Annotated in this window: 77 protein-coding genes, 1 other RNA gene and 1 pseudogene; 16 read left to right on the forward strand and 63 right to left on the reverse strand. The window is 52.8% G+C overall.

Translation table 11 applies throughout. The features are described 5' to 3' along the window. Positions 1-855: 855 nt before the first annotated feature. From BN348_RS11765 to BN348_RS11780, 4 genes are all read right to left on the reverse strand, one after another. The gene (locus BN348_RS11765) at positions 856-1,209 is read right to left on the reverse strand and encodes a helix-turn-helix domain-containing protein (RefSeq protein WP_040198230.1); all 354 of its coding nucleotides are present in this window, start codon (positions 1,207-1,209) and stop codon (positions 856-858) included. Positions 1,210-1,356: 147 nt separating this feature from the next. Beyond that, positions 1,357-2,445, reverse strand: a complete 1,089-nt coding sequence (mutY, locus tag BN348_RS11770; protein WP_040198231.1) for an A/G-specific adenine glycosylase — start codon at positions 2,443-2,445, stop codon at positions 1,357-1,359. Positions 2,446-2,608: 163 nt separating this feature from the next. Next, positions 2,609-4,759, reverse strand: a complete 2,151-nt coding sequence (gene feoB / locus BN348_RS11775; protein WP_040198232.1) for a ferrous iron transport protein B — start codon at positions 4,757-4,759, stop codon at positions 2,609-2,611. Positions 4,760-4,814: 55 nt separating this feature from the next. Then, the gene (locus tag BN348_RS11780) at positions 4,815-5,051 is read right to left on the reverse strand and encodes a FeoA family protein (protein ID WP_040198233.1); all 237 of its coding nucleotides are present in this window, start codon (positions 5,049-5,051) and stop codon (positions 4,815-4,817) included. Between the two features lie 95 nt (positions 5,052-5,146). Here BN348_RS11780 and BN348_RS11785 point away from each other — a divergent pair, with 95 nt between their 5' ends. After that, positions 5,147-5,584, forward strand: a complete 438-nt coding sequence (locus BN348_RS11785) for a metal-dependent transcriptional regulator (protein WP_320408686.1) — start codon at positions 5,147-5,149, stop codon at positions 5,582-5,584. 334 nt (positions 5,585-5,918) lie between these two features. Here the strand turns inward: BN348_RS11785 and BN348_RS11790 are convergent, their stop codons facing one another. The 7 genes from BN348_RS11790 to BN348_RS13355 all read right to left on the reverse strand — a co-directional run bounded on the left by BN348_RS11790 (position 5,919) and on the right by BN348_RS13355 (position 14,000). Beyond that, entirely contained in the window at positions 5,919-6,239 is a 321-nt protein-coding gene (locus BN348_RS11790) for a DUF3795 domain-containing protein (protein WP_040198234.1), read from the reverse strand. Between the two features lie 108 nt (positions 6,240-6,347). Beyond that, on the reverse strand, positions 6,348-6,818 hold the full coding sequence (locus tag BN348_RS11795; RefSeq protein WP_040198235.1) for a hypothetical protein: 471 nt from the start codon (positions 6,816-6,818) through the stop codon (positions 6,348-6,350). 153 nt (positions 6,819-6,971) lie between these two features. After that, a complete protein-coding gene (locus BN348_RS11800) occupies positions 6,972-9,170 on the reverse strand; it encodes a bifunctional diguanylate cyclase/phosphodiesterase (protein ID WP_040198236.1) in 2,199 nt (732 codons plus the stop codon). Positions 9,171-9,257: 87 nt separating this feature from the next. Continuing rightward, the gene (locus BN348_RS11805; RefSeq protein ID WP_040198237.1) at positions 9,258-10,622 is read right to left on the reverse strand and encodes a citrate/2-methylcitrate synthase; all 1,365 of its coding nucleotides are present in this window, start codon (positions 10,620-10,622) and stop codon (positions 9,258-9,260) included. A gap of 250 nt (positions 10,623-10,872) precedes the next feature. Next, the gene (locus tag BN348_RS11810) at positions 10,873-11,802 is read right to left on the reverse strand and encodes an alpha/beta fold hydrolase (protein WP_040198238.1); all 930 of its coding nucleotides are present in this window, start codon (positions 11,800-11,802) and stop codon (positions 10,873-10,875) included. Between the two features lie 484 nt (positions 11,803-12,286). Then, on the reverse strand, positions 12,287-12,910 hold the full coding sequence (locus BN348_RS11815; protein WP_040198239.1) for a response regulator: 624 nt from the start codon (positions 12,908-12,910) through the stop codon (positions 12,287-12,289). Between the two features lie 25 nt (positions 12,911-12,935). Then, on the reverse strand, positions 12,936-14,000 hold the full coding sequence (locus BN348_RS13355) for a sensor histidine kinase (protein WP_040198240.1): 1,065 nt from the start codon (positions 13,998-14,000) through the stop codon (positions 12,936-12,938). A gap of 309 nt (positions 14,001-14,309) precedes the next feature. Here BN348_RS13355 and BN348_RS11825 point away from each other — a divergent pair. From BN348_RS11825 to BN348_RS11840, 4 genes and pseudogenes are all read left to right on the forward strand, one after another. Next, positions 14,310-14,773, forward strand: a pseudogene (locus BN348_RS11825) (VOC family protein). Between the two features lie 318 nt (positions 14,774-15,091). Then, on the forward strand, positions 15,092-15,931 hold the full coding sequence (locus BN348_RS11830; protein ID WP_052446909.1) for an AIM24 family protein: 840 nt from the start codon (positions 15,092-15,094) through the stop codon (positions 15,929-15,931). Positions 15,932-16,038: 107 nt separating this feature from the next. Next, the gene (locus BN348_RS11835; protein WP_040198241.1) at positions 16,039-16,398 is read left to right on the forward strand and encodes a DUF134 domain-containing protein; all 360 of its coding nucleotides are present in this window, start codon (positions 16,039-16,041) and stop codon (positions 16,396-16,398) included. Beyond that, the gene (locus tag BN348_RS11840; RefSeq protein WP_040198242.1) at positions 16,391-17,224 is read left to right on the forward strand and encodes an Mrp/NBP35 family ATP-binding protein; all 834 of its coding nucleotides are present in this window, start codon (positions 16,391-16,393) and stop codon (positions 17,222-17,224) included. The genes BN348_RS11835 and BN348_RS11840 overlap by 8 nt, the downstream gene beginning before the upstream one ends. A gap of 183 nt (positions 17,225-17,407) precedes the next feature. Here the strand turns inward: BN348_RS11840 and BN348_RS11845 are convergent, their stop codons facing one another. From BN348_RS11845 to BN348_RS11990, 28 genes are all read right to left on the reverse strand, one after another. After that, positions 17,408-17,962, reverse strand: a complete 555-nt coding sequence (locus BN348_RS11845; protein ID WP_040198243.1) for a hypothetical protein — start codon at positions 17,960-17,962, stop codon at positions 17,408-17,410. Positions 17,963-18,403: 441 nt separating this feature from the next. Continuing rightward, positions 18,404-19,579, reverse strand: coding sequence for an ABC transporter permease (locus BN348_RS11850; RefSeq protein WP_040198244.1), 1,176 nt, complete (start codon positions 19,577-19,579; stop codon positions 18,404-18,406). Next, positions 19,566-20,711, reverse strand: a complete 1,146-nt coding sequence (locus BN348_RS11855; RefSeq protein ID WP_040198245.1) for an ABC transporter permease — start codon at positions 20,709-20,711, stop codon at positions 19,566-19,568. The genes BN348_RS11850 and BN348_RS11855 overlap by 14 nt, the downstream gene beginning before the upstream one ends. 12 nt (positions 20,712-20,723) lie before the next feature. Then, a complete protein-coding gene (locus BN348_RS11860) occupies positions 20,724-21,656 on the reverse strand; it encodes an ABC transporter ATP-binding protein (RefSeq protein WP_040198246.1) in 933 nt (310 codons plus the stop codon). Between the two features lie 177 nt (positions 21,657-21,833). Further along, positions 21,834-22,838 carry a PLP-dependent cysteine synthase family protein gene (locus tag BN348_RS11865; RefSeq protein WP_040198247.1) on the reverse strand — a complete coding sequence of 335 codons (1,005 nt, stop codon included), beginning with the start codon at positions 22,836-22,838 and terminating at the stop codon, positions 21,834-21,836. 10 nt (positions 22,839-22,848) lie between these two features. Beyond that, on the reverse strand, positions 22,849-23,295 hold the full coding sequence (locus tag BN348_RS11870) for a GatB/YqeY domain-containing protein (RefSeq protein ID WP_040198248.1): 447 nt from the start codon (positions 23,293-23,295) through the stop codon (positions 22,849-22,851). Positions 23,296-24,694: 1,399 nt separating this feature from the next. Then, complete coding sequence (locus BN348_RS11880) at positions 24,695-26,356, reverse strand: AMP-binding protein (protein WP_040198250.1); 1,662 nt, start codon at positions 26,354-26,356, stop codon at positions 24,695-24,697. A 32-nt stretch (positions 26,357-26,388) separates the two neighbouring features. Continuing rightward, on the reverse strand, positions 26,389-26,940 hold the full coding sequence (locus BN348_RS11885) for a helix-turn-helix domain-containing protein (protein WP_040198251.1): 552 nt from the start codon (positions 26,938-26,940) through the stop codon (positions 26,389-26,391). A gap of 84 nt (positions 26,941-27,024) precedes the next feature. Next, entirely contained in the window at positions 27,025-27,690 is a 666-nt protein-coding gene (locus BN348_RS11890; RefSeq protein WP_040198252.1) for a DUF6320 domain-containing protein, read from the reverse strand. Positions 27,691-28,041: 351 nt separating this feature from the next. Further along, positions 28,042-28,545 carry a Type 1 glutamine amidotransferase-like domain-containing protein gene (locus tag BN348_RS11895; RefSeq protein WP_242844346.1) on the reverse strand — a complete coding sequence of 168 codons (504 nt, stop codon included), beginning with the start codon at positions 28,543-28,545 and terminating at the stop codon, positions 28,042-28,044. A gap of 162 nt (positions 28,546-28,707) precedes the next feature. Then, positions 28,708-29,982 (reverse strand): hypothetical protein, encoded by a 1,275-nt coding sequence (locus tag BN348_RS11900; protein ID WP_040198253.1) that lies wholly within the window; start codon positions 29,980-29,982, stop codon positions 28,708-28,710. Further along, a complete protein-coding gene (locus tag BN348_RS11905; RefSeq protein ID WP_040198254.1) occupies positions 29,948-30,913 on the reverse strand; it encodes an alpha/beta hydrolase in 966 nt (321 codons plus the stop codon). Before BN348_RS11905 ends, BN348_RS11900 begins: the two co-directional genes overlap by 35 nt. A 224-nt stretch (positions 30,914-31,137) precedes the next feature. Beyond that, positions 31,138-32,025 (reverse strand): metallophosphoesterase, encoded by an 888-nt coding sequence (locus tag BN348_RS11910; protein WP_040198255.1) that lies wholly within the window; start codon positions 32,023-32,025, stop codon positions 31,138-31,140. Between the two features lie 452 nt (positions 32,026-32,477). Continuing rightward, a complete protein-coding gene (locus BN348_RS11915) occupies positions 32,478-33,713 on the reverse strand; it encodes a phenylacetate--CoA ligase family protein (RefSeq protein ID WP_040198256.1) in 1,236 nt (411 codons plus the stop codon). A gap of 3 nt (positions 33,714-33,716) precedes the next feature. Then, a complete protein-coding gene (locus BN348_RS11920; protein WP_040198257.1) occupies positions 33,717-34,307 on the reverse strand; it encodes an indolepyruvate oxidoreductase subunit beta in 591 nt (196 codons plus the stop codon). Beyond that, complete coding sequence (gene iorA / locus BN348_RS11925) at positions 34,300-36,087, reverse strand: indolepyruvate ferredoxin oxidoreductase subunit alpha (RefSeq protein ID WP_040198258.1); 1,788 nt, start codon at positions 36,085-36,087, stop codon at positions 34,300-34,302. Before iorA ends, BN348_RS11920 begins: the two co-directional genes overlap by 8 nt. A 344-nt stretch (positions 36,088-36,431) precedes the next feature. Continuing rightward, positions 36,432-37,907 (reverse strand): hypothetical protein, encoded by a 1,476-nt coding sequence (locus BN348_RS11930; protein WP_156136512.1) that lies wholly within the window; start codon positions 37,905-37,907, stop codon positions 36,432-36,434. Between the two features lie 156 nt (positions 37,908-38,063). Beyond that, entirely contained in the window at positions 38,064-39,104 is a 1,041-nt protein-coding gene (locus BN348_RS11935) for a cohesin domain-containing protein (protein WP_197068349.1), read from the reverse strand. Positions 39,105-39,200: 96 nt separating this feature from the next. Further along, positions 39,201-41,219: a hypothetical protein gene (locus BN348_RS11940; protein ID WP_040198261.1), complete on the reverse strand. Its 2,019-nt coding sequence runs from the start codon at positions 41,217-41,219 to the stop codon at positions 39,201-39,203. A 318-nt stretch (positions 41,220-41,537) separates the two neighbouring features. Continuing rightward, positions 41,538-41,942 (reverse strand): RrF2 family transcriptional regulator, encoded by a 405-nt coding sequence (locus BN348_RS11945; RefSeq protein ID WP_040198262.1) that lies wholly within the window; start codon positions 41,940-41,942, stop codon positions 41,538-41,540. 69 nt (positions 41,943-42,011) lie between these two features. After that, on the reverse strand, positions 42,012-43,097 hold the full coding sequence (gene rpoD, locus BN348_RS11950) for an RNA polymerase sigma factor RpoD (RefSeq protein ID WP_040198263.1): 1,086 nt from the start codon (positions 43,095-43,097) through the stop codon (positions 42,012-42,014). A 58-nt stretch (positions 43,098-43,155) separates the two neighbouring features. Continuing rightward, positions 43,156-44,907 (reverse strand): DNA primase, encoded by a 1,752-nt coding sequence (dnaG, locus tag BN348_RS11955; protein WP_040198264.1) that lies wholly within the window; start codon positions 44,905-44,907, stop codon positions 43,156-43,158. A 205-nt stretch (positions 44,908-45,112) separates the two neighbouring features. Beyond that, complete coding sequence (locus tag BN348_RS11960) at positions 45,113-46,120, reverse strand: deoxyguanosinetriphosphate triphosphohydrolase (protein ID WP_040198265.1); 1,008 nt, start codon at positions 46,118-46,120, stop codon at positions 45,113-45,115. Between the two features lie 190 nt (positions 46,121-46,310). Next, positions 46,311-46,934 carry a YigZ family protein gene (locus tag BN348_RS11965; RefSeq protein WP_040198266.1) on the reverse strand — a complete coding sequence of 208 codons (624 nt, stop codon included), beginning with the start codon at positions 46,932-46,934 and terminating at the stop codon, positions 46,311-46,313. A 95-nt stretch (positions 46,935-47,029) separates the two neighbouring features. Then, a complete protein-coding gene (gene rpmE / locus BN348_RS11970) occupies positions 47,030-47,233 on the reverse strand; it encodes a 50S ribosomal protein L31 (protein WP_040198267.1) in 204 nt (67 codons plus the stop codon). A gap of 138 nt (positions 47,234-47,371) precedes the next feature. Beyond that, positions 47,372-48,511, reverse strand: a complete 1,140-nt coding sequence (locus BN348_RS11975; protein ID WP_040198268.1) for a zinc ribbon domain-containing protein — start codon at positions 48,509-48,511, stop codon at positions 47,372-47,374. A gap of 581 nt (positions 48,512-49,092) precedes the next feature. Next, a complete protein-coding gene (locus BN348_RS11985; protein ID WP_040198270.1) occupies positions 49,093-49,389 on the reverse strand; it encodes a Dabb family protein in 297 nt (98 codons plus the stop codon). 316 nt (positions 49,390-49,705) lie between these two features. Continuing rightward, complete coding sequence (locus BN348_RS11990) at positions 49,706-51,235, reverse strand: YifB family Mg chelatase-like AAA ATPase (protein ID WP_040198271.1); 1,530 nt, start codon at positions 51,233-51,235, stop codon at positions 49,706-49,708. Positions 51,236-51,511: 276 nt separating this feature from the next. On the opposite strand from BN348_RS11990, the gene BN348_RS11995 reads away from it, so the two are divergent. Continuing rightward, positions 51,512-53,233 carry a phospho-sugar mutase gene (locus tag BN348_RS11995; protein ID WP_052446911.1) on the forward strand — a complete coding sequence of 574 codons (1,722 nt, stop codon included), beginning with the start codon at positions 51,512-51,514 and terminating at the stop codon, positions 53,231-53,233. Between the two features lie 698 nt (positions 53,234-53,931). Here BN348_RS11995 and BN348_RS12000 read toward each other — a convergent pair. From BN348_RS12000 to BN348_RS12105, 19 genes are all read right to left on the reverse strand, one after another. Then, the gene (locus BN348_RS12000; protein WP_040198272.1) at positions 53,932-55,689 is read right to left on the reverse strand and encodes a M23 family metallopeptidase; all 1,758 of its coding nucleotides are present in this window, start codon (positions 55,687-55,689) and stop codon (positions 53,932-53,934) included. 480 nt (positions 55,690-56,169) lie between these two features. Further along, positions 56,170-56,895: an amino acid ABC transporter ATP-binding protein gene (locus BN348_RS12005; protein WP_040198273.1), complete on the reverse strand. Its 726-nt coding sequence runs from the start codon at positions 56,893-56,895 to the stop codon at positions 56,170-56,172. Further along, complete coding sequence (locus tag BN348_RS12010) at positions 56,882-57,616, reverse strand: amino acid ABC transporter permease (protein ID WP_242844348.1); 735 nt, start codon at positions 57,614-57,616, stop codon at positions 56,882-56,884. The genes BN348_RS12005 and BN348_RS12010 overlap by 14 nt, the downstream gene beginning before the upstream one ends. Before the next feature lie 108 nt (positions 57,617-57,724). Continuing rightward, positions 57,725-58,492 (reverse strand): transporter substrate-binding domain-containing protein, encoded by a 768-nt coding sequence (locus BN348_RS12015; protein ID WP_040198275.1) that lies wholly within the window; start codon positions 58,490-58,492, stop codon positions 57,725-57,727. Positions 58,493-58,751: 259 nt separating this feature from the next. Next, positions 58,752-59,642 (reverse strand): RluA family pseudouridine synthase, encoded by an 891-nt coding sequence (locus BN348_RS12025; protein ID WP_052446912.1) that lies wholly within the window; start codon positions 59,640-59,642, stop codon positions 58,752-58,754. A 107-nt stretch (positions 59,643-59,749) separates the two neighbouring features. After that, on the reverse strand, positions 59,750-60,511 hold the full coding sequence (locus tag BN348_RS12030) for a bactofilin family protein (protein WP_040198277.1): 762 nt from the start codon (positions 60,509-60,511) through the stop codon (positions 59,750-59,752). A 37-nt stretch (positions 60,512-60,548) separates the two neighbouring features. Further along, entirely contained in the window at positions 60,549-61,514 is a 966-nt protein-coding gene (locus tag BN348_RS13360) for a polysaccharide deacetylase family protein (RefSeq protein ID WP_052446913.1), read from the reverse strand. Between the two features lie 432 nt (positions 61,515-61,946). Continuing rightward, positions 61,947-62,216 carry a pro-sigmaK processing inhibitor BofA family protein gene (locus BN348_RS12045; RefSeq protein WP_040198279.1) on the reverse strand — a complete coding sequence of 90 codons (270 nt, stop codon included), beginning with the start codon at positions 62,214-62,216 and terminating at the stop codon, positions 61,947-61,949. Continuing rightward, positions 62,207-62,455, reverse strand: a complete 249-nt coding sequence (locus BN348_RS12050; RefSeq protein WP_040198280.1) for a DUF2508 family protein — start codon at positions 62,453-62,455, stop codon at positions 62,207-62,209. The genes BN348_RS12045 and BN348_RS12050 overlap by 10 nt, the downstream gene beginning before the upstream one ends. 1,405 nt (positions 62,456-63,860) lie before the next feature. Next, entirely contained in the window at positions 63,861-64,115 is a 255-nt protein-coding gene (gene secG, locus BN348_RS12055; RefSeq protein ID WP_040198281.1) for a preprotein translocase subunit SecG, read from the reverse strand. Positions 64,116-64,931: 816 nt separating this feature from the next. After that, entirely contained in the window at positions 64,932-67,163 is a 2,232-nt protein-coding gene (locus tag BN348_RS12065) for a DNA gyrase/topoisomerase IV subunit A (protein WP_040198283.1), read from the reverse strand. A gap of 629 nt (positions 67,164-67,792) precedes the next feature. Then, a complete protein-coding gene (locus tag BN348_RS12070; protein WP_040198302.1) occupies positions 67,793-69,778 on the reverse strand; it encodes a DNA gyrase/topoisomerase IV subunit B in 1,986 nt (661 codons plus the stop codon). Between the two features lie 212 nt (positions 69,779-69,990). After that, positions 69,991-72,039, reverse strand: coding sequence for an ATP-dependent zinc metalloprotease FtsH (ftsH, locus tag BN348_RS12075; RefSeq protein ID WP_040198284.1), 2,049 nt, complete (start codon positions 72,037-72,039; stop codon positions 69,991-69,993). A gap of 118 nt (positions 72,040-72,157) precedes the next feature. Next, complete coding sequence (gene hpt / locus BN348_RS12080) at positions 72,158-72,700, reverse strand: hypoxanthine phosphoribosyltransferase (protein WP_040198285.1); 543 nt, start codon at positions 72,698-72,700, stop codon at positions 72,158-72,160. A 37-nt stretch (positions 72,701-72,737) separates the two neighbouring features. Then, entirely contained in the window at positions 72,738-74,093 is a 1,356-nt protein-coding gene (gene tilS / locus BN348_RS12085) for a tRNA lysidine(34) synthetase TilS (protein ID WP_052446914.1), read from the reverse strand. Next, entirely contained in the window at positions 74,083-75,435 is a 1,353-nt protein-coding gene (gene dnaB, locus BN348_RS12090) for a replicative DNA helicase (protein WP_040198286.1), read from the reverse strand. Before dnaB ends, tilS begins: the two co-directional genes overlap by 11 nt. A gap of 411 nt (positions 75,436-75,846) precedes the next feature. Further along, positions 75,847-76,296 carry a 50S ribosomal protein L9 gene (rplI, locus tag BN348_RS12095; protein WP_040198287.1) on the reverse strand — a complete coding sequence of 150 codons (450 nt, stop codon included), beginning with the start codon at positions 76,294-76,296 and terminating at the stop codon, positions 75,847-75,849. A 27-nt stretch (positions 76,297-76,323) separates the two neighbouring features. Continuing rightward, positions 76,324-78,315, reverse strand: coding sequence for a DHH family phosphoesterase (locus tag BN348_RS12100; protein WP_052446915.1), 1,992 nt, complete (start codon positions 78,313-78,315; stop codon positions 76,324-76,326). 180 nt (positions 78,316-78,495) lie between these two features. Further along, positions 78,496-80,346, reverse strand: a complete 1,851-nt coding sequence (locus BN348_RS12105) for a ribonuclease J (protein ID WP_082020969.1) — start codon at positions 80,344-80,346, stop codon at positions 78,496-78,498. A gap of 828 nt (positions 80,347-81,174) precedes the next feature. Here BN348_RS12105 and BN348_RS13685 point away from each other — a divergent pair. Further along, positions 81,175-81,537, forward strand: a complete 363-nt coding sequence (locus BN348_RS13685; RefSeq protein ID WP_082020970.1) for a helix-turn-helix domain-containing protein — start codon at positions 81,175-81,177, stop codon at positions 81,535-81,537. Between the two features lie 1,027 nt (positions 81,538-82,564). Here the strand turns inward: BN348_RS13685 and BN348_RS12115 are convergent. Continuing rightward, entirely contained in the window at positions 82,565-83,632 is a 1,068-nt protein-coding gene (locus tag BN348_RS12115) for a branched-chain amino acid aminotransferase (protein ID WP_082020971.1), read from the reverse strand. A 275-nt stretch (positions 83,633-83,907) separates the two neighbouring features. Continuing rightward, positions 83,908-85,260 carry an NADP-specific glutamate dehydrogenase gene (gene gdhA / locus BN348_RS12120; protein WP_040198288.1) on the reverse strand — a complete coding sequence of 451 codons (1,353 nt, stop codon included), beginning with the start codon at positions 85,258-85,260 and terminating at the stop codon, positions 83,908-83,910. A gap of 665 nt (positions 85,261-85,925) precedes the next feature. Here gdhA and BN348_RS13690 point away from each other — a divergent pair. The 8 genes from BN348_RS13690 to BN348_RS12155 all read left to right on the forward strand — a co-directional run bounded on the left by BN348_RS13690 (position 85,926) and on the right by BN348_RS12155 (position 93,195). Further along, positions 85,926-86,288, forward strand: coding sequence for a helix-turn-helix transcriptional regulator (locus tag BN348_RS13690; RefSeq protein ID WP_156136513.1), 363 nt, complete (start codon positions 85,926-85,928; stop codon positions 86,286-86,288). Between the two features lie 247 nt (positions 86,289-86,535). Further along, an RNA gene (gene rnpB / locus BN348_RS13370) (RNase P RNA component class A) lies at positions 86,536-86,893 on the forward strand. Between the two features lie 255 nt (positions 86,894-87,148). Further along, positions 87,149-88,945: a DUF6020 family protein gene (locus BN348_RS12130; protein ID WP_040198289.1), complete on the forward strand. Its 1,797-nt coding sequence runs from the start codon at positions 87,149-87,151 to the stop codon at positions 88,943-88,945. Next, positions 88,917-89,339: a GtrA family protein gene (locus tag BN348_RS12135; RefSeq protein WP_040198290.1), complete on the forward strand. Its 423-nt coding sequence runs from the start codon at positions 88,917-88,919 to the stop codon at positions 89,337-89,339. Before BN348_RS12130 ends, BN348_RS12135 begins: the two co-directional genes overlap by 29 nt. 4 nt (positions 89,340-89,343) lie before the next feature. Continuing rightward, entirely contained in the window at positions 89,344-90,054 is a 711-nt protein-coding gene (locus tag BN348_RS12140) for a glycosyltransferase family 2 protein (protein WP_040198291.1), read from the forward strand. Next, positions 90,051-90,416, forward strand: coding sequence for a DUF2304 domain-containing protein (locus BN348_RS12145; RefSeq protein ID WP_040198292.1), 366 nt, complete (start codon positions 90,051-90,053; stop codon positions 90,414-90,416). Before BN348_RS12140 ends, BN348_RS12145 begins: the two co-directional genes overlap by 4 nt. Positions 90,417-90,868: 452 nt before the next feature. Further along, positions 90,869-91,330, forward strand: coding sequence for an adenine nucleotide alpha hydrolase family protein (locus tag BN348_RS13365; protein WP_052446916.1), 462 nt, complete (start codon positions 90,869-90,871; stop codon positions 91,328-91,330). A 290-nt stretch (positions 91,331-91,620) separates the two neighbouring features. Continuing rightward, positions 91,621-93,195 (forward strand): Na+/H+ antiporter NhaC family protein, encoded by a 1,575-nt coding sequence (locus tag BN348_RS12155; protein ID WP_052446917.1) that lies wholly within the window; start codon positions 91,621-91,623, stop codon positions 93,193-93,195. A 249-nt stretch (positions 93,196-93,444) separates the two neighbouring features. Here BN348_RS12155 and nifU read toward each other — a convergent pair whose 3' ends face one another. From nifU to rnhA, 3 genes are all read right to left on the reverse strand, one after another. Beyond that, the gene (gene nifU, locus BN348_RS12160; RefSeq protein WP_040198293.1) at positions 93,445-93,876 is read right to left on the reverse strand and encodes a Fe-S cluster assembly scaffold protein NifU; all 432 of its coding nucleotides are present in this window, start codon (positions 93,874-93,876) and stop codon (positions 93,445-93,447) included. A 3-nt stretch (positions 93,877-93,879) separates the two neighbouring features. Next, positions 93,880-95,067 (reverse strand): cysteine desulfurase NifS, encoded by a 1,188-nt coding sequence (gene nifS / locus BN348_RS12165; RefSeq protein ID WP_040198294.1) that lies wholly within the window; start codon positions 95,065-95,067, stop codon positions 93,880-93,882. A 493-nt stretch (positions 95,068-95,560) separates the two neighbouring features. Then, on the reverse strand, positions 95,561-95,998 hold the full coding sequence (rnhA, locus tag BN348_RS12170; RefSeq protein ID WP_040198295.1) for a ribonuclease HI: 438 nt from the start codon (positions 95,996-95,998) through the stop codon (positions 95,561-95,563). Between the two features lie 402 nt (positions 95,999-96,400). Here rnhA and BN348_RS12175 point away from each other — a divergent pair, with 402 nt between their 5' ends. Next, on the forward strand, positions 96,401-98,722 hold the full coding sequence (locus BN348_RS12175; protein WP_197068351.1) for a sugar phosphate nucleotidyltransferase: 2,322 nt from the start codon (positions 96,401-96,403) through the stop codon (positions 98,720-98,722). Positions 98,723-98,991: the final 269 nt, after the last annotated feature.

Here is a 98,991-nt window from a genome sequence, read left to right on the forward strand (position 1 = left end):
GCTCTTTTTTCCCATATTCATTCTCAAACAGGTTTTTTAGGTGGATAATCGGATAAAAGCTATGACAACCACTATTGATACAGTCGCCACAACGGTGAGACCAAAATGATCAGAACAGCATTTGACGATAATTCATTTGAAATCCTGGATATGCAGCAGATTGCTAAAAGGACACTTGCTATAAATACAGCAAAGTATATGATACTCTTCCAAATTCTTTTGAAAGATCCGCCCCCTTTTTTTCTTTTCTTTTTTGGTGCACCTGACTTTATTTTTAGGTTTATTTGAATCATTTTGTCTCTCCTTTTCCAATTATGTCATTCAACTATTGATATTGAGTATATTACCACAGTTCTACAAAAATTGCAATATATATTTAGTGTTACAGTAATACATTTTATTGTGTTGAATACTAAAATTAAAATAGTATTTATTAGTGCATGTTAGTTTCTGTGGAAAATCAATGGAAACCCATTTGATGTTTTACTGTTTGTTACTCTCTCCTGCATCTTCGTTTCTGCTGCTGCTCAAGCCGCCTTCTGCCCTTTCAGTATCACAAAACACCGCATCAGACACATTGACAATAATACAGCCTACCGCGGTAATCCGCATACACTGATACGAAGGCCCTTATGGCACCGAGAAATTGTACAAACTTGGGATTGATTAAAATCACAATATCAGTTATACTATTGATGTCAAACTATAAAATAACTTTGTGGTTTGTGGATTGAAAAGACACAATAAAATGTTTGGTGTAACATGAAAAAGGAAAAGGAAGATCTAAAAGATCTTCCTTTTCCTTTTCAACAAAACGCATGCCGTTTCCATGCATCCCGCCGATTCTGGGAACCACTATTCCTGTACCTCTTCCCGTACCATGTACAGAGAAGCTTTGAGCGCCTGCACAATATTGATGATTGCTCTCATCTCCTGTGTGCTGCAGTCGCCAACCAGTTGGGCAAGCTCGTCCTCCAATACATACTTGGTTTCTTCCACGTTCTCACACAACAGCGTGTCCGCCGATATCGCAAGGGCATTTGCGATATTGACAAGCGTCGGGAGGCTTAGTTTTGTCTTACCTCTCTCGATATGCGAGATATTGGTTGTAGATTGTCCGGATAACTCGGCCAGTACCTGTTGGGTTAAATTTTGTCTCTTGCGTTCTCTGCGTACGCGGTGCCCAATGCTGACATAATCAATACTCATATTAACAACCCCCTAGCAATACAATATATTGATATATACGTATTGTATGATCTTGCACAAAATGTTGAAATAGAGTATATATCCTATTCGGATTAAAAATTTAAAAGAACGCGGCTGTTATTTTATAAAAATTGTAAAATGGAATCGTTAAAGCCAGTTTTTTAACACATTGCTATACATTCGGTAAGCACTTGGCAGTGCATACTGATCTTCCAGCTCCTGTTTTGTCACCCAGTTCCCGTGAGGAGTTTCCCTGTCCACCTGAATCAAATATCCCTGCATCTGCCATTCGATATGCGTAAAGATGTGCTTTGCCTTTTTCAGCGGATAAATATGCGTACACGCGGCGCCCTTTTCCATGAGATGCGCGGTGATCTCCTCCTTGTCATACCATCCGTCCAGGCAGTAGAACTCCCACAGCCCCGGCAGCAGTCCCTGATCAGGCCGCTTGGTCAGATAGACCTTGTCGCGGCAAAGCAGGATGCAGACCGTCCGTTCGATCTGTTTGCGCGGCTTTTTCGGGCTTTTCACCGGATAGACCTGCGGTGTTCCCTGCTTCTGTCCCAGACAGTACCCGGCAACCGGACAGCTTTCACACTGCGGCGGGCCGTTCGGCACACAGACCGTCGCGCCCAGCTCCATCAGGGCCTGATTGAAATCCCCGGGCCGCTCTTCGGGCTGTATGTGCAGGACAAGCTCCTGAAACATCCGTTTCACCGCCGGCTGCAGGATATCTTCGTCACAGGCGGTCATCCGCGTCAGGATGCGCAGGACGTTCCCGTCCACCGCCGCCGCTTTTTGGCCGAATGCAATGGATGCCACCGCGCCCGCCGTATACTCCCCGATACCGGGCAGGCTCAGCAGCGCTTCATAGGAATCCGGAAGCTCCCCATGATAGCGTTCCATCACAAGCTTTGCAGCCTTATGCATATTCCTGATCCGGTTATAATAGCCAAGGCCCTCCCAAAGCTTGTGCAGCTGTTCTTCATCCGCCCGCGCCAGCGATGCGATATCCGGCAGGGCCTCCATAAAACGGTCATAGTAGCCCTTTACCGCCTGCACGCGGGTCTGCTGCAGCATGATTTCCGACACCCAGACATGGTACGGCGTCGGCGACGACCGCCAGGGCAGTATCCGCTTGTTTTGGTCATACCACATGAGCAGTTCCCGATGCGCGGTGTACAGCTGCGTTTTCTCCAGCAGCTCCCTGATTTTTGTATCCTGATTGATTTTCATAAAGCAACTCCTGTTTTAATTCTTCCTCTTTATTGTAATACATGCGAAATCAAAAGACAATAGTATTCCTATCGCTTCCATCATTTACAGAAACTATTTTCATCGACAAAAAATACGTCTTTTCATCTCTTAGAAAAGACGTATTTTGTCGTTTCAGCCGATATTAAGCCAGCCCCAAAAGCCGCATGGCGGATGCGAACAGGAAGCAGATCAGGATGCCCATAACGGTCGGGATTGCAAAGGATACCAGCGTCCATTTCCAGCTCTGGGACTCCTTCCGGATGGTCAGGCAGGTGGTGGAGCAGGGCCAGTGCATCAGTGAAAACAGCATCGTGGATACCGCTGTCACCCAGGTCCACCCGTTGCCGACCAGAATATCCTTGAGCTGGGACAGGCTTTGATAGTCGCTCAGGCTTCCGGTCGCCATGTAGGCCATGATCATGATCGGGATGACGATCTCATTGGCCGGGAAGCCCAGGATAAACGCCATGATGATGACGCCGTCCATACCCAGCAGCTTGCCGAATGGGTCGAGGAAGCTCGTGCAGTGCGCCAGGATGCTCATATCGCCGACCTGGATGTTTGCCAGTATCCAGATGATCAGTCCGGCCGGCGCCGCAATCATGACCGCCCTGCCTAGGACGAACAGCGTCCGGTCAACGATCGAGCGGACCAGCACCTTGCCGATCTGCGGTCTCCGGTACGGCGGTAGCTCCAGCGTAAAGGATGACGGTATGCCTTTCAGGATGGTTTTGGACAGCAGCTTCGAAACCAGGAAGGTCATCACCACGCCCAGCACGATGACGCCGGTCAGCAGCAGCGTTGACAGCGCCGACTGGAATACCCCTGCGGCGGCCCCGATAAAGAACATCGATATGATTGCAATGAGGGTCGGGAACCGTCCGTTGCAGGGAACAAAGTTGTTGGTGATCATGGCAATGAGCCGTTCACGCGGTGAATCGATGATGCGGCAGCCGACGATGCCCGCCGCGTTGCAGCCAAAACCCATGCACATAGTCAACGCCTGTTTGCCGCAGGCACAGGCCTTCTTGAAATATTTATCCAGATTGAACGCCACGCGCGGCAGGTAACCCAGATCCTCCAGCAGTGTGAACAGCGGGAAGAAAATCGCCATTGGCGGCAGCATCACCGCGACGACCCAGGCCAGCACGCGGTAGATGCCCAGCACCAGCATATCGTGCAGCCAGACCGGCGCGCCGATCCACATGAAGAACTCGCTCAGCCGGTCCTCCACCCAGAACAGCCCGTCGGACAGCAGCTGTGACGGATAGTTCGCGCCGGTGATGGTGATCCAGAAGATGACGGCAAGCATCAGCAGCATCACCGGAATTCCGGTCCATTTGCTGGTCAGGATCTTGTCGATTTTGCGGTCCCGGGCGTTGTAGTTGCATCTATCGAAGAAGACGCTGTCCAGGCAGATGCCCTCCGCCGACAGCACGATGCAGGAAACGATGTTGTCCTGCAGCTTCTCAAGCTCGATGCCGTCCTCTTCCAGGGAGTTCCGCGCCTGCTCGATGCCTTCGGCGATCTGAGGCAGTTCGGCCAGCTCGTAGCCGAGCTGCTCGTGCAGCGTGTGCATCAGCGTCTCGTCGCGGTCGATCAGCTTCAGGGTAATCCACCTGCTGTCGAGCGCGCCTTCGAGCTGCTCCTCCACGAGCGGCTGCAGGATCCCGATGGCCTTTTCAATCGGGGCCGTATACTTGATCCTGAACGGATGCCGCTCCTCTTTGTTTTCAATCACCTCGAGCAGACGGTCCATCATGCCGTCCAAACCCTTGCCGCTTCGTGCGCTGACGCCGACGACCGGTACGCCCAGGTTCTGTTCGAGCTGGTCGAAATCGATCCGGATTTTTTTCTTCTTCGCCTCGTCCATCAGGTTGACACAGACGACGACATTGTCGGTGATCTCCAGCGTCTGTAGCACCAGGTTCATGTTGCGCTCCAGACAGGTTGCGTCACAGACGACAATCACGGCTTCCGGGCCGCCGAAGCAGATGAAGTCCCGGGCGACCTCCTCCTCCGCGGAGTGCGCCATCAGGGAATATGTACCCGGAATGTCCACCATGATAAATCCGGTATCCTTGTACCGGCATTTGCCCTGCGCATTGGTAACCGTTTTGCCCGGCCAGTTTCCGGTATGCTGGTTAAGCCCGGTCAGTTCGTTGAACACGGTGCTCTTGCCGACATTCGGATTTCCGGCCAGCGCGACGATCCGCTCGTTTTCATCCTCTTTGACAATATGAAGTCCATTATCCACCGCTTTGATGCCTGTGGAATGTGAAGTGAGTCCCATCGGTTATCTCAGCCCTTACGTAATGGATTCTTTTTTGCACATCCCCAAATGGGAGTTAGCATTCCACCAAGATGTTCGAAGAGTCCTCCGAACGCAGCGCAATGACCGCACCGCGGATTAAAAATGCGATGGGATCGCCGGCCGGGCTCTTCTGCAGGCATTCCACCTGTGTGCCTTCGATCAGGCCGATGTCCTGCAGTCTTCTGCGCATACTGCCGGATGACAGCAAATTGGTGACCTTTGCGGTTTTTCCTTCAGAAAGATGATCTAAAGTAAGTGTATTTTCATTCATAATCGTGCGCTCCCCATAATAAGTATTGGTAACAGGAAATTTTGTTTCCTACCACCAACATATGCACCAAGGAAACTTTCGGTGCATCGCAGGAGGTGATTCTGACGGAAGAAAACAAGGCCGATGGATTCCATACCCCCAGAGGTTACCGCACACTGCAGCACCGGCAGGTCACCGAATCGATGGAGGATTACATGGAGATGATCTGCCGCTATGCGCTGCTGGACGGTTTTGTGCGCATCAGCACGCTGGCGGATAAGCTCAACGTCAAGCCGTCCTCCGCCTCCAAGATGGTCAAAATTCTCAAAGAGATGGAGCTGGTCGATTTTGAACGGTACGGCTTCGTCAAACCGAGTCAGAAGGGCTGGACACTGGGCAATTACCTGCTGTACCGGCATGAAATCCTGCACCGTTTTTTCTGTATGATCAACGAGTCCACCAATGAACTCGAACAGACCGAACAGGTGGAACACTATATCAATGAAACAACGGTCCGCAACATCGAACGCTTTCTTTCCGCCATGGAACCCTGAGGCGTCCTTTGCCCGACGATATTTTCCATGACCGATCTCCTTTCCTTATATACATGAAAACACGGCGTCAACATGCAGTTTTGACGCCGTGTTTTCTCATTTACCAGCTTTCAAAAGCCCAAATTTTCCTGAGCGGATGATTCCATGCTGTTAAGGCTGCCGTTCCGTGTGCCAATATCAAAGGAATCGTGAGGATGAAATAAGTTCACCGCACCACCAGAGCGGTACAACAACCACCTGCCAAGTACATCTTCATAGTCGAAGGCAGAGCGCGCATCATTTTACAGACAAGCTGAAACTGTCCCGGCCATCGGCGGCCGGGACAGTTTTATGATCATGACAGATTTTTATTCCGCTGCTGTTCCCGCAGCTCACGCAGTATGGCAAGCTGGCTTTCGAGATCCGACTGATTCTCCTCTTCGCTTTTGGTCGGATCGCTGACGGCAGTATAGCGTTCGCAGGGCAGCTGTTCACATTGTCCGCAGTGTTTGAACTTCCTTTCCTGGGTACAGCAGGCGTAGATATCGCAAACCTCCCCGCCGGTGTATTCCAGCCAGAACACGTTTCCCTGTATCTCCGGACAGCCTGCGCACTCTTTGGGATAATACGGGCAGTCCGAACAGACGACACCGCAGCAGCTGTATATTTTCTCCATGCAGTATCCTCCTTTTTCATGCCGATGCAATGCTCAGCGCATCATACCGCTCGGATGCCATTCGAACAGCCAGTGAACATACATGGAACTGCCGGGCAAAACAAACGCTCACGAAACGCGCTTCTCCACCGCAAACACCAAATCCACGGAAGGTTTTTTCCCGATGCTCTTTACGGTATGATATTCATATTCCATATTTTCAGCCCGATATCCGCTGAGCGGCAGCCACTTTGTGTAAAAATACCGCTTTGCCGCCCTTACGGCCATTCCCCAGAACGCCTTGTGCTTCGGCCTGATTGTCATAACCGTATACCCGCCTTCCGGCAGGATAAGCTTCTCCAACGCATCCTTCCGCGCAAGACCTCCCATGTACAGCCCGGCGTCACCGGAGCGCGCATCATAATTTCTGGAGAGTACGAAAAAAGGCAGAATTTCTGTGTCCTTTGTATTCGTTTTCAGATGATACACAGCCGCCAGTTCTGAAATATCGCGGGATATGGTTCTATCGTTTGATCTTCCCCACAGCCCGAACAATGTGATCTCTTCAAATCGCTCCAGCCGCACTTCAGGTTTTGCCATCATACACCTCCGCAAATTTCATCATTCGGTTGACTCACTGTACGCTCTGTTTATCTGCACCAACAATGCAATCCGGACATTCTGTTAAAAGATGAGGCATCCATACACATACGAAGTCGGAGGAAAGCCCTTTGCCTCACCGGCGCCGGCCCTTTATGCGTCCTTATCCGGCTCAAACACCAGCTTTTCGAAATCTTTGACCGGCATCGGGCGTACAAAGTAGAAGCCCTGCGTGACGTCGCAGCCGATCCGGCGCAGAAATTCCACCTGATCCGGAGTTTCGACGCCTTCGGCCACCGTTCGGATCTGCAGGTCCCTGGCCATGGAGACGACGCTCTTCACAATCTTCTGGGAACGGACCGTATTGGATGTCTCCCCAAAAAACGCGCAGTCCAGCTTCAGCTCATCCACCGAAATATCTTTGAGCAGGTTCAGCGAGGAATAACCGGTTCCAAAGTCGTCCATCGAGAGATGGAATCCAATTTGATGAAGCTGCTCGGTGATATCTATGAGTACCTCGGCGTTCTCCATCACGACGCTTTCGGTCAGTTCCAATTCAATCATCTGCGGCGGGATATCGTATCTGCTGATCGTTTCCTGCAGCATCCGGATATAATCGGCCTGATACAGATGCAGCCGGGACTGATTGATTGAAATCGTCGGGATGCGGTATCCCCTGTCGAGCCACTCGCGGATCTTTCGGCAGACACAGTCAAGCACATACATGTCCAGCTTGACGACAAACCCGTTCTTCTCAAAGAGCGGAATGAATTCGGACGGCGGGATCATGCCCCGCTCAGGATGATCCCAGCGCACCAACGCCTCTGCGCCCGAAACACGCATCTCCTTTAAATGGTACTGCGGCTGCAGATAGACGACAAACTGGCCGCGTTCCAGCGCGCGCTGCATCTCTCCCTCGATCTGCTTCTCCCGCTGAATCCGTCCATGCGTGTTCTCGTTGTAGAAGGCATACCATTCCTGTCCCTGCTCCTTGACTACCTGCAGCGCGATCCTCGCACGGTTGCAGATGATCTCCATGTCACGGTCGGTCTCCTGCAGCACATAGATGCCCAGATGGAACTGGATGCCGTACCGCATCGAGGATTTCATATGCAGGATCAGGCGGTTCAGCCGGTCGATCAGCTGCTCCTTGGACGGACATTCCATCAGAAGATAGTATTCATCCCCGAACGAACGCGCAAACAGCTCCCGGTCGCCCATCTCGCCCTTCAGGACATGGGAGATGTAGCTGAGCAGCCGGTCCCCCTCATCATATCCAAAGAGGTCGTTGATCATTTTAAAGCGGTCGATATCCAGCATCACCACCGCATAACGGCCGCGATGCTTCATCAGCAGCCTTTCGGCGTCGAGATGGAACCGATTGGCGTTCCTGCCGCCGGTCAGCGGGTCGGTATAGGCAAGCCGCTCCAAAGCTTTCCGGCTCTTGTACTGCTTCCAGATATACAGCAGCAGCAAGGCCGCCAACAGCAGCTCGATGCAGACGCACAGGACCACTGTCAGCTTGATCAGATAGGTCGAATTGGCGGATACCGTCTCGTTTGGGATGATCGAGAGTACACTCCAGTTGTTGACGCCGATTGGGGCATACCCTACCCAGATCGTGCGTCCGGCGAGCAAACATTGGATGACGCCGCCGTGCCCTGCTTCCAGGTCCGCGAGCATCCTGATCCGGTCGTCGGGGTCCGGGTAGGCAAGCTCGCCGGCCAACATCCCCTCGCCCGGTCCCATCACCGATTCACCCTGCCGGTCCACCACCTGCACATATCCGTTTCCGCCAAAGGAGTAGACGCTGAACATCTCCTGAAACTCCCCATTGGCGTTGGTCGCAAACAGCACGCCCGCGACATCGCCTTCATGGTATACCGGCACGGCATAGACATTGATCAGCCCTTCGGATACCTCGTCCCGAAAGGCGTCGGACGCATTCGGTTCGCCGTTCATCGCCTTGCGGAAGTATTCGCGGCTCTCAAAGGATATCTGGTGCCCGTCGGTCGTATAGGCCGTTCCATCCGGCAGGATAAAGCCCATGCGCTTAAAGTCGTTCTTTTCGTCCTGCTGGCGCAGAATGCGCATGGTTTCATCCAGGTCAAAGGATTCCTGTCCGCCGACCACGGTCGCAATCGCCTCCAGGGTGTTCAAATCCCCGGTGAGCTTCTTATTCAGCACCTCGGAGATCTGACTGGCAATTTCCGTCAGATAGGTTTTGGTCTCTTTCTGCAGGCTGTCGTTCACCAGGTTCAGGTAGGAAACCAGCAGGACTGTCGCCAGCAGCAGCACGGTGATGAGAAGGATCAGCGCCTTTAAAAGCGGCTTCCCTTTTCCACGCTTCATCGGTGTCTTCCTTTCCACACGTCTTATGTGTATCTGCCCATATTCAAAAAAAGGTGCATACCGTACGATATGCACCAGATGTTCGATTTACCGTTCAGCGATCGGGACATACGGCCGCCGCTTCTGAACATTCTTATAAGCCGGCCGGATAATCTTGCCCGCATTGATCAGCTCCTCGATGCGGTGCGCGCTCCAGCCCGCTATACGCGCGATTGCAAAGATCGGCGTGTACAGCTCATGCGGCAGGTTCAGCATGCTGTAAACGAAGCCGCTGTAGAAGTCCACATTGGCGCTGACGCCCTTGTAGATTCTGCGTTCCTGTGCAATGACCTGCGGCGCGAGCTTCTCCACCAGCGAGTAGAGCTGGAATTCCTTGGTGAGCCCCTTCTCTTCGGACAGGCTCTTGACAAAGCTCTTGAAGACATTCGCCCTCGGGTCGGAAAGCGAATAGACGGCATGTCCCATACCATAGATCAGGCCGGCATGGTCGAAGGCTTCCTTGCGCAGCAGCCTGGTCAGGTAATCGGTCACCTGCTCCTCGTCGGTCCAGTCGGTCAGGTTTTCCTTCATATCGTCGAACATCTGGACCACCTTGATGTTCGCACCGCCGTGCTTCGGTCCCTTCAGCGAACCAAGCGAAGAGGCAATGACCGAATATGTATCCGTTCCGGAGGAGGACACGACATGGGTCGTAAAGGTCGAGTTGTTGCCGCCGCCATGCTCGGCGTGCAGCACCAGCGCGACATCCAGAATCCGCGCTTCCAGCTCGGTGTACCTGCTGTCCGGCCGCAGGGTGTGCAGGATGTTTTCCGCGGTGGAAAGGCCCGGCTGCGGCGCATGGATGAACAGGCTCTGCCCGTCGTGGTAGTGCGCGTAGGCCTGGTAGCCGTAAACCGACAGCATCGGAAACAGCGCGATGAGCTGCAGGCACTGCCGCAGCACATTCGGGATCGAAATGTCGTTGGCCTTGTCGTCATAGGAATACAGCGTCAGCACGCTGCGCGCGAGCGTGTTCATCATATCCGGGCTTGGCGCCTTCATGATGATGTCGCGCACAAAGGAGGTCGGCAGGGTGCGGTAATGCGCAAGCAGCCCGCTGAAATGGTCCAGCTCCTCCCGGTTTGGGAGCTTTCCAAACAGAAGCAGGTATACGGTCTCTTCAAAACCGAAACGTTTTTCTTTAATAAATCCGCCGACAATGTCCTCGATGTCCACGCCGCGGTAATAGAGCTTTCCTTCGCAGGGAATCATCTCGCTGTCCTCGATGATATAGGAATGGATCTCGGAAATTTCAGTCAGGCCGGCCAGGACTCCCTTGCCGTTGATGTCGCGGAGCCCTCTTTTCACTTCGTATTTGCTGTAGAGCTCCGGATTGATCGAACCGTTCTGCACGCACTGTTCGGCCAGCGCAATGACATCCGGAGTGATATCCGAAAACTGATTGTGAGACATGTGCAACACTCCTTTTCAAAAGTACTTGTGATAGCAACCCTTCCAAACGGAAAAACCTCTATGATAACTCCCGTCATGAAAAACCACAAAAATAAGTGATATATATTGTATTATATCATGAAAAACAGACCATTACAATTCATCGAAAACACAATTCGCAGATGATTTTGTAATAAAATCATGAACGCATCTCGTGTTTTTCATGAATGGCGCCATGTTTACCAAGCTTTCTCGGATGATACCGTTTGTACTACAGGACATTTTCGATCCATGCCAGCACATCTGCATAGACCTCCTTGCAGTTTGTTTCATTCAGAATCTCATGCCGCGCGCCGGGGTACAGCTTGAGGCGCACGTCGTCAAGGCCCGCTTTCTGCAGCCGTTCATACACCTTTCTCACACCCCGGCCATAGTCGCCAACCGGATCCATGTCCCCGCTCAGCAGGAGAACCGGCAGATCTTTGGGAATCGCATACGCCCATCTGCGCCGCGAGACGAATTTCAGCAGCGTAAACAGGTCCCGAAAGCCGCTGGCTGTGAACACAAAGTTGCAGTAGGGATCGTGCATATAACGGTGCACGATGCTTTCATCCCTTGTCAGCCAGTCAAAATCGGTTTTGGCATCCTCATACCGTTTGTTGTACTGGCCGAAAGCGAGATCTTGCAGCTTGGCGCTGCGGTAGAACGGTCCCTTGCTGCGCATGATGCGGCCGGTCAGCGCAATCCCGAGGCCGCCGAGCTTCTCCCCGCCGCTCGTGCCGCAGATCAGCGCGCCGTCGAGCTGGGAGGCGTACTTCGTCAGGTACGCGCGCGCGATGAAGGAACCCATGCTGTGGCCGAACAGAAAGTACGGCAGGCCGGCATAGTGCGCCTTGATGGTCTGTGTCAGCCGGTATTGATCCTCGACCAGGCACTTCCATCCATCCTTTTCGGCAAAATAGCCGAGGTTCTCCAGAGACCCGGCCGACTTCCCATGTCCAAGATGGTCGCTTCCACACAGCAGGACGCCGTTTCGGGTCAAAAAAGAGGCGAACGGCTCGTACCGTTCCAGGTATTCGCACATGCCGTGCGAAAGCTGCAGAACCGCGCGCGGTTCCTGCACCGGCGTGTAGACATAGTAATGAATTTTATGTGTGCCGTTGCTGCTGTCGAACTGCCCTGTTTTCTTGATGTAATGCATGTTATCGCCCGCTTTCTATTTATCATATCGCAGCCTGCCGCAAAGAAGGCTGCGGTACGTAATATTCATGATCCAAGGGTTTCCGCCGCATATTGCTATATAAAAACGGTGCGGCCATTCCTGTCCATCTCCTTGCAGAACGGGGACTGCTCTTGTACCTCTCATCGGATTAAGGACTTCTTTCGCGTCATTCATTGAAAAATGGGGGTTGCTTTGGCACCTCTCATTCAAAGATGGGAACTTCTTTTACATCTCTCACGGATAATGAGGTTGCTCTGGCACTTCTCATTAAAGGATGGGAACCTCTTTTACATCTTTTATTGGAAAACGGGAACTGTTCCTGCACCTCTAATCGGGAAATAAGAACTTCCTTTATATCTTTCATGGAAAAAGAGGGCTGTTCTTGCACCTCCCACTGTAAAACGGAAACCACTCCTGCACTTCTAATTGGAAAATGGGAACTCCAAAAAGGATGGTTCCAGCCTCATCCCCGATGGTTATAATAGAAGACCGCCAGCTGGGTACGGTCGCGAAGCTCCAGCTTGTCCAGCACCGTGCTGATGTAGTTGCGCACCGTCCCCTCGCTCAGGAACAGCTTTTCGGCAATCTCCCTGTTGGACAGCCCCTGCGCCACCAACTCGATGACCTCCTGTTCCCGTTCGGTGACACCGCGTTCCCTGTAGTCCGGCCGGGAGGACGACGCCATCAGCTGCGGCAGCTTGGTGACAATCTCATCTCCAAAGACGCTCTGGCCGAGCTCCACCGCCTTGATGGCTGGAACGATGCGTTCAAATTTCTGTTTGAGCAGGTAGCCCTTCGCACCGATCTTCAGCGCTTTGACGATGTAATCGTCGTCAAAGAAGGTGGTCAGAAACAGAATTCGCGCATCGGGATAGGAGGACAAAATCTGTTCGGCGGCGTCGATGCCGGTCATGTCCTGCATGCGGATGTCCATCAAAAGCAGATCCGGCCGGTGCTGCTCATACAGCCGCACCGCTTCGCCGCCGCTGTATCCCACCGCGGCGATCTCGATCTCCTCATCCATCTCCAGAATCGTGCGCAGCGACATGCACACCAGCTTATCATCGTCCACAATGATGACCTTCATAGTCTTCCTCCCATATATCAAAAGATTACAGCTCCTGTTTTGGAATCGAAATAAAAATGCGGAACCCCTTCTCTGCATCGATGCTGCACACCCCGTGCAGCGCTTTGACGCGGTCAAGCATCCCCTTGACACCCATGCCGTCCGAGCCGCCCATCCGGATATGGGTGCCGTTGTCCCAGATGACCAGCTGATAAAACGCCGGATGCTCATCCATAAAAACCTGTACTCTGGAAGCGTTCGAGTGCTTGATGACATTGGCCAGCGCCTCTTTCAAAACCGATAGGAAGCAGTGCTTGAGCTTCTTGGGCGGCTCCCGCTCGATGTTGTATTTCAGACGCGCTTCGCAGAAGGTAAACGCGCTGACGAGGCCGTTCGCTTCGGTGAACAGGTCAGCCGAATCATCGTGCAGATCGTGCACACTGCTGCGGATGCTGTCCATCCCCTGCGACAGCGTGTCCTTCAAAAGGCTCAGGTTCTCCGCCATCCGTTCATCCTTGTTGACCGCCATCAGCGCGCCGATCTGGAGGATGGAGCTGGAAAGCAGATGGCCGACGTTGTCGTGAATCTCCCGCGCGATGCGGTTGCGTTCGCGCAGTGTCGCCAGACTGACCTCATAATCCTGCTTTTCAAGGAATTCCTGGCTGACCCGCTGAATCCGGATGTTGGTCAGCGCGGCTTCATCCTGCAGCTGCGCGTAGTCCTGCTGGAGCGCCCGCAGGCGGGTTGTGTGATGCTTGAGCAGCAGGCTGGCCAGCAGGAACACCAGCATCATCACCGTGCCGGCGGGCTCAACACGCACGCCGTTCAGAATCGGAACCGCCGAAAGCGCGACAAGCATCTTCAAATCTTCAAAAAAGACGTCATAAAAGACCAGCGGCAGGAACAGCAGCAGATACGGCTGCGCCAGACAGCCGACCAGATAGGCAAGCGCGCTGACCATATGAAACATCCGCCGGTCGAAGCAGCTGTTCAGCGCGCTCAGCGAAATGGCCGCAAGCGCGAAGATGACCGACCAGACCGATACCGCATCCAGAGCGACCAGGATCAGGCTTCCCAGCAGCAGAACAAATTTATCAATCAGCGCACCCATTCTTCATGCCTCCCATTCCAATCGGCGGCACTGTTAAGTTAATATATGAAAAAGTTCCGAAGAAGCGCTTGTTTCATAAAATTTCAGTCTTCTTGGCTCCACGCCTACGGCGGGGAGAAAGCCTCTATATGTTAACTTAACAAAGCCTAACCGGTCATTGTAATAGAATTGTATCATCATTCCCAGCTTTGTACAAGTCCAAAATCATTCCTGTAAGCACAAAATGGCTGTGGCTTTTTGTCGGATTTCATATTATAATAGAGTAAGATTCCAATGGAGAACCAATCCATACCACAAGGGAGACAGCTTATGAACAATTTATGCACGGTTCTATCCGTGAGCGATATCCATGCATCCAGAAAATTTTACGAGGATCTATTCGGCCTTACGCTGTATCAGGATTACGGCATCAACATTGTTTTCAGCGCGGCCTTTCGCTGCAGCAGGAGTTCGACTGGCTGGTAAACCTGCCGAAGGACCGCATCCTGCACAAGCCCAACAACATGGAGCTCTGCTTCGAGGAAGAGCATTTCGATGATTTTTTACAGAAGCTGAACGCCTATCCCAACATCGAGTATCTGGGAGATGTCGTGGAACACAGCTGGGGACAGCGCGTTGTGCGGTTCTATGATTTGGACGGGCACATCATCGAGGTCGGCGAATCGATGAAGATGGTGATCCGCCGCTTCCTCGATTCCGGCATGACCATGGAAGAGGTCTCAAAAAAGATGGATGCTTCCATCGAGGATTTGGAGAAGCTTCTGAACGGCTGATCCCATTCCCCGGCACGGTGGAACGATTCGACAATATTTATCGCAGCTTCCGGGATTCAAAGACGATGCGCTTCGATCATAAGTCTTTCAGGATTTGAAGGCGAAGCACTTTGGAAACGCACATCGCATCTTTCGGAATTCAAAGCTGGTGCACTTTTACAACTATATCGCATTTTTCAGATTCAAGGCCGGCGCATTTCGGCAATGCAAATTGCATCTTTCAGAACTCCACGCCGTTGTACTCCGGCAACATATTTCGCATCGTCAGGATTTAACGAAGAAATTCATCCCTATATGTAAAAAACAGGAGGAATAAAAATGATAAAAAGCGCAGTGGGAACACGGGAACATATCCAGATCATCGATTCAAGCGAAAACGCGGGGATGCGCGTCGAGGTGCTCGAGTATCAGAAGCTGCTGGGCTCGACCAACACCAACGCCGCGGTTGACCTCTACTACATGGAGAAACAGAACATGCGCGCCAGACAGGTCGCGGTCCATCTCAACAACGATTCCGTGCAGGTGGAACCCGGCGCCATGAGCTACTTCCAGGGCAACCTGGAGATGGTTTCCGGCGTCACAGCCGGCAATATGCTCGGCCGGGTCTTCTCCCATATGACGACCGGCGAGTCGTTTGCGCAGCCGCTTTACCGCGGCAGCGGCATGCTGGTGCTGGAGCCGTCGTTCGAGCACTTCCTCGTGCTGGAGATCGACGATGAAATCATCGTTGACAAGGGCATGTTCTACTGCGCACAGGGAAGCATTGAGGTCAAGCCGATTGCCCAGAAGAGCTTTTCCTCCGCCGTTGCGGGCGGCGAGGGCATCTTCCAGATCGCGCTGCGCGGACGCGGACTGGTCGTGCTGGAATGCCCGGTGCCAAGCAGTGAAATCGACATCATCGAGCTGAACAACGACGTGTTGAAGGTGGATGGAAACTTCGCGGTTCTCAGGACCGGCAACATCCAGTTTACGGTGGAGCGCTCCGCCAAAACGCTGCTTGGCTCGGCGGTCAGCGGTGAAGGACTGGTCAACGTCTACCGCGGAACCGGAAGCGTATGGCTCGCGCCTTCCATCAAAATTTACAATACAATCAACGGGGCGCGTGCATGGGGACAGAATTCCACAAAATCGATGAATATGAACACCAGCAATTCATAATACTGATAGTATGGGAATACACCGACAGCAGGACAGCCCCTTCCTCTTGACAAATGGGCATATGCACATTATAATAGAGTGCAGATACCCATGACGGAGGGATATCCATGGCCAGAAATATGAAATGCCGCCGCGTCTGCGCGGAACCTGCCAATCGCATCTTCACGCCGCAGCAGAGCACTGCGCAAACCGTCTGCATCAATGTGGACGAGCTGGAAGCGCTGCGTCTGTGCGATCTGGAAGGGCTTGAGCAGGATGCCGCCGCCTCGAGGATGAACATCTCGCGCGGGACATTCCAGCGCATCCTATACGCTGCGCGCCGCAAGAGCGCCGAAGCGCTCTGTATGGGAGCATGCATCCGCATCGGCGGCGGAAATTACGAGGTCTGCACGTTTGCCTGCCCGCAGGGCCTATGCAAACGGTGCCGGCAAAATCAAAGTGAATCAGGAGATGGAAATCATGAGTGAATGTACCCACGATTGCGGAAGCTGCAGCCAGACCTGCAGCGACCGGACAGAACCGCAGAATCAGTTTGCGGAACTCAATGCCATGAGCAAGGTTAAAAAGGTCATCGGCGTCGTTAGCGGAAAGGGAGGCGTCGGCAAATCGCTCGTCACCTCAATGCTGTCGGTGCTGTTAAACCGCAGAGGCTACCGCACGGCGGTGCTGGATGCGGATATCACCGGCCCCTCGATCCCGAAAGCGTTCGGCATCAAGGAGAAGGCCAAGGGCAATGATCTGGGCATCTTCCCGGCTGAAAGCAAGACCGGTATCCAGATCATGTCCATCAACTTATTGCTGCCCAACGACACCGACCCGGTTGTCTGGCGCGGCCCGATCATTGCCGGAACCGTCAAGCAGTTCTGGAGCGACGTCATCTGGACCGATGTGGATTACATGTTTGTCGACATGCCGCCGGGAACCGGCGATGTGCCGCTGACCGTCTTCCAGTCGATTCCGCTGGACGGCATTGTGGTCGTGACCTCCCCGCAGGACCTCGTTTCGATGATCGTATCCAAGGCTGTCAAGATGGCCAAGATGATGGACATCCCAGTCATCGGCGTAGTTGAGAACTACAGCTATCTTTCCTGTCCGGACTGCGGCAAAAAGATCGCGCTGTTCGGCGAAAGCAAGGTCGACGCCGTGGCGGCGCAGTACAGCCTGCCGGTGCTCGCCCAGATCCCGATTGACCCGCAGCTTGCCAGGGTCTGCGACCAGGGCGTTGTGGAGCTGTTCGAAGGCGATTACATGGACGGCGCGGCGGATGTCATCGAAAACTTCCCCGCTCAATAAAAATGATTCCTGCAAACTGCATGCAGATAAAAGGAACCTCTCCATGGAAGCTTCCATGGAGAGGTTCCTTTGTTTTGATGGCAAGAATGAGACAGAGTCCGCATAGAGGTGAGTCTCCTTCTATCAGGTATGCATAGAAATGCTTTAAACCAATGTAAGACAGGAAAAGTTCTATGCTTTTTCCTATAATTCCGGCACACTACTGTACCATTCTTCTTTATAACTTGCTTTAAAATCTATATTTTCCCCATCAGAAGCAAAGAAAATAAAATAATCCCTCATCTTAATCGGCTCAGTAAAAGGCATCTCAAATTGTTCTAGTTGTTTCATCATTTTCTCCGCGACAGCATTCGACTTTTCTACTATGAAAGATGGGTCTAAAACCATACAGGTGGCAGAGATGATATCAATCATACCAGCATAATCTGATTCCAATTCTGTAAAGTCTATCAAGAAAGAACGAGAAACTGTAAGCGTATTAGGGAACTCCCAAAATGATACCGTTATAACATCATGATTCGAATATTCCAATTCAAAATAATAATCCTGATGTTTTTTTTGGATACTTAAATCATGAGCCATTGTATAGTTAAAATCCTTGCTAATATCCAAATAAGAATTAAATATTTTTGTTGCATAATACAATGGATCGTTATAGTAATTATATAGCATCATAGCTACTATCATAATTACAAAGAACAATACAATGGAACTATAGAAAACAACCCATTTTTTCACGGAATCCTCACTTCCTTCACAAAGACGGACAAAGAGAACTCTACTTATTTTCCATGTGCAAGGACACCCTCTCATCCATCTCATATATAGTCAATAATCTACAATCACCATGGATAAATATCTATTCTGCCTACAATATTCCACGCCTTATATTATTTATATATTTTATCACATATCAGCAACAAATTCAACCTTATTTAAACAAAAGTTGTTTTATTTCTTTAACTATTTTGTACTATTCGCTGCACGAATTGTCTGTATCTGCTGTTTCCAAAACGGTTACCGCCTTAAGACAAAAACAGAGGGTTTGCAGTCTGCTATTCACAGACTGCAAACCCTCTTAAGCCACTGACGTATTATTTACATTTTGGCGCTGGTTCATCCCCAGCTGCCGGTCTTATTTTCATCGATTTACTATTTGCACCAATCCATCCGCATCCGTTATGCGTTGGAGCGTCTGCGGTACCTGCCGATGGCCAGCGCAACCAGGAGGATTGTCGCGGCAAAGGCGAGCTGGATGCCGGCATAGCCGACGATCGAAGAAACCGCGTCCCAGTCATAATGGGACAGCGCGCTGATCTCATCGTTCGCCTTCACATACCAGAAGGTCGGCGTAAAGCTGGCGACCGCCTTGACCGTGCTGCCCAGCAGCTGCTGCGGGACGAATACGCCGCTCAGGAAGCACAGCCCCAGGGAGGCGATGTTATAAACGGCTCCCTGCACATTCCGGTTCTTCACAAACAGGCTGGCCAGATAGCCGATGCTCAGGCAGCAGAGCATCATGACAAAGGAATTCAGACAGAACAGCAGCACCATCTGCGCCGATACGATCGATTTCATGTACAGGATCAACCCCAGCCCCACCAGAATCGCCCAGGAGGCGACCGAGAACAAAAGGCTTGCCAATACGATCTGCAGGTTCATCCGGCCCAGCTTCAGCGGTGAGCACAGGTTGCGCATCCGAAGGTCCTTTTTGTTGAAGGACATCATGATCGAGGTGATGCCGAGAATCATCAGCGCGATCATCACATAGCAGAGGTATCGGAAATGATAGTTGAGCTGGTTCTGTGAGGGGTCTCCGACCGATTCATCCGACAGCTGCACCACGGCCTGTTCGCGCAGGGATTCCGCAGTCCATCCGCCGATCCGCTCCGGCGCGGCATCCCCGCCGAAATCACGGAAAAGCTCCGCCGTGCTCCAATACTTGTCGATCTGCATCTGCGCATAGACCGCGCCGACCGAATCCTTGATCGAGCTGGTCTGAATCTGCGGGTCTTTCCCTGCCAGAAAATCCGCTGAGAAGTTTTCCGGAATCGTGATGACGCAGTCGATTTTTCGGAAGAACATCGCATCCTGCAGCGCTTCCCTGTCCGAACCGATATCCACAAGCTCGGCGGTTTCCTCGAGATAGGACACAAACGCTTTGGACAGTTCACCGTCCGCATCCTTATTGATCACCGCCGCACGGAACGCGCTGGGTTCAAAGCTTGCCGCCTGCTGCGTGGACGGCGCAATCGTTGTGAACATGATCGAGAGGCCCAGAAATACGCCCAGATAGATGCACATCTGCGGAGCGGATTTTTTGAGGATCATAAAGAAGGTTTTAAAGACTTGCATATTTCTGCCTCCTCATCACAAAGTAGGATGCCGTGCACATGATAACAGACATACCGCCCAGCAGCATCAGATTCAGGAAGAAGCGGTTATGGTTGTCAAAGGCGTACAGCGTATAGAACGCATCGGTCAGCAGGGTCGCCGGATTCAGGTAGCTCAGCAGCGGCAGGTTGGTCGCGATGATGTACTTCATATCGATGAACATCATGCCCGCCAGGAAGCAGAACAGCAGGCTCAGTGCGATCAGCAGAGCCACCTTGAGATTCTCCTTGCCCGGAATCACCGTGCCGAGGAACGCACCGAAGCTGACGCCCGTGACACATCCGGCCAGAATGGCCAGCAGGACAAAGCCGATCTGGCTGCCAAACGAGACGCCCAGCACCAGCGTGACATAGGCCAGCACCAGAAGTGTCTGCACCAGATTGATGGTCAGCGCAGCCAGCAGGCCGTAGGTGAACGCCTTCGCCTTGTGGACCGGTGCCACATTCAGCCGCGCGGCCTGCGGCGACTGGGTCGGCATCGTGTCGGTGACGCACTTGAGTCCCAGGAATCCGCCGTACAGGCAGGTCATGGCGAGCAGGGTGTAGAAATAATTGACGGTCGGGTCCGAATCATCCTTGCCAAGCGGCACTTCCTTGGTATAAGAATTGCGTTCGGACAGCTTTTCCAGCAGACCCTGCGCAAATGCCGCCGGATTCTGCTCAGCAATGGTTTCCATGCTGCGTCCGGTCTTGATGTATTCATCCAGAAAGGCTTTGGCGATGGTCTGGTTAATGCCCGACTGCTTGACGACCAGCTTCGGCTGTCCGGATTCCATGACGATATAGCCGTCGACCTTGCCCTCATCCAGAAGCTTTGCCGCTTCCTCTTCATCTGTATAGGTCACCGTGAAGAGCTGATCATCCGATTCCTGGGAGACCGCTTTTACCGTCTCAGTCAAAAGGGCATCCTCGCGGTACGCCGCATCATCCACCACGGCGACCGGTACAATTTCGAAGTTCTCAGCGCTCGTCAGGTTGGAGAAAGCAAAGTAGAACAGCGTCGCCAGCAGCAGCGGAAACAGCAGCGACCAGAACATGGTGTCCTTCTGGCGCACCATGATTTTCAGCCGGTTGATATAGGTATGAGAAAACATTGTTCCGCCCCCTTAATCCCGCAGCTGTTTGCCGGTGATCTGTAAAAAGACATCGTTCAGCGTCGGCTGCTGCGCATAAACCTTACCGAATGAGATGTCCCGCGCCTTCAGGAAATCAAGCAGGACAATCAGGTTGTGCCGTCCGCCGTCATAGCAGACGGTCAGCTGGTCCTCCTCGTATTCAACCGCCGTGACATGCGGCAGCTCGCGGATTTTACCGAGCTCCTTCTGGCCCAGCGTGAAGGTATGCACATTGATCTTCTCCCCGGATTTGATCATCGCTTTCAGCTCCTCCTTGGTGCCGGATGCAATGACCCTTCCCTTATCCATGATTGCGATGCGGCTGCAGATCTGCTCGACCTCCTCCATATAGTGGGAGGTGTAGATGATCGTCGCGCCCTCCTTATTCAGGCGCAAAATGCCCTCCAGGATGTTGTTCCGGCTCTGCGGATCGACCGCAACGGTCGGCTCATCCAGGATGATCAGCTTCGGCTTGTGCGCGATGCCGCAGGCGATGTTGAGCCTTCTGAGCAGTCCGCCGCTGAGCTTCTTTGGATAAAACTTTCGGAAATCCCCCAGCCCGACGAATTCGATCGCCTCCTCCACCAGCGTCCTGCGTTTCTCCTTATCGGCGACATACAGCCCGCAGAAATAGTTGATGTTCTCATAGACGGTCAGCTCATCGAATACCGCGACATTCTGCATAATGATGCCGATATCCCGCTTGATGTCATAGGCGTCGGGCCGCATCGACTTGCCGAAGATTTCAATCGTGCCCTTATCGTATCGAAGCAGCGACAGGATGCAGTTGATAGCGGTGGTTTTGCCCGAACCGTTCGGGCCAAGCAGGCCGAAGACCTCGCCTTTCTCCACCTGAAGATCCAGATGATCCAATGCGACCAGCTGGCCGTAGCGTTTGACCAGATCCTTCACGCTGATAACCATATTCATTCCTCCATCTCGATTTGATGATCCTATGATATCACATCTGTCTGCTTTCGCACAGTGTCCGGTGTCAAGTCATGTATGTGACATCTGTCACATCTTCCGCCGCAGGGCAGCTGCCGGCCGCAGCTCAAAAAAGGCGGATGGAAGCTTCCATCCGCCTTTATTATGATAGATTTATCGATATGCCGTGACGCCGGTCAATTCCAGATCGTGGGTCAGATAGTGCGGCTTCATCTCCTGCTCGTCGCTGTAATCAGTCGAAAGGTATTTCTTGTTGTCGTCCGCAAAGACCGTCACCATGACGCTGTCCGCTCCGATACGCTCCTGCGCCAGGATACAGCCTAAGAAATTTGCTCCCGAGGACACGCCTACGCCGATGCCGAGCTTCTCGGACAGCATCCGCGCCATGATGATCGAATCCCCGTCGTCCACCGATACGACGCCGTCCAGTTCATCGAGCTTCAGGATGCTCGGAATAAACTCGTCGGAGATGCCCTGGATGCGGTGCTGCCCGACCTTGTATCCGGTGGAAAGGGTCGGGGAGTTGACCGGTTCAAGCGGGAACGCCTTACACGCCGGATTGTCCCGCTGCAGACGCTTGCCGATGCCCATCACGGTACCGCCGGTCCCGACCCCTGCCACCACGCCGTCCGCCTTGAGGCCCAGCGCGCCGAGCTGCCGCGAAATCTCCTCCCCGGTCAGGAGGATGTGCGCTTCGACATTGTCCTCGTTTGAGAACTGCCGCGGCAGGAATACGCCGCCTTGCTTGGCCAGCTCCTCGGTCATGGCGATCGATCCGAGAAATCCGCCTTCCTCGCGTGAAACCAGCCGCACTTCGGCGCCGTAGCTCTTCATCAAATTGATGCGTTCCCGGCTCATCCAATCCGGCATATAGATAACGACCTTGTGGCCGAGATAGCTGCCGATTGCTGAGAATGAGATACCGGTGTTGCCGCTCGTGGCTTCGGCGATGATGTCGTTCTCGTGGATAGTACCTTCCCGATATGCCTTGCTGAGGATATAGTACGCCACCCGGTCCTTGATGCTGCCGGTCAGGTTGTAATGCTCCGCCTTTGCAAAGATGCGGCGGTCTTCCCCTTTGAACCGGAACCGGATCTCCAGCAGCGGGGTATTTCCGATCAGCGCCTCGATGTTTTGAAACCGTTTCAATGTATCCATGGATGTCTCCTTACTGCAGTTTTTCGCCGACAATCCGGTTCACAAGCGAACCGTCTGCCTTGCCCTTGACAAGCGGCATCAGATCCTTCATGATCCTGCCCTTATCCCTCATCGACGGGCTGTCAATGCCGAGCTTCTCAAGCACCGACGCCAGAGTATCTCGGATTTCCTGTTCCGACATCTGCTGCGGTGCAAACTCCCTAAGTACAAGAAGCCGCGCTTCGCATTCCGCTTTGATATCATCACGGCCGGCCGGCGCGGAATCAAGGGTTTCCTGGGTCTGCTTGATCTCTTTGAGGATGATGATATCCTCCTCTTCGGGCGTCAGGTCTTCCCTTTTATCCTTGGCCTTCGCTTTGAGGGCGGAAAGCAGCAGCGACAGCGATTCTTTCTTCTGTACATCCTTATCTTTGAGCGCCTGCATCATGGCGCGCTGTATATTCTGTGTTTTTGACATGATGTCTCCTCCTTTTATGGAAATTCGACCGAATATGTTCATTTCTTTTAAACGCTTAATTTTTAGTATACACCCATTGCCGAATCTTTTCAATTGTTTTTTCTCGAAACACTTGCTGTGGGCATTTGTATTTTAATTACGCAAATTTATGAATGCGCTTTTAGGGGCCATTCCTATCATGGCGATGGTCTCGGATCATCGGTTCCTACACTCGTATAGCTCTCATTATGCCCTTATACAGCATATGTTCGTACATATGGAATCGGTGCATTCAAACAGATAGAAAAGCACTTTCATACAGAAAAACATCGAAGATGTGCGCATTAATCGATGATTTTTCCTGAAATTATCGGCATTGCGGTGATAGCCAAGCGACACTTGGCATGGTGGTCGTTGCTCCGCCGTGGCACGGCGGTATCAATTTGTCTGCCAAGGGATTTTGGCAATCTGGTCGTTGTTCCGCTGTGGCACAGCGGCTTGCTTATGTTAACCAAGTAACACTTGGCTGTGTGGTCGTTACTTCTTTGCGCGGCCAAAGAAGTAACCAAGAAAGGCCGTTCAAGGGGGCCATACACTGTGCCGCTCCTAGCCAGATGGCCCCCTTGAAAATCCCCTCTGATATCCCGCTTTCCTCTTCGGCCGCCTGCGGGCGGCGTTTTGCTCTTGGCTGAGTGGTTGGGCATACCTAGCAGCGGACGCTTCCCCGGTTACAGGTTGTGCTCATAGTACCCCAATACCTTTACTGGTTCGTTGATTGACATCGATTCTTGTGGATTTCATCGGTCACGAATATATCACGTAATCTTCGATTAAGCATCTTACAGACAATCTACAGGGACTCAACTTTCTCAGATAGGCACGTCGGGCAACCACCCTGTTTATTTAGAGTACAAAACGAAACCTTTATCACACAGCATAGAGCAGATCAATTGTTCCTATGGATTCGGAATACAAGGGCGAGCAGATGTATAGACATCATTATCGATGCTACGGACGTTCGAACCCAGCGAACGCTGAGCTTCCTTGCCCTAAATATGGTGCGGACGGGCTGAGGGGGTTTCCAAAGGGGGAATGACGTCCATTCTCACTGTACCGAAGCGGCATTCCCCCTTTGGCGGCCTTTCTTGGTTACTTCTTTGGCCCGAACAAAGAAGTAACTGCCACTTGCCAAGGTGTCTTGGCAAACAAAAGAAGACCGCTGCGCTGCAGCAGAACAATAACCACACATAAAGATTACAAAAGAAATATTGGTTTTTACGCAATAACGGGATGGATCATTAAGATTACCCATCCCGTTAAAAAAGCCTTTATATTCAAATTGCTGTATATCAGCAGACGTTTCGCGGTCTGACGCGAAACAGATAAATCGTTCTCCTGCAAAGAGACAATATTCCACCTCTTATTTGCTGTCCTCATGTCGGATCTGTGCGCGTTTGATCTTGCCGCCCAGCGTTTTGGGCAGCTCATCGACAAACTCGATGATGCGCGGATATTTATACGGCGCGGTCGCCTTTTTGACATGATTCTGCAGCTCTTTTTTGAGCGCGTCGCTGCCGGTGTATCCGGCTGCCAGCACGATGGTCGCCTTGACGACCTGTCCGCGGATCGGGTCGGGCGATGCGGTGATCGCGCATTCCACAACCGCCGGATGTTCGATCAGCGCACTCTCCACCTCGAACGGGCCGATGCGGTAACCTGAACACTTGATGACGTCGTCGCTGCGTCCGACAAACCAATAGTAGCCGTTCGAATCCCGCCAGGCCACATCGCCGGTATCATAATATCTTCCGCCAAGGGTCGCCTGGGTCAGCTCCTCGTTCTGATAGTAACCGACAAACAGGCCGGTCGGCATCTGCTGATCGATGTCCATGACCACAATACGTCCTTCATCGCCGTCTTCACATAGCTCGTCCTTTTCATCGATCAGCTGGATGTTGTACAGCGGGGACGGCTTTCCGGTCGAGCCCGGCACCGGATCAAACCACTGGAAGTTCGCCAGCATGACCGAGGATTCGGTCTGGCCGAAGCCCTCATACAGCTTGAGCCCGGTCAGCTCATACCATCTTTTAAAGACCTCCGGATTCAGCGGCTCTCCCGCGATACAGCAGTGCTGGATGCTTGAAAGGTCAAACCTTGTGACATCCTCCTGCAGCATGAACCGGAACATGGTCGGCGGCGCACAGAAGGTCGTAACCCGGTATTTCTCCAAAATCTGCAGCAGCTTGAGCGGGATGAACTTGTCCATATCATAGGCAAAGATCACCGCGCCGCAGATCCATTGCCCATAGATCTTGCCCCAGCCAAATTTGGCCCAGCCGGAATCTGATACGCTCATATGCAGCTTGTTTTCCTGCACCTGCTGCCAGTACTTTGCGGTCACGATATGGCCCAATGGGTACGAATAATTATGCCGCACCATCTTCGGCATACCGGTCGTGCCGGAGGTGAAATAGATCAGCATCGTGTCGTCCCATCTGGTCGCCTCATCGCCGGACGGACGTTCAAAGACCTGCGGGAACTTTGCGATCTCATCCTCAAAGTTGAGCCAGCCTTCCCGGTGATCCTGTACCATAACGCGGTTTTTGATCCTATCGGTTTCCTGCACGGCACGCTCGACCTGCTCGATGACAAACGCGTCGTTGACGCAGATCACCGTCTCGATGCCGGCGGCATTCGAACGGTAGACGATATCCTTTTTGGTCAGCTGCAGCGATCCCGGAATCAGCACCGCGCCGAGCTTGTGCAGCGCGGTCGCGCAGATCCAGTACTCCCATCTGCGGCGCAGGATCAGCATGACCACCGACCCCTTGCGGATGCCGATGCTTTTGAAGAAATGTACGGTCTGATTGGACAGCCGCATGATGTCCGCAAAGGTCAGCTTCTTCTCGCCGCCGTGGTCGTCACACCAGACCAGCGCCATCTTGTTTTCGTCCTCTTTGGCCCAGGCGTCCACGATATCAAAGCCGAAGTTGAAATCCTCCGGCACGTTTACCTGATAGTTTTCTTTAAAATCCTCATAGGAATCAAATTCAATCCTCGGCAAAAATCGATCCAATAACATACTCTAAACGACTCCCTTTCCCCTTCTATGTATTACTCAGCAATGACCGTCAAAAACCGGGCCTTCTGATCGCCGAAGCAGCGCTGTCCATGCGGATGCGTCGGATTGAAATAGATCGAATCCCCTTCATTCAGGATGATCTCCTTGTCGTCGAACACGACCGCCACGCTGCCCTCCAGCACGAGGTTGAATTCCTGGCCCTTATGCGTGACCAGCGCCGCCGGCTTGTCGGATGGTTCCAGCGTGACCAGCAGCGGCTGCATGATCTTCTTGCCAAACCGGAATGCCAGGTCTTCGAAGCGGTAGCCGGGATAGCGGTCGACGCTCCGTCCGCATCCTCGCTTGACGACATGGTAGGTGTCCAGCTTCGCGTTGACGCCGGTGATGATCTCGGTGAAATCGACGCCGAATTTGCTGGCGATTTCATAGATGATGCTGATCGGGATGTTTTCGCCGACCTGTTCATACTCTCTGTACTGCTCGACGCTGATGCCCAGCTCCTTTGCGAGCATCTCCTGTGTGTAGTCACAGGCTTCCCGAAGCTCCCGGATACGGGAGGCAATTTCATTGAGTTCTCGATTCATCGTTCTCGTTCCTTTCTTCATGGTCTCTATGATAAACTGCTGTGCAGTGTATTCTCTTTTTTATCAGACATGGATGCTGCTTTATCAGATATGGAGCCTGCGTTTAAGCTCCAGCAGCATATTTTCCCCTTCAAACACCAGCAGGGCTCCCAGTGAAATCACGCTCGACGCCACACAGATGATCGACGGATAGATCACGCTGAGACAGCCGGTAAAGAAGAATATAATCGGCACAATGCCGAACAGCGCTACAATGACAAAATAGATCATCAGATCCTCGATGTGCAACCTTGTCACCTTTGCAATGACGGACAGCACGGTCATGGCGGCAATGCATAGGAACGGGACCACATAGTCCAGCGACCACCCATGCCAATTGGTCAGCAGGTCCCACAGCACCGCCAGCGCGGACAGCACCACGACCTGGTACAGCATGTTCTTCGGAATATTCCGCCGCTTGCGCACCGCAACGGCCAGGCTGATCCAGACGCAGCCGACCCCCGCCACGATAAACAGCGACCACCAGCCGCTGCCCGGAAGCATCAGGTTGACCGCCAGCGCGGTGACCGATATGATGACAGAACACAGGATCAGTATTTTTAAAAACATCCCATGCTGTTTGTAGATGGTCGGCACATAGGGAAAGGTCTCCGGCCGGTCATCGCTGTCGCCGGACAGCGCCCCCTGGCACAGCGGACAGCTTGCGCGCGCGCCCGCCACATCCACGCCGCATTTTTCACAGTGTTTCATCCCGTATCCCTCCTTCTCTTTGCAATACTTCGGTATTTTCACAGTCCTATGGCTTCTATCGCCGTATTCCTGGTCAAAATTCAGACGCCAATCATTTTCCGATATGGATGGATGTTTTGCTGTGTTTCCCGCTTCAAATCCCTGGTCCTTTTTTGCCGCTCATCTGACTGCGATATTTTTCAATGGCCGGCACCGCGATGCGGACAGCCATAAGATACGGTCTGTCGTGATGATCATGTCCTCAAACAACCCGCTTTTCTGTCCCCTCGACCAGGATCGCCTGCGAATTGCGAAAAGGAACCAGCGGCAGTTTCGTTTCATACTTTGACAGGATGATATCCGCGGCCTTTTTTAAGGGAAAGTTCTTATAATGCGGAACCGGATAAAATCAATCAGATTTAAAGCGTCATAGCTTTTCAGCTGCGGAGCGGCACTGGGGTCGTCCATATCCTTCGAATACGCGATGTTGGGAGCCGCCGCAATCGCTCCGGCCGATTCGCCGATCAGCAGCTTTCCTGAACGGACCTGTGCCTTTATGATATCCCCGGCGCCCGACCTGTTCAATTCCTGCAGCAGATAGAAGGTATTGCCGCCGCTTATATAAATGTAGTCGTTTGTCTCAAGCTTTCCGGCAATTTCCGAGTCTGACGCCGTGGACAGCTCCAGTTCATCCACTTCAAGCCCCATTTTCGACAGCATTCTTTTCGTGTACTTCAAATGGAACTTCAGCATTTTATCCGGCATGGCGGCGGTCGGAATCAATGTTACCGTTTTGCCAGCCAGATCCTCATCTGCAAACTCTACAAACTTTTTTGCAACATCCTTGAATAAGGACGCCAAAAACAGTCTCTGCATAGACTGTTCCCTCCCTGTTCTGACGCTGTGCTCATGTTGCCATGAGCAATGCGCCTGCGTTGTCTCTGATGCTGTGATACTGACCCTGACACGGTGTTCATCTGACCAACGATAGCACACAGCCTGTGAGTGTTCACCCGCTTGAACGTCGCCTGAACGCCCTTACTCCTGATCCAGTCGGCTCGTCACCACCTCCACCGGCACGCCCAGCGTGGTCAGCGTCCGGAAGAAACGCCGCTGCACATCCGCGCCGACAAACGGCGAGGTAAAGCTCAGCGTCAGGTTTTCTTCAAACGAGCACATGCAGATCTGCAGCCGGTCGGTGCTGACAAACACATCGAACAGACGGATGTATTCCCGCAGCGCTTCGGGCATGTCCACCTTTCCGATGTTGGAGAACGCCGCCGTGATTTCGCGGTTCGTGTAGTCATGCGCGATCTTTAAACAGAGATCCTTGAGGGCAAGCGGCGCGATGCGCGCAAACGGATTCTTTTCAATCGCGAACAGCTCGTTGAGCCGTTCCTGCATCCGTTCATTGGTCAGCTCCTCCTTGAAATGGCCGGCCAGATGCGTTACAATGTCCGCAAAGGCTTCGGGCTGTTCGTTGAAGTCGTAACAGACGTTGATGACGCTGAAGAAATTGCGCGCCGACTGCGAATCGAAATAGTTGCGCAGGTTGACCGGAACCGTCAGCACAACCGGCTTTGAAAGCTCCCGCACCGTCATCTCCTCCCGGATGGCCTGCACCAGCACGGCGCACAGAAAGACCGTCAGCGTCGCGTGATGCGCATGTGCCGCACGGATCACCTCTTTGACCGGCATAATGCCCTCGATGACCCGGATGCGGTTTTCCGGAAGCCTTGCGCCGCGCAGCTTGTAGGCGACGCGGTGCTTCTCTTTACCTTCGGCCTTATCATTTTTACCGGCATAGTACCGGCTGAAGCTGTCGTCCATCTTCTGCCGGTCGGACGCGTCGTAATCCATCTGCGGCAGTTCCTCCGGAAATCGGTCCGCATGCATTTTGGTCAGATAGTGAAAGACCAGCATGCGCAGGAACTGCAGCGCACCGGTCCCATCCGACAGCGCGTGGTAGACCTCCAGATTGATCCGGCGGTGGTAGAAGCTCACCTCAAATAACAGCGTCTTGACATTCTTATCATAGATCTCGCTGCAGGGCGGCTTGTTCTCCTTCTGAACCATCGGCTTTAAGTCGCTCTGCTCCAGATAGTACCAGAACAGGCCCCGTTTTAGGATACAGCGGTAGTTGGGGAACAACTCGATGGTTTTGTCCAGCGCCTGCTGCAGAACAGCCGGATCGACCGTCTCATACAGTTCACAGGCAAACCGGAAGACCTTGGTGTCATGCTTTGTGCTGTTGGACGGAAAGATCTTCGCGGCGTTGTCAAGTCTCGTCCACTGTCTCGACCTGCGCGGCATCGGTGCTCACCTCTTTCAAAAATTCGTTGATCCATTCATAGCATTCCCGTACCGGCGCAAAGGATGGCGGCAGCGAAAAGAACCCATGCAGCGCATCCCTGACCCGGTGCATCTCCACCGCGTTGCCGGCCTTCCGCAGCTTCATCCCATAGGCCTCCCCTTCATCCCGCAGCGGGTCGTATTGGGCTGTGACCAGCAGCGTTCTGGGCTGATTGGACAGGTCGGACGCCATCAGCGGCGCAAAATAGGGATTGCTGAGATCCGCATCCACCGAACGGTATAAATCCATATAGTCGCAGATACGCTTGGCGGTCAGCAGATAATCGGTACCGTTTTCCCTCACCGACTCAAACGGAGAGGATTCGGTGTGGTCAAAATGGGTCGCCGGATAGATTAGAATCTGCCGCTGCGGCAGGAATTCCCCGCGGTCGCGCGCCATCAGGCTGACAGCGGCGGCCAGGTTCGCACCAGCTGAATCCCCGATCAATGTGATGTCCTTTGAATCCACGCCCAAAAGCGAATTGTCCCGGAAGATTTCCAGCGCGACGCGGTAACAGTCCTCCAGTCCTGCCGGAAAACGGTATTCCGGCGCCAGACGGTAATCGACCGACACGACGCGGTGCTGTGTCAGGCGCGCCATATTGGTGCAGACCTTGTCATAGCTGCCGATGTTTCCGGTCACCCATCCGCCGCCGTGGAAAAACAGCAGGATCGGCGCGTGCTCCCCATGCGGCGGCGTGAAGATGCGTACCGGAATATCGTGGTCCCCGTTCGGGATGCGATGTTCCCAGGTCTTGTAACCGAACGGCTTCAGGATATGGGAATGCGTGATATTGACAAACTGCCGCACGATGCGGTAGTTTTTTTTCATATCGATGTCGGGGTAGGAAAGTGCTTTCAGCGCCGCGCGCATCATCTTGTTGATCGCCATTGCCTTTTCCTCCATTCTGCTCCGCCAGCCTGACGCTGCTCAGCGCACGCGGCTTACCTGCCGCACATCGGTTTATAGCGGTATGCTGCAGCAAAGCGGAATCATTGGGAAACGCCGCATCATCTGCCATCCTGATGTGCGGCGGATTTCCCTGCGCCGCGTCATGATTATTATACAGACCGGTATCCTTTCGCGGCATTCTGTCATGGATGGCTGAGTGTTATTCATTCTTCAGAAGTGCCGCTCCTCAGCGTGACGCAGACCAATTCGGGACGGTTCCCGACGCGAAACGGAAACAGGCTGTTGCCAAGGCCGCGGCTCACGACCATCTGGGTGCCCGCTTTTTCATATAGACCGCTGGTGTAGCGCGGAAAGAATCCCTGGTCCGGCGCAAATACAGCGCCGATAAACGGCAGCCGGATCTGTCCGCCGTGCGCATGCCCGCTGAGAATCAGGTCGACCGGCAGCTTAGCGCAGTAATCGAGATCATTCGGGCGATGGTTCAGCAGGATGGTATAGCGGTCATCCTCTTTTGAAAACAGTGATTTCAGCTTTTCATGGAACCGCTCCTCACGTCCCGGCTCGCCTTCCTCTCCCAGCGTGCCGATATCCCGTACGCCTGCCAGCCGGATGGACTGTCCATCCCGCTCAAGACTGACCGATTGATCCTCCAGCACCGTCACACCGCATTCCAGCAGCTGTTCCTTCAGCTCATCGTAATAGTCTGACATCTCCTCATGGTTTCCCGTGACAAAATAGACGTCTGTATACGCAACAATCTCCCGGACATAGTGAAGCGCCGTCTCCATATCCTCGGATGTCGTGCGCCGTTTGTCGATCAGGTCGCCGGTCAGCACCACGATGTCGGGTTCCTGCTCGATCGTCATGACGACCAGGTCCCGCTGATTTTCCCCAAACTGGGCATTGTGCAGGTCGGACACCTGGATGATGCGGAATCCGTCAAAGCTTTGGGGCAGCCGCGCGCTTTCGCACACGATATGGGACAGCATCAGGTCATGGTTCTGCCCATACAGATAAAAAGGCGCGGCGATCAGCAGTATCAGCAGCAGGATGCGCAGAATTTTTCCGCGTGCCCTCCGACGTTTCTTCATCCGCATCCTCCTCTTCTTTTCACGATCTTCTCGGAACATATCTCATAGTTTTCTGATAGAATGCCGCCCTTTCAGGCAGAGGGTTTATCGTCGGACTACCATTTTTACCGCACTGCTGCATCCGCTTTGAAACAGGCAGGTATGTATCAGATGGCCACATCTTTTGTTTATGATTTTCCTGAGATATATCTCGTTGTTTTTTGACAGTATGAAGTCCTTTTGAGCAGGCGTCTACGGTCTATCGGGCTACTGTTTTAACTGTACTGCTGCATCCGCTTTAAAACAGCCAAATATTGATTGCAAAACTGCCGCCTTCACAGAACTGTATCCTCTGCAGAACCGTATTCTGTCAAACGCCCGTATGCCTGCACAACGGGTTGCCAAGAGCGGCGTCCGACGGACGGGCACCGCTCAGGCTTCAATGACGATACTATATGTAATTTCCAGTCGAATCAATACCGATTGTCAAAGATTCTGGTGGATTTTTTTTCACTTCTCGGCAGATCGCCGATGCCGACCGCCTTCGGCACAATTGTGATACCGATCTTGAGCTTAAAGCGACGATGGATTTCATGCTCGAGCTGTTCACTGTCGGCGCCCTTTTCGCGCTCCACAAACAGCGTCAGAATATCCTTGCCGTTCAGATGGTCGATCATGACCTGATATTCGCTGGATGCGCCTTCAATATCCCGCAGCAGCTCATCGATCTGGCTTGGGAAGATGTTGACGCCTTTGACCTTTATCATATCATCGGTCCGGCCGATTAATGTGTCGATTCGCGGATATTGGCTGCCGCATGCACAGTCTCCCAGCACAAATCTTGTCAGATCATGCGTGCGGTACCGGATCAGCGGCGCGCCTTCCTTGCGCAGCGTCGTGATGACCAGTTCACCGATCTCACCATCCGGTACAATCTCGCCGGTTTTCGGATCGACAATTTCACAATAGATGTAGTCGTCCCAGTAGTGCATGCCGCTCTCATCGTCGCAGCTGATGCCGATGCCGGGGCCGTAGATCTCGGTCAGGCCATAGATGTCATAGAGCTGGACGCCCAGCTCCGCGGCGATGCGTTTCCGCATCTTTTCGCCCCAGCGCTCCGATCCGATCAGGCCCTTGCGCAGATGAATCCTCTCGCCGATGCCGCGCTTTGCAATCTCCTCCGCCAGCAGAAGCGCATAGGAGGAGGTCGCGGTCAGCACCGTGCTCTTCAAATCCATCATCATGCGCAGCTGTTTGTCGGTGTTGCCCGGCCCCATCGGGATCGCCATCGCGCCGAGCAGCTCCGCGCCGGCCTGAAAGCCGATGCCGGCCGTCCAAAGCCCGTATCCCGGCGTGATATGGATGCGGTCCAGCTTCGTGACGCCCGCAGTCTCATAACAGCGTTTAAACATAATCGCCCAGTCCTCAACATCCCGCTGTGTATATGGGATGATGACCGGTGTGCCGGTCGTGCCGGAGGACGAATGGATGCGGACAATCTCCTCATCCGGGACAGCCTGCAGTCCGAGCGGATACGCTTCGCGCAGGTCCCCTTTCCAGGAAAACGGGAGCTTTTCAAAATCCGACTGCGTCTGGATCCCGTCGATATCGATGCCCTCAAATTTCTTCTGGTAGAACCCGCCTTCAACCGCGGTCAGCCGTTTTAACTGCCGCTTGATCAGGTCGAACTGGGATTGTTTCATCTGCATGGCTTATTCCTCCATCCCTGATGCCGCGCCCAGCGCGAGCGCTTTCAGGTTCATCTCGGCAAATCGTTCGGGCACGCGCTCTGTAATGGTCCGCTTCATCTCATCGATGGAGAGCTCCAGTACGCCGGTGGAAAGCGCCGCGCCGAGCAGCGCGACATTCAGCACCTTGGCGGTGCCGCAGCTTTCACAGATCGGTTCGGCATCCAGGATCAGCAGGCGCTCCACCCCCTCTTTCAGAAAGCTGAGCATCTCCTCCCCGCTGTAATCCGAACCGCTCAGGGATGCCGTGATCGGCGCAATCGCCTTACTGCTCACGACCACCACGCCGCCGGGCTTCAGAAAATCGAGACAGCGGACCGCCTCAGCCGGTTCAAAACCGATGATCATATCCGCGCCCCCTTGTGGAATCAGCGGGGAATGGATCACATCGCCGATCCGTACATGGCTGACCACGCATCCGCCGCGCTGCGCCATGCCGATCGTTTCGGCGGTGCGCGCGAATTCTCCGCGATTCATCGCCGCCTGTGCGAGCAGCTTGGAAGCCAGCACCGTTCCCTGTCCGCCAACGCCGGACAACAGGATGTTCTTATTCATGCTGTGCACCTCCAATCGCGCCGACCGGACAGACCTGGCTGCAGATGGAACATCCATAGCAGAGCGACGGTTCGATATACGCCTTGTTTCCTTTATATACAATCGCCGGGCAGCCAAGCTCCCGGATACATTTTTTACATCCAATGCACTTCTCTTCATCCACATGGTAAAGCGGCGCGGGTTTTGTGACCGCGATACACGGCGATTTGAAGATGACCGCCGAAACGCCCTTCAGCTCCGCGGCAGTTTTGACCGCATCGACCGCCTTTTCCAAGTCCAGCGGGTCGACCGTCACGACGCTTTTCACGCCGATCGCTTCCAGCACTGCCGGGATGCTGATCTTCTGGGAGACCTCTCCCATCATCGTCACGCCGGTTCCCGGATGCGGCTGATGGCCGGTCATAGCCGTGGTGGAATTGTCCAGCACGATCAGCACGATATCGGTCTCATTGTAGACCGCGTTGACCACACCGGTGATGCCGGAAGCGAAGAAGGTGGAATCACCGATGAACGCAAAGTTGACCGCATCCGGCTGAGCCCGGTGCAGACCCTGCGCCACCGTCACGCCCGCGCCCATGCACAGGCAGGTGTCCACCATCCCAAGCGGCGCCGCGTTGCCCAGTGTGTAGCAGCCGATATCGCCGGAGAAAACCGCCTTTCGGCTCTTCATCGCCTGCTTGACGGCATAGAAGGACGCGCGGTGCGGGCACCCCGCACACAGGACGGGCGGACGTATCGGCAGGTCCGGCTTCTCAATGGGCTGCATGGCCGAAGTCTCCAGGCCGAGGAAGCGTTCCAGCGCTCCTCTGACGGAGGCGACGGTGTTCTCCCCTGCCGGCTGGATGTCTCCGGTCAGCTTTCCTTTGACGGTCACCGGCAGATGATGCTTGCCGCACAGATAGATCAGTTCCCGTTCCAGCACCGGATCCAGCTCTTCGACAACCAGCACCTCGTCAAGTCCCTCCAGGAACTGCAGCGCAAGCTTTTCCGGGAACGGATACGGGGTGGAAATTTTCATCAGCCTGACCGGCGTCTCTCCCAGCGCCTCACAGGTGTAGGCATAGCTGATGCCGCCGGATACGACGCCTTTTTTTCCGCTGCCGCATATGTAGTTGAACCGGTAACCGCTGAAGTCCTCGCCGATCTGCGGATTTCTCTGTTCGATGTTTCGATGGGCCTGATAGGAAAGCCGCGGGAAGATCACCCACTTGGAATCCTTCACAAAGCCTTCCGGCACATCCTTCGTTCTGCGCGGCTTCACCTCAATCGACGCACAGGCGTGGCAGACGCGCGTTGTGGGACGGAACAGCACCGGCGTGTGATATTTTTCCGAGTAGTCAAACGCGTCGCCGATCATCTCGTACGCCTCTTCGGGCGAGCTTGGGTCGAAGACCGGCAGCTTGGAGAAGTGCGCGAAGTGCCGGGTATCCTGCTCGGTCTGCGAGGAGATCGGGCCCGGATCGTCCGCGACGGCGATGACCATGCCGCCCTTTACGCCGATATAAGCCAGACTCATCAGCGGATCGGAGGCGACGTTGAGCCCCACCTGCTTCATGGTGACCAGCACGCGCCGTCCGGCATACGCCGCACCCGCGCCGACCTCAAGAGCGGCCTTCTCATTCGTGGACCATTCCACATAGACGTCCCCCGGGTTGTTCTTAGCAACCGTTTCGAGGATTTCTGTCGACGGGGTGCCCGGGTACCCACAGACGACATCCACCCCCGCATGTATCGCACCGAGACCAATCGCCTCGTTACCCATCAAGAGTTGTTTACCCACATTGTTTCCTCCAGTCGTTTCTAGAATCCTTTTTATTATACGCCTTTTCACCGGTTTTTTCAAATCATATCCGCAGATTTCAGGCATTTTTCTAGAAAAAGTCACGGCGGATATTTGGTTCCGGCCATATTTCTTCCTGCGTTTACACTTCGTATGTCTTATGATGTGCCATACAATAGGAGCCCACCAGCAAATGAACGATTCCGGAGATTTTAGACTGCAACAACAAAGATCAGGGGCTTCCGGCCAAATAGCCGGAAGCCCCTGCTGGTCAAATCGTAATTTTCAAAAAAACTTTCCTAAGTAGTAAGTCAAGTTTTCAGTGTTTTAACAGTAACTGCCAATTACTCAGCAGAATTCAGAATGATGCTCTTGGCTGCGACCAGGTCATAAACAAAGACCTTATCGCTGTTTCTATCCGGATAAGCAATGTTGGTAGCTGCCCACTGGATATCCTCGCCATATGTTTCCCAAGAATGATCATAGCTCAGAATGAAGCCCTTGAGCGCACTCAGGTCAGAAATATTGACAATGCTCATGGCATTACCATTCAAAGAAACATCGCCTTTGATTCTCATCATCATGTTATAGATATCAAAAACAATCTTTTCCGATGCGACACCATAATTATCCGGAGCGCCTTCATTTCTGATTACAGAACCGGTCATGACAAAGCGGCTGGTTGTACCAATCAGGTTTCCGCCGTTCACATCCACAACAGACAGATCGAAATCGCCTGCCGCAACTGCTTCAGCGTCAAAAACTGCATCGGCATTGAAATCCTGCTGACCGCTGGTGACGTCGACCTTGCTGTAATCCGCATGGATCGCTACGCCCTCTGTCTCAACAAGCAGCGCATCGATAGCGTCTCTCTTCAATTCGACGTCTTTGTCTTCACTTGCAACAGCCATTTCGCCAAACGTAAGGTTTTCCATGTTTGCCCAACCAGCTTCTTCGTTTGCAAATGTAAAGGAAGAAGTGCTTACTGCAGAATCAACCAGCGCTTTGAAACGAAGGGAAGCGATGAACATACCATAATCTTCGATCGGGTTATCGTCGGTAACAATCGCCGCAACACGAACAACGCCTTCGGAAACTTCATATGCTTCCACGCCTGCTGCAAGCTCAGTCGCTTTGTTAAAGATGAATTTGGAATCATCATAGTTGATGTCAAACTGCAAACTCGCGATGCCATGTTCATTCTCTGCCAGTTCCGCTGCGTTGTCAAGCTTCAGATTCACATTGTAATCATATGCCATCTCGGCAACGTCATTTGCGTCGATGCTGATTTCTGCGGAGAATGCAGATTCGACAGGCAGCACAGTGCCTTTTTCCAATTTAACTTCTGTCGCACCTGGTGTAGTACTAACGGTTGGATTGTCTGTCTCATAATAGACGATAGACGGGGTGTAGGATCCCTCTGTAGTGCTGTCAACTTTATCAAACTTGACAACGCCGAGTTCAACCTCACCTCCGTAAGAATCCATCGCAAGATCCGATCCACTCAGCAAGAACACAACATTGTTGCCATTGTCCTGCCAAACGATCTCGTCCATATCGATGCCCGGTACGAAATCACTAAAGGTGTAATCCGCATTGGAGTCATCAAGCATAATCTGTGCACCTGCAAGGGTGACACCTTCCGGAATGTTCAGAGACAAATAATACTCCGCATCCTCGTACGGCTGAACCGTATCATTGACAGGGATCAGGTTGATCAATGGAGCGTTGCCCGGCTCTTCTGCAAAGGCCACACCGCTGAACGAGGTCACGGTTAAAGCCGCTGCACACAAAAGACTTACTACTTTCTTTTTAAACATAGTCTTGATCTCCTCTTTTCTTTGTAGTTTTTTAGATTTTTATTGATAGTACAGTGTCATTTCCCCTTGCCTGCAGGAGCCCTGCCGGCCCACCATTGGGAAACTTTCACCGACTTGACCACAAATGAACTTTCTTTTCTCTCTGTTATGTAGAATCTACTGTTCGGAGGAATCCTGGCTGTCGGATGAATGATCATCCACATGCAAATCCGGGTTGGAGGATGCTGCGAAAGGATCCTTCGGTTTTCTGAATTTATAGTAGTACAGGGCATATCCGCCGCCTGCCGCCAAGACCAGCACAATGACAATGATCACCGCGATCATTGCGCCGTTTGAGGAAGCGGGTCCCCTGTTGCCGTCGCTGACAATCTCTTTCTTAATGTTGCCGTTTGCGTCGACAATGTATTTGATGCCGTCTTCCGCTGTGGAGATGGTCTCCCCTTCAGCCAAAGATACATCTGTCTCTTCTACGGTTTCGTATTTGTGTGTCGTACCATCGGCTCCGCCGGCTCCATCTCCGTCGCCCTTCGGGCCGGATACATTGGATGTCATGCTGGCCGTCTCACCCGGCTTGCCCTTGCTTGTATACTCGGACTGTCCGCCCGATGTACCGTCGCCATCGTCGCCATCCGGGTTTTCCGGATCATCGCGATGATCCAAGCCGCCTTCCACCTTGACGCTGATAGGCTGACCGGAAACCTCCAAGTTAACCAGATCGCTTTGATTTGCCGGATTATTTCCAAGAAAAGCCGAGTCTGTGCTCAATTGAATGCTGTAATCGCCGTTGACAGCGTTGTCTTTGACCTTAAATTCCAGTGTAAACAGATTTCCATCTGTCGGCATCAAAGGATCCAGCCCATTTATCGGCATGTAAAGAACCACCAACTGGTTCCGTGACATCCGCGCATCCAAACTGCTTCCCAACAGTGAACTGCTGCTGCCTACAAATTCAAGGTTGGTATAATCAAATTTGTATTCAAACTGAAATCCCAATGAACCGTTCGGCGCCGCCTGTTTGAAGTTTGTCACCTTTGCATCGACTTTGAACGTGTCGTTTGGTTTCAGGTCCGTGTTGCTGACGGCATACTCCAAATTGACATTTTCCGCCGCCAGCGCCGGAACGACTCCCACGGCTGTCGTAATCACCAATGCTGCCAATGTGCTTGCTAAAATGCGACCATTCCACTTTTTAAACATAGCTACCTCTTTCCGGCAGGCACCCCTCATACCTGCTTTGTATTTTATTTATCGTTTAAATAAAACACACCCTCGATTTATAAGTGATCGAATGGATTAATCTTTACGGCTTCTCTTTTTAAAGGTCACTGCCGCAACCGCTGCCAATCCAACCACCAACGCGCTTGCAGAAAGAAGTCCCATACTGCCGCCGCCAGTCGGCGGGTTGGGTTTGCTGGCTGAACTGCTGGAGCCGGCCGACGAATCAGCCGATCCAGAGGATTCATCCTTGGATGAGGTGTCGGAGGAAGTATCCGAAGACGTATCGGACGAAGTGTCGGAGGAAGTATCTGATGAAGACGCATCCTCGTTATAGGCAAATTTTACAACTGTCTGGTTGCCTGCTTTGTCGGTTACCGTCAGAATGTAGTTGCCATCCTGATCGACAACAACACCGGAAACGACTTCTTCAGGCTCATCGGTTCCATCGGTGTTCAAGAAAGCATTCCAAAGGTTTGTATCGCTGAACTGAATGGTGACCGGTTCGCTGTAGCTGCCGCCGTCTTCCACACCGGTAACCGTCGGTGCGGTTTTATCCACGACAAAGCGATAGGATACAGCCAGTTCCGAATTTCCGGTAAACGCAAGCTCATACGCACCTTCGCCGCCGATGGTGGTTTTGCTTTCATATGCGTTTCCATTCAAAAGGCTGCTGACGCCTTCAACCGAATTGAAGGTGACATAGATATCATCTTTAAAGTAGTAAGTGCCATCAAATATCGGCACGTTTTTGCTCAAATTAATCGGTTCGTTGGTATCCGCCCAATAGAATGTGACGTCTAAATCATTCAACTCATCCGACACAATCTCAAACCTGCGGATCCTTTCATTTCCAGCCAAATCAGCCACCACTACGAAATAGGAGCCTGGCTCATTGAATACCGTACCACTTTCAAACGGTTGATCATTTACAAAAGCAGAGGCGAGATTTTCATCTGAATAGGTCACTTTGACCGGGTTTCTCGACTGATTCTGCTCATCCACCGTTTCAAGGTTGATTGTTGGCTGAGTTTTGTCAATGACAAAGCTGACCGAAACGGTCTTCCCATTTTCCTTGGTGACGGTTAACGTGTAGCTTCCCTCTTCGCTGACCTTGTCGCCGCTGACAAACGGCTGGCCGTTCAGCAGTGCGGTGCCTTCGCTGTATTTGGGATAGACATCCACGTTGTAGTATTTTCCATCTTCAACGCCCCAGATGGTAGGCGCGGAAGCATCTTTTGTAAAGGCTACACTTGTCTGGTTGCCCGCTTTGTCGGTTGCAACCAGCGTATAATCGCCGTCTTCGGTGATGATCGAGCCGTTTTCAATCGGCATGCCGTTCAGCATGATGGATTCCAGATGGTTCTCATCCACCGAAACCGTCACATTGTCCACAAACAGCTTGGCCACATCGCCCTCGTAGGCCTGTCCGTTCAGCTTGATAACCGGTTTCACATTGTCGATCTTCACAGCGGCCCGGGCGCCTTCCGTCAATCGGTATGGACTTGGAGATGCTTGCGAGAATTCGAATGAAACCTGGTCCTCATCTTTACTGGTCTGTACGCCGTCCGGATAGTAAACCATCATATTGGTTCCCTTGGGACGAATCGATATAATGTCGTTAAAGGATTGCTCTGTATCAGCCGACACGTCGCCGTTTAATGTGAATTCCAGCGCCATGAAGTCGTCGCCTTTTACCGGGTTGACCACTTTGGAATTCTGATCCTCACCTAAAATCATGATGCCGCTCGCCCCGGCAAAATACATATCCGCGAACTTCGTATGTTCCGCGCCGCTTCCAGTCAAGGTGTTCAGGCTTGTCGCCTTCGCTCCCTCTCTTGAAAGAAGCTGCGCGTTGTAATCCAGCATAAACTGATACACGTTGATGCCCACATTGTTTGTCGTGCCCTGTATATCGGCCGAATAGATGATCTTGACAGTGTCTCCGGATTTATAGTATTCCTTTTCGGTCCTGCTGGAGACCACCAAATCATTTTTGCTGGGACGGCCCTGCGCCAGTGCAAACGCGCTGACAGACAGAGAGGCTGTTGCCACGGCAGCCGCAATTACTGCCGCTATGTACCTCTTCAATTTCATTCAATCTATCCCCTTTCGAAACAGCTTTTCCCTTCCATATACACACATAACTGTATCATATTTTTATGGTACAGTGTCTATAAACAGTGTACTACACTTTGCGTTTTTTGTCAATTATAGATATTACTTTTTCATAATCCGTGAACGTCAATTTCAGGTCTGAATTTTATATTATTTTCCTGTTTTCCTGTCAATTTCAATAGACAATATGGGAATAGTACCGAATCTATCTGCATTCTGTACAATTTACCGTATCAGATCTTGTACACTTTTTCTTGGATTCTTCCCACTGCCGCACATATGTCAAATATTTAAATTTTATGATTTTTCCTCGAACTGGTCAAAGGTGATCTTGTCAAACTCCGCCCGCACCATCTCGGATGCCTTGATAAAGACCTCCCGGAAGAAACAGGGCTCGTCCTTCTCCCTTGTACAGACAAAATCCTCATCCATACACCGGTTGATGTAAAACGGCCCCTCAATGGTCTCGACCACCTGCCGCAGCGTGATTTCAGACGCGGGCTTTGCCAGCTCGTATCCGCCCTGGATTCCCTTATAGGATTTGATGATGCCGCTTGCGACCAGTTTTCTGAGAATCTTCAAAGAAAACCGCAGCGTGACGCCGGACATCTCCGCCAGGGTCTTCGCGTCCAGCCGTTTCCCATTTTTCGCCAGACAGTAAACCATCCTCGTAGCATAATCGGCTTCCAGAGTAATATGCATCTCAAATACTTCTCCCATCTAATCGTCTTACATTGTGTTCCCCATATCTGCATATCCTGTTTCTCTGCATCAATCCAAAAAGTCCTTGAGCTTTTTGCTCCTGCTTGGATGCCGCAGCTTTCTGAGCGCCTTGGCCTCGATCTGGCGGATGCGCTCCCTGGTCACATTGAACTCCTTTCCGACCTCCTCGAGCGTTCTGGAACGGCCGTCCTCCAGTCCAAACCGAAGGCGCAGCACCTTTTCTTCGCGCGGCGTCAAAGTCTGCAGCACATCCGAAAGCTGTTCCTTGAGCAGCGTATGCGAAGCCGCCTCTGCCGGGGCCGGCGCGTCGTCGTCCGGGATGAAGTCGCCGAGATGGCTGTCCTCCTCCTCGCCGATCGGCGTTTCGAGCGATACCGGCTCCTGCGCCACCCGCATGATCTCGCGCACCTTGTCGACCGGCATATCCAGCTCCGCGGCAATCTCCTCGGCCGTTGGGTCGTGTCCGTTCTTATGCAGCAGCAGGGAGCTTACCTTTTTGACCTTGTTGATTGTCTCGACCATGTGGACCGGGATGCGGATGGTCCTTGCCTGGTCCGCAATTGCGCGGGTGATGGCCTGCCGGATCCACCAGGTCGCATAGGTCGAGAATTTGAAGCCCTTGGTGTGGTCAAACTTCTCGACTGCCTTGATGAGTCCCAAATTGCCCTCCTGGATCAGGTCCAGAAACTGCATGCCGCGGCCGACATAGCGCTTCGCGATGCTGACGACCAGCCTGAGGTTCGCCTCGGACAGCCGCTTCTTCGCATACTCGTCGCCCTGCTCCATCCGCGTCGCAAGATCGATCTCTTCCTCCGGCGTCAGCAGGGGCACCCGGCCGATCTCCTTGAGATAGACCTTGACCGGATCGTCGATGTTGATGCCCTCGGCCGACAGCGCAACCTCGAGATCCTCGTGCTCGCTCTGGACATGGAAATCCGCGTCGATGGCCGGCGCAAGGTCCTCGATGATTTCGATGCTGTAGGCTTCCAGCGTATCATACAGCTTATCCACCTGCTCCACGTCGAAATCGAGTTCCTCAAGCGCGTCGTTGATCTCCTTGGTGGTCAGCTTGCCCTTGGTCTTGCCGTGCTCGATTAAATCCTTGATCACGTTTTTCTTTTCAGCATTTGCCATATTTGTAACTCCTCTTGTATTACTGCGCATAACAGTTCTGTCGGATATTCGAATGCGCTTACTTTTTCTTTTTCCCCAAGCTTGCGATATATGCCAGCGTGTCGTTGTCGTCCATGCCGGCGATGTCTTCTTTTGTCTTTCTGTTTTTGAATTCCAGCAGCCGTTCCATATACTCATCGGCCTGTTCCGTTGTACAGTGCGCGTCGGACGCGTTGAGAATCCCCGCAATGCGCGCCATCTGCTCCTTGTCAAAGTCGGCGGAAAGCTGCATCAGGTCGACCGGCAGATTCTGCCTGAGCCGCTCGGTCAAAACCGTGTAGACCTGCCGGTTGAAGGAGGTCACAAAGTCTTCAGGCCTGATGCGGCAGCAGATCCTGTTGTAATAATCCGGGTTCTTCATCAGCACGGCGATGAGCTTTTCTTCGGTCAGCGCCGCGCCCTTGTTTCGGTTTCGCTCCGGGTTGATCTTGTCGAGCTTTTCAAAGCCGGCTATATGGATATCCGCCCGCTCCTTTTTATTCTTCGCCCTTCGGTTTTGTTTTATCAAATTATTTACCTGCAGATACAGCGCGTCCTTGGTGATGGAAAGCTCATTCGCAACCTTCAGGATGAATACATCCCGTTCCACCGGGCTGTTTACCTCGCTTAACAGCTTGGACGCCTTCTTCAGATAATCGATTTTTCCCTGTGTCGTCTCAATATCGTAGACCTGCCTGAGACGGTGCAGCTCATATTCGACATAGTTGTCGCTGCCGTCCAAAAGCAGCTTAAACCGCGTGCTGCCGAATTTTTTGATGTATTCGTCCGGATCCTTCGCGCCGGGGATCGACAGGATCCTGATCTGCAGCCCTCTGGCATCCAGCAGCTCGACGGCCCGCTTGGTCGCCTTCTGCCCCGCCTCGTCGCTGTCGTAGGCCAGGATGACCTCGTTGGTGTACTGCGCAATCAGCTGCACCTGTTCGCTTGTCAGCGCCGTGCCGAGCGTCGCGACCGCATAGTCGAAGCCGCCCTGATGGATGCTGATGACATCCATATAGCCTTCTGAAAGGATCAGCTTTCCGGCTTTGCTCGCCTTTGCGATATTCAGCGCAAACAGGTTCCGGCTCTTCTTAAAGACCGGCGTGTCGGAGGAGTTCAGGTATTTCGGCCCCTTTTGATCCAGCGCGCGGCCGCCGAACGCGATGACGTTCCCGCGCAGGTCGATGATCGGGAAGATCACGCGGTTCCGGAACTGGTCATAGCACGAACCGTTCCGGCCTCTGGCCACGATATTCGAGGACAAAAGCGCCTCATCCCGGTAACCAAGGCCTTTCAGATGGCGGTACATCTCTCCCCATGCATTCGGCGCGTAGCCAAGCCCGAATTTCTTGACGGTTTCCGCGCTCAGTCCCCGTTCGACCAGGTATGCGCGCGCCGCTTTTCCGTTGTCGCTCAACAGGTATTTATAATAGAAGCGCGCCGCCTGCCGGTTGATTTCCAATATCTCCGTTTTCAGGCGCGCCAGCTCGTTGTTCTCGCCGCTGTCCGGCACCTCAAGGCCGGCCCGCTTGGCCAGAAGCTGCACAGCCTCCACATAGCTGAGATGCTCGATCTCCTCGATGAAGGTGATCACGTCGCCGCCCTTGCCGCATCCGAAGCAGTAGAAGGACTGCGTATCCGGAAACACCGCGAAGGATCCGGTCTTCTCTGAATGGAACGGGCAAAGTCCCATCAGGTTGCGGCCGCCGCGCTTCAGGCTGACGTAAGAGGACACCACATCCTCAATCTCACAGTGAAATTTAAGCTCCTCGATAAACTGGCTTCCAATGATAGGGCATCCTCTCCTTTCCTATCTCAAATCATATATTTGCAACATTGTTTTCCGCTTCCCCGGCACCGCTTTGGTTGAGCTGCCAAAATTCCGCCGGCTTCCGGTTTTGAGAAAACGCATTTGCAATGGACAGACGATTCCCTTAAACGGCCGTCGTCCGGTAATCCCTTTCCCGCAGCAGCCATATCCTGCGGCAGATGGAAACTCATCCCTGCCTGGGTCCGCCCCAGGATCGTGGGATAAAGATATCCTCATACAAACCGATCGCGTAGTTGTCGGTCATGCCTGAGATGTAATCGCAGACCGCCCGCGCCTTCCCCTCCTGCTCGCAGACCTGCCGGTAGAGCGGCGGCAGCCGTTCGGGAAATTGCAGGAAATGTTCGTACAGCCTGCCGGTCAGGTATTCGGCCTTGCCTTCCTCCCCCTTTGCCTGCGGGTTGGTGTAGACGTTTTCAAACATAAAGCTGCGGAACAGCAGAAAGGTGCGGAAGGTCTCCTCGTCCATCGCGATGTCCTCATCGGAATGCTCGATGATCGAGGTGATCAGCGCGGTGATGCGCGCGGACTTGGAACGCCCCAGTATGTACTTGACGTCCCACGGGAGATCGTCCTCCTCGAGGATGCCGCCGCGCACGGCGTCCTCAAAGTCGTGGTTCAGATAGGCGATTTTGTCGGCAAACCGCACCACCCGTCCCTCCAGAGTCTTCGCAGTCCGTCTGGTGGTGTGGCAGGCGATGCCGTTTAACACCTCATAGGTGAGGTTCAGCCCCTTGAGGTCGTTTTCCAGCCGGTGTACGACCCGCACGCTCTGGATGTTGTGCCGGTATCCATATTCGCATACCCGATCGAGCGCACGCTCCCCGGCGTGGCCGAACGGCGTGTGGCCGAGGTCGTGCCCCAGGCAGATCGCCTCGGTCAGGTCCTCGTTGAGCCGCAGCGCCCGCGCGATGGTGCGCGCAATCTGCGACACCTCCAGCGTATGGGTCAGGCGGGTGCGGTAATGCGAGCCCTCCGGGGCCAGAAAGACCTGTGTTTTGTCCTTGAGCCGCCGGAAGGATTTGCAGTGCAGGATACGGTCCCTGTCCCGCTGGTAGCAGGTGCGGATATCGCAGTCCTTCTGCGGCCTCATGCGGCCCTTTGACCCGTCGCTTTTTGCCGCGCGCGGCGAGAGCATCTCGTGCTCCAGCCGCTGGGTCTGTTCCCTGATATTCATAGAAAAACCCCCTTTTCATCGGTTTTTTCCCATGATATACATTCTACTCTTATTATACCGTTTCGATTGTAATTCTCCTGCGGCGGACACAAAAAGTTTATCTTTTCCCGCTTTGAAAGGCCAGATCAGCCAAACAATCCCGTTTCTGTGCCAACCGGCGGCAAAACGCGACGGCGGCTTTCGCCGAACATCAGCATTTCTCCGAAAAGACCTCCTCTTCGAGCTTCGGAACGATGGTCCCGCCGCTGAGCTCGGTCACATCCTTCACAAACCGGTCGTAGTGACACGCCTGCATCATGACCCGCAACACCACCGCCGCGCCGAAGTCGCTGCCCAGCGTCAGCGTCTGGTACTGGGGCAGGATGTAGCTGATCTTACCGTACATCGCATAGTCGAACTCCAGTTTTATCACATAGCACAGCCGTTTCGTGACAATGCCGGCCGCATCCAGCGCGAGCTTCGCCCCGTGCGAATAGGCGCGCACAAGGCCGCCCGCGCCCAGCAGGATGCCGCCGAAATACCGCGTGACCACCACGGCCACATCGGTCACCTTTTCCTTCTGCAGCACGTCCAGCACCGGGATGCCGGCCGTCCCCTGCGGTTCCCCGTCGTCCGAGTAGCGCTTGAGCATGCCATTCTGCAGGATATAGGCGTGAACATTGTGCGTGGCGTCCCAATACTTCTGCTTGATCCCGGCCACGAACGCCAGCGCCTCTTCTTCATCCTTTACCGGGCTGACATGGCCGATAAACCGGGACTTGCGCTCTGTAAACTCATCCTGCGCGCATTCTAGTATGGTCCTGAATTCCTCCATGAAGGCGTTTCCCTCCTGATCTCTCATATCCATAAAAGAAAAACAAAGCGATGCACAAATGAATCATGCACCGCTCTTTTTTGTTTGTATTCAGCTTATTTGCCCAGATTATAACGTTTTCTGAACCGATCGACACGGCCGCCCGTATCAACCAGCTTCTGTCTGCCGGTGAAGAACGGATGACACTTGGAGCAGATTTCAACGCGGATGTCGCCTCTGGTGGAACGCGTTTCGATCTCCTCTCCGCATGCACAGCGGATGACGGTTTTTTCATACTTCGGATGAATTCCCTGTTTCATATGCAATACCTCTTTCTTTGCGCTACGTTCAGCCGCCTGACAGGCTTATCGGCGTAGCTTGATGTGAACTTCTATAACTCATAAGATAATATCATAATGCGGACAAAAATGCAAGTACTTTTTCATCTTTTTTATTTCTTATTCGACCGGATCGATGTATCTTGCCGAGATTCGCGGCACAAACCGTTCGGTCTGGTCGTCGGTCAGGTACCGTTCCGAACCGTTGGTCTGTCCGTACACCCGGATGTAGGCGCCCTCGTCAAAATTCAGCGCGCGGCTTTCCGTCTTCGCATAGTAAACATAAGCCACCTGCTCCTCGTCGCCGTCGATGTCGACGCGCAGCTTGAGCATCTCATCGGTCTCACTGACAGGATGCACCGTTCCGTCAAACCGCACCATGGTGCCGATCAGTTCCGCAGTGTTGTATTTCAGGAGGTTGTCATAGCTGTACGATTTGAACGCCTCTTTCTCACGCGCTTCACGCTCGGCCTTCTTCGCGGCGTTCGCGAACATGATCACCGTATCGGTCCGGTAGCTGTAGACGTCATGGGAATTGTCGGCGCAGTAGTAATACCGGCGCGGCTCCACATCGTTGTAGATGTCTTCCAGCGCGCCGTCCTGATACTGGATCAGGATATCGTTGGTGACATCCGCCAGAATGCGGATGGTCTCCCGCTCCTCGTTGATCGACACCTTCCAGATGGTCTGGATGCCGATGTCATAGAGGGTGTCGAGAAGGGCTTCATCGCCGATTTTGAGCAGCTCGGCCCGATCCTTATCCCGGATGACCACCGTTTCCCGGATCTGCGGCGTGCTGACCGTACCGGACGAGCTGTCCGTCCCGCCTCCCTGCGGGTCATGCGCGCTTCCGAGGCTGCTGAGGAGCAGCACCAGCATTCCCGTAAACAGCGCCGCAAAGAACACACTGAGTACCCATTTTCCGGCCTTCGGCCAGTCATGGTACTTCCAGAGCAGGAAGATGCCGATCGGCGCGACGAGGATCAGCGCCAGCCACAGAAACCATGCCGACCGGTAAAACGGCGGCGGCGGTTCCAGCACCATTTCATCCTGGTCCGATTCGTTCATCATCCCCTGCTTGCGGCGGTCGGCCTCGCACCAGCCGCAGAAATCGTCCGTTTTGGCAATGTAGCGGCCGCATACCGGACACTTGATCATATCATCGGACAATGGCGTATGTTGTTCTATTTTCAAACCGCATTTCGGACATTCCTGACATCCGTCATCCAAAGGATGCCCGCAGTTTTTACATTCTTTCATGAAACAGCCTCCATTTTTGATATTGTTATACATACTGTGAGGCGAATTCCCCACCCGCAGCAGCGTTTCCCACCATTGTTCCAGCTATCTGGAATCAAACGCCGCCGGTCGCCGAAGTTGGAAGATCATCGGATACCCTTTTGCCTCGAAAAACAGGCGCTAAGCGTATCGGATGCGAATCTATGTATAACATTCTAGCATAAGTTTTCATATTATTCAATATTTTCGGCCATATTTATTAATTGTTTGTTTCAAAATATAAAAAATGTCTAAATAAAATTCTATTTTTGACGAATCAAACAAAAAAGCTGCCAGATTTTTGACATTGCTCCCAGTTCTCATGAGACGCGGAAACACCGCCGTCCCATAAATTCTGTCCACAGATGTTTGAAATGATACCCGAATCCTTCAATTTAAAAACAAATTTTAGACATCCGGCTGCCTTACAGATGGATATCTTTAAGATGGTATCATAAAAAAATTTACAGGCAATTTTGTAAATACAAATTGCCTGTAAATTTTCGCCGCCCGCTGCCAGGCAGCGGCAGGTTTCTCCCTTTTTTGAACAGGCCAAAGCGGTCCTAGTATTCGTAGTCCGCGACCGCTCGGTCTGTTGTGATCTCAGCGACAAAGCCCTTGATCTCGACATGCGGCGGATAACTCTGATAAGCTTCCAGCGCCTGCTTCGAGTCGAACTCACTGTACAGGCAAAGGTCGAATCCATTTGGATTGAAGTTTACGCCGACCTCCAGGTGTTTCATCCCGTCAACCTGGCCGCGCAGCGCTTCGAGCCTCTCTTTGAGCTGCTGCGCGTTCTGCTGCCTGGTATTTCCAAGCGCTTCGTCTTTCAGTTTCCAGAATACGATGTGTTTAATCATGCTGCATCTTCCATGTTCTGTTTTCGGCATGGTTGAGTTAACACATGAAAAAGCTCTGAAGAGACGCTTGTTTCATAAAATTTCAGCAGATTCCAGTCTTTTTGGTGTTTATTCCTATACAGACGGAGAGGAACACCAAATACAGTGCCGATTTTTCATGTCAACTCAACAAAGCCCTGCTTTTATAAAATACGCCGCCGGGCGGCCGTATTCCCTGTGTTTTCTGTCGGAACCGCCGGTGACAGTATTCCGCGATATGCGCGCCGTTTCTCTGCCGGAAACCCGTCCGCGCGCAAGCTTTCATCCTTGTCCTGTGTCAGCCGCGGGACCAGTATTTCCGGTCAAGACTGCGGTACCGCACCGCTTCCGCGATGTGGGCGGCTTTGATCTGACCGCTCTGTTCCATGTCCGCAATGGTCCGCGACACCTTCAGGATGCGGTCATAGGCCCGCGCGGACAGTCCAAGATTCTGGAACGCGTTCTTCAGCAGCCGCGACGCGTCGTCGCTCATCACGCACACCTTTTCCAGCAGGGATGGGGTCAGCCGCGCATTGCAGGAAACGCCGCTGCCGCGGTACCGTTCCAGCTGAAAGGTGCGCGCCCTCTCCACCCGTTTGCGGATGGCCTCCGACGGTTCCTCTTTGCCCTTCGCTGTCAGATGGTCGAATTCCACCGGCAGCACCTCGATGTGCAGGTCCAGCCGGTCCAGCAGCGGCCCGGAAACACGTCCAAGATACCGTCCGACCGCGGCCTCGCTGCAGCCGCAGCGGCGCGTGGGACTCCCGTAATAGCCGCAGGGGCACGGATTCATGGCTGCCACCAGCATCACGCTGCACGGATAGGTCAGCCTGCACTGCGCGCGGGAGATGGTCACCCTGGCGTCCTCCATCGGCTGGCGCAGCACCTCCATCGTCGCGCGCGGGAACTCCGGCAGCTCATCCAGGAACAGCACGCCGTTGTGCGCCAGCGAAACCTCCCCGGGCTTCGGGTTGCTTCCGCCGCCGGTCAGCCCGGCCGGCGATACGGTGTGATGCGGCGAGCGGAACGGCCGCACCGAAACGATCGGCCGCTCGGGCGTCACCATCCCGGCAATCGAATGGATTTTGGTGGTCTCCATCGCCTCCTCGAAGGTCATCGGCGGCAGGATGGACGGCAGCCTTTTGGCCAGCATGCTTTTGCCGGAACCCGGCGGGCCGATCAGCAGGATGTTGTGCGCGCCTGCCGCGGCGATTTCCAGCGCGCGCTTGGCCTGCGCCTGCCCCTTGACCTCCGAAAAATCCAGGGAAAGCGGCGCGCGCACCGCTTCGAACCGGTATGGCGCGGCAGCCTCAACCCGCTTTGCGCCCGACAGATGTCCGGTCAGCTGCTCAAGGCTTTCCACCGGATAGACGCTCATGCCGTCGACGACCGACGCTTCGGCCGCGTTCTGTGCGGGCAGAAAGACCGCCTCGAAGCCGTGCTCCTTCGCCTTCGACACCATTGGCAGCACGCCGGTGACCGGATGCAGTGCGCCGGAAAGCGACAGCTCCCCGATAAACGCAAAGCGGTCCAGCTCCCCCGCCATCTGCCCGGACGCCTTGAGAATCGCCACCGCAATCGGCAGGTCGTAGAGCGGCCCCACCTTCTTGATGTCGGCCGGCGCCAGGTTGACCGTGATATGGCTGACAGGAAACGCAAAGCCCGTGTTTTTGATGGCCGACCGCACGCGGTCCTTGGCCTCGCGGACCGCTGCGTCGGGCAGTCCCACGATATCGAAGTTCGGCATACCGTTCGCGATGTCCACTTCCACCGAAACCACAAAGGAGTCCAGGCCCAAAAAGCCCAGTGAATTCAGCGCTGCATACAAGGATGTCCCCACCTTTCGACATGTTGCCGGATCAATCTATACAAACATTATAACGGCAAATTTCGAATAGTTCAACAATATCACATAATATTTTTTTGCGCCTTGACAAGCTTCTATTATTTGTATTATAGTATAAAGTAGGGTAATTTTAGATTGATATCCCGTGATTTTTTGGTCAAGATGAAGAGCACCGGATGGATCCCCTGCACCAAAGCTCCATGCGCATATGCAGGACGGCCGGATGCAGATATACTCTAAAAGAAAAGGAAACAGGTGATGATTTTGAAGGAACAGCAGTTGTACGACAGATGGCTCCAATATCAGCTGGAAGATAAAGACCTGACCGACGAGCTCAACGAGATCACCGGCAGGGAAGAGGAAATCGTGGACCGGTTCTACCGCGATCTGGAATTCGGAACCGGCGGCCTGCGCGGCGTGATTGGCGCGGGCACCAACCGCATGAACATCTACACCATCCGGCGCGCCACACAGGGTCTCGCCGACTATTTAAACGAGGACTATAAGACCGCCTGCGTGGCGATCTCCTACGATTCGCGCATCAAGTCCGACCGGTTTGCCAGAGAAGCCGCCTGCGTGCTCGCGGCAAACGGTATCAAGGCATATCTCTATAAAGAGCTGATGCCGACCCCGGCGCTCTCGTTCGCGGTGCGCGAGCTTGGCTGCCAGGCGGGCATCATGGTGACGGCCAGTCACAACCCGGCAAAATACAACGGTTACAAGGCCTACGGCGCGGACGGCTGCCAGATGACGCTGGAAATCGCCGAACGCGTGCTGACGCTGATCAACAGGCTCGACATCTTTGAGGATGTCAAAACCATGGACTTCGAGGAAGCCATCCAGAAGGGGCTGATCGCATACATTCCGGACGAGGTCACCGAGAAGTTCATCCAGCATGTACTCGGCGAGGCCATCAACCCGGGCATCTGCGAGAAGGCCGGCCTGAAGGTCGTTTACACGCCGCTCAACGGCACCGGAAACAAGCCGGTCCGCGAGACACTCCGCCGCATGGGCATCCGGGATGTGACCGTCGTTCCCGAGCAGGAATATCCGGACGGCAATTTTCCGACCTGCCCGTTCCCAAACCCGGAAATCCGCGAAGCGCTGCAGAAGGGCCTCGAGCTCTGCGATAAGGTCCAGCCGGACCTGCTTCTGGCGACCGACCCGGACTGCGACCGCGTCGGCATTGCGGTCAATCAAAACGGCGAATACATCCTGATGAGCGGCAACGAGGTCGGCGCGCTGCTGCTGCAGTACATCGCATCCTGCCGCATTCAAAACGGCACCATGCCGAAGAACCCGATTGCCGTCAAAACGATCGTCACTTCGAATATCATCGAGGCGATTGCGAAGGATTACGGCGTTCAGGTCATCAATGTCCTGACCGGGTTCAAGTTCATCGGCGAGCAGATTGCCCTGCTGGAAGAAAAGGGCGAACAGAACCGCTACATCTTCGGCTTCGAAGAGAGCTACGGCTATCTGTCCGGCACCTATGTGCGCGACAAGGATGCTGTCAACGGCGCGGCGCTGATCTGTGAGATGGCGGCCTACTACAAATCCCAGGGCAAAACGCTGGTGGATGTGCTGAACGAGATCTACGCGAAGTACGGCAACTATCTGCATGTACAGGGCAACTTCACCTGCGAGGGTGTGACCGGCATGCAGCGCATGAACGACATCATGGAGTCGCTGCGGAAGAATCCCCCGGCTGTCATCGGCGGCTTGGAGGTTCTGCGCTTTGCCGATTATGAAACGAGCGTCATGAAGGATCTGAAGAGCGGTGAAACCTCCGAGATCAAGCTGCCGAAATCGAACGTTCTGCAGTTCGATCTGCAGGATGAAGCCGGCGTCATCATCCGCCCGTCCGGCACGGAACCGAAGATCAAGGTCTACTACACCACCAAGTGCGATACTAAGGAAGCCGCCGCCAAGCTGCAGGAGCAACTGGCCGTGGATATGACCAAGCTGATGGGCTTTTAAGATAATTGATTGCAATAGAACCCCCGGCATCTGGGATGCCGGGGGTTTTCTGTTATGTAATTTTCCGTGCGCTTGTGAGATCCGTATCCCGCTGCCGTGTTGTCTCTTTTAAATAAGTTTTCCATACCTTTGTAAACGCCGCTTCCTTTTATTTTTCATCTGATTTGTTCAGGTTGTTATACATGATGTAAATGCCATCCCGAACAATATCTGATTTCGACCTGCCCAAAACCTCGCAGCAGTATTCCAGTATCGCCTTATCCTCTAAGGTCAGGCGAATTTCTGTCCTTGCCAGCTTCGGATGGTCGCTGGGCGGCCGGCCTATTCTTGCACGCAATGGATCACCTCGCTTTCCTCCGTACAAATTGAATGATAGGTCAAGTACGGAGAAAAGTCAAGCATTATTACATAAAAGGATATACAATTCATTCTTTTATGTAATCACCCATCCTTTTGCAGAGATGACATAAACTAAAGCAAGCCGTCTGTCAATTGACAGACGGCTTGCTTTAGTTTATGATGTTGGCACTATGTTTTTGTTCAGAAAAATAAAATTTCATGCATATTTCAAATGCCTTGACAGATGATCCAATAAAAAACAAGGATTTTCCTGTCATGTTCTGCGGAAAAACACACAATATAAAAGGGTATCCGGAGATTCCGAATACCCTTTTTTAAATCGTTCGTACAAATGGGAGTTATGGCAGATAGTTCACCGGGTTCATATACTGGCCATTGATACGGATTTCAAAATGGCAGTGTGCGCCAAACGCGTTGCCGGTTTGACCGATTGCCGCAATGGTCTGACCCTGTGAAACTTTTGCGCCTGTGCTGACATACAGTGCACTGGCATGCGCATACAATGTCGTAACACCGTTGCCATGGTCGATGATGACATGCATGCCGTACGGACCGGACTGGCCCGCATAGGTGACAGTGCCCGCCGCCGATGCGTAGATCGGCTTGCCATAGGCGCCGGAGGTTGTGATGTCGATTCCGGTATGTCCGGCATAGCCATACAGGCCGCAGGAGATATATCCCTGAGCCGGCCAGATAAACTGGGTGGAACCGGCGCCGATGCTTGGCGGAACATATCCGCCGGAAGAACCGGATGAGCCGTAGGATACCTCTGGTTCCTTCGTTCCGACCAGAACGACCTCATCGACGGCCTTTTTGAGAGTCTCCTCCTTAATGGTGGTGCGGGACTCCTCCACGCCGTCTATATATGTCACTTCATAAGTGGTGTTCTTTTCACCATCAACGCCTTCGGTCTTCACCTTTTCGGTGCCCTTTTCCAAAGTCGCGTCGTTGATCTTTTTGGTTGCGTGCTTGATAGCAGTCTTTTTCGACTCGGTCCGGATGGTCCTCACGCCGAGGAACGGCTGGGAACGCGAGATGAGAAGCTCCTGTCCTGGGAAAAACGCTTCGTCAATATTGGGATTCAGCTCTTTCAGATCCGCGACCGAGAGGTCATGCTCGGATGCAACCGTGATCGGCACATCGCCTTTTTTGATGGTATAAACCTGTTCCCCCTGCACCTCACGGGTGATGGAGGACTCGATATTTTCGACATCCACGATACTGGAAACCGGGTAAAGACCCTGTTTTACCTGAATCGGCTTGACGAATTCAACCCGTTCATCCGCCGTACCGGTGCGATACTGGTCCAGCATGCTGTTCAGCAGCTCAATCAGCTTTTCACCGTTCTCCGCGGCTCCAATAAACTTGTCGTCGACATACAGGCCATCCGCCTCGCTGACATTGTTGCCGGATATCTCAATGAGCTTATCGGTCACATGGTCCACGCTGGCGAACTGCGTATCGGCATCCACGACGGTCAGTGTAAAACGTGCGGACATCTCTTTCGGGGTCTCCTCCTGTTCGTACACGACGCGTCCCTGCATCATCTTCTGCGCCCGTTCAAAGACGGCTTCATCAGCGATGTAGCCGAGCTGCTCTCCCTCGTACTCGACGGACAGCGCATAATTCAGCGATCCGAAATGCTGCAGCGTAAGCACCAGCACCACGACCGCTAAAACCGGCATAACATAGTTGAAAAATTTTACGATGACATGTTTGCACTCTTTGATATCACGCTTTAACAGATAGAAGCATTCCTTCATAACGGAGGTTGCGCCTTTCCTCGAAGCGTGCTTGACTCGTCTCTTTGCGATGATATACCCGTTCCGGATCTTTTTAAACGGTCCGGCAATATCGTCTGCGATGATATGGGCCCATTCCGTTGTCTTCGCGGCCACCAGCTTGGATTCCTTCTTAAGCGGCCGGAAGAACGTTTTCATACCGGAAGAAACAGCCTTGGATATCCGCCTTCCATAGCGGATCAGCCTGCTTCCTGCCAGATAGGAAACGCGATAGGCATATTCAAATGTTTGATTGATCACGTTAGAGGCGCCGGTGAGCAAGCTTCCTGCCTTCTCACCAATGTCAGACTGCATACCATCTTCCTTTTGCTCTTTGCAGTCTTTTAGAGCCATCCCATCAACTCCTTTCCCTGCACGGGCTCCCTAATGCCCGTTTTTAAAGTCCCTTCTTACCCATAATGTGTATCACACAAAGAACATTATACACATTATGCCGCCAAAATCAAGGCTTTTATGCATTTCGACGAACAACAAAAGGCAGTTTGACCAAAATTCAACCTATATTTCAAGATGTATTTGGTCAATTTTTCAGACAATTCTCTGATCGACAACATTCGTACCTTACAGTATATGTTTTTCTTCTTATAAAAGAAACATGATACCACCTTTTTTGATACGTCAAGCTATGCAGACGGACGCTTCTCCCTTATCAGAGCATCCATAAACAGGATACCATATGAATCCTAACGTTCTTACGGGATTTTATAAAAAAACCGTAAAAACCGCGAAAAAAGGCGGAATTCCGGCAGATACCGGGATTCCGCCTTCCTGTTTTTACAGTAAGACCTTGGATAAAAAGTCCTGTGTGCGCTGGTTCTTTGGATTTGCGAAAAATTCCGCCGGGGTATTCTGCTCCAGAATCTTTCCTTCATCCATGAACAGCACCCTTGTTCCGACCTCGCGGGCAAAGCCCATCTCATGGGTGACGACCACCATCGTCATACCGTCGCGCGCAAGCTCCTTCATCAGCTCCAATACCTCGCCGACCATTTCGGGATCGAGCGCCGAGGTGGGCTCGTCGAACAGCATCACGTCGGGGTTCATGGCCAGCGCGCGGACGATCGCGATGCGCTGCTTCTGGCCGCCCGAAAGCTGTCCGGGATAAACCTCCGCCTTGTCGGCAAGCGAGATGCGTTCCAGCAGGCGCATGGCGTTTTTATTCGCTTCCTCCCTGCTCTGCAGCCCCAGCTTCACGGGAGCGAGCGTGATGTTCCCAAGCACCGTCAGATGCGGGAACAGGTTGAAGTGCTGGAACACCATGCCCATCTTCCGCCTGATCTGGTCGATGTTGGCCTTCGGCGTGTTGATCTGCTTTCCTTCGAACCAGATTTCACCGCCGGTCGGAGTCTCCAGCAGGTTCAGGCAGCGCAGGAAGGTGCTCTTTCCGGATCCGGACGGGCCGATGATGACAACCTTCTCGCCCTGTTCGATCTGTTCGTCGATGCCGTCCAGCACGTTGTTTTTGCCGAAATTTTTAACAAGATTCTTAACGGTTATCACTCTTGGCCAGCCTCCTTTCCAGTATGCGCATCAGCTGTGTCATGATGGTGACGCAGACCCAGTAGACGATGGCTATAATGATCAGCGGCGTAAACGCCTGATAGGTCCTGCTTCGGATCAGGTTGGCCGCCATGGTCAGGTCGATGATCGACACATAACCGACAATCGACGTCTCCTTGAAGAGTGCGATGAACTCGTTGACCAGCGACGGCAGAATGTTTTTCACGGCCTGCGGCAGCACGATCAGCGTCATCGACTTGGGGTATGAAAGGCCCAGCGAACGGCCGGCTTCCATCTGTCCCTTGTCCACCGAAAGAATGCCTGCGCGGAAAATTTCCGCCACATACGCGCCGGAATTGATGCCAAAAGAAATGATCGCAACCTGAACGCCATTTAAACTGGTCAGCGCCAGAATGCCAAAATACATAATCATAACCTGCACCACAATTGGTGTCCCGCGGATGATCGACAGATAAACGCCGCAGAGCTTGTCAAAAAATATCAGAACGCCGTGACTGAATTTGTTTCGGACCGGCTTCCCCTTGGAGCTTGCCGCGCTGACACGTACCACCGCTACGATCAGACCGATCAGCACACCCAGCAGGATGGCAAACACCGCAATCAGCACTGTGTTGCCAAGTCCTCCTAAGAGCGACTTCCAGCGGTCGTCGGTAATCAGCGTCTGCTGCAGCTCATTCATAAGGCTGTCAAATAGATTCAAACTGTATCCCCTCCCAAAAGCATCTCCCAAAGCTTTTTATGCGGTTAACAGAACAGCAGATGCCCTTCAAGACATCTGCTGTCCGGTTCGTTCTTTCTATAGTCGGATTTACTGCGCCGAGTTGTGTTTTGCCAGATAGGAATCAATTTTGCCTTCGTCCATCAGGCGCTGAAGTGTGCCGTTGATGGCTTCGAGCAGTTCTTTGTTGCCCTTGCCGACACAGATTGCGTATTCCTCTTCGGTCAGCGGTTCATTGACAAGCTTCAGTCCCGCGTTCTGTTTGACGATGGTCTCCGCCGGCAGCTTGTCTATGATGACAGCATCCAGCTTTCCTGTATTCAGGTCCATTGCCGCATCCAATGCATTTTTATAAGGATTGACTGTGGCTCCTTCAATCTCCTCGGTTGCATACATATCCCCTGTGGTACCGGCCTGTACGCCGATACGTTTGCCTTCCAGCTGGTCCGGGGAGGTGATGTCGCTGTCTTCCGGCAGAATGATATACTGCGAGGATTTGACATATTTGGTGGAGAAGTCGACGTTCTTCAGGCGGTCCTCACGCACGGTCATGCCGGCTGCGCCGAACGCGACCTTGCCGGTGGTGACCGACGGGATGATCGAATCGAATTCCATGTTTTTGATTTCCAGCTCCACGCCGAGGTCCTTTGCGATTTCCGCCGCGATCTCCGCATCGACGCCGACAATGGTTTCGCCTTCCATATACTCAAACGGCGGGAACGCGGCGTTGGTGCCCATGACAATCTTTCCGTCTTTTCTAATCTGATCGAGGGTCGTGTAGCTGGAGCAGGCGGTCATCGACAACGCCATGGTCAGCGCCAGAACGCCTGCCGCAAGTTTTTTCATTGTTTTCTTCATACCTTTAACCTCCAAAATATTGAGTCATCATGCTCTTTTCCTTCTCCGCCGCCTTACATGCATCTGCCAAATCTGCATCAAGATTCGCCAGCGATGCATAATTCGTCATCCAGCGGAGCAAAACGCTATTCTTATTATATATGCACCCATACAAGAAATCAAGTGGGAATCGCCACTTTTTCCCCCAATGCATAAATTTTCTGCATCCCTCGCGCCGCTTGTCCCCGGCGCGGGAGCGCAAAATGACACGCGCTGATATTTATACATTCCCATCCGTCAAGCCGAGCCTCTCCAGCAGAACGCGCATATCCGGCATCAGCGGGGCTGTTACAGTGATCCGCTTTCCGGTCTCCGGCTCCTCAAACGCCATATAGCCGCAGTGCAGGGCCTGACGCTGAAGAAGGCTGCCGTCGCCGCCGTAAAGCACATCCCCAACCAGCGGATGCCCGATCGAGGAAAGATGCACGCGGATCTGATGGGTCCTGCCGGTCTGCAGAACCAGCCTTATCAGGCTGCATCCGCCGCCCGAGGCCAACGTGGTATAGCCGGTCACGGCGCGCTGTCCGTCCGGGCGCACCATACGCTTGATTTCGTCCTCCTTCACCCGGCCGATCGGCGCGTCGATGGTTCCCTGCCGCTTTTCCGGCGTTCCATGTACCACCGCCAGATACTCCTTATACACGCCTGTCTGCAGCCGGCAGGCTGCGTAAGCATTCTTGGCCACGAGCACCGCGCCGGAGGTGTCCTTGTCCAGCCGGTTGACCGGCCGGTACGGGATGTCATAACCGTTCTTTCTGCAGTGCGCCGCAAAGACGTTGCCAAGCGTATCGTATGGATGGAACCGCGACGGATGGGTCGGCATAAACGGCGGCTTGTTGAAGACCACCACCTGCTCATCCTCCAGACAGATCCCCGCCTCGGCGTCGCTCTCCCGCATCCCCTTCTCCTCATCATAGAGCCGGATGCGCAGGATATCCCCGGTGTGCAGTCCGTCCACCATGCGGATGTGGCTGCCATTGAGATCAATCGCCTCCCGGTTCTTTTTGACGCGGCTGAGTACCCGGCGGGAATATCCATGGACCCGCTTTAAATAGAACCCCACCTGCATCTCGTCGTATTCGGATGTGATGTGGTACACATTCTCCTGCATGGCTTCTCTCCTTCGTCCTGTTTCCCATATCCGCAAAGAAGCCGCCGTTTCAGCCCCAGCGGGCTGAAGCGGCGGCTTCCGGAACAGATGATCCTTCGTATCAATCCTTATTCATCAAAGTCCGGGAAGATATCCGCCACGGACTGGGAATCTCTGCGCATGCCAAAATGACCGTAGATGACCGCACCCTCGTTGACCTGAATGACGTCGGCCACGATGTCGCCGACCACCAGCGCGGTTTTGCCGAACAGCACCGAATGCTTGATGTCGATGTTGCCCTTGATTTTTCCGTTGATCTCGGCGGAATCCGCATGGATGTCTCCGACAATCTTGGTTCCGTCGCTGACGAACACATCGCCGGAAGCTTCGAGCTTGCCGCGGATGGCCGCGCCCTTTGCGACAATGTTGACCGCCTCTGCGTCGCCCTCAACCCGGCCGGAAACGGTGAAATTGCCCTTGCAGTTCACATTGCCGTTGATGGTTCCCATCAGCTCGATCGAACCATCCGATTCGATATTACCGTTGATGGTGGTCTTTCCGCAGATCACGGTCGTGGAGGTGTCGATGGCCTGAGCCGGCGCGACGGTCTTGGCGACCACAACATCGGTGGATGCCGCCTGCGGCTCGGAAACCTTCTTGGGCTCGGCTGGCTTCGGCTCCTCCCGCACCTCTTTCGGTGCTGCCGGCTGTGCAACCTTTTTGACAGTGGTGTTTTCCGAAACAACCTTTTTGACGGTCTGCTGCGGCTGCTTCTTCGGCGCTTCCTTAGCCGCCTGTTTGCTTTCCTTCTCCGCAGCCGCCGCTTTGCTGGCGTCTTCGGGATTAAATACCTCTCTAAAAGCCTGTGAGAAATCCGATTTCAGTCCCATGAGACTTCCTCCTTATATATCTATGATTTTTCAACAATTATTTCTGTCCAACCTTGACAAACTGCTCCGGCTGGACGCGGTTTGTCACCGAATCGAACAGATATCCCCGTTCCTTCAGCTCGTCAATGAGCCTTGGAAGAACCTTCGGCAGGTTGACATTTGCAGAAGAGTCATGCGCCAGAATGATCGCACGGTTGTAGCCGCTCTTTTCGCGGTTATTGATGTTCTTCATAATGGCATTGTACAGATGCTCCTCCGTAACAGAATGCCCGACCGCATCCTCCGCAGAGGTGTGCCAGTCGTAAAATACATAGCCCCTGGCGCCCATCTCCTGAATAATCTCTTTCATCAGACCGGGGTCGACATTCGAGTTGTTGCTTCCGCCCGGGAAACGGTACACGGTCGGCTTCACGCCGGTCGCATCGACGATGACCTGGCTCAGCCGCTCAAACTCTTCCAGGAAGCTGTCTATCGAAGCGTAAACCTTGCTGTAATCGTGGGTGTAGGAGTGCATGGCAATCGCGTGCCCCTCATCCACGATGCGCTTGTAGAGCCGCTTGGATTCCTCATCCTCGCGTCCAATCACAAAAAAAGTTGCCTTAACACCCTTTTCCTTCAGGATGTCCAGCACCTCATCCGTCACCGGGGACGGGCCGTCGTCAAATGTAAAATAGATCATCGGACTGGAATTTTCCGTGTAGTTGTCCGGCGCCCGGTCTTTTGTCGGAATCCACAGGCCCGGGTGATAATCTTTGAATGGATTCTCCTCGTCCTGCGAAGCCGAACCGCCCGGCGAATCCAAAAGCGGTTTGTTGGAGATGCTGTTGCGCTCGCTGCGTTTGGACAGATCCGCAACCTGTGTATACAGCTCCACAATTTCGCTCTGCAGGTATCCAATCCGGACACTTTGAACAATTGCAATGATGGTTGGAATGACGATCATTGCAATGATGGCGGAGATGATCACGGTCTTAAAGATCCGTACATTTCTTCTATTTACCATAGCCACACACATTTCTCAAGCCCAAAAACCGGGCTTTTCCTTTTTAATAGGACTGCTGTGCCGGTATGCACAGAGTCTAACTGTTTTCATTATATAACATTCTGTCTTGTATTGTCAACAACAGTAAAAAAATTTAAAAAATATGGGTGTATTGATCGAAATATCTGTATTTTTAACCGCCATGTTGGTAATCCTGACCCCTGTTTTTCCGATTATTTTCTGGAATATCCAGATATTTTTGATGAATGGCCGCATCTCATCCGCATATTTTCTCATGCAGCAAAAGAATTGGGAGAACCGGCCGTTTTGATAAATTTTATTGGGATACACAGATTCCATAAACAGGATTTTCCAGCCGGGATTCGACTCAGCGCACAAAAAAGAACGCCGCTCAGTTTGGACTGATTCACGGCGTTCTATGTCGTTTTCGTCTCAGGCCACCCCCCACATCAGCTTGACGATCAGCATCGAGATGACGCCGGGGAGACCCAGCATCAGCGAGGTGAAGACCGTAAAGATGTTATATACCATCCCGATGGAGGTAAACGACGTGGTCAGATTGATGCCCAGCAGTCCCAAAAGCCCCAAGGACATATTGCCCATTGCCGCTGCAAAGGGCCGCCGGGTTTTTATGTAGATCTTCACCATCAAGATGAAGATCGCCGCCATGACGCAGAATATGGCGATGTCCGCTATTCCCATGAAAGATATTCCCCCTCGAACCGCATCATCTGCCGGCAGGGATGGCAGGTGAAGCCCTGCTCCTTCGCATACTTCAAAAGATGGCGGTATCTTGCCATCAGTGAATTCTTCTCGTAGATGCAGGCGTCGATCAGATCGTCGTCCACCTCCAGGTCGAACCGCGTGTCCACCTCTTCGATGCGCTTTTTCAGGATTCCCAGTTCCGCAATGAGCTCGCGTTCTTCTTTTTTCTCCTGCACACGACTACGGCTTCCCAGATGCAGGAAACTTTTTGCATGTAATAGTCCTTCCACTGTTTTAACCGCCTTTCTTTTGATACATGTATATGTAAGTAGAATGGACAAATATGCCTTCCATTATACCGGTGTTAGAAAAAAGTGGACGGACTATTCGATAAAGTCAAACTTGTTTACCGCGTTTGTTCACGCTGGTATATTTTTAAATCATCAAGCTGCCAATGAAGCAGAGCATGCGCCGTTTTGTTTGCCAAGTGGCGCTTGGCGGGGTGGTTGTTACTCCGCTGTGGCACAGCGATATCGCTTTGTTTGCCAAGGAACCTTGGCAATCTGGTCGTTACTTCACTGTGGCACAGCGGCCTTTCGCTGTTTACCAAGAGCCACTTGGCAATCTGGTCGTTACTTCACTGTGGCACAGCGGCCTTTCGCTGTTTACCAAGAGCCACTTGGCAGTGTGGTCGTTACTTCTTTGCGTGGCCAAAGAAGTAACCAAGAAAGGCCGTTCAAGGGGGCCATGCACTGTGCCGCTCCTAGCCAGATGGCCCCCTTGAAAATCCCCTCTGATATCCCATTACCTGCTACGGCCGCCTGCGGGCGGCGTATTGCTTTTGGCTGAGTGGTCGGGCATAGCTAGCAGCGGACGCTTTCCCGGCTACAGGTTGCTTTCATGGTACCCCAATCCCTTGGCTGGTCGTAGACTGACATCAATTCTTGTAGATTTTATCGGTCATAGATATACCACGATTCTTCGATTAAATATCTTGCAGGGAATCTACAGGGACTCAACTTTCTTAGACAGGCACATCGGGCAACCACCCTGTTTATTTAGAGTACAAAACGAAACCTTTATTACAACAGCATAGTGTCAATTGCTCTGCCAATGGATTCGGAATACAGGGCGAGCGGATATACAGACATAACAGTCGATGTAACAGACGTCCGAACTCAGCGAACGCTGTGCTTCCTTGCCCTAAATAGGGTGCGGACGGGCTGAGGGGGTTTCCAAAGGGGGAATGACGTCCATATTAACTGTACCGAAGCGGCATTCCCCCTTTGGCGGCCTTTCTTGGTTCTTCTTTGGCCGCGCAAAGAAGAACTTCCACTTTGCCAAGTGGTTCTTGACAATCACAGCGAAGCCGCTGCGCCGCTGCGAAATAAGAATTCTTGTCCCGATACTATCAGTTATATGGTAGAGTCAGAATACGGTATTCTAACTCTACCATATAACTGATGAAACATGTTGATCCTATCTCCGTGTTTTATCTTCACCTGATACTTCATAAATGCAAACATCTCTAATCCAACTATCCTTCATATACGCCCGTATATGAAAATCTGAAAATGAAGATAACAAAAAAAGAGCGGATGATCATCCGCTCTTTTTTCATATGCATGCAGTTTTTTTCACTTAACCTGCAAAGAATACAAGGTATACGTTGATGGCAACAGCCAGCACGATGAACAGGATTGCCGCAATCTTGGTGATTCTTTTCAGCAGCGCTTCCATCGTCCTGCCCTGGTTTTTGCCAAGATAGGATTCCGAGGTGCCGCCGGTGATCACGTTCATGCCCTGCGTTTTGGATTCCTGAAGAAGAACCACGATGATCAGGAAGATACAAATCAAAATCAAAGCTACACCTAAGATGATTTCTGCCAAACCCATTTTCTTACCTCCTCGCTGAACTACGCATAGAACACTGCGTTTCATATTCTTTATTTTTTAAAATCCGTCCGGAACAGGGAACCGAAGACTTTCGCTCCGGCGGCCGCTGCGCGCAATGCGTAATGAACGAGATTTTATGAATAGTCCTCTTGTTAGATTATATCATACCCGAAATGTTTTTTCAAGAAAAATCTTTAAAAATACAGCTGGATTCGACGAAAAAATTTTGAAACGCATTCCATAAATTCCCGATGATAATCTTCACATGCGGTGACATAATAATAGTGGCTTTACAAAAGAAGTTTGTAAAAAAACAGGATTGCGTTTGCGTTGATATCACTGAATCCCGGCCGTATAGAAGCATATTTCGCAAGGATGACCGCTTTATACCGAATAAGCTCGGGGTGTAAAAAGGCAGGATGAGCAGAACATTTGCTGCTCTTAGAAGTTCCAGGATGGAATCCTGCGTTTTCGTGGATATCGTTTTATACTGTAAAGCCGCGCTGCAGCCTTGGATTTCTTTTTTTATTAAAAGAAACCGGGCTGCAATCTTTTTGTCTGAAATCCGCGCCATACATAACACAAAACAGCGCTAAATCCGGCCAATTGTCCGTTGTTCCATATCATTTAGATAATATATGTTTTCATACCGTACGCAGTGCGGCAAACAGTCCGGTCAATAGCTAACCGGCAAATACCATTTTAAGCAGCCGCAAACCATCCCCAGCTTGTTCCATTCCCGCAGCATCAACCGGGATGCCATTATATTGCAAAACTGTTCCCCAAACAAGCCGCACGGTCACATCGGAAGATATTCTACAGCTTCAGCTGTTCGAACACCTCGCCATCCTTGGCAAACTGTCCTGCGCTTGGAATATTTTTCAACCGGAACCGGTCTTCATTCTGAAACTGTCCTGCCGTGTAGGGATCAACCGATGAAACCACCGCATCCCTGCGCAGCCGCATGATCTGGATGCCCTGTGTATTCTTCGCCGTCTTGACGCTGACCTGATCGGAATGGAGGATTAAAATCCTGCCGCTGGTGGCCTGCATGACAAAATCCTGTTCCTCGGTGACCGCATGGATCGCTGCCAGCGGAACCTTATCGTAATAGGCATTCAGCAGCTTTTTCCTCTTGGTTTTGGTCCAGTAGGCGTTTAAAGGCACCTTGGCGATCTTGCCGTTCTGGAAGAAGAACAGCATATGGCCGCCGTAGTCCTTGGTCACGCAGAGATATTCCACCGTTTCACCTTCGTCAAAGCCGAGCTTCGCCGGGATGTACTCGCCGAACACACTGGCTTTGGTGTCGTCAAATTCGGATGCGCGGCTTTTATAGACCTGCGATTGATTGGTAAAGAACAGCAGTTCCGCTGTATTACTGCTCTCAATCTGCTGAACAATCACATCGCCGTCCTTGAGCTTCTGATCCGAGCTCATGCGAAGCGACTGCGGCGTGATCTTTTTAAAGTACCCTTCCTTGCTCAGGAACAGCCAGACCGGATAATCAGGCACCTCGTCCTCGACCGGCCCCATCTCCTCTTCGGATGGATAGACAAGCAGCGTTTTTCTGGGCTTGCCGTATTTCTTGGCGACATCTTTGAGTTCCGCAATGATGATGGCGCCCAGCTTCCGTTCATCCGCCAGGATGCTCTGCATCTCTTCGACTGTGGCTTTTAACGAATCGATCTCCCTGGTACACTTCAGGATATACTCCTCATTCAGATGACGCAGCTTGATTTCCGCTACATATTCAGCCTGAATCTTATCGATTGAAAAGCCTTCCATCAGGTTTTGGATGACCTGTTCTTCCAGCTTGGTTTCCCGGATAATGCGGATGGCCTTATCGATATCCAGCAGGATTTTGGAAAGGCCTTCAAGCAGATGCATCTTTTCCTGCTTTTTCTTCAAATCATAGACCGTCCTGCGGCGGACGCAGCCCGTACGGAAGGAAATCCATTCGTTCAGCAGCTCCCTGACGCCCATCACCCTTGGCACACCATCGATCAGCACATTGAAGTTGCAGGAGAAATTATCCTCCAGCGGCGTCATGCGCAACAGCTTCGCCATCAGCTTTTCCGCATCCACACCGCGTTTGAGATCGATCGCAAGCTTCAGGCCGGACAGGTCGGTCTCGTCGCGGATATCGGAGATTTCGCGAATTTTGCCCTGCTTGATCAGATCGATGATCTTGTCCATAATCGCTTCCACGGTGGTGCTCGGCGGAATCTCGCTCACTTCAATGCAGTTGTTCTGCTTGTCATAGATGTAGCGGCAGCGCACCCGCACGCTTCCGCGTCCACTTTTATAGATCTTTCTCAGATCGTGCTCGTTGTACACCACAAACCCGCCGCCGGGAAAGTCCGGAGCGATCAGCGTGGATAAAATCTTATGCTCCGGATTCTTCATAAGGGCAATCGTGGTTTCACAGACCTCACTCAGGTTGAACGGGCAGATGGAACTCGCCATACCGACCGCGATGCCGACATTCGAGTTGACCAGGATGGACGGGAAGGTGACCGGCAGCAGCAGCGGTTCCTTCTGTGTGTTGTCGTAGTTGTCCACAAAGTCGACGGTGTTTTTATCGATATCGCGGAACAGTTCACCCCCGATCGCATCGAGCTTGACTTCGGTGTAACGGGAGGCCGCATAGGCCATATCCCGCGAATAGGCTTTGCCGAAGTTTCCTTTGGAATCCACATAGGGGTATAACAGCGCCTCGTTACCGCGGGCAAGACGAACCATCGTCTCATAGATTGCGGCGTCGCCGTGCGGGTTCAGCTTCATCGTCTGGCCGACAACGTTGGCCGATTTGGTCCGCGCACCGGTCAATAACCCCATCTTATACATCGTATACAGAATCTTACGATGGGACGGCTTGAAGCCGTCAATCTGCGGAATCGCACGGGATACAATGACGCTCATCGCATACGGCATATAGTTTTTCTCGAGCGTTTCGGTGATCGGCTGTTCCAGCACCAGACCGGCGTTCTCGATCTCCGCATTGGCATTGACCTTTTTTTCACTGCCAGGTTGTTTTTTCTTTGCCATCTTGTATCTTTCACCTCATCTTCCCTATACGGGAATCTGTTATCTGCTTTTATATTTCACTGAATTCCAATGAAATTCATCTTATATTCCTATTTGCCATCCATCGCTGCGCACATTCAAGATGTGAAACCGTCTTTCAACCGTTTTAGAACCCAGCGTCCATATGTATCTGTGAAAAGCCACCCTCTCCCCCATCCGCCGCACTCCGGAAAAGAATGAGTCCACTATGGCGTGGAGAGCACAATGAGGCTAAACGAGACGGTGTATCGGATGAGCTGTATAGCTATCAGCGACAGAACGGATGTCCGAAAAAGCGATGCGCATGGTGTGCCTCTGCACTGCGCCGGTGCGGGCAGAAAGCCGTCATCTGGACGCAGGAACTACCCTTCCCAGAAAAGCTGCGTGATTGGGGGATTTTTAAGGGGGCGGCAGCCCCCTTGAATGGCCTTTTCTGGTACCTCTTTTGGCCACGCAAAAGAGGTACACCCACCCAGCCAAGCGGTACTTGGCAAACAACGTAAGACCGCTGTGCTACAGCGAAACAACAACCACCCTGCCAAAGCATTCCGGCAGCACTGCCGGATAACAGCCGACACAACGGCTGTATGAGCCGCCGGCGGACACCCCGCCTACATCACATCGGTCTCATCCAGATACAGATGCCCAAACTCCGCAATGAATTCCTTGCGTCCGGACAGGTTGTCCCCCAGCAGCAGATCAAACATCCTGGAGGTGTTCTCGGCATCCTGCGGCGTGACCTTGATCAGCCGCCGCGTCTCGGGATTCATTGTGGTCAGCCACATCATATCCGGCTCATTCTCACCGAGGCCCTTGGAACGCTGGATGCCATACTTCTGGCTGCCGATCTTGGCAAGGATGTTTGCCTTCTCCGCATCCGAATAGGCAAAGAAGGTCTTGTTTTTCGTCGTGATCTCATAGAGCGGCGACTCCGCGATGTAGACATAGCCCTCTTCAATCAGCGTCGGCGTCAGACGGTACAGCATCGTCAGAATCAGCGTGCGGATCTGGAAGCCGTCGACATCCGCATCGGTGCAGATGACAATCTTGTTCCAGCGCAGGCCGGAAAGGTCAAAGGATGCCAAATCCTTGTTGGCCTTGCTCTTGACCTCGACGCCGCAGCCGAGCACCTTGATGATGTCCGAAATGATATCGTTTTTAAAGATCTTATCGTATTCCGCCTTCAGGCAGTTGAGGATCTTGCCGCGCACCGGGATGATCGCCTGGAACTGCGAATCGCGGCCCAGCTTGCAGGCGCCCAGCGCCGAATCTCCCTCCACGATGTAAATCTCGCGCAGCGAGACGTCCTTCGTGCGGCAGTCCACAAACTTCTGTACACGGTTTGAAATATCCAGGCTGCCCGCCAGCTTCTTCTTCAGATTCAGCCGGGTCTTCTCGGCATTCTCACGGCTGCGCTTGTTGATCAGAACCTGCTCGGCTATCCTCTGCGCGTCGTCCGGATTCTCGATGAAGTAAATCTCCAGATTGTGCTTCAGGAAGGCGGTCATCGCCTCATAGATGAACTTGTTCGTGATCGATTTCTTGGTCTGGTTCTCGTAGGAGGTGACCGTCGAGAAGGACGACGAAACCAGGATCAGGCAGTCCTCCACATCCGCAAAGGTGATTTTGCTCTCGTTCTTGAGGTACTTGCCGTTCTGCTTCAGGAACTGGTCGATCATCGAGACAAACGCGACCTTGACCGCGCGCTCCGGCGAGCCGCCGTGCTCCAGATACGAGGAGTTGTGGTAGTATTCGCACTGCTTAAACCGGTTCGAGAAGCACATCGCCACATGCAGCTTCACCTTGTATTCGGGCTTGTCCTCCCGGTCACGTCCGTACCGCTTGTCCTGCCAGTACTGGATGGGCGTCAGCGCCTCTTCGCCGGCAAGCTCCCCCACATAGTCGGTGATGCCGTTCTCATAGTAGAACTCCTCGTCGTGCATCCCCTCGTCGGTCTCGAAATGCAGCTCGAACCGCAGGCCCGCATTGACCACGGCCTGACGCTTCAGCACATCCTGGAAGTATGCGAGCGACACCTGGATATCGGTGAACACATCGATGTCCGGCAGCCAGCGGATCTTCGTGCCGGTCGTCTTCAGCTTGGTCGGCTCCTTATGTAAGCCCCCGACATTCTCGCCGCGTTCAAACCGCAGCGTATACCGGCTGCCGTCGCGCAGGATTTCGACGTCCATATACCGCGACGCATATTGGGTTGCGCACAGGCCAAGCCCGTTGAGACCCAGTGAAAACTCATAGCTCTCGCTCGAGGTGTTTTTATATTTTCCGCCCGCGTACAGCTCGCAGAACACCAGCTCCCAGTTGTACTTCTGTTCATTGTTGTTGTAGTCCACCGGGATGCCGCGCCCAAAGTCCTCGATTTGAATCGATCCATCCCGATAGCGCGTGATGACGATCCTGTCGCCGTAACCTTCGCGCGCCTCGTCGATCGAGTTGGACAGGATTTCGAACACCGCGTGTTCGCATCCCTGCAGCCCGTCGGAGCCGAAGATGACACCGGGGCGTTTCCGCACCCTGTCGGCCCCTTTTAAAGCCGATATGCTGTCATTGCCGTACTCTTCCCGTTTTTTCCTTGCCATGTTATCGATCACACACCCCGTCAAATTTTGATATTCTTTCTCCTATGCCTGCAGTCAAAACTATTATATGGTAAATTTCTCTGTCTGAAAAGCGAATCGTGTCGTATGGTTTTTCATGTATCATGTCGTGATGCATGGAAGAGGCCGCAAACACAAAAGGAATGGACGCAAATTTGCAAAAATTCACGCCCATCCGTCTTCCGTGTCAGTCGTTATTCGTTATCGTCAGAGGACGGCTTTTCGGCATCCTCTTTCTCTTTGCCGTCGGTTTCCGCTTTGTCGAGTTCGATCTTCTTGTGATCCTTGACGATCTCCTTGCCCTCCATCAGCAGCTTGAACTCCTCGCCGTCCATCTTCTCCTCTTCGAACAGATATTCGGCGACACGTCTGAGCTGATCCATATGGTCGGTCAGGATATCCTTGGTCTTCTCATAGCAGGTGTCGATGATCTCGCGGATCTCCTGGTCGATCTCCGCCGCGACGTTTTCGGAGTAATTGCGCTGATGGTTGAAGTCCCTGCCAAGGAAGACCTCCTGCTCGTTCTCTCCGTAGACGATCGGGCCGAGCTTCTCACTGAAGCCGTACTTCGTCACCATCGACCTTGCAATGCCGGTCGCGCGCTCGATGTCGTTCGACGCGCCGGTCGAGATGTCGTCGAGCACAAGCTTCTCCGCAACGCGGCCGCCCAGCAGCACGACGATCTCCTCGTACATCTGCATCTTGCTCATATAGCTGCGGTCCTCGCTCGGCAGCGACATCGTGTAGCCGCCGGCCATACCGCGCGGGATGATCGAAATCTGGTGCACCGGGTCCTGCGTCTCGCAGTAGTAGGTGCACAGCGCATGGCCCGCCTCGTGGAAGGCGGTCAGCTTTTTATCCTTTTCGGTGACCTTGTGCGAACGCTTCTCCGGACCGGCCACAACCTTGATGGTCGCTTCCTCGATATCCGGCTGCGTGATGGCCCTGTGTCCCCTGCGCGCCGCAAGCAGCGCCGCTTCGTTCAGCAGGTTTTCGAGGTCCGCGCCGGTGAAACCGACCGTGGACTTCGCAATGTCGGAAAGCAGAACATCCGGTCCGAGCGGCTTGTTGCGCGCGTGGACCCGCAAAATCTGTTCCCTTCCGCGGATATCCGGGTAGCCCACCACGACCTGACGGTCGAAGCGGCCCGGCCTGAGCAGCGCCGGGTCGAGGATGTCGCGGCGGTTGGTCGCCGCAATGATGATGACGCCTTCGTTGGCGCCGAAGCCATCCATTTCCACGAGCAGCTGGTTTAAGGTCTGTTCCCGTTCGTCGTGTCCGCCGCCGAGACCTGCGCCGCGGTGGCGTCCGACCGCGTCGATCTCATCGATGAAGATGATCGCGGGCGCGTTCTTCTTGGCCTGCTCAAACAGGTCCCTGACGCGCGACGCGCCGACGCCGACATACATTTCGACAAAGTCGGAACCGGAAATCGAGAAGAACGGGACGTTCGCCTCGCCGGCCACCGCTTTGGCAAGCAGCGTTTTACCGGTTCCCGGAGGGCCTACCAGCAGCACGCCTTTCGGGATTCTCGCACCCAGCTCGTTGAACTTGTGCGGATTCTTGAGGAACTGCACGATCTCGGCCAGCTCTTCCTTCTCTTCATCCGCGCCGGCGACATCCGCAAAGGTCTTGCGGCGTTTTTCATCCAGCGGCTGTTTCACCTTGGCCTTGCCGAAGTTCGCAATCTTTCCGCCGCCGCTGGTCTGGCGCATCATCAGCACCCACATGACGACCAGCGCGCCCAGAAGGATCAGCGTCGGGATCAGGTTGATCCACCAGCTGTTGTCGGTGGCCTGAATGTAGTCGTAGGTGATCTTGTAGTCGCTGTGCAGCCGGTTGTGCTGGTTCACATAGCCTTCGACGTCATCCAGAAAGACCGAAAGGCTTGGAATCTTGTAGTTCACGAGATACAGCGGGTCTTTATGCTCCAATTTGGAAAGAACGGTATCCTGATTGCCGCCAAAGAGGTTGAACAGGTTCATGATATCGTTCTGGTTTTCTTTCTTCTCCTCGATGGGCTTCGCGTTGTTCGGGTTGTCGGTGATGCCTGCGATCGTTTCGCCCTCGGGCACCTCGATGTACATCGACAACTCCCCGGTACCGAAATCCAGCGCATAGTATCGCACGCGGTCCTGCTCAAACAGGTCCACAATCTGATAGTACTTCAACGTGCTCTGCGGCGCGGACGGGAAGAACAGATAGATGCCGAGCAATAAAATCAGGATGACCGCAATATACATTGCTATATTTCTCGACTTTTTAGGACTAGCTGCCAAAACATCAACTCCTTGTTGTTAACTGGATAAAGCCGCCCCATCCCATAAGGGATGCCCGGGCACAGCCGGACGCGGGTTTATCCTATGTATTTTCATAGATCTCCGGTTTCAGCACGCCGATAAACGGCAGGTTCCGGTAGGTCTCGTCAAAGTCAAGCCCATAGCCGACCACGAACTCATCCGGTACGCTGAAACAGACATAGTCCGGCGTGATGTCCACCCGGCGCCGTTCCGGCTTGTCAAGCAGTGTCGCGATCCGCACACTGCGCGGATTTCTTTCCAGTAAAATTCCTTTCAGATAAGACAGCGTAAGCCCGCTGTCCAGGATATCCTCGACGATCAGCACATCGTAGCCTTCCAGCGGAATGTCCAGATCCTTGACAATCTTGACGACGCCCGAGGTCTTCTGCGCACTTCCGTAGCTCGAAACGTTCATGAAGTCGACCCGTGCCTTGATGCTGATGGCCCGCATCAGGTCGGCCATAAACACGACGGAACCCTTGAGTACGCTGATCATCAGCAGATTTTTCCCCTGATAATCGGAGCTGATCTTTCTTCCCAGCTCCGCGACCTTCTCGGCGATCTCCTTCTCCGAGATTAAGATCTGTGCAATATCGCCTATCATAAGTCACGCTCCCCAGCTTTTTTTCGGCTGTCCCCAACTATGACGTCCGTTTTTCGCACCGCTCTATCACCAGAAGGCGGCTTGTGCCCTCATCCGGTGCGGCCCGCTCGTCACAGCCGAACCCTTCCAGCCAGATGACGCCCTGTTCATCGGCAAGCAGAATCCTTTCGGCGCGTTCCGAAGCGGAAAGCTTTTTCTCCTGAAACAGCTTCTTCAGGCTTTTGGTCATCTTTCTATCCCAAAGCCTGATTTTATCGCCGTCCAGACGCTGTCTGACGACGACTTTTCCGATAATTTTATCATAATCCAGGCAACTGCGGAGCATATTTGTATGAATATTCTTTAAATTTTCCCTATGAGGAACCTCCACCAATTTAATATGCACCGCAATCCCATCCTGTAGTACTGTTTTTCCGAAATTTAAGGGCTTTTCAAAATAATTTACGGCCCGTTCTTTTTTCCATGCGCGAAGACATCCATCCTTGACTTCCAGATAGCAGTCCGCCGACACCTGCAGTGTTCCATGGCCCTCACTCGCCATCCGCAAAGCCATCTCGATGTGTTGCCTGTCATACGGAAAACCGCTTTCGATCAGAAGCATCCGCACAGCCCTGGAAGCGATGGCCGGATGTTCGTCCCGCAGCGCCGCGATCTCAATGCCCCGGCCGGTTTGATGCCGCTTTAAAAAATTCCGCGTCTGCCGCTGCAGATAGTCCTCGTCCTGCCGCAGCAGCTCGGTCATGCGCCCGGCGTTTTGCCGCAGGTTCCCGCCAAGCCGCTCGAGCTGCGGGACCACCGTCAGGCGGATGCGGTTGCGGCTGTAATCCGTGCAGAGATTGGTCGAATCGGTCACGTAGGACAGGCCGTTTCGAGCGCAGTATTCCTCGATTTCGGCGCGTGTGCAGCCGATCAGCGGGCGGATGATATTCTCCCGCATCGGCTGGATGCCGCACAGCCCCGCAAGGCCGGTGCCGCGGCTCAGGTTGAACAGAACCGTCTCCAGGCTGTCGTCAAGGGTGTGCGCCGTTGCGATCCTGCCGCCGGCTTCACAGCACCGCTCAAAAAATTCGTAGCGTATCTGCCGGCCGCATTCCTCTTCGGAGACGCGCCGCTCCTTCGCCATCCTGCCGACATCCGCTTCCAGCACATCGAGCGGTACCTCGAGGGACGCGCAGAAGTTCTCGACAAACCGCTGGTCCCGCAGCGACTCCTCACCGCGCAGGCCGTGGTTGACGTGGCAGGCGCGCAGGCTCAGGGCATATTCCTCCCGCAGTGTACACAGCAGATGCAGCAGCGTCACCGAATCCGCGCCGCCCGATATGCCGATGACGACGGAATCGCCGTACTCCAGCATCCGGTACCGGCGGATCGTTTCCCGTACGTTATGGTTCATCGCGGTAGAACTCCAGATTGCCGAATCGGGTGAACTGGCCGTCCCACGACATCTTGATGCTGTCGGTTTCGCCGTGGCGGTTTTTTGAGACGATGCATTCCGCAATGTTGTGCTCGTCCGATTCGCGGTTGTAATAGGCGTCGCGGTACAAAAACAGTACAATGTCCGCATCCTGTTCGATCGAGCCGGATTCCCTCAGGTCCGAAAGCACCGGCCGGTGGTCGGCGCGCGCGTCCGGTCCGCGGGAGAGCTGGGACAGCGTGATGACCGGGACATCCAGGTCCTTTGCCAGAATTTTCAGGCTTCTGGTGATCTCCGACACCTCCTGCACGCGGTTGTCCACGCGGCGGGAGCTGGACATCAGCTGCAGATAGTCGATGACCACCAGCCCAAGGTCCTTGACGCGGCGCAGCTTCGCCTTCATCTCGGCCACGTTGATGCCGGAGGTGTCGTCGACATAGATGCGGCTCTTGGACAGCACATCGGCGGCCGCGGCCAGCTTGACCCAGTCGTCCGGCTTGAGCTGCCCGGTGCGCAGCGAGCCGCTCGGGATCGACGCTTCGGAGGAGAGCATCCTCATGACAAGCTGCTCCTTGGTCATCTCGAGCGAAAAGATCGCGACCGATTTCCCGGCGCGCAGCGCGACGTTGGTCGCGATGTTTAAGGCAAAGCTGGTCTTTCCCATCGCCGGACGGGCCGCCAGCAGGATCAGGTCGGAGCGGTTCAGGCCGGTCAGTACGTTGTCCAGCCCCTTAAACCCGCTCGGGATACCGGTGAACTCCTCCTTGTTGTCGCCGGACAGCTTCTGCAGATGGTCATACGCTTCGACAATGATCTCATCGATGCGCTGCAGCCCGGACGCGTCGCGGCCCTGGCGGATCTCGAAGATCCGCTGCTCCGCCGCGTCGAGCAGCTGCCGCGCGTCGCCCTCGCCGGCCGCCGTGCTGTCGATGATGCCGCGCGCAGTGTCCATCAGGCTGCGCAGGTAGTACTTCTCCTGCACGATCTTCGCGTAGGCCTCGACATTCGAGATGGACGGCACCAGCTCCGCCAGGCTGGTCAGGTAGATCTTGGCGTCTTCGTCGCTTGCGAAAATCTTGCCAAGGCGCGCTTCTTCCAGCACCGTGATGAAGTCGAGCGTCTGTCCGCCGGTGAACATCCGCAGCATGATCGAAAAGATCTCCCGGTTCTGCTGCTTGTAGAAGCATTCCGGCTTGATGAATTCGAGCACCCGCATGATGCATCCCGGCTCTATCAAAATCGCGCCCAGAACCGACTGCTCTGCTTCCAGGCTGTAGGGCATGTTCTCGGGATAGACCCCAAGCGAACTCAACTGTTCCATGGGAACCTCCATATCCATATTCCGCAAAACGGACCTTGTATGCCGCGAACACGGCATGGCAGATCCGTTTTGTCAGTCTCGTATCGTATTTGTGCAGATCGTATTCCCGCCCGCTTCGCCATGCGGCTTCCCGCCGCATCCCGGCGGTCCGGACAGGAAATCCGATCCCCAAAGGCTGACGCCCCAAGGACCGGATAAAACGCTTTTGAATCGGCCGGCATGATGGCCAACAGCCTCGAAAAGGTACTGAAAATCATGCTTGGATGAACGTATCTGATTCCAAGCCAACTGACGACCAACGACCTTAAAAGACACTGAAAGCCTAGTCTTAATGGTGCGTCTCACTCTGCCAGCATGATGGCCGACATCCTTATAAAGGTATTACAAATCCCCCCTGGATGGGTATGTTTCCTACTCAGCCAGCTTGACGACCAGCGTCACCTTCGCTGTGATGCCGGCGTGGAATTTGACCTCGAGCTTGTATTCGCCGACCGTTTTGATGTCGCCGTCCATGACGACCCGCTTCTTGTCGACCTCGACGCCAAGCTGCTTTTTAATCTCCTCTGCGACCTCCTTGCTGGTCACCGAACCGAACAGACGTCCGCTTGAACCGGCTTTGACGGCAATCTCAAACTTTCTGTCGTTGAGCTGCTTGGCCGCGTCCATCTCCTTCTGGCGAAGGACGTCCTCGCGGTGCTTCTGTGCCGCCTGCTTGTTCTTGATATCGTTGATCGCCTGCGTATCCGCTTCCACCGCAAGCCCTCTCTTAATCAGAAAATTCTTCGCATAGCCGTCCGCCACATTGACAAGGTCTCCTTTTTTGCCGGTACCCTGCACATCCTGTTTCAAAACAACCTTCATACTTCTCTCGTCCTTTCTCTTTCTATCTTATGAACCATTGGTTTCTTCATTCTGCATATGCTGGTCATAATAGCTGTCAATCGTCTCCAGCAGCAGCTGCCTGGCCGATTCGATCGAGCATTCCTTCATGGCGCAGGCCGCCATTGTGTGGTGCCCGCCGCCGCCCAGGTGCTCCATGATGATCTGCACATTGATGAATCCCATCGACCGCGCCGAGATGCTCAGCGAGCCATCGAACTCATAGATCACAAACGACGCGTCGACGCCGCTGATGCCGAGCAGCTCATCCGCCACCTGTGACGCGATGACCTTCATATCCTCTCCCTGCATTGGGGTGGATACAATCGCGCAGCGCCGGTAAACCTCCGCCGACGAGACCAGCCGCGTCCGGCGCTGGTAGGCGTCCATGCTGCTCGCGAAGAGCTGGCGCACCGTGACGGTGTCCGCCGCCATCCGTTTCAGATAGGCCGCGGCCTCAAAGGTGCGCACGCCGGTCTTCATGACGAAATTCTTGGTGTCCAGCATGATGCCGCTGAGCAGCGCTTCGGCTTCCAGCCGGGTGATCGGCTGCTTGACGTTCATATACTGGATCAGCTCTGTCACCATCTCGCACGCCGAGGAGGCGTACGGCTCATGGTAGAAGATCACGGCGTTGTCGATGTGCCCGACCATCTTGCGGTGGTGGTCGATGACGACGATGGTGCCGCACATCTCATAGAGCTCGGGATATTCCAGAATGTATTTGATGTGGGTATCCACAATGATCAGCAGTGTTTTCGGCCGCACATGGTAGGAGGCATGCTCCGGAGACACGAACACCTTCTCATAGCCGTTGTCGTACAGCTTGTTGTAGAGCGGCTTCGCCAGGCTCTTTTCACGGTCCACGATGATGTGGCACTCCTTGCCCATGTTCGAGATGCATTTCGAGAGGCCGACCGCCGCGCCCAGGCTGTCGAGATCCCCGAAGCGGTGTCCCATCAGCAGCACATTGTCCGCTTCAAAGATCAGCTCGGAGAGGGCCGTCGCGACAATGCGGGATTTGACGCGGGTGCGCCGCTCGACGCCCTTTGAGACGCCGCCGTAGAAGTCGAAGCCGTTGGCCGTCTTGACCGCCGCCTGGTCCCCGCCGCGGCCCAGCGCCATATCCAGCGCCTGGCGCGCGCTGAGCTCCGCCTCGTGCAGGTCCTTCGCATCCAGCCCCACGCCGATTGAGAGCGTCGCGGGCATGCGCCCGTCCACAACGATCTTGCGCACATCGTCGAGCATGCTGAACCGCTGCTCGAGGAATTTGCGCATATGCCGGTCTTCCATGACCGCGATGAATTTGGAGCGGGAGAGCCGCTGCATGAAGCCGTTGGTCTGGCCGATGAACTGTTCGAGTATCCGATCGATTTCGCCCAGTATCTGCGCCTTCTCGCTCTCCTTGCTGTTTTCGAGCAGCTCCTCGTAGTTGTCGACGGTGATCAGCGCGACCGCCGGACGGGATTCCTTGAATTCCCTGGCAATCTCTTTATAGTATGTATTTTCAATAAAGTAGAAGACATAGAGGTCCTGTCCGTCCTCATCATAACGCGCCGCATATACCGTATACTGCTTGTCGTGGTAGGAGATGTCCATCCCCTGCGGACTGCAGAGCATTTCGATGTCTAAGGAACCGAGAATCTCATTCGTATCCATGCGGAACGCATCCCGGCCGTCGACGACATGCTCGGCGAAAAGCTGGTTGTACCAGATGATATGGAAGCTGTCGTCGGTCACGCAGGCGGACAGCGGAAATTCGGTCAGCGCCTCGCGCTGCGCCGAAGTGAGGGTGCTGCCCATCTTCTGCAGAAAATAGTGGATGTTCTTCTGTAACCGGACCGTCCCGATCAGGACATAAGCCAGTACGCCGGCCAGAACAACCAGCTCCACGAGAAAGATTCTGACATCAAACAACAGCGTCACGGTCATAAACACGACGCTCAGCACAATCAGGATATACAGGTAAGTGCCGAACAGGGATGGTTTTTTCTGATTCACCCGGGCTGCCCTCCTTTAAATGGATTTTTATCGATGGAAACATCAAAAAAAGCCCGCACCTATCTTGGGAACAGGGCAGGCTTTTTAAACTTCAAAAGGATGCGGCTTTCATTTTTCTCCACACGCGCCGCCGGTGTTTTGATCGATTACTGCCCCAACAATACTTTTAACAGGAAACCCTTATCTGCTGACCTCCTGAATCACGGGCAGAATCATGGGATTTCGCTTGGTCTTTTTGTAGACATAGTCGCTCAGGTCGTCGCGGACGCGCGTCTTGATGCCGCCCCATTCGCGCACATGGTGGCTGCGGCAGTCTTCCAGCGCCTCGCGGCAGATCTTGCGCGCCTCCTCCATCATCTGCTCGGCCTCGCGCACATACACAAAGCCGCGGGAAACGATATCCGGGCCGGCAATGATGTCGCCGGTCTGGTTGTCAAGCGTCGTGACCACAACGATGAGCCCATCCTCCGACAGGTGCTTCCTGTCGCGCAGCACAATGCTGCCGACGTCGCCGACGCCGTAGCCGTCGACCAGAACGCGTCCGGCCGGGACCGCCTCGGTGATCTTCGCGTCGACCGCGTCGAGCTCGATGACCTTGCCGATATCCCCGATGATGATCTTGCTCGGGTCGATGCCCATGCTCTGCGCGAGCATCGCGTGTTTCTTCAGATGTTTGTATTCGCCGTGCACCGGGATAAAGAATTTCGGTTTGATCAGGCTCATCATGAGCTTCAGTTCATCCTGGCAGGCGTGTCCGGATACGTGCACCTCGTACATCGATTCGTAGACAACCTCCGCGCCGAGCTTCATCAGCTCGTTGATGACGCGGTTGATGAGCTTTTCGTTTCCCGGGATCGGCGACGCCGAAATGATGATGAAGTCGCCGTTGGCGACCTGCACTTTACGGTGCTCGCCCATCGCCATTCTGGTGAGAGCCGACATCGGCTCGCCCTGCGATCCGGTCGTGATGATGACGATCTCATCTTTCCGGTAACGTCTGACCGCGTCGATATCGACCATGATACCGTCCGGCACATCCAGATAGCCAAGCTCGATCGCCTTGCCGACGACGTTGACCATGCTGCGTCCCGAAACCGCGATCTTTCGGCCGTGGCGCACGGCGGCGTCCACGATCTGCTGTACGCGGTGGATGTTGGATGCGAAGCTTGCGATGATGATGCGGTGTTTCTCCGCGCGCTGGAACAGCGTTTCAAACGACTGTCCGACCTTGCGTTCGCTCATGGTGCTGCCCATGCGCTCCGCGTTGGTGGAATCCATCATCAAGGCAAGGACGCCGCGGCTTCCAAGTTCGCCGAAGCGCGCCAGGTCGATGACCTCGCTTTTGATCGGCGTGTAGTCGATTTTGAAGTCGCCTGTATGGATGATGATGCCGGTCGGGGTATGGATCGCCAGTCCGACCGCATCCGGAATGGAGTGGTTGACACGGATGAATTCGACCGCCATGCAGCCCATCTTGACGATGTCGCGCGGCTTGATCACCACCAGCTTGACACCGCTGATGCCGTGCTCCTTGAGCTTGCCCTCGACAAGGCCCAGGGTCAGCGCCGTTCCGTAAACCGGCACCTTGTGCATCTTGAGGAAATATGGCAGCGCGCCGATATGGTCCTCATGGCCGTGTGTCAGTACGATGCCGCGGATGCGGTCCTTGTTCATCTCCGCATAGGTGAAATCCGGGATGACCAGGTCGACGCCAAGCATCTCCTCATCCGGGAATTTCAGTCCGCAGTCCACGATAAAGATGTCGTTGCCGCATTCAAACAGCGTCATATTCTTGCCGATCTCTTCGAGTCCGCCCAGCGGGATGATCTTCAGCGGTGTGCGACGCACCTCCCGCACCGGTTTCTGCTCCCTCTTGTGCAGCGACTGGTTCAGCGTCTGCGACAGGTCCTTATCCTTTTTTGTGTTGTCTTTTCTGTTGTTCTGCGGCTGTTTTGGGTTCTTTGCAAAGGGGCCGCCAAATCTCTTATTTTTATGCTGATTATTCTGAGAAGCCAAATTTTTTACCTCCATATTATATTTTTCTCATAACAAAAAAACGGAAACCCGCCTGCCGGCGTTCTGGGCGGTGCTTCCTGCCATGTTCCCTGTTATGTTTTGAATATCTGTTTGATTATCTTTTTAGTGGATTGATGTAGTGTAATGATGAGTGAAACCCGTACCCGGCGCATTTCGGCGCGCGGCGTATACTGAACAAAATCCGATAAACCATGCATCAAATTAAATCGATAAGCTTTGTTTTCACCAAGAAAAAGAACAATTACGAACACACATTCTATATAAATTCTAACCGTTCCTGATGAAAGTGTCAAGCAATTATTGTCAATATTTTATGAAATCCTGCTTTTCGGCCTTCCTGAACGTTATCAGGCCGGTTTGCGGCCATCCTGCCGCGATGTTTTTTCGTGTTGCCGGGCCTTTCAAAGCACCATTTTACTGTTTGACTGTACGGCCGTAAGCGGCAGGCAAAGCCATCCTTCACGGTTTATATCGATCTCCTTCTATTCCTTTTCATAAAAATCTTCATGGAAAGTTATATAAATTGGATGATTTTGTATCGTGAGTTTCCATCATATACGGCATCCGTCCGGTTCGCCGCAGACTGTTATTCATTGAATCAGCTATAGTTTTGCCACCGATCTGGCAAAGTATTCCGGCACGCGGCAATATCTTTGCCCCATCTCTTTACTCTTTGATTGACAGGGGGAAAGGGATACCTTTTTATTGGCAGTAACTCAAGTCAACTCAAAAGAGGTAACCATTTCATCCGGATTATGATAAAATGATTTTACGATCTGATGAATTATTTTGGACTTTTGGTCCATATAGAAGGGGTTTTTTATGAGGAATCCAGAACCGTTATCCGTGCGCCTGCGGGCAATGCGGGAAGATCATGATTTGACGCAAGAGCAGGTCGCGGATATTTTGGGCATTCGGCAGCAATACTATTCCAGCTATGAAAAAGGTATTTATGAACTCCCCGTGCGTCATTTGATGACTTTGGCAAGGCTTTACCACTGCAGTGTCGATTATATATTGGGACTGACTGAATTTCGACATTCCATCAGTAAACTGCAGGAGCCCTTCGAGAATGCGATAACAGTGGGGATTTTGTTATCCCATTCCTTGTCACTCAATTCTCAAAAACGAAAACTGCAGTTGGAATATCTGGAGTATCTGCAGGCCATCCAGAATAGTCGATAACATATTGATTGGTTTATAGCAGAATAGTACCTGCTTGTAAAACATATGTTAAGCTCCAAATTCACCTTAACAGGGTGTTGTACCGCTGTGACGCAGCGGCTTCACGTTGTTTGCCAAGAACCACTTGGCAATGTGGTCGTTACTTCTTTGCGCGGCCAAAGAAGTAACCAAGAAAGGCCGTTCCAGGGGGCCAGCTGCGCTGGGGCACGCGCTACGCGTCACTGAGATAAGAAAAGAGCCTATGACCAACGCACCACAACAACGCAGCCAAAAAAGCGGCGTAGCCGAGTGCCCCACCGCAGGTGGTGGCCCCCTTGAAAATCCCCTCTGATATCCCGTTTTCCCCTTCGGCCGCCTGCGGGCGGCGTATTGCTTTTGGCAGGGTGGTTGGGCATAGCTAGCAGCGGACGCTTCCCCGGCTATAGTCAGCTTTCATAGTACCCCAATATCTTCGCTGGTTCGTAAACTGACACTGATTCTTTTGGTTTTGCATTGGTCATGAATATATCACGATTCTTCGAAGAAGCATCTTACAGGGATTCAACTCTCTTAGACAGGCACATCGGGCAACCACCCTGTTTATTTAGAGTACAAAACGAAACCTTTACCATACAGCATAGAATAGATCACTATGCTGATGGATTCGAAATACAGGGCGAACGGATATACAGACATAACCGCCAGAATAACGGACGTTCGAACCCAGCGAACGCTGTGCTTCCTTGCCCCAAAAAAGATTCGGACGGGCTGAGGGGGTTTCCAAAGGGGGAATGACGTCCATTCTCGCTGTACCGAAGCGGCATTCCCCCTTTGGCGGCCTTTCTTGGTTACTTCTTTGGCCCGAACAAAGAAGTAACTGCCACTCTGCCAAGTGGTTCTTGGTAAACATAAGAAAGCCGCTGCACCGCAGCGAAACAACAACCCTCAGCCAAAACGCATCGAGACAAAAACCGTGCAGCCTGCCTGTAACGAACAAAAAGGACACTGCCATACAGGCGGTGTCCTCTTTGCTTGCTATAATACTTGCTTATTTCACTTCTTTAATCCAGCCAAACTTGTCTTCGAGCTTGCCCCACTGGATGCCGGTCATGGTGTCATAGAGCTTCTGGGAGATCGGGCCGATCTTGCCGTCGTTGATGTTCATAATGACATCGTCGCATTTCAGATGGCCGACCGGGGAGATGACCGCCGCGGTGCCGGTGCCGAACACCTCTTTGAGCTGTCCCTGCTTGTAGGCCTCGATAACCTCATCGATCGCCAGGCGGCGTTCCGTGACCTTGTAGCCCCAGGAGCGCAGCAGCTCGATGGCCGACTTCCGGGTGATGCCCGGCAGGATGCTGCCGACCAGCTCCGGCGTGATGATCTCATCGCCGATTGCGAAGAAGACGTTCATCGTGCCAACCTCTTCAATATATTTCTTCTCAACGCCGTCCAGCCACAGGACCTGCGTATAGTTCTGCTCTTCAGCTTCCTCCTGCGCGATCAGCGAAGCCGCATAGTTCGCGCCGGTTTTGGCCTGGCCGGTTCCGCCGCGCACGGCACGGACATATTTGGTCTCGACATAGATCTTGACCGGGTTGAGTCCTTCCGGATAGTATGCGCCGACCGGGGAAAGGATGATGACAAACAGGTATTCCTTTGCGGAATGCACGCCGAGATGCGCGTCCAGCGCAAAGATGAACGGGCGGATGTACAGCGAGGTGCCCTCTGCGGACGGCACCCAGTCCTTTTCGACATCGATCAGCTTCATCAGGCATTCCAGCGCAAAATCCTCGTCGATCTGCGGGATGCAGATTCTCTCATTGGAACGGTTCAGGCGTTTGAAGTTCTCGTCCGGGCGGAACAGCAGGATGCGTCCGTCCTCGGCGCGGTATGCCTTGAGGCCCTCGAAGACCTCCTGCGCATAGTGCAGGGTCATGCAGGCCGGATCCAGCTCGATTGGTCCGTATGGTATGATGCGCGCATCATGCCAGCCCTGTCCTTCGGTGTAGTTCATCAAGAACATGTGGTCGGTAAAGTAATTGCCAAAGCCCAGATTGTTCTGGTCCGGTTTTTCCTTCAGGGTTTTGGCCAGTTCGATTTTCAACTCTGCCATGTAAAGCAACTCCCTTTATGTATATTCACCTTTTTGGATTACCATGGTAAAAACGGCCTGCAGCCGGTGTTTCTTTTTATTATACCGCCTTTGCCCATCAAATGCAATGCACCCGCGCATCCTTGTCAACTGCAACAGGATTGTATAAACTTCCACGCAGTTTTTTCCCTAATTTGACGGAAAAGACATCCGGATGCGGCGCGGATGAAGAAAAATCCCCAAAAGACAGACGGCTTTTGGGGATTCTCGTTTATTCTTTTGAGGAAAGAATCGAATTAATAAGCGACACCTTGCCATTTCATGGCGTCGGCAACCTTCATGAAGCCTGCAACATTGGCGCCCATGACCAGATTGCCCTTCTGTCCAAATTCTTCGGATGCGTTGTACGCGCTGTGGAAGATGTTGATCATGATGTTGTGAAGCTTCGCGTCGACCTCTTCCGCGGTCCAGGAGTAACGCGCGGAGTTCTGCGCCATCTCCAGGCCGGAGGTGGCCACGCCGCCCGCGTTGGCAGCCTTCGCCGGGCCGAACATGATGCCGTTCTTCAGGAACACTTCGACAGCTTCCGGCGTGGAAGGCATGTTGGCGCCCTCTGCGACAGCCATAACGCCGTTGTCCACAAGCATCTGCGCCTCTTCGCCGTTCAGCTCGTTCTGGGTCGCGCACGGAAGCGCGATATCGCACTTGATGCTCCAGATGCCGCGGCAGCCTTCGTGGTATTCAGAACCCGGTACGCGTTTCGCGTACTCGCTGATTCTTGCGCGCTCGACCTCTTTGATCTGTTTGACCACGTCGAGCTGGATGCCGTTTTTATCATAAATGTAACCGGAGGAGTCGGACAGGGCGACGACCTTTGCGCCGAGCTGCTGCGCCTTTTGGGTTGCATAGATGGCCACGTTGCCGGAACCGGAGATGACGACGGTTTTGCCCTCGAAGGTTTCATTCTTCATGCATTTGATCATCTCGTTGGTGAAGTAAAGCAGGCCGTATCCGGTCGCTTCGGTGCGGACAAGCGATCCGCCGTAGGTTAGTCCCTTGCCGGTCAGGACGCCGACAAACTCATTGCGCAGTCTCTTGTACTGGCCGAACATGAAGCCGATCTCCCTTGCGCCAACGCCGATGTCGCCGGCCGGTACATCGGTATCCGCGCCGATGTGCTTGGAAAGCTCGGTCATAAAACTCTGGCAGAAGCGCATGATCTCGCCGTCGGATTTGCCCTTCGGATCAAAATCGGAACCGCCCTTGCCGCCGCCCATCGGCAGTCCGGTCAGGGAGTTCTTGAAGATCTGCTCAAAGCCGAGGAATTTGATAACCGAGGCGTTGACGGTCGGATGGAAGCGCAGTCCGCCTTTATACGGGCCGATTGCGGAGTTGAACTGAACGCGGAAGCCGCGGTTTACCTGAACCTTGCCGTTATCGTCCACCCAGGACACGCGGAACTGAATGAATCTTTCCGGTTCAACAATTCTGTCGATGACGCCTGTCTCGATGATTTCAGGCTTTTTCTCAATGACCGGCTCGAAGGATTCGAGGACTTCCCGAACAGCCTGCAGGAATTCCGGTTCGTTGGGATTTCTCTTTTCAACGGTTTCATAGACACCTTGAAGATACGCACTTTTAAAAGCCATGTTCATTCCTCCTATTTGATAGATCATACTGCTGAATACTTTGGAAGCACTTTAAAGCATCAGAATTCAACTGATGCCATTATAGCGCGTCTTGCCTTTTTTTTCAATAGAATTCTGCAATGTTTTTTAAAAAAGTTGCATTTTTTTTAGGTTTCATTCGATTCCTCGTGCGAAAAATTGAAATCTTGCAGGTTTTCGAGATGAGTGTTTCAAAATATAGGTTTTGTATGCGTGAATTTGGCAATCATATATTAGAATGCCCCAATGACAGGGTCTTTATCGCAATAAAACAGAAATGTCTTATAAATTGGACCGTGGACACGCTTCTTCAGGCTGACAAACGGCGGGGAGATGTTTTCCACAGTACCACTGGACAACGGTTGAAAAAGAGGAACCCATCTGCGGTATGAATGGATTCTGCGATATGTAACCTGAATCATATTTCCAACGGAATAACCATTCCGTCAAATTCGTCTGCCTTCTGGACTGTACTGAACACTTATGACCATCCCTCTCCTATTTTTCTTCACCTGTATACAATATTTTTCTTCAGTCATATACACTTTTCAATCGGATATTTTGCGTATATAATGGAATCAACTGGATTATGGTGAGGTAATAATATGAATCAATACCTGGACAAACCTATATGAGAGGGGCACGCTATGAGAAATTCAGAACCGTTATCCATGCGCCTGCGGGCAATGCGGGAAGATCATGATCTGACACAAAAGCAGGTCGCGGATGTTTTGAGCATTCAGCAGCAATACTATTCCAGCTATGAAAAGGGCATTTATGAGCTCCCCGTGCGTCATTTGAGGACTTTGGCAAGGCTTTATCACTGTAGTGTTGATTATATATTGGGACTGACTGAATTTCGGCATCCCATCAATAAACTGCAGGAGCCCTTCGAGAATGCGATAACAGTGGGGATTTTGTTATCGCATTCCTTGTCACTCAACTCTCAAAAACGAAAACTGCTGTTGGAATATTTGGACTATCTGCGGGCCATTCAGAACAAGCAATAGCATATTTGTTTGCCGCCGTATAGACTATATAAAATAGAAAGCATTCATCTTCAATTCCATTTTCCTGGTATTTGGAGCGCCATTTCAGGCGCGGCGCGAAAATTCCCGGTATGATGACCATGCCGTTCAAAGCGGTTTTTAACACAGTGTATGTATCGTCAGATAATCTGAGCGGATTCCGTTTGCCGGAACATTTCTGGATGCCGGGTTGACATTGCCGAAGAATTCGTGTACTATAAAAAGGAAATGAGCAGACAAGACAGCAGCGTGCTGATAACGAAAGGTTCAGTACGAGGAAAGTCCGGGCTTCACAGGGCGGGATAGCTGCTAACGGCAGCCGGAGGCGACTCTAGGGACAGTGCAACAGAAAGAAAACGCCGAACCCTCCGTTTGGAGGGTGGCAAGTGTGGAAAGGCGAGGTAAGAGCTCACCGACATACAGGCGACTGTATGGTCATGTAAACCCTATCCGAAGCAACACCGAAGAGAGGGCATAAAGCGTCTGCCCGGCGCGTCCTCGGGAAGGTGGCTTGACCGGCGGGGCGACCCGTCGGCTAGATAGATTGTTGTCAAATACAGAACTCGGCTTATATGTCTGGTCATTTGGATGCGGTGCAGCTTGTCTGCGCCGCATTACCTTTTTAAAAATATCTCAGCAATGTAACATGAGCCCTATATTTTTAAAAGAATATCCGATTATCCAACAGAGAAAACCGCCCGAAATTCCTTTACAGATGTCTATATCTTATGTTACAATGAAAATAAACAAATATTGTATCTGCAAATTTTGCAGTTCAATGAAAGAAGTCTACCTATCAGGTAGAAATCGGGCGGAATTTCAATTTAATAAGGAGAATACAGGTGCTGAAAACAATAAAAAACAGTCTGAAAACCAATCAAACGGTTTTTGGTATCGTATGCGCGGTGCTGTCAGCGCTGGCGTTCAGTCATTACTTCCCAACTACGTCGTCTGTTTTTCTGCTGCTCATTGCAGTGCTTACAGCCATCAGCTGCATTTATGTGTGCAAGAATACACCAAAGCAATATAAACCGCAGGCAATCCTGTCGGTTTTTTTATCGCTGTTCGTTTCTATCGGCCGGCTGATACAGCTTCATGGCGATGGATACGAAAACTTCCTGAACCATGATATACCGATGAACCTCATCAGTATGGCTGGGTTGTGGCTGTTTTTCTTTTTCATTACCTCTGCGGCCTTTGTCCTGATCGACAGAACAACACCGGCCGCTGGGGACAGGCTGATAAAAATGTCCTATTGGAAGGTTTTTCTGATATGCTGGGCGATTATCTTTATCTGTTACATCCCTTATCTGCTGGCTTTTTATCCCGGTGTTGTCAGCAATGACTCCTATAATCAGATTGAACAGGTATTAGGGCTCAGGGCATACAGCAACGCACATCCAGCGGCACACACCTTCTTGATTTGGATCTGCTTTAAGATAGGGCACCTGTTTTCCTTTGGAAACAACACCTGTGTGGCGATCTATTCCATTTCTCAGATGCTTTTCATGTCCGCAGTGTTTTCCTATACGGCGACCTATATCCTGCGCAGAAGAGCGCCTAAATGGGTTTTCATCGCAACGGTTGGTTTCTTTGCCCTGTTTCCGATGAATGGGTTCTTTGCGATTACCATGTGGAAGGATTTTGTGTTTTCCTGTTTTCTCCTTCTCTTAATCATCTGCCTTCTGGAGATTGTAAGGACAAAGGGCCGCTGGCTGGCCAGTGTATGGCACTGCATTGGTATTTCAGTCCTGTTTATAGCAATCGGCATTTTCCGCAGCAATGGCGTGATCGTATTGGGCATCACGGCACTGGCGATGCTGATCTTCCTGCGAAATAAGAAGCTGCGGTTCATTCTTTTGGCTGGCGGAAGTTTCGTCGTTGTGATGTTATATCAGTCAGTTTTTCTGTCTTCTCTTGGTGTGCTGCAGACATCGACGACAGAAGCGCTGGGAATCCCCATGAATCAGATATGCAGGGTGGCGGCGACCGGCAAAGAACTGAATGAGGAACAGCAGCAGTTGATTGAGAATTTGGTTGGCACGGATGTAAAAGATGTGTACAAACCATACGGGTATGACCCAATCAAATTCAATCCAAAATATCATCAAAAAGCACTGGATGAACACGTGGATGATTATATGAAGCTTTGGGCTGATCTGCTGATTCGGTATCCGGATGTATACGTCGAATCATATTTCTGCCAGACGCTGGGATATTGGTATCCCGATATGCAGAACGAAATAACCGACGCATATGTACATGAGAATCCGTCCGGAATTTATGAGTTAAACCTTGTGCCCGCGCTCAGGGATTTTCTCTTCAACTATGCAAAACCGGAGAACTTCTTCAACAATCCTTTTCTATGGTGCTTTAACAATATGGCATACTATGTGTGGGCGGTTGGTTTCCTCATTGCATACTGCTTTTATAAGAGGAAAGGCATACTGCTGTTGGCGTGGATGCCGCTGGTTGCCACCTGGCTGTCGATTATGATATCGGCGCCCGTCAACCATGTTTCGAGATACATCTACATTTTCTTCATTGCGCTCCCGCTGGTTGTCGTGGAGAGCATATACAATATATCTGATTATGAGGTAGATCAAAAAAATGCTAAAAAAATTACTGATAAAGTATAAGGAAATTATCCTTTATGTTTTTTTCGGTGGACTGACCACGGTGGTCAATTTTTCCATGTTTTTTATTTTCAATATGCTTTTGGGAGAAGACAGGTACATTGTGTCACAGGTCATCTCGTGGGTCGCGGCGGTACTGTTTGCCTTCATCACCAATAAGCTGTTTGTTTTCAGTAAAACGGAACGGACTTTCCAGCAGGTTTATCGGGAATTTCTAAAGTTTGTGTCTGTCAGGATTTTGACAGGTCTTTTGGAAACCATCTCGCTGATTGCAGCGGTGGATGCCTTGCATTTTCCAGTAAACTGGAGCAAAATCATCATTTGTTTTGCAGTGGTGATACTCAACTATGTGTTCAGCAAACTGCTGATCTTTACAAGCAAGAAGCCGGAGGTGTGATAACATGAAGAAACTTGTTATAATCCCAGCGTACAACGAAAGCATGTCCATCAAGCGGGTGGTTGAAAATCTCCGGGAAAAAGCGGCAGACTATGACTACATCATTGTCAACGACTGTTCGACCGATCAAACAGAGATGGTACTGAAGGAAAACGGATACCATTATATATCCTTCCCATCCAACCTCGGTATCGGAGGGGCTGTGCAGGCGGGATATAAGTACGCCAAACAGCACAGCTATGATATCGCTATCCAGATGGACGGCGATGGACAGCACGATCCGCAGTATTTAAAGGATATCGTCGAACCGGTGAAACATGGTATGTGCGATATGGCGATCGGTTCGAGGTTTATCAACAAAACAGGCTTTCAGTCCTCGCTGATCCGCCGTCTCGGCATTAAGTTCATCAGTTTTGTCATCAGACTGTGCTGCGGTGAAAAAGTTTTTGATACCACAAGTGGATTCCGCGCCTGCAATGCACAGCTGATCCATTATTTTTCAGACAATTACGCGCAGGACTATCCGGAACCAGACGCTATTGTGTCCGCTTCGCTGAACGGATGGAAGATCCAGGAGGTTCCCATTGTCATGTGCGAGCGCAGCGAGGGCGTTTCATCGATCAACACCTGGAAATCGGTCTACTATATGATAAAGGTTCCGCTCTCCCTTATTTTACACAGGATCTCAACCGGTCGGAAGAAGGTGAAGAAATGAATATTATATTGCAAACATTTTTATTGATTATGGTTCTGATCTATCTGATTTTTATCATCTACCTTCTGCGGAAAAGCAAGCTGGAACTGAAATATGCGCTGCTTTGGCTGTTATCGGGTATCATTGTCATGGCGGTACTCATCTTTCCTGCATTCTTTCTAGGGTTGGCTTCCAAGATCGGCATCGTCGAACCGGTCAATATGATTTTTCTTCTGCAGGGTGGCTTTTTACTTCTGATCTGTATCTCTCTTTCCGTGATCGTCTCCGGACTCAATAAAAAAATAAGAATCCTTGTTCAGGAAACCGCTCTGTTAGAAAAGCGTATCCGGGATCTAGAAGAGAAAAGAACGGATGCTGAATAAACGCAGTAGCTGTATATTCCCCATGATCTTGAAAAAGACGCCGTTATAAAACGGTGTTTTTTTGCTTTTCAAAATTATCGGTTCGGCCGACAAAGATTCATAAGAAATTTTCTGGTCCAGGGAGCGATGAAACAGACAAAAATAAAACAATTGTATATGTCTGTCCGTAAATATTCGTTGTATGCTTCGCATAGATATAAAAGTAGAGAGATGTGACAGGACGATGTGAATCTTGTGATATTCCACATTTTTACCGAATTTGGGGATGGTATTTCTATCAATTATTTTTGCAGACGCCAAAGATTCTTCACAATTGTGTATTATAATGAAAGAGAAGACAGATAGGAGGCTTGTTGTTTGAACCGCAGAACCTAAGACTTCAGCAGCCTGCGCTCCGGCAGGCCGGAATGCTCCGGAGAGACAATGACGGTGGATTAAATTGGGAGGTAGCTATGAAGCAAATCAATCCTGCACAGCCGGACGTTCCCGAATTCGGCGGAGATAAAAACTCCACGGTGGTCTGTGTCACCAACCAGTTCGGATGCGAAAGGCTGATCAAGGCGGGCCGCATTCTCGCAGACCTGAGCGGCACGGTTTTGTATGTCATTCATGTTGTCAATCCCGCGGTGAAGTATGCCGATACTTCTGCGCTCGATTATCTGTTTGAATTGTCCAAACTGAACAATGCGGCGATGTCCATTTTATATAACGAGGATGTATTCCGGGCCATCTCTACATTCATTAAGGAGAACAAAACGGTCAATGTGGTGACGGGATTTCCGGGGGATGAAATCCAGCATAACGAAAACAATGTCTTGGACCGGTTGTGGAACAGATTCTGCAACACCAAATTTTTTGTGGTCGATTACGACGGCGAGCTCAAGGATGTCAAGCATCCGGCGGCGCGTACATAGAGCAAATGACAGAATAGAATGATGAACAGGGAGCATCTTCAATAGATTCCCTGTTCTTTTTTTGTCATTTCTGTCTAATCAGCACGAATGAAATTGTCAAAACCGACTAACTTATGACCTTTTGTACATATTTTGTTGATATGTGAACAATTTTATGGTATGATGACAGATAGAAATTGGAAGGCCCGCATACCTGTCTGATTTTCCCTGCCTGAGCAATGGAGTGGACGGGATGTGACCTTCACAGCATCGTGCGATTTCAAAAATACAAACAAAAAGGAGAAGAAACGATGGCAGAATCTACAAGCGCTTGGCTTACCGCCTTGCCATGGCTGTCCCTGCTGCCGCCAATCATTGCGATTGTGCTGGCACTCATCACCAAGGAGGTCATCTCCTCGCTTCTGATCGGCGTACTTTCCGGAGCTTTCATCTTTTCGGACGGCAACCCGATCAAAATGGTCGTAAACGTCTTTGAAATCATGTCCACCAAGATGGGGGAAAACGCGTATATCATCCTGTTCCTGGCGCTTTTGGGCGTACTGGTCATCCTGATTACGATGGCAGGAGGGTCCAACGCCTATGGCGAATGGGCCGCCCGGAAGATCAAAACCCGCGCGGGCGCACAGCTTGCGACCAGCGTGCTGGGATGCCTGATCTTTATCGACGATTACTTCAACTGCCTGACCATCGGCACCGTCATGCGTCCGGTCACCGACAAGCATCGGATTTCCAGGGCGAAGCTCGCGTACATCATCGATGCGACGGCGGCGCCGATCTGTATCATCGCGCCGATCTCAAGCTGGGCGCTGGCCGTGACGTCGATCATGTCCTCCAGCGGCGTCAGCGCCACCAGTACGATGGATGCGTTTATGAACACCATCCCGTACAACCTGTATGCATTCCTGACCATCTTCATGGTCGTGATCATGTCGGTCACAAATCTGGAATTCGGACCGATGGCGAAATTCGAGAAAAACGCGATTGAAAAGGGCGACCTGCATTCCAGCTCCGGCGATGTCCAGAGCCAGGAGGAGTTCGACAACATGGAGATCTCCAAGAAGGGCCGTGTGTTCGACCTGGTCATCCCGATCCTCGCATTGATCATCTTTGCAATCCTTTCGATGCTGTATCTGGGCGATTTCTTCACCGACGCCTATGCGGGCGAGCCGTTTATCAACCAGCTGATGTCCGCCTTCGGCAACACCAATTCCGGACAGGCATTGGTCATTGCGGCGTTCGGCGCGTTGCTTGTCGCCTTCTTCCTGTTTGTCCCGCGCAAGCTGATGTCCTTCAGGAAATTCATGGACGCCATTCCGCAGGGCGTCAAATCGATGGTTTCGGCCATCATCATCCTGTGCCTTGCGTGGAGCATCTCCGGCATCTGCAGCGCGGATTACCTGCAGACCGGCAACTATGTCGGACAGCTGGTTCACGACGCGAACGTTCCGCTGCAGTTCATCCCGGCGGTGATCTTTGTCGTCGCCTGCCTGCTGGCATTTGCGACCGGCACCTCCTGGGGTACCTTCGGCATCCTGATTCCGATCGTCGTTCCAGTGCTTGGCAGCTCGGCCTTCCTGTATCCGGCGCTCGGCGCAACCCTTGCCGGCGCGGTATTCGGCGACCATATCTCCCCGATTTCCGATACGACAATTCTATCCTCGACCGGAGCGCGATGCAATCATATCGATCACGTGTCAACCCAGCTTGTTTACACGATACCGGTCGCCATCTGCTGCGTGATCGGTTATATCCTGGACATCTTCATCGGAAACGCATGGATTACTTTGGCAATCTCGCTGGCACTGCTGGCGCTGACGCTGTTCATCCTGCACCGCGTTTCTGTGAAGAAAACGGCAGAAGCCTGATTAAAACAGTTTTCTATCATATACACCAAACAGGAATCCCGCCGCTGAAAACAGCGGCGGGATTCCTGTTTATTTCCCGGACATTCGGCGAACCGGAACAACCCGGAATGGTGCGCAATCTTTTCTGATCATACCCGTTTTGAAAATCGGATGGAAAGCTGCGGATGAGACGCAGACTTCACGCACCATACAAAAAACCAAAGGGATGGAAGCTCAGCTTCCATCCCTTCGGCCCCTATATCATGAACATCAATGTAAGTGGCAGGCGTCACACGCGTCGCTGATGTCCCCGACAATCGGCGTCGGGTCAATGCCCTGCCTGGTGTAATAATCCGCGATAGCGGTCTTGATCGCCTGTTCCGCCAATACGGAGCAGTGGACCTTGACCGGCGGCAAACCGTCCAGCGCTTCGATGACCGCTTTATTGGTCAGCTTCAGCGCGTCCTCGATCGGTTTTCCCTTGATCAGCTCGGTTGCCATTGAGCTGGTTGCAATGGCCGCACCGCAGCCGAAGGTCTTGAACTTGACGTCGGTGATCAAGCCGTCCTTTACTTGGATATACATCTTCATGATATCGCCGCACTGAGCGTTGCCCACTTCGCCGATACCGTCCGCGTCTTCTATCTCCCCAACATTTCTCGGATTCGAGAAATGCTCCATAACCTTTTCACTGTATAACATGCCTTAGCTCTCCTTTCCTTCCTTCACGATGCGTTCCCACAGCGGGGACATCGCGCGCAGCCGTTCAATGATGCCGTCAATGATGCTGCAGATATATTCGATATCCTCATCGGTGTTGTATTCGCTGACGCTCAGCCGCAGCGACCCGTGTGCCACCTCATGCGGGAGGCCGATGGCCAGCAGCACATGGCTTGGGTCGAGTGAACCGGAGGTGCAGGCTGAACCGGAGGATGCGCAGACACCGCTTAAGTCCAGCATCAGCAGCAGCGACTCACCCTCCACGCCCTCGAACGAGAAGTTCGCGTTGCCCGGCAGCCGTTTTTCCCGGTCGCCGTTGAGGCGCGTGCGGTCTATTTTTAAGATGTGACCGATCAGCCTGTCACGCATGGCCGCCATCTTTTTCGCATTCTCTTCAAGATGCTCCGTTGACTCAGTGATGGCCGTGGCCAGTCCGACAATGCCGGCGACGTTCTCGGTGCTGGCGCGCTTGCCGCGCTCCTGCGCTCCGCCGTCGATCAGGTTGCGGATGACAACCCCCTTGCGGCAGTACAGCGCACCGACGCCCTTCGGACCGTGCAGCTTGTGTGCCGACAGCGACAGCAAATCGATGTTCTGTTCCTTTACATCGATCGCGACATGTCCGACCGCCTGTACCGCGTCGGTATGGAACAGCACCTTCTTTTCGCGGCAGATCTTCCCGATCTCGGCAATCGGCAGAATTGTGCCGATCTCGTTGTTCGCGTACATGATGGTCACCAGCGCCGTGTCATCCCGGATAGCATCCGCTACCTGGCTGGGGGAAATGAGCCCCTTTTCATCGACCGACAGATAGGTGACATCAAACCCTTCCTTCTCAAGCGCCTGCACCGCATGCAGCACCGCGTGATGTTCGAAGTTTGTCGTGATGATGTGGGTTTTGCCCTTGGCCTTCTGGGCATAAGCCGCACCCTTGATCGCCCAGTTGTCGGCTTCCGAGCCGCCCGAGGTGAAGAAGATCTCCCGGGGCTCGCAGCCGAGCGCTTCAGCCACCTGCTTGCGTGCGTTCTCAACGGCGATCTTGGCATCCCGTCCAATCGAATAGATGCTGGACGGATTGCCGTAATGCTCCTTCAGATACGGAAGCATCGAATCAAGCACAGCGTCCGATATCTTCGTGGTCGCCGCGTTGTCCGCATATACAAAACGTTTCATAGAAACCACCTTGCTTTCAAAAAGATTACACCTCTATTATATACCTAAACAGTATACTTTTCAAGCTCCTTTTTCAGGTCTATGTACCCAATTTCATAAATTTATTGTGAATCGCTTCAAATTACTGGATATCCATTATCATGTGCCGCCCATGCGCATTTATACCCATTGAAACGGATATGCATCCTTGCAGCCGACGCGGGTTGTCTGCCTGTTTGGATAACAATCTTATAGAAGGTCCCATACAGCCATCCATGGAGACGGATATGCCTGCTCAAAGTCTCATGATTTCAACACAGGTTATCCGATATGTTTTTCAGCTCCATAGAAGTACACCATCTCTATTGTCATGATGGAAAGGCCGAAGCATCTGGCTTTATCGGTATTTTCAGCCTTCGCTGAACGAAGCGTCCATTGCAAAGCTCATCCCGTATTCCTCCGCTGCGGATGCCCATCTCTCTCCCATGACGGGTAAAGAATAAAACAACCTGTTTTACCGGTTCTTTTCGGACTGCGCAACCGCGAGCTGGTCGCAGCGTTCATTCATTGGATGACCTGCATGTCCCTTGACCCAATGAAAGGTGACATCGTGCTGCCCGAGCAGCCCCAGCAGCTGTTCCCACAGGTCGGGGTTCAGCGCCTTGTCCTTTTTATTGCGCATCCAGCCGTTGGCCTTCCATTTGACGGCCCAGCCCTTGGTGATGGCGTTGACGATATATTGGGAATCGGTGTAGAGGTCAACCCGGCACGGTTCCTTTAACGCGGATAAGCCGGAGATGACCGCGGTCAGCTCCATGCGGTTGTTGGTGGTGTCCCGGCTGCCGCCGGACAGCTCCTTTTCGCGGCCGGCAAACCGCAGGATCGCACCCCAGCCGCCGGGGCCGGGATTGCCGGAGCAGGCGCCGTCGGTGTAAAGCTCCACAGTTTTCATGCCGGTCCCTCCTTTATAAAAACAATAGCACTGTTAAGTCAACCTATCAAAAGGTTCTGAAAAGACACTCGTTTCATAAGGTTTCAGTCTTTTGGTATTCCGCCCGCCCGCGGAGGGAAAACGCCACCGCGGTTCTGGTTTTTCTGTTAACTTCACAAAGCCATAAACAAATTCGCATCGAAATACTCATATTTATGATCAAAAAAGAAACCGGATAAACCGGCTGCTTTGACCTTTTACAGTGATAACGTATTATATTATATACCTTTTGGATACAATGTACAAGTCCCAATCGCAAAAAAGAAACAGAATTATTCGTATCTTTGCGGGTATGAAACGCTCTTTGGTGTAATAATAATGCTAGTAAAAGAATCAATCAAGAAAGGCTGGTGTTATCTTTACATGAGAGCTGTTATCATGGCGGGAGGAGAAGGAACCAGGCTGCGTCCTTTGACCTGCAACCTGCCCAAACCGATGGCCAGATTATGTGGGAAACCCATTGTCGAATATATATTGGACCTTTTAAACGAACATCAAATCAGCGACGCGACCTTTGCGCTGGGCTATCTGCCGCAGGTGATCACCGATCACTTCGAAGCCGGCCAATATAAAACCGTCAAGCTGTCGTTTGTGGAAGAGGACAAACCTCTCGGCACAGCGGGCGGCGTGCGGGGCGCGCTGAAGTCGCTGGACGAGGATGTCCTGGTCATCAGCGGGGACGCGATGTGCGATTTCGACCTGTCGCGCGCCATTCGGTTCCACCGCGAAAAGAAGGCGGATGTCACGATCCTGACCAAACGGGTCGAGGACCCGCGGGAATACGGCCTTGTCGATGTCGACAAGGAGGGCCGAATTGTCGGATTTATCGAAAAGCCGTCCTATTCGCAGGCCGTGACCGACTTCGCAAACACCGGCATCTATATCCTCAGCCCAAGCTGCCTTGCCATGATTCCCGAGGGCGCGAAGTACGATTTCTCCTCCGACCTGTTCCCGAAGATGCTCAAAAATCGGATGCGGCTGTTTGCCTGCGAGGATACCGGCTATTGGTGCGATATCGGGGATCTTGGCAGCTACATCGGCTGCGCGAAGGATATCCTGTACGGAAGGGTCAAATGCGAGACCATCGGCCGCCGGGATGAGGACGGCAATATCTTCGGGGACAACGTGCGGGTGGACACCGATTTCATGACCCCGCCGGTCTACCTCGGAAGCAATGTCTCCATCGGCAGGGACTGCGTCATCGACGCGGGCTGCATGATCGACGACGGCACCGACATCGAGCGCCAGGTGCGGCTGAGCGGCTGTATGGCCCTGCAGAACTGCTTCATCGAGAAGGAAGCGTCGCTCAAGGACTGTATCCTGTGTGAAGGCGTGTCGGTCAAATCCAAAGCGATGCTGTTCGAGAACGCCGTGATCGGCACCAAGACGGTCATCGGCCGGAATGTGCATGTGAATCCCGGCGTGAAGGTCTGGCCGTTCAAGAATGTCCGGGACGGCGAGCTGCTGAACGCCAACCTCAAGGATGCCAGCCGCAAGACCGAATACTTTGACGACGACGGCATCTCGGGCGACACCGGCGTGGAGCTGACGCCGGAGCTGTTCGCAAAGATCGGCCGCGCCGCGGGCAGCGTCTGTACAACCGCCATCGGCGTCGGCATCAGCGACGAAATGAACGGCGCCGCACTCAAGGATGCGCTGATCTCCGGCATCCTGTCCACCGGCGTCAACGCCTATGACTTCAAGGAGTGCTTTGAAAGCCAGTTCGGCTTCTGCGTTGACAAGATGAACCTGAAGCTGGGCATCTTTATCGAATATGGGGAGAAGAGCAGCATCCACCTGTGTGTGGAAAACGGCCTGTCCTCCACCCGCGAAATCGAACGCAAGATGGAAAACATCCTGGCGCGTTCGGAATTTAAGCGCTGCCGGTACGACGAGTTCGGCAAGCGCACCGACATGTCCGGCATGAAGCACCTCTACACGGTGTATCTCGAAAGCATGATCCGCCGTCCATACGATGGGTTCGGCGTGCTGCTGATCTCGCCGGACAACAATCCGAGCAGACTGTTCAAGCGAGTTCTGGAACACAGAAAATGCCGCATCGACGACAAGGGCCTGCAGATCAGCTTTGAGGACAGCGGCCGCAGGCTGCGGCTGTACCACGGCCAGACCGGCTATGTGTCCTACGAAAAGGCGCTGGCGCTGTGCGCGCTGATCGAGTTCAAGCAGGAGCACGACGTCTACCTGCCGTCGGATGCGCCGTATATCATCGATGAGCTGGCGCAGTGCTATTCCCGCAGGGTGTACCGTTATCTGGAATGCCCGGCCGGCGGCTGTGACAGCGAGATCCGCCGCAAGGCCGCCGCACAGCCGTGGGCGCGGGACGCTCTGATCATGGCGGTAAAAATCCTCAACTATATGCAGCTGGAACGCATCGGGTTCAAGCAGCTGATGGACGGCCTGCCAAACTTCGATATGGTCTGCCGGCAGGTCCCGTGCGAGGGAAATCCGGGCAACATCCTGAAGCAGCTCAAGAGCACAGAGGAACCCGGTATGGTCAGCGAAGGGGTGGTCATCCCCTTCCAGAACGGCTATATCTTTGTGAAGCCGTCCAAACAGGGACACACCCTGAAATTGTTCGCACAGGCAAAGAATTATGAATCCGCCCGCGAAATCTGCGACGGGCTGGAACAAAAGATCAAACGTCTGAAAGAGACGCGGAAATAATAAAAAGGGAGGGCCGGACGCCCTCCCTTTTTTTATTGATGCGGTAATTGACATCATGCTGTTAAGAAAAGATATCCGCACGTATTCAAGTTGAGCAGATAGCCGCATCGCTCCCTCCGAACCAATGCGTTCACATACCAGCCGGAAGTATTGGGGTACTATGCGAGAAACCCGTAACCGGGGAAGCGTCCGCTACTAGCTGTGCCCAACCACCCTGCCAAAAACAAAACGCCGCCCGCAGGCGGCCGAAGCGGATAATGGGATATCAG

This window comes from Candidatus Soleaferrea massiliensis AP7, assembly GCF_000820765.1.
Lineage (GTDB): Bacteria > Bacillota > Clostridia > Oscillospirales > Ruminococcaceae > Soleaferrea > Soleaferrea massiliensis.

Coding starts and splice junctions, on each gene's coding strand:
- BN348_RS11765 (WP_040198230.1), bottom strand. CDS start 1,209: ATGAGTATTGATTATGTCAGCATTGGGCACCGCGTACGCAGAGAACGC.
- mutY (WP_040198231.1), bottom strand. CDS start 2,445: ATGAAAATCAATCAGGATACAAAAATCAGGGAGCTGCTGGAGAAAACG.
- feoB (WP_040198232.1), bottom strand. CDS start 4,759: ATGGGACTCACTTCACATTCCACAGGCATCAAAGCGGTGGATAATGGA.
- BN348_RS11780 (WP_040198233.1), bottom strand. CDS start 5,051: ATGAATGAAAATACACTTACTTTAGATCATCTTTCTGAAGGAAAAACC.
- BN348_RS11790 (WP_040198234.1), bottom strand. CDS start 6,239: ATGGAGAAAATATACAGCTGCTGCGGTGTCGTCTGTTCGGACTGCCCG.
- BN348_RS11795 (WP_040198235.1), bottom strand. CDS start 6,818: ATGGCAAAACCTGAAGTGCGGCTGGAGCGATTTGAAGAGATCACATTG.
- BN348_RS11800 (WP_040198236.1), bottom strand. CDS start 9,170: ATGAAGCGTGGAAAAGGGAAGCCGCTTTTAAAGGCGCTGATCCTTCTC.
- BN348_RS11805 (WP_040198237.1), bottom strand. CDS start 10,622: ATGTCTCACAATCAGTTTTCGGATATCACTCCGGATGTCATTGCGCTG.
- BN348_RS11810 (WP_040198238.1), bottom strand. CDS start 11,802: ATGCATTACATCAAGAAAACAGGGCAGTTCGACAGCAGCAACGGCACA.
- BN348_RS11815 (WP_040198239.1), bottom strand. CDS start 12,910: ATGAAGGTCATCATTGTGGACGATGATAAGCTGGTGTGCATGTCGCTG.
- BN348_RS13355 (WP_040198240.1), bottom strand. CDS start 14,000: ATGGGTGCGCTGATTGATAAATTTGTTCTGCTGCTGGGAAGCCTGATC.
- BN348_RS11830 (WP_052446909.1), top strand. CDS start 15,092: ATGATAAAAAGCGCAGTGGGAACACGGGAACATATCCAGATCATCGAT.
- BN348_RS11835 (WP_040198241.1), top strand. CDS start 16,039: ATGGCCAGAAATATGAAATGCCGCCGCGTCTGCGCGGAACCTGCCAAT.
- BN348_RS11840 (WP_040198242.1), top strand. CDS start 16,391: ATGAGTGAATGTACCCACGATTGCGGAAGCTGCAGCCAGACCTGCAGC.
- BN348_RS11850 (WP_040198244.1), bottom strand. CDS start 19,579: ATGCAAGTCTTTAAAACCTTCTTTATGATCCTCAAAAAATCCGCTCCG.
- BN348_RS11855 (WP_040198245.1), bottom strand. CDS start 20,711: ATGTTTTCTCATACCTATATCAACCGGCTGAAAATCATGGTGCGCCAG.
- BN348_RS11860 (WP_040198246.1), bottom strand. CDS start 21,656: ATGGTTATCAGCGTGAAGGATCTGGTCAAACGCTACGGCCAGCTGGTC.
- BN348_RS11865 (WP_040198247.1), bottom strand. CDS start 22,838: ATGGATACATTGAAACGGTTTCAAAACATCGAGGCGCTGATCGGAAAT.
- BN348_RS11870 (WP_040198248.1), bottom strand. CDS start 23,295: ATGTCAAAAACACAGAATATACAGCGCGCCATGATGCAGGCGCTCAAA.
- BN348_RS11880 (WP_040198250.1), bottom strand. CDS start 26,356: ATGTTATTGGATCGATTTTTGCCGAGGATTGAATTTGATTCCTATGAG.
- BN348_RS11885 (WP_040198251.1), bottom strand. CDS start 26,940: ATGAATCGAGAACTCAATGAAATTGCCTCCCGTATCCGGGAGCTTCGG.
- BN348_RS11890 (WP_040198252.1), bottom strand. CDS start 27,690: ATGAAACACTGTGAAAAATGCGGCGTGGATGTGGCGGGCGCGCGCGCA.
- BN348_RS11895 (WP_242844346.1), bottom strand. CDS start 28,545: ATGCAGAGACTGTTTTTGGCGTCCTTATTCAAGGATGTTGCAAAAAAG.
- BN348_RS11900 (WP_040198253.1), bottom strand. CDS start 29,982: ATGCCGCGCAGGTCGAGACAGTGGACGAGACTTGACAACGCCGCGAAG.
- BN348_RS11905 (WP_040198254.1), bottom strand. CDS start 30,913: ATGGCGATCAACAAGATGATGCGCGCGGCGCTGAAAGCACTTTCCTAC.
- BN348_RS11910 (WP_040198255.1), bottom strand. CDS start 32,025: ATGAAGAAACGTCGGAGGGCACGCGGAAAAATTCTGCGCATCCTGCTG.
- BN348_RS11915 (WP_040198256.1), bottom strand. CDS start 33,713: ATGCAGATGAAACAATCCCAGTTCGACCTGATCAAGCGGCAGTTAAAA.
- BN348_RS11920 (WP_040198257.1), bottom strand. CDS start 34,307: ATGAATAAGAACATCCTGTTGTCCGGCGTTGGCGGACAGGGAACGGTG.
- BN348_RS11930 (WP_156136512.1), bottom strand. CDS start 37,907: ATGTTTAAAAAGAAAGTAGTAAGTCTTTTGTGTGCAGCGGCTTTAACC.
- BN348_RS11935 (WP_197068349.1), bottom strand. CDS start 39,104: ATGTTTAAAAAGTGGAATGGTCGCATTTTAGCAAGCACATTGGCAGCA.
- BN348_RS11940 (WP_040198261.1), bottom strand. CDS start 41,219: ATGAAATTGAAGAGGTACATAGCGGCAGTAATTGCGGCTGCCGTGGCA.
- BN348_RS11945 (WP_040198262.1), bottom strand. CDS start 41,942: ATGCATATTACTCTGGAAGCCGATTATGCTACGAGGATGGTTTACTGT.
- rpoD (WP_040198263.1), bottom strand. CDS start 43,097: ATGGCAAATGCTGAAAAGAAAAACGTGATCAAGGATTTAATCGAGCAC.
- BN348_RS11960 (WP_040198265.1), bottom strand. CDS start 46,120: ATGAATATCAGGGAACAGACCCAGCGGCTGGAGCACGAGATGCTCTCG.
- BN348_RS11965 (WP_040198266.1), bottom strand. CDS start 46,934: ATGGAGGAATTCAGGACCATACTAGAATGCGCGCAGGATGAGTTTACA.
- rpmE (WP_040198267.1), bottom strand. CDS start 47,233: ATGAAACAGGGAATTCATCCGAAGTATGAAAAAACCGTCATCCGCTGT.
- BN348_RS11975 (WP_040198268.1), bottom strand. CDS start 48,511: ATGAAAGAATGTAAAAACTGCGGGCATCCTTTGGATGACGGATGTCAG.
- BN348_RS11985 (WP_040198270.1), bottom strand. CDS start 49,389: ATGATTAAACACATCGTATTCTGGAAACTGAAAGACGAAGCGCTTGGA.
- BN348_RS11995 (WP_052446911.1), top strand. CDS start 51,512: ATGATTTTGAAGGAACAGCAGTTGTACGACAGATGGCTCCAATATCAG.
- BN348_RS12000 (WP_040198272.1), bottom strand. CDS start 55,689: ATGCAGTCTGACATTGGTGAGAAGGCAGGAAGCTTGCTCACCGGCGCC.
- BN348_RS12015 (WP_040198275.1), bottom strand. CDS start 58,492: ATGAAGAAAACAATGAAAAAACTTGCGGCAGGCGTTCTGGCGCTGACC.
- BN348_RS12025 (WP_052446912.1), bottom strand. CDS start 59,642: ATGCAGGAGAATGTGTACCACATCACATCCGAATACGACGAGATGCAG.
- BN348_RS12030 (WP_040198277.1), bottom strand. CDS start 60,511: ATGGGACTGAAATCGGATTTCTCACAGGCTTTTAGAGAGGTATTTAAT.
- BN348_RS13360 (WP_052446913.1), bottom strand. CDS start 61,514: ATGGTAAATAGAAGAAATGTACGGATCTTTAAGACCGTGATCATCTCC.
- BN348_RS12045 (WP_040198279.1), bottom strand. CDS start 62,216: ATGGGAATAGCGGACATCGCCATATTCTGCGTCATGGCGGCGATCTTC.
- secG (WP_040198281.1), bottom strand. CDS start 64,115: ATGGGTTTGGCAGAAATCATCTTAGGTGTAGCTTTGATTTTGATTTGT.
- BN348_RS12065 (WP_040198283.1), bottom strand. CDS start 67,163: ATGGCAAAGAAAAAACAACCTGGCAGTGAAAAAAAGGTCAATGCCAAT.
- BN348_RS12070 (WP_040198302.1), bottom strand. CDS start 69,778: ATGGCAAGGAAAAAACGGGAAGAGTACGGCAATGACAGCATATCGGCT.
- ftsH (WP_040198284.1), bottom strand. CDS start 72,039: ATGTATATTGCGGTCATCCTGATTTTATTGCTCGGCATCTATCTGTTC.
- hpt (WP_040198285.1), bottom strand. CDS start 72,700: ATGATAGGCGATATTGCACAGATCTTAATCTCGGAGAAGGAGATCGCC.
- tilS (WP_052446914.1), bottom strand. CDS start 74,093: ATGAACCATAACGTACGGGAAACGATCCGCCGGTACCGGATGCTGGAG.
- dnaB (WP_040198286.1), bottom strand. CDS start 75,435: ATGGAACAGTTGAGTTCGCTTGGGGTCTATCCCGAGAACATGCCCTAC.
- rplI (WP_040198287.1), bottom strand. CDS start 76,296: ATGAAGGTTGTTTTGAAACAGGATGTGCAGGGTACCGGCAAAAAAGGA.
- BN348_RS12105 (WP_082020969.1), bottom strand. CDS start 80,346: ATGGAGGTAAAAAATTTGGCTTCTCAGAATAATCAGCATAAAAATAAG.
- BN348_RS13685 (WP_082020970.1), top strand. CDS start 81,175: ATGAGGAATCCAGAACCGTTATCCGTGCGCCTGCGGGCAATGCGGGAA.
- BN348_RS12115 (WP_082020971.1), bottom strand. CDS start 83,632: ATGGCAGAGTTGAAAATCGAACTGGCCAAAACCCTGAAGGAAAAACCG.
- gdhA (WP_040198288.1), bottom strand. CDS start 85,260: ATGGCTTTTAAAAGTGCGTATCTTCAAGGTGTCTATGAAACCGTTGAA.
- BN348_RS13690 (WP_156136513.1), top strand. CDS start 85,926: ATGAGAAATTCAGAACCGTTATCCATGCGCCTGCGGGCAATGCGGGAA.
- BN348_RS12135 (WP_040198290.1), top strand. CDS start 88,917: ATGCTAAAAAAATTACTGATAAAGTATAAGGAAATTATCCTTTATGTT.
- BN348_RS12140 (WP_040198291.1), top strand. CDS start 89,344: ATGAAGAAACTTGTTATAATCCCAGCGTACAACGAAAGCATGTCCATC.
- BN348_RS12145 (WP_040198292.1), top strand. CDS start 90,051: ATGAATATTATATTGCAAACATTTTTATTGATTATGGTTCTGATCTAT.
- BN348_RS13365 (WP_052446916.1), top strand. CDS start 90,869: ATGAAGCAAATCAATCCTGCACAGCCGGACGTTCCCGAATTCGGCGGA.
- BN348_RS12155 (WP_052446917.1), top strand. CDS start 91,621: ATGGCAGAATCTACAAGCGCTTGGCTTACCGCCTTGCCATGGCTGTCC.
- nifU (WP_040198293.1), bottom strand. CDS start 93,876: ATGTTATACAGTGAAAAGGTTATGGAGCATTTCTCGAATCCGAGAAAT.
- nifS (WP_040198294.1), bottom strand. CDS start 95,067: ATGAAACGTTTTGTATATGCGGACAACGCGGCGACCACGAAGATATCG.
- rnhA (WP_040198295.1), bottom strand. CDS start 95,998: ATGAAAACTGTGGAGCTTTACACCGACGGCGCCTGCTCCGGCAATCCC.
- BN348_RS12175 (WP_197068351.1), top strand. CDS start 96,401: ATGAGAGCTGTTATCATGGCGGGAGGAGAAGGAACCAGGCTGCGTCCT.